The organism is Syntrophorhabdaceae bacterium (assembly GCA_035541755.1).
Lineage (GTDB): Bacteria > Desulfobacterota > Syntrophorhabdia > Syntrophorhabdales > Syntrophorhabdaceae > PNOF01.
Genome location: DATKMQ010000063.1, coordinates 1 through 81395, shown reverse-complemented (window position 1 = coordinate 81395; position 81395 = coordinate 1). Strand labels below are relative to the sequence as shown.

The window sequence follows — 81395 nt, the reverse complement described above, 5'->3', positions numbered from 1 at the left end:
GCTGTGAGCGTGGCAAACGGACTACTCGCCCACGGCAAGGTGGAGCGGGGCTCGCTCGGGATAAGTATCCAGGACATGACCGAGGATGCGGCAAAGTCTGTCCATGCACAAACGGCGACCGGAGCGTTGATCGTGGACGTGGTCAAAGGAGGGCCGGCGGACAAAGCGGGTTTGAAAAAGAATGACGTGGTCATCGGTTATGGGGATAAACAGATCCCCGATTCGGCTACCCTTCGGAACGATGTGGCCGAAACGCACGCCGGAGAGCAGGTGAAACTTACCATTATCCGGAATGGCCAGAAGATGGAGATAACGGCGACCATCGGCAGCACGGCAGAGACCGAAGCCACTCTTGCCGCCACGGTAAAACAACGGATCGGAGCCGAGGTGCGTCTACCCACGCCCAAAGAGATTGAACGGTACGGGCTCAACCAGGGCCAGGGGGTGGTGATCTTACGGCTTGATGCAAAAGGACCTTTGGCCGAAGCGGGGTTTGAGGTGAAAGACATGATCCTCTCCGTTGACGGACAGTCCGTGGACGGGATCGATGGCTTCAACAGCCTGGTCGGCGCTCTGCCTCAAGGAAAGCGGATCTCCTTTACCGCGCTTGACCACCGGAGGGGCAACACGGGAAACATCTTTGTGGTGATACGATAGGGCAAAGAGGGGAGATGCCCGATTCTTCCATCCCGGTTAGTCCCCAATGCTTGCCGGGGTAAACGGAGCGCAGGTTGTGGCTACAGTAGGCAGAGTCTTAAACCCGATATACACGTTTTTTCCAGCCGAGATCGAGGGATTTGACGCCCTTGCGGAACTGGCCCTGGACATGCACTGGTACTGGAACCATTCTGCGGATGAACTCTGGAGTGAGCTTGATCCTGCACTTTGGGAGCTCACTTATAATCCGTGGGTGATCCTGCAGACCGCGTCCAGAGATCGCCTGCAGCAGGCCCTGTCGGACCCTGCTTTTCGCGAGAGGCTCAATAATCTCCTTGAGAAAAGACGCGAGGAGATGGAGTCTGCCGGCTGGTTTCAGAAGGAGTATCCCAAAAACAGACTCACGCACGTGGCCTATTTCAGCATGGAATTCATGCTCAACGAGGCCCTACCCATTTACTCGGGCGGATTAGGCAATGTGGCCGGAGACCAGCTCAAAACCGCGAGTGACCTGGGTGTTCCCGTGGTCGGCGTGGGACTCCTCTACCAGCAGGGCTATTTTCGACAGATAATAGATAAAGATGGCGTGCAGCAGGAGCTCTTTCCCTACAACGACCCGGGGCAGCTTCCGATCATGCCGCTCAGGGAACCTAATGGAGAATGGCTGAGGCTTGAGCTCACCCTGCCAGGATACTCAGTCTGGCTCAGGGGATGGCAGGTCCAGGTCGGCCGAACCAAACTCTATCTGCTCGACAGCAACGATCCGGCGAACCTTCCCGACCGCAGGGGCATAACGAGCGAGCTTTACGGGGGCGGGCCGGAACTCAGACTCAAGCAAGCCCTGGTGCTGGGGATAGGCGGGTGGCGTCTTCTTAACGCGCTCGGCATACGGCCGGAGGTGTGCCATCTCAATGAGGGCCATGCAGCCTTTGCGGTTCTGGAGCGGGCGCGCGCCTTCATGGAGGAGACGGGGCAATCCTTCGAGGTTTCGCTCGCGGCCACGCGGGCGGGAAATCTCTTTACGACACATACGCCCGTGAATGCAGGTTTTGACCGGTTTGCCCCTTCGATCATCGAGCCCTACCTTGCGAGGTACGCCGATAAGAGGCTCGGCATCCCTCTGCGTGACCTCATGGCGCTCGGTCGCAAGAACCCGGATGACGCTTCAGAGCCCTTCAACATGGCCTATCTGGCTATGCGGGGAAGCGGTGCCGTGAATGGGGTGAGCCGTCTCCACGGACAGGTGAGCCGTAAGATATTCCAGCCACTCTTTGCCCGCTGGCCGGAACAGGAAGTGCCTGTGGGACACGTGACAAACGGGGTCCACATGACGAGTTGGGAATCCGAAGAGACGGATGCGCTTTGGACCGCTTCGTGTGGAAGCGACCGCTGGCTTGGGACCCTCAAAACATTGGGCGAGGATATGCGTACTGTTTCGGATGAGAGGCTGTGGGAGTGCCGCTCGTCGGCCAGACAGTCGCTCGTAGAGTACGTACGGCGGCGCTTATCCAGACAATTGGAAGCCGCCGGCGCCGCATCCGATGAGGTCGAGCATGCCAGCCGTATTTTTGACCCTGATACCTTGACGCTTGGTTTCGCGCGCCGGTTCACCACCTACAAACGGCCCAACCTGCTCCTTTTCGATGAAGAAAGGCTTGTCCGCCTGCTCACCGATCTTGAGCGACCGGTCCAGTTGATCGTAGCCGGCAAAGCCCATCCGGCCGATCATGCGGGACGAGCGCTCGTTGAGCAATGGACCCACTTCGTCCGGCGAAGCGATGCTCGGAAACAGGCCATCTTCTTAAGCGACTACGACATGCTCCTGACAGGACAACTGGTGCAGGGTATCGACGTGTGGATCAACACGCCAAAGCGCCCATGGGAGGCCTGCGGCACAAGCGGTATGAAGGTATTGGTTAACGGGGGGTTAAACCTCTCCGAACTTGACGGATGGTGGGAGGAGGCTTACACGCCGGAGGTGGGCTGGGCTTTGGGAGACGGAGGCGACCACAGGGACGATCCTTCCTGGGACGCGCGCGAGGCGGCGTGGCTTTACGACATACTCGAGAACCAGGTAGTCGCCGAGTTCTATGACCGGAATTCGGCGGGTATTCCTGTGGCGTGGGTGAGCCGTATACGGGAGAGCATGTCCCGGCTCACGCCGCGCTTCTCAGCAAACCGGACCGTCCGTGAGTACGTAGACAGGTATTACATCCCTGCTTCAGAGAACTATCGAAAACGGGCGGCTGACAACGGCCGCGCGGCGGTAGAGCTGACCAATTGGCGCCACGATCTGGAGAAGGGTTGGCCGCAGATACGCTTTGGAGATGTGCGCGTAACGAGCGCCGGGGGCGTTCACCGGTTTGAGGTTCAGATCTACCTTGGCTGCCTCGATCCCGAGATGGTGCGCGTGGAGCTCTACGCCGATGGCGCGAGCCGTGAGGGACCCATCCGCCATGAACTTTCGCGTACAGAGAGACTTGCCCTGGCGGACAGCTATCTCTATAGCGGAGAGATCCCCTCAACCCGTGCTGCTCAAGATTTTACCGCGCGGATCATACCCGGCTTCCATTCAGCATCGGTGCCGCTCGAAGCGGCGCCTATTCTGTGGCAGCGGTGACTATAATGAGTGAATGAGACCCGATACACGAGACGCTCTGGGGCGGGTGCCCGCGCAACAGGCGTTCAAAGCTGATTTGACGTGAAGGAAGCGCCATATTCGACGAGGAGGAGATTGTCATGCACGAAATCAAAAGGATTCTTGTAGTGAGCACATCGACGAGCACGTGTAAAAAGGCCATTCATTACGGCGTGGATCTGGCCAAACAGCTTGGTGCAAAGCTCTATGTATATCACTCAGATTACGACCCCTTCGTGCTCGAAGGGTGGGGGGTGCCCATACCGTCACTCAAAACGATTCGCGAAGATTATATGCGTCAGCTGCAGGTAGATCGAAAGGTGTTGAACGGCATAGTGGATGAAGAGAAGACCCCGGACATGGAAGTAGAAATTGTGGTCAGTGCAGAGCCCTTAATCAAAGAGGTCCCGAAAATAGTCCATGAACAGAAGATAGATCTCGTAATCATGGCGGCTTTCAGAGAAGGACGCCTGGAACATTTTATGTTCAGTTCCAGTCTGCATGACCTGGTGCGGACCATGCCCTGCTCGATCCTGCTCGTGAAAGATCGTCATGCATGGGAAGAGTAAAGAGATTGCTTCGAGTTGAAAAATCCGTATCAACAGCTGCGCCCATCTCAAAGCGTGAGTTTTGCCTGCTTCCTCTTTAACGCACCGGCGAGGGTGTTGATGGCGGCGGTCCTGAAGGCAGGGTTTCCTCTCTTGACCTTGCAGGCATCCGCACCATATGTTCCGGTACCCACGCACCGTCTACATATTGACCCGGCACTGTGACCCACGGACCTGACGCCCTCTCAGGTGGAGGGGGCGCGTAGAGCTCAGCCGGACGGCGAATCACACCGGGAATCTCGTTGCCCTTGGCGTACATGCATTGTGCGTAGGCTATGTTATACCGTCTTTGAAGCTGTGACTCGGTAATGTAGGCAGCATTGCTCCCCATGGCCGTGCCACCGAGAAGACCGATCCCGGCACCCACGGCTGCACCGCCACCGGCATGGCCCGAAGCGGATCCCATGGCTGCACCCAAACCGGCACCCACGGCAGTCCCGACCGCGGCCCCGGTAGCGAGATTCTGATTGGCCCTCTGACTTGGCGAGACCCCCCCGATCTGGCCACTCGCCCATTGTCTGCAGGCGGTGTCATCGGTCATGAACACCTCGAAGGGCTTGTCTCTACCCGGCACCACCATGACGGTTGGGCCCGTGGGCACTGTAGCGCAACCGGTGAGAAGAACAAGGATGGACAACAATAAGAGACTCTGACGCCATTTCATTTTATAATACCCTCCCTTGTCGTTTTTAAGGTGGCGGGGTCGGAAGCACCCTCATCCATCCGCCCGGGCAACTCGTCACGTACGGATAATAACCCTCGGGGTTCAAACAGAAGTACCAGTAAGAAGGCTCTTCCGGTTCGATATACACCGGCGGGGGCAGGCTATCAACGTACGGGTCTCCGTAATAATAGTAATAGTCGTAAGGATAATAATACGGGTAATACCAGTAGGGATCGTAGTAGAAGAACCCGAAGCCGTGCGGCCCCCCGAAGTGGCCTCCGTGGAAGTGGCCTCTCCCGTCAAATCCGGCGTGACGCTGCGCGTCGACAGTGGTCAAGAACACACCGAGCACAAGAAAGATACCGAGAATGACGATGACGAAGATCCACTTCACCCGCTCTTTTCCCTGTCCGGAACATAACCCTCAGACAGGCCTGTGTCAATATGGGCTTACACGAATAAAATAGATGGAGACAGGCCTCTCATACAATGAGTTCGGATGTCATTCCGAAGCTCAGAGGTCGAGGACGCGACGTACGATCGAGGCGAATTGCGTCCTGTCGACAGGTTTCAGGAGAAGCTCTTTTATCCCTGCCGCCTTGACTGCTTCCGGCGTAACGGATTCGCTGTGGCCCGTTGAGAGAATGACCGGAATTTCAGGGCGTATTTTGAGAAGCTCCCCGGCAAGCTGCATGCCCGTCATGCCGGGCATGGTCTGGTCGGTGATGATAAGGTCAAATCGGGACGGGTCAGCCGTAAAGATCTTCAAAGCCTCCACGCTGTCGGTGACGGATGTTACGTCGTAACCGAGCTTCGCGAGCGCGGCTCGGCCCCACTGCGCGAGCAGCTCCTCATCATCGATGAAAAGAATCCGTTCTTTTCCTCTCGGGCTCGCTTCAGCCACTTGCTGCTCGGGCGCTGCGCGGGACGCTGCCTTGGGCAGGATCACGCGAAAGATGGAGCCTGCTCCAGGCTCACTCTCTGCCGCGATATATCCGTCCAGGTCTTTCACGATCCCGTACACTACGGCAAGCCCCATACCCGTACCTTTGCCCACCTCCCGCGTGGTAAAAAAGGGTTCGAAGATCCGCTTCATGACCTCCGGTGCTATACCGACTCCCGTGTCCTTTACGGCGAGCTGAATGTACTCTCCAGGTTCCATATCCGGATAGGCCACCGGGGGGTCTGACCGGAAATCGATGTCATTGAGACTGATCTCTACGGTCCCCCCCTTGTCCTGCATAGCAAGGGAGGCATTGGTGACGAGGTTCATAAGGATTTGCTGTATTTCTACCGGGGAGGCGAATACGTTATCTGAGCTTGCGGTGGTTTTGACTTTTATCTCGATAGTGCTCGGAATAGAGGCCCTCAAAAGCTGCACCGTTTCTTTCAGGATTGAGGCAACAGAGATCAACCCCCTTATGTGTTCGGCCTTGCGAGAAAAGGCAAGGATTTGCTTCACCAGTTCTTTTCCCCGGTGAGCCGATTTGAGCACGTAGCGAAGATTTTTCGTCACGTCCGGGTTGTCTATCGTGTCGTCTACCGCCATCTCCGCAAATCCCATAATGGCGGCAAGGATGTTGTTGAAGTCATGGGCGATCCCTCCGGCGAGGGTTCCTATGGCCTCCATTTTGTTGGCCTGTCGAAGCTGTTCCTCGGTTCTCTTGCGCTCCTCCACTTCGGTCCGCAGCGATTCATATGCCTCGCTTAGCTCAAAGGTCCTCTCCTCCACCCGGATTTCAAGCTCCTCTGCCTTTTCCCGGGCCGATTTGAGTAGACGAATCCGCTCCATGGCTGTTGCCACCAGATCTGCCACGGTCTTCATGAGCGACAGTTCATCTTCCGTGAAGGTGAGTCGCGATTTGGTACCGAACGAGAGCGTCCCTATGACGCGTCCTTGAGCGAACAGGGGATGACAGGCGTAGGCTTTGATGCCGAAGGAACGGACAAGATCGGTCCTTATGTCCGGCGTGGTGGGGATATGCTCGGCAACGATCCGGCAGGCATCGCGCGCCGCGCATCCGCACACAGCAACGCCGAAATCGAGGAACAATATCTGTTGAGCAGTCTCGTGGGGGATACCAGCATAAGCATTGAGCCGAAGGCAGTTTCTCACATCGTCGACGAGGAAGTTGAAGAAGGCCTGGCAGTCAAGGTGCTTAAGAACTTTGTCACAGAGGGCCTCGACGAGTCGTTGAGGCTCTTCGCTTATGAGAAGCTGGCTCGCGGTTGTCGATATGATGTCCAGACGTTCCATGTTCCTTCTGAGCGCATGTTCAACCCGCTCGCGCTCGGTGATATCGTGGGCCACATGTACGGAGCCGACCATATTATCCTGGCCGTCATAAATCGGGGTTGTGGTCACTTCGAAATCGCCTCCGAGCCGGGCTTCGTGAACCTGTTCCATGTGCTCGCAAGAATCCTTGAGGGTCTTCACGTGGGGACAGAACTCGGGGGGCCAGGACAGACCGTGAACAGCCTCGTAACAGTATAGGCCCAGGCACTGCTCGGCTTTCACTCCGAGACGTTTGGCCATGGCCTCGTTCACCTGCACGATCCGATGGTTGTTATCGAGGATCGCGATCAGGTCCGGCACCGCGTCGAATGTTCGTTCCCAGGTCTCCTTTGCGTTGGTGAGATCAAGCTCAGTTTGTATGCGGAGCCGCTCCTGTTCAATGGCATCGAGCGCGTATGAGATGTCAGAGCTTAAGGATTCGAGCAGACGGACCTGCTCTTGATCGAAGGCATTCGATTCTGATGCGTAAATTGTGAACGCACCCACGGCTTTATTCTGTCGGCGCAAAGGAAATGCAGCCGAGGCGCGAAGCCCGTACCGTGAGGCCGCTTCATGCCAGGGCGAAACGGCAGGGTTGGTCGCAAAATCGTCATTGATCACCGCCCTGTTTTCCCGTATACAGGTGCCGGTAGGGCCCTTGCCAAGCCTGCCGCTTACCTCGACTTTGATTTCTTTCAGATAGTCGCTTGCGGGACCGCAAAAAGCCGCTGAAACTACCCGTTGTTTCTCCACCATGCCAACCCAGACTAAAGGAAAGCCGCCCTCGTCAGCGAGGATACGGCAGACTTCGCGAAACAACGTCTCTTCGTCGCGAGTTCTCACGATGGTCTCATTTACCCTGCTCAAGACCGCGTAGAGCCTGGTGAAACTGGCAACCTGGTTCTCGGCCAGCTTTCGTTTTGTAATGTCGCGCGCATAGATACGCGCCACTTCAAATTCAGGGACAAGCTGGATCGTCTCATCAAGAACTCTGTCCTTGACAGAGACTTCGCGGCCGACTACGAGAGGACTCTTGCGGTCCCAATCACTGAGTATGATGTGTAGATCGTCAGGCAGAAGTGTCCGGTAATCCCTGGTGGCGATGCTGAGTTTATCGAGAAGGGCGTAGGTGCCGGGATTGGCGAAGATCAACTGACCGGACAAATCGACTTCCACGATCGGGTTGGGGTTAAGCTCAGGGAAGGAGGCAAGGCGACGTCTTTCAGCCTCAGCCCTCCTGCGCTCCGTGATATCGCGAAACAAGATCGCCATGGTCTCTGGACCCGGATAGGCGTGGACCTCGATCACTTTATCGGAGATCATGGAGCTCGCCTCAAAATGAACGGCCTCACCGCTTTCCATGGCGCGCGCATACTCGGTCTCAAAGGCGGTGTCTCGCGTCTCAGGGAATACATCGAACAACAGACGACCCACGATCTGGTCTCGCGTTTTGTCGAAATGTTTGAGGGCCGCTTCGTTGGCATGGATGATCCGCCAGGTGCGGTCCATGGCAAAAAATCCATCGGCAATGGTATCCACGATTACCGCGAGACGACGCCGGGAATCCGCGAGCTCTTCTTGAACCGCCTTCATCTCCGTCACATCCGTATAGGCGACAACCACCCCTTCAATGCGATTGTCCGTGGTGCGATACGGGAGGGTGGTACGAATGTACCAGGTCTGGCCGAGTTTGAACTCCTTCTTTATGGCGCTCAAACTGTGAAGGACCGATCGGGCATCGGCAGTGAGATCGGGACCCAGGCTATCACGTGACATATCCACGATGGGGCGTCCGACGTCACCCGGTATCAACGTAATGAGGCGCGACATGGCAGGGGTAAACCGTTTCACCCTGAATTTCTGGTCGAGAAAGATCGTCGGTATATTCGTGCTCGTAAAGAAATTGCTCAGATCGTCGTTCGTCTCCTCTTGTTCCTCAATTTTGGTCTGGAGCTGGGCGTTGACCGTCGTTAGCTCTTCGTTGAGAGACTGGAGCTCTTCCCGGGAGGTTTCAAGCTCTTCGTTGGCTGCCTGAAGCTCCTCGTTCGAGGATTCAAGCTCTTCATTCAAGCTTCTTAGTTGCTCGATATGGCTCTGGAGATCATCCCGCGTAGCGGCAAGCTCGTTCTCCAATTGACGTACTGCGGTTTCTTCAATCACTTCTGCTTCGGGGACCAGGACCTCTGTTTCCCCAGGCGGCCCCGCTTTTTCCCTGAAAGTCACGAGAAAGAGATTGTCCCGCAATTTTGAGACGCGGATGGCGACCTTTTTTTTACGCCCATCACCGTCCGTCACAGTCGTGCGGACGTTCACCGGTTTTGTTTCCTCGCCTACCCGATAAATAGCTCCCCGTAATCTGTTACGCAGTTTCTGGGGGAGAAGCTCCAGGAAATTCTGAGTCGGCGTACCTCGGGGCTGGTGCAGGTACCGGTTTGTGGGGCCATTGTGGTAGAGAATCTCGTGGTTCTGGTTGATTGCGAGCGCTGCGGGCGCGTGTTCCTCAAGGAGCGCCTCCTGGACGAATTGTGTGATGGACCGCCGGTCCTCTGCCACAGGTTTCTGCCTGGATGACGTTCCCGTGCGCTCTGCAAACGGCATGGACAGGGGTATTCTCGGTCGCGTCCTTGTCTCCGCCCTGCGATAGATGCGGCATTTTTTGTGAGCAAGCGAGGTAAAGAGAGGGGTGTTTCTCCCTGGAGATTCTGCGTTACCGAGAAAGAGAAACCCGCCGTTCTTCAAGGCATAGTGAAAGAGCGTAAAACACTTTTCCTGAGCATCCGGCTCAAGATATATCAGAAGGTTGCGGCAGATTACGAGGTCCAGACGAGAAAAGGGCGGATCGGTAAGCACGTCCTGTTTGGCGAAAACCACGAACTGTCGTATCTCTTTGTTTACGGTGAAGGAAAGCTTGTCGTCTTGAGCCGCGAAGAACTTATGGATGTACTCCGGCGGAAGATCAGCGGATATGGTGGGCGGATATATGGCCTCGCGGGCTCGCTCAAGAGCCCGATCGTTTACATCCGTTGCGAAGACCTGTATGTCTCGCTTCTTTCCAGCGCTATCGAGCTCATATTTCAGCATCATGGCGATGGAATAGGCCTCTTCTCCTGTGGCGCAAGCGGCGGTCCAGACTCTGATGGGCGAATCATCTTCCTGAGCAACGAGTTTTCTCGTTACTTCCAGGTGGAGGGCTTTCCAGGCCAGCCGATCCCTGAAAAAGGAGGTTACCCCTATCATCAGGTCCTGTGCGAGTTGATGAGCCTCCCGATCCTTTCCGGCAAGAAACTCCAGATACTCATTAACGGTCGATATACCATGGAGATACATCCGTCTCCTGACCCTTCGGGCCACGACACCCTTCTTATAGTGGTTAAATCGATACCCTGTCTTTTCATCAATCAGACGAAAAAGACCATCGAAGTTTGCGGGCGCCATAAACTGGTCCGGCGCCGTCAAGATCATGCCGGAATCATAAAACTTCACTATTTCCCTCGCCATATCGTCCGGCGAGAACACCCCGTCCACCTCGCCGGTATCTATGGCGGCGAGCGGCATATCCGGATACTCAGCCCCGGCGGGGTCCTGGACAAAGACAGTGCCCCCGGCGCTGTGCACCGCGCGAACTCCACGGGCGCCATCAGTGCCTGCCCCGGAAAAGATGGCCGCAATGGTGCGTTGAGAGGCGTCCTGGGACAGGGCAATGAGAAATTCGTCGATGGCAAGGTGCACATGGGGTCTTAATCGTGAGGACACCCGAAGCACTCCCTTTTCGATTTTGATTTCCTGTTTGGGACCGGAGAGATAGAGTCTACCCGCCTTTACTTCAAGGCCATCCGTTATCTCCTCAATGGTCAGGTGTTTCATTCGGGACTTAAGCAGTTCCGGGAGAAGGTTCTTGTGTTTCGGCGAGAGGTGCTGCATGAAAACCACGGCAAAGTTAAACTGCCTGGGCAGGGCCGCCAAAAAAAGTTCAAGAGCGGAAAGACCGCCCGCTGAAGCACCTATAGCCACGATGGGACAAGGCAAATCCAGAGTCCCGGATTTCGGTTTTGTTGTCGACCTAATGGGGTTCCTCCAACAGCAGGTTCATCAAAACAGAGCAATTTATACTACTAAAATATCCGGTGAATTGCAAAATCTCCCGGCACACGCGTCTTAAGCTCTTCCGCGTTACAGGAATTCCTTGAGCGCCGATACGATATCATGGACGGCGTGATCCGTATTGATCTTAAGAACCCTGTAAGATGGCAACTCCTCAGGGTCTTCACGGTGTTCCAACTGATGGTCGAGTACGCCGAGGTGGGCATCCGACGGGTCAGTTCCCTCGTAAATCCGCTGGGTGATTCTTTTCCTCAGTGTCTTCTCATCGGCAAAGCAGTGAACAAAAAAGGGGTTGAGACCGCGCTTACGGCAGTGATAGTAAAAATCCCTGCGATGGTTCGCCGTGAGGTAGGTGGCGTCGACCACTACCTTCTGTCCGGAACCCGCATGCTCCAATGTTTTTTCAAGAAGGATGCCATAAAATTTGTCGGTCAATTCCGGCGCATAGATGCCCTTACCGTAGTCTTCGTACATGTGAACGCTACTTTCAAGGCCCGCCAGCTGTTTTCTCACCTCATCGGATTTGAGAACAATGGCGTGCGATGAAAAATCTCTGGCTATTGTCGATTTACCTGACCCTGACAGGCCCATGAATACAATGGGATTAAAATGCTTGTTTCCGTCGGCCACATAATAGTCGGCGAGCCGGAAATAATCATTGGCTGCCTTCAGGGCCTCCTCCCTTTCTTTCCCTTGAGCGAGTCCTGCTGCCCTGAACCCCTCCACCTTGCCGCGCACCACGGCCCGGTAAACCTTGTAGAAGGTGAGAAGATTCCGGTGGAATTCATCCTTTTGCCGCGAGAAGTAGGCGGCAAGAAGGCGTGATGAGAGGTCGAACCTGCCTCTATATTCGAGATCCATAAACAGAAACGCCACGTCTAAAAGCACGTCGATCACGCGAAAGGCGTCATTGAATTCGATGCAGTCAAAGATGATGGGCGGTTGCTCGAGACATATGTGCTGACAGTGCAGGTCGCCATGACCGTCGCGCACGTGCAAAGACCTCTTTCTCGCCGAAAATAGCCCCCCATCGCTCTCGAGAAATGCCCGCGTGTATTCCATGAGCCTCTCAAGAAGGGGCGCATCGATAGTAAGACCCAAGTAAGGCTTAATCTGTTCGAAGTTCTGCGAGGTGGCGTGAGTGATCGTTTCATACGTGCCGTACCTCTTGCCTCGGTAAGGGGAGGAGCTCTTATGGAAATCGGCGAGGGTGGCACCAACGCGTTCCATCTCGCCGTAGAGCGGCCTGCCATCGCTTACGAGCTTAAAAAGAAGACAATCCATGGAAATCCTTTTCATCTTTATCGCATATTCCACGATATGAGCCGCGCGATGAGGCGCGAAAGAGTAACCGTGCTCTGTTCGGTAGATGGGAAGGACCGAGAGGTAGATATCTTTTGCGAGTCGGGCATTCAAGGCTATCTCGCGTTTACAGAAGAAACGCCGTTTCTTAAGCGATGAAAAATCAACGAACCCCAGGCTGACCGGCTTCTTTATCTTGTACGCAAAGTCATCACAGACAAAGACATGGGATATATGTGTCTCCACGTGATCGATTAACGCCACTCTTTCAGGATAGTTCTCCGGCTGAGACAAAAAATCGACCACACCAGGATCATGTTCCATAGCGAGTACCCGCAAAATTCTCCCCCGGTTAGCTTCGATTCGGCAACAGGCACCTAGAATTTAGTCACCGAGCCCCCGTTTATCAAGGCTCCTGTCACTTGACAGGAAATACGGCCATCACCACAGCGTAGCACCCGGCATTCGACAGTTACTCGGCTTTTCAGGATGAAGGGGGCCATGAAACAGAGCTCCACGTAATCCTGCAAAAGAACCTGGTGAAGAAAGTGGTAATCTACGGCTTGCCACGGACTATTCTGTGAAGTACACCACGCTCGACGGTTCGAAAAAAGGCTACCTGTTCATCGTGATCGAGGGCTTAAGAGAGGGGCATCACGCGGGAAACTACCCTCTCGGCCTTGGGTGAGATGCAAAGGCCCGGGCCCTCGTGTTAAACGAACTCGATATAGAAAGAATAAAATCCCTTTCAAACTTTGAGAACTTTAGGGCTTTCTTTGCCCATCGTTCCCTTCAACATTCCGTCCGGTTTTGGGTCGTTCTGCTCAGTCGGCGGGCACAAAGTGTGCGCGTCTATTTTTTGCCCAGCAGTCCTCATTGTGTTCCTGGCAGAGCGGTTTCTCTTTTCCGTAGCTTATGGTGGTGAGCAACTTGGCGTCGACCCCGAGATTAGACAGGAAGTCCTTGGTGGAGTCAGCCCTTCTTTGCCCCAAGGCAAGGTTATATTCCACGGTTCCCCGCTCATCGCAATTGCCCTCAATCCTGACCTTTTTGCCCGCATTTGCGTTAAACCAGCCCACGTCCCCTTTCAAAATGTCGGCGTCCATGGGACGGATATTGGATTTGTCGAAATCGAAATTGATGTCCTTTAACATGACAGATGGAGCCGAGGCCACAGCAGCCGGGGCGGCAGCCGCGACAGGCATCTCCGGCTTGGCCTCGGGCGTGACTGTTTGCGCCATGGGGGCAGGCGGCGCCTGCGTCTCACCCCTCATCTGCTGTTGAAAGCACCCGCATCCCGCAAGAAACAAACCCATCACAGCAAATACCACGAATACACGTACCGTTGTTTTCATCATTGCGCCCTCCTCCTTATGACATTTTTCAAGCAATAATCACACGCCTCGGGTAACATCCCTTACAAAGCATAAGACCTGTCAACCGTTTTGTGAAGTAAAGTGAAGTGTTTTTATATGCGCGTGCCCCTTGACAGAATGCATCGGCGATGATGAATACACATATGTATTCTGCTTAAATCGCTGCTCCGAGGTGACCTTATGGCGCATTACAATCTGTGTTCAAATCCGGCGTGCAATTATTCGAGAAGTGTCTCTACAAAGGAGACGCACACACCGGGATACTGCCCCAAATGCGGAAATGACGTGTGGTATACGTGTCCTCATTGCAGACAGCGCACCTTCGAGTTGAGGAACCAGAAGTATTTCACCAAATGCCGTAAAGAGATCAAACCTCCACCCGCATCCCCGGGCCGTAAAGGCAAATGAGCTGCCCGCAGCAGCCCCGGGCGTACCGGTAGCCCCGGGCGGTCTTTATGACTTCGAGACAAATGAATTCGGCTGTCAACCTACTGCGGCGAAGCGAGAGAGGTATTTATGAACTCGTCAGAACAAGCTGAGACGCTGTCTCTCTGGTGGCGGCGTTCGGTCGTCTTTATAGTCGTAGCCTGTTTTGCCGTTCTCCTCTGGGTGGCGTTTAGGGCTTACTCGGATGCACCACCCGTACCGCTCAAGGTTATCGATACTTCCGGCAATACACTGTTTAGCGGCAATGATATTATGTCGGGACAGGAAGTGTTTCTCAAGCACGGACTCATGGAAAATGGTAGCATCTGGGGGCATGGGGCCTATATTGGCCCCGATTTCTCGGCGGAATATCTTCATACATTGGCGATGGATACGACTGGCCTGTTGGCGCACCAATATTTCCAAAGAGATGCCCCGGGGCTCAACGAATCACAGAAAACCATGGTACAAGCCTTGGTGCACGACGTCCTAAAGGAGAACCGGTACGATCCGGCAAGGCGGATACTCGTTTTCAGCGCGCCGGAGGCTTTCTCTTACGAACATCAGCAAGGAAAGTGGAAAGCCTATTTTGCAGAATCTGTGGGGAATAGAGGTCTATTACCCAAGGCCATATCGGACAGCAAAGATGTTAAGGAGCTAACGGCTTTTTTTGCCTGGGCCGCCTGGGCATCTGCGGCCAATCGTCCAGGTAAATCATACTCATACACAAACAATTTCCCATACGATCCCGTGGCAGGAAACAACCCCGACGCCAACACCTTTCTCTGGAGTGCGTTGAGCCTTATTGCGTTGCTCGCGGGTACCGCGGCGGTGCTCTTTTCCTTCGGAAAGTTCGGCTATCTCGGATGGAAGGGCAAGGGAGAACATGTTCACCCCGGGATGCTCTCGGGGATCATGAACCAAGCGCAGAAGGCAACTATCAAGTATTTCGTAGCGGCTACGTTGCTCTTTCTTGCGCAGACACTTGTGGGCGGCGCCACGGCTCATTTCCGCGCTGACCCATCAAGCTTTTACGGTTTAAACCTCGCGTATTATCTTCCAAGTAACATCCTGCGTACCTGGCATCTGCAGCTCGCGGTTTTTTGGATAGTCACGGCCTGGATTGGGGGTGGGCTTTTTCTTGCCTCTTCGCTGGGAGAGAGGGAAACCAAATCACAGAGGATCATGATTCATGTGTTGTTTCTTGTTCTTATCGTGATCGTCCTGGGCAGTCTTCTTGGGGAGATGTTCGGCGTGAGGCAGCTACTTGGTGAAGCCTGGTTCTGGCTCGGACATCAAGGGTGGGAGTATCTCGAACTCGGAAGGGCATGGCAATTTTTGCTCGCCGTCGGATTGCTCATCTGGTGGATTCTCGTTTACAGGATCATCCGTAGCGCCTTTAATGATCCGGCAAAGAGCGAGATCGCAAAGCTTTTTCTTATGGCCGCGCTCACTATCCCGCTCTTCTACGTACCGGCCATGTTCTTCACAGGCAAAACCAATTTTACGGTTGTGGATAACTGGCGATTTTGGATCATTCACCTTTGGGTAGAGGGATTCTTCGAGCTTTTTGCAACGGTCATGGTGGCTGTGCTTTTCTATCGGTTGGACATGGTTTCCCGCCAGACCGCCACCAGGATCATCTACCTTGACGCGATCCTGTTTCTGGGAAGCGGCATTATCGGTACTGGACACCACTGGTACTGGACGGGTCAGTCACAGACGAACATGGCCCTGTCAGCCATATTTTCGGCTATGGAAGTGGTACCGCTTACCCTGCTTACGCTTGACGCGTGGGATTTCATTAGGCTGGGCCATGGAAAGTGTGACGTTTGTGGGAAAGAGCTTATTGTGCCACACAGGTGGACGTTTCTCTTTCTCATAGCGGTTGGTTTTTGGAATTTCGTGGGGGCTGGGATCTTTGGTTTCCTTATAAACCTTCCCATCGTCAGCTATTTCGAAGCTGGAACCAATCTTACCCCCAACCACGGACACGCCGCGCTCATGGGTGTGTTTGGCATGCTCGGCGTGGCTTACATTGTATTCGGTCTGAGACAGACTTCGACGGAAAGACAATGGGCTGATATTGAGAAATATGTCAGGGTTTCGTTCTTCGGTTTGAATGTGGGTCTTGCCCTAATGGTTGCCCTGAGTCTTTTTCCTTCGGGAGTTATGCAGTTTGTGGACGTATTGAATAACGGATACTGGCATGCACGGAATCCTGCTTTTCTGAATGTGCCCGCGATGCACCTCCTCGAATGGCTGAGGTTACCGGCGGATCTGATCTTTATTGGCCTGGGAGTTATTCCGCTCGTCATCGCAGCGCTTCGTACCTTTGTGCGGAAGGATATACAGACGACGCTGGTCGCAGGTGACCGTTTTGCCCCCCGTGAAGTCGGGGGTCCTTAAGGGGTGTGACTTCCGAGACGTTCGAGAAGATTGAGGTGTGTGACAAATCCCCGGGTATGCCTGGGATCAGACCGGTGAAACATACATGCTGGAAAGCGACGCACTACCTCAGGTCCGTGACATAATGATTGATTTTGCGCGGTTCACGGGCTTGTTTCCGGCCCGTAAGCAACCTACGCGCTATCTCTGGACGGATGCCTTTGCCCTTTGCAACTTCCTGGAGCTTCACGGAAGGACTGAGGACCAGCTTTACGGTAAGCTTGCGAGAGATCTCGTAGACCAGGTACACGCGGTGCTCGGCCGTCATCGCCCGGATGATCGAAAAAAAGGCTGGTTGAGCGGCCTTGCCGAAGCTAAGGGCAGGCTGCATCCCACGGCAGGAGGCCTACGGATCGGAAAGAAGCTCAGGGAACGAGCACCTGATGAGCCGTTTGATGACGAGGCGGAATGGGATAGGGACGGGCAGTACTTTCACTATCTGACAAAATGGATGCACGCATTGAATAGGTGCGCTGCGGTGTTGAAAGATGCGAAATTCAACGCCTGGGCCATTGAACTTGCGAAAGGGATACACAACTCCTTCGTCTATACGAGCCGCGGTTCGCCTCATGAAAAGCGCATGTACTGGAAGATGAGCACGGACCTCACGTATCCGCTCGTTTCATCCATGGGACACCATGACCCTCTCGATGGATACGTTACATACCGATGTCTCGACGCGACCCGCTTAAGACACACGGGCGGAGGCGGGGTTTTGAATCTTGCCGGGGAACTAAGAGACATGGCTGAAATGTGCCGTAAGAGAAGCTGGCTCACGGATGATCCACTCGGTATCGGGGGCTTGCTCACGGACTCGTACAGGCTCGCCCAATTGATCGTAAGCGGCGTTTCGAACGACCAGCACCTTCTTTTGAGCGTACTATCGGATGCCCTGACGGGCATTCAGTCCTCTCACAAAAGGGGTTTGCTCAAGGCGCCTCTCGAGTACCGTCTCGCATTTCGTGAACTGGGCCTCTCGATCGGGCTTAAGGCGCTTTTCAAACTGGACGATCTCACGAGGGAAAAGAAGCGTCTCTTCGACGGGCAAAAAGTTATCTACCGGAACATTAAGGCGTTGATAGATTATATGCCTCTCGTCGACGAAATTGAAACGTTCTGGCTTAATGCAGCAAACCAGGAATCTGCCATCTGGACGGAGCACCGTGATATCAATATGGCGATGCTCGCCACGAGTCTCGCCCCGGATGCCTATCTTACAGTCTGAGGGGCGCGGGTTACTGGGTACCTTGAGAGGCTCACGCTTTGAAGGACTTTGTGGTATTGACTAAGCGCATCTCCTGTCACATAGTATTGAAAGACCTAAAGAAAAGGCCAATAACAATCAAAAGGAAGGTAAAGATATGAAGGGACCGCTACAGGAGAAAGAAATCAGGGCATATCAACTCAAGAACAAGACGCTCGTTTGTCCCGTGTGCGCCACGGATGAAGAAAGGGAGGAAGCCGGGCCTAACCAGCTCATCACCGAAGATACGATCCACGATGATAACCCTATGTTCTGCACCCGATGCAAGAAAAAGATTAAATAGGCATGACTGATGGGGGTAGACCGGCCGATGTTGCTTTCTCAAGCATCGGCCCTGTCTTTCACTCGGGATTCGCTGTATAAAATAGGTCAATCTTCGAAAAATTGAATAATGTGAGGGTAGAGTGGACCTATCGCGTCGTCTGTTCCTGAAGGCTGCAGGGCTCCTTGGCTTAAGCGCCTCTCTGGGGAGTTGTTCAGATGCTACACGCACGCTCATACCGTTCATCACGGATCCGGAGGATATCGTTCCCGGCGAGGCAAGCTGGTACGCCACAACCTGCAGAGAATGCCCGGCCGGATGCGGGATGCTTGCTAAGAATTGTGACGGCAGGGTCATTAAAGTGGAGGGGAACCCCCTCAACCCGGTCAATACCGGCAAACTCTGCGCAAGAGGTCAGGCATCGGTTCAGGGCATCTATAATCCGGACCGCCTCCGGCAACCCTCAAAAAGAGCTGTGAGCGGCGCACTCACGCCGATCACGTGGTCTCAAGCGGAAAATAGAGTCACGCACGCGCTATCTCAATTGCCACCAGGAATGGGCGGACAGCGCGTGGCCTTTATCAGCGATCTGACAACGGGAGTGGAGCGGGAGATAATCCGTGGTTTTCTATCCGCCGTAGGATCGGAAGGACACATCACGTATGAGCCCCTGGCGTACGAGGCCTTAAGGCAGGCCAACCAGGCGATCTTCGGCATCGATGCCATACCGTCATATAACCTGGACGCGGCCGATTTTCTCATTTCCTTTGGCGCAAATTTTCTCGAAACATGGGTCTCGAACGTGCGTTATGCCCGTCAGTTTGCCCGGTTTCGTGAGCTCTCGAGAGGGGTCAGGCATCCTTTCCTGTATGTGGGCCCACGCCTTTCCATGACCGCCGCCAATGCCGACCACTGGATAGCCGTGCCACCGGGAGAGCAGTCCACGGTTGCTTTAGGCCTCATCCGGATGCTTCTTGAGAAGGGCTATGCCCCCGGCCTTGATGGTAACGATCGGGAAAGCATGAAGTCGGCTGTGTCAGGATTTACCACTCAGGTGGTGGCAGAACGCGCGGGCGTGAGCGAAGAAACGCTGAAAATGATCTCAGCCGCCTTTATGAGAGCCAGGCGCCCCCTTGCACTTGCCGAAGGTTTGGGTTATGAGGATGCCTACGCCTTCGAGACTGCGAAGGCTGTGAACATCCTCTGCAGGCTCGCTCCCCCACGGGCCGGAACCATCGACTTCTCCGTTATATCCTCGCTTTCCCGAATGAGCCGAGCGAGAGAGATGAAGGAGTTCGTGGGTAGGATGAGTGCCCGTGAGATCGACGTTTTATTTATTCTCCGGGCGAACCCGGTCTATAATTTGCCCGATCAATGGGGATTTTCCGAGGCATTAAAGTCTGTGCCGCTTGTTGTCAGCCTTTCGAGTTTTCCCGATGAGACAAATTCACTCGCCCACCTGATCATGCCGATCCACACGTTCCTTGAATCTTGGGGTGACTATTCTCCGTGGACGGGCATGCGTGGGTTGCTGCAGCCCGTAATGGGCTCTGTGTTCGACACGCGGACCCCAGGCGATATTCTTCTGTCCATCGGGCGTGCGCTGAAAGGTGCGGCTGCGTTTCCCCACAAGGACACGTTTGAGGCGCTTCGCAGCTCCTTCAAGGTTCAAGAAAAGACCGGGGAGCAAGGCGGGGATACACACGAAGCGTGCCAGCAAGCCTTAAGAAGGGGAGGCCTGTGGAAAGAAGGCAGAGGCTCATCAAGCGCCGCCCGCTTGCCGTCGCTCAAAGACCGGTTCTCTGCTACTGATGAAGGGCGTACCCGCGTCCGAGGGGCCATCTGTCTTGTTTCTTACCCCACCGTGCAGTTCTTCGATGGACGCATGGGAAACCGACCATTCTTGCAGGAGTTGCCCGACCCCGTCACGGCCGTTACCTGGGACGGATGGGTAGAAGTTCATCCTGAGACTGCGAAAAGGCTCGGTGTAAACAGAGGAGACATGCTCACCTTACGCAGTGCTTCTCACTCAATCGAGGCGCCGGCATTTGTTTGGCCGGGGATTATGCCCGACACGCTCGCCATGCCCATAGGATGCGGCCAAAGGAGTTTCGGCCGATTCGCATCGAGCGACACGGGAAACGCCATACGCATCTTACAGGCGACCCTCGATGAGGCAGGAGGGGTTCAAAGGCCGTGCCTTCACGTGGAGGTGGCAAGGACAGGCAAATCCGTTGCATTCGCGCATACGGACGGCGCCTCCTGGCAGTATGAGCGCAACATCGCAAGATCGCTGACATGGCATGAATTCGTCTCGAGCCCGCGGCACAAACCCGATGTGGTGCTTCCTCTGTCAAAGGGTTTCGTGGCGGAGCGCGATTTCTATCCCGCTCACAAGCATGATGGATACCGGTGGTGCATGGCCGTGGACCTTGACAGGTGCATAGGCTGCGGCGCCTGTGTGGTAGCCTGCTATGCAGAAAACAACGTGGCGGTTGTAGGAAGAAAACAGGTGATCAAGGGCAGGGAAATGGCGTGGCTTCACATACAACGATACTTCGACAAATCGGAACCTTTGGTCCGCTTTCTCCCTATGCTCTGCCAGCACTGCGACGAGGCCCCCTGCGAGGCGGTCTGTCCTGTCTTTGCGCCAAATCACAGCTTAGAGGGGATCAACAACCAGGTCTATAATCGATGCATCGGAACACGCTTCTGCAGCCAGAACTGCCCGTACAAGGTGCGTCGGTTTAACTGGTTCACCTTCACCCACGACCCGCCGCTGGAGTGGCAGCTTAACCCCGACGTAACGGCAAGGACAAAGGGCGTCATGGAGAAGTGTTCCTTCTGCATCCAACGTATCAACGAGGCACGAATCCGGGCGAGACGCGAGGATAGACGAATACGGGACGGCGAAATCTCCCCCGCGTGTGTACAGACCTGCCCTGCGGATGCGTTGATTTTTGGAAATCTCATGGACCCGGCAAGCCGGGTTGCGCGCGCGGTTCGGGAATCGAGGGCCTATCAGGTGCTTGGTGAACTGAATACCAAGCCCGGCGTGATATATCTGAAGAAGATACGTCTTAAGATGCTGCAGGATACGGTGGGAGGCGTCTAGTGGAGAGACTCGCCTTTCACGAGGTAGACCGGAAGATTCTTAACACGCTCGCACCTGCCGGGCGGACTTACTGGGTGATAGTCGGTCTTCTGTTACTGGGGGTGATCTACGGCTATTTCGTCGTATGGCCCTACCAGATACTTACAGGCATGGGTGTTGCCGGATATAGGCCGCCGGTGCTCTGGGGGGCTTATCTCGTAGACTTTGTTTTCTGGATCGGAATCGCCCATTCCGGCACACTCATATCGGCCATCCTTTTTCTGTTTCGTGCGCGCTTTCGTACAAGCATTTCGAGAAGCGCAGAGGCGATGACAATCTTTGCGGTGCTCATCGCATCCCTGTTTCCCCTCATACACCTTGGTCGCTTCTGGGTCTTCTATTGGATCATTCCATATCCGAATCAGCGCACGCTCTGGCCAGACTTCCAATCGCCGCTCATCTTTGACTTTCTTGCCGTTTCAACCTACATGACGGCAAGCCTCTTGTTCTGGTACACGGGGCTTGTCCCCGACCTTGCGACCGCCCGCGATCGGATGACGGGCATTCGAAAGAAGATCTACGGCTTATTCTCGCTTGGCTGGTCGGGCACAGACCGGCAATGGCACCATTACGGTATGTCCTATCTTCTCCTTGCAGCGCTCTGCACGCCGCTTGTCATCTCGGTACACAGTGTGGTCTCCTGGGACTTTGCGCTCGCCATTATACCGGGCTATCACAGTACGATCTTTCCGCCCTATTTTGTGGCCGGGGCCATCCACTCGGGCCTTGCCATGGTGCTCTCCCTTCTCATACCCCTTCGGCGTTTCTTTCATCTGGAGTCGGTGATTACGATCGACACGCTTGAGAAGGTGGCAAAGACCTCGATCCTCATGGGCCTCATTGTGGCCTACGCCTACGTAGTTGAGCCTTTTGTCGCGTGGTACAGCGGCAACGTCTTCGAGCGACAGACTTTTCTTTTCAGGGCGATCGGTTACTACGCACCGCTCTTTTGGATCATGGCAGGCTGCAACGCCGTCGCCCCCCTGTTTTTCTTCATAAAGAGGGTGCGGACGAGCCCTGCCTGGCTTTTTGCCATCTCCATACTGATAAATATCGGCATGTGGCTCGAGCGTTTCGTGATCATCTGCGGTTCCATGGCGAGAGACTATCTGCCGTTTGCGTGGGGGAACTACTGGCCGAACTGGGTGGATTGGTCCATTACTTTTGGGTCATTCTGTCTATTCTTCTTTCTGTTCTTACTCTTCGTCAAATTCCTGCCGTCGATCGCCATAACCGAACTTAAGGCAGAGGCGGGCGCCCCAATCCGTCCGAAGGAGGACTATCATGGCGCATAGGGAGGGGCTTTTGGGCCTGTTTACCTACGTTGACGATTTCCTTTTCGCCCTTCGGGGTCTTACCTCGGGTGCGAGAAAGATCGAAACGGTCTTTTCTCCCCTCTATATCCCGGAGATAGATGAGATACTGGCAAAGAGGCCGAGTAGAGCTCGTTTGATTACTCTTTTGGGTGGGATCGGAGGTGGTCTCGGGCTATTGGGTCTCGCGATATATGCCCATCTTTCATTTAGCCTTATTACGAGCGGGAAACCGGTTCTACCCTGGGTGCCCTGGGTCATCGTCTGCTTTGAAGGAACTATCCTCGGAGGCGTGCTTGCGAGTGTCGCGGCCTGGATCTTTTTGGGACGCCTGCCGAGGCGTGCCACGGCCAGCGGATACGACCCGGTTTTTTCTCAGGACCGCTTCGGGGTGCTTGTTGCGTGCTCTCGGAGCGAACAGGAAGAGATACGGAAACTGCTTAAGGAATCCGGTGCAGGAGAGGTGCGCAATGTTGCCTGGTAGCGTGGCGGGTAAGAGGAGATTCAAGGGGTCACATCTTACGAACCTCGCGCTCGCGATTCTGGTTCTTACCGGGGTGGTCTCTTTCGTTGCGGGTGTCCTTGGAAAAAACCCGCTCAGGGCCTGGCAGGCTTACCTGGTGAATTTCCTTTTCTGGACAGGCCTGTCCTGCGGTGCTCTCGTATTTGTGGCTGTACTCAATATAGTGGGCGCGCGGTGGGGACGCCCGCTCAAAAGGTTTGCCGAGGCCTTCGGCGCATTTCTACCCGTGGCCTTTGTTCTCTTCTGGATACTCTATTTCGGCAGGATGGAGCTTTTTCCCTGGATCAAACAGCCCGTGCCCGATAGGGCCGTCTGGCTCAACGTACCGTTTCTGTTTGCCCGCGACGGGGGAGGTCTCCTCCTTCTTACGGTAATCGCACTGACTATGATCTTCTTTTCCGTGAAAGGCGATTCCGAGTGGAGCGCATCTCAAGCGAATTCGCGGGACGCGACCGGCGAGGACAAGAGCTCCAGTCCATGGCTCGCGAGCTGGAGGAAACAGAAAACCTTATCGCCCATCCTCGTAATCGCATACACATTTGTCCTGACGCTTATCGGATTCGATCTGATCATGGCCCTTGATGCGCACTGGTATTCCACCCTTCTCGGGGGATATTTCCTGGTGGGTTCATTCTACGCGGGCGTTGCCGCACTCTACCTGATTGCACTTGTTATGCAACGAACCTTAAGACCGAATGATTACCAGGGCGAAAGACATTTCCATGACCTGGGAAAGCTCACCCTCGCATTCTGCCTGTTTACGGGATACTTGTTCTACGCCCAGTTCCTCACCATATGGTACGGAAACCTGCCGGCGGAGACGCGTTACGTGATCCTCAGGGTTAAGCTTACCCCCTGGGAGCCGCTCGCCTGGGTCGTCCTGTTCATGATATTTTTGATACCGTTTTTCGTGCTTTTGAGCAGAAGAATAAAGCTGAAAAGAGTGCCTATGATTCTGCTTTGCCTTATGATCCTCACGGGTATGTGGCTCGAAAAACTCATACTCGTGGCCCCTTCCCTCTGGCGACAGAATGAATTCCCTCTCGGGTTCACAGAAATACTCATCACTGCTGGATACTTCGGCGCCTCTGGACTTTGTTTCAAATGTTTCTTGAGCCGGGTGCCGCTTATGCCTGTGTCGGACCCTCTCTTCAGAGAAATGATCGAATTAAGACAACAGAGGTTGGAGCCATGAAGAAAGCCGAGACCAGGCGAGAGCCTGAAGAAAACCGTAAGAAACGGGCATTATCTACGGGCTACCTCTGGCTCGTTCCGCTCGCGGTCCTCTTCGGCCTCACGCTCTATCTGTATTTCTCTTACGGGAGGCGTATCGGAGACGCCCAGCCGGTCTCCTTCAGTCATCGGGTACACGCAGGCGTGAAAGGTATAAACTGTCGCTTCTGCCACCCGAATGTGGAGCGGTCTCAACACGCGGGTCTTCCTGCCGTGGAGAAATGTTTTTTCTGCCACAAGTATATAATTCCCAATCATCCTGAGATCAAGCGGGAAGAACAGTATTTTCGTTCGGGCACGCCAACTCCCTGGAAGCAGGTCTTCTGGGTACCTGATTTCGTGTTTTTTAACCATGTCCCCCATCTCAAATGGGGTAAACTTGATTGTATGGACTGTCACGGCGACGTGAAGAGCATGGATCGGCTGCAAAAGGTTGACTTTAAGATGGGTTTCTGCCTCGCCTGCCATCGGAAAAAGAACGCGCAACACGATTGCTGGCTTGCATGTCACAGATGAGGGAGGCCTGAAGGTCCTTGAACAGATTGAACGAGATCGCATCAGAAGGGTTGAACGAAAGAAGACAAGGGGTGGGCATAATCAAGACATCAGAAGTACACTATCTTCCCGCGGCCGGCTTCTTCCTCTCGAGCGCGTTCTGGTTCGTCATAGGCACACTGGCCGGTCTTTTTCTCGCGTCAGCCATGATTGCACCTGATTTCCCTTTGTACAAGAATGTTTCCTGGCTTGTGTTCGGTCGTGTACGACCAATGCACACGAACATCATGATCTTCGGATTTGTGGGGTCAGCGCTACTCGGTTCCATCAACTACTACGTACCCCGTCTGGCGCGGCGGCCTCTCTTTAACGTTGGCCTGGGTCGGGCCACGGTCTGTATCTGGAACCTGCTCATCGCGGCTGGAACAGTGACCCTTGCTTTGGGTTTTACCCAGAGCAGGGAATATGCCGAGTATATCTGGCCGGTAGATATTGCCGTGCTCGTAGTATTCGGCATTACCTTTTATAATCTCATGCGAACCGTTGCCGACAGGGAGGAGAAGGTACTCTACGTTTCGGTCTGGTACGCGCTCGCTGCCCTTGTCTTCGTCTTTTTTATCTATTTCTTCGGGAACGCCGTGTGGAACCCGTCCACGGGGGCAATCACAGGCATGCCCGACGGAATACTCGCGTGGTTCTACGGACATGGGATCGTCGGGCTGTTCCTGACGCCGCTTGCGATCGGTGTTGCGTATTACGTGATGCCCGTGGTATGCCGCGCCCCCTTATTCAGTCATACCCTTTCTCTTGTAGGTTTCTGGACCATCCTCATGTTCTATCCGCACATAGGCACGCACCATCTTTTGCAGACGCCCGCCCCCACATGGCTCAAGATCGTGGCTATAACAGGAAGCATCGGCATGCTCATCCCCGTTGCCACGGTTCTCGTCAATCTCTGGCTCACGATTCAGGGGCGTCTCAGTAATATCCACGAAGAGATCGGCGGAAAGTTTGTGTTTGCGGGCCTCGTCTGGTACCTGCTCGTCTGTCTCCAGGGGCCCTTCCAGGCCCTTCCGGTCGTCCAAAGGGTTACCCACCTGACGAACTGGGTCATAGGCCATTCTCATATCGCGGTGCTTGGTTTCTCGGGGTTCATTGCCATAGGCGGTCTCTATTTCTTCCTCCCGAGGATCACAGGGAGAGACCTTTACAGTCGTAAGCTCGCCGATATACAGTACTGGCTCCTACTCGTGGGGCTCACCGGATTCTTTATGGTCCTCACCATAGCGGGTTTGATTCAGGGAAGCGCCTGGCTTGCCGGTTCAGTCGTATACAAGGTCCTTCCCGAACTGCATGTCTACTGGGTATGGCGGCTAGGGTTTGGTACACTCATCGCGGCGGGAGCCGCCATAGGCCTTTACAACGTGGGGCGAACCCTCATGGGTAAGACCACAAAGGAGAAACCATGAGGGTGACCTTGAAGCTTCTCATATACGGGGGCCTTGCCATCTTCACCTCCGTGCTCTTTATTTCGGTAGTCCTCCCCTGGCTAACCATCAGCGAGAAACCGTCAGACATATTCCGTGCAAGGACCGCGTCCGAGGAAGAGGGCAGGAGACTCTATATTGCCAACGGGTGTACATACTGCCACACCCAGTTTGTGCGGAACATCGACTGGGATATCGGGGCAGAGCGCATAGCCCAGTCAGGTGATTACGTGGCAGAGCGGCCGCACCTTCTGGGTTCGGAGAGGACCGGCCCCGACCTGTCTCAGGAAGGCGGAGAACATCCTGACGACTGGCATCTCGCGCACTACATAAATCCCCGGTTTGTGAGACCCGAATCCATTATGCCTTCTTTTGAGTATCTGGGCAAAGACCGGATAGCATCGCTCATCGCCTATAAACAGGCCTTAGGCTTCAAAGATGCCGATTTCCGCACGGAAAGGCAGCGGCAATGGAAGGCGGCTGCGGTTAAGGCTTACGAGGACGGCCCGGATGACAACGTCAAATGGCTTCATTCTATGGTACCTGAGCCCTGGCGGAACCTTCCGAACCCTTACCCCACCTCTGACGCGGGATTGAAGCGTGGGCATCGTATTTTCGAGAGTTTCTGCATCGGCTGCCATGGACCGGTTGGAGACGGCATGGGCCCGGCCGAGCCTTATCTCAATCCTCCTCCTCTCAATTTTACGCTTCTCAAGGGGCGCGGTATATCCGGCGGTATTCTTTATTATCAGATCATGAACGGAATCACAGGAACTGCGATGCCCTACTTCAAGCGCGAACTCGAATCGGAGAAGATCTGGGATGTGGGCGACTACGTGGCCGTGACGTTCGTAGGAGAGAGCGACGCCCACAGAGAACCGAGGGGCATCGACGCGGCTTACATCCCCGCGGACACGTGGCCCAAGGGGGGAGGGAGGCGAGAATGAATCTCTATTACATGATATGGATCGGGTTACTTGTCGTCGGGCTCGCTACGAGTCTCACGGTTTTCATCTTAGCACACGCGGCGGGCCAGTTTCGGGAGCAGGAGCGGGCACGTTACCTTCCTTTACGGGGCGAGGCCGATCCGACGAATGCGGATAAGCGAGGTGGGGCCGGACGGGAAATCATTATAGCAGCCGGTATCCTCCTTATCGGCCTCTCAGGCATCGTGGCTGCGCTCGTCACCATGATTGTCAGGATGAAGGGGGTGACCCCGTGAGATTTTTCGCCGCGATTGATTTCCATCATCTGGTTCTTGCCCTGTTCCTTGGAGTGGCAGGTGCCATCGTGCTCTACCTTTCCTTCCGCTATGGTACAGACTTTAAGTCCGGTGAAGAGATAGACCCAACAGAAGGCGGACATATGGAAAAGACCCGCGGAGGTAATTATATCCCCCCTGTACTTGTCTTTTTGTACGCGGCTGTTGTGCTCTCGATCATTTTGTACGTGGTTTCTTATTTCGCAGTTTTCAAGGCAAGGCCGATATAGGCCCGCACTTGTGGCAGAGGGGCGAATGGATATTCCAGGTGAAACCAAAAGAGACGATGAGGATAGGACAACCCTTAAAGCATGGTTCTTTGTCATAGGCCTCGCAGTCATATTCTTGCTGTACGGGCTCTTCATGTTTTTCACGATAGGGGACAAAGGCCCGCCGGATTGGGACTTCACGGATGTGGAAGATACTCCCGGAAAATCCCTCTATTCCACATCTCCTCAACCTGCTGGAAACACCGGAGAGCCGCATCTACAGCACGTTTCAGAGAAACCGATCCCGCCGCAACAAAAAGCAGGGAGGCGCGCCGAATGAAACAATCCGGGCGAACAGGATGGGGGTTAAGGGCTCTTCCTTTTTTTGCAGCCCTTATCGCCGCTATTATGTGCTGGGGTTGCAACTACGGACATATGTACGATGGGGACGCCATAAAAGCCTTCAAAAAGAAGATGCCTGACATGGACAAAAGGAGCATCCCGCTTGATGACGGCTATGAGACTCTCGTGAAAAGTGATCCGATAAAACTCAAGAACCCCCTGTCGTATTCAAAGCAATCGGCAGAACAAGGCCGCGTGGCCTATGGCTATTTTTGTGTCCAGTGTCATGGTGTGAAGCTCGATGGCAGAGGCACCGTGGGGCAGAGTTTTGCCCCGCTGCCCGCCGATCTCATATCAGATCACGTCTTGTCACAACCCGATGGTCTTATCTATTCGAGGATGCGGCTCGGGTTCAAGAGGCATCCGGCGCTTTTTCCCACCGCGTCGGCCGGTGACAGCTGGGCGATAATCGTCTACATGCGATCTGTGAAGAGGCAGCCATGAACGCGGACCTGCTCTGGGCATTGTTGACCGGTCTTGCCGGGAGTCTTCATTGTCTCGGTATGTGCGGTCCAATTGTAGTTGCCTATTCGTTGCAGTTCAGCCCGGCGAGTGATGGTCTTAGTGCCGGGCGCCCCCCGTACGTAGCGGGTCTTACGCATCACGCGGCGTTTCAGGCAGGAAGGATAGCCGCGTACGGACTCTTAGGGGGCGTCGGCGCCGGACTTGTCTATTGCGGGAGTCTGGCCTCAGCGTTAAAGGACATACGTACTCCGGCCACGGCTGCGGCGGGCGCGTTCATGGTCGTGTTGGGTTTGATCGTGCTCAAGGTGATCCCTGCGGGATATTTCACCGAGACATCGTCCGACTCAAAATCTTCGTTTGTCATGAGATTTATAGGAAAGCGCTTGAGGTCGCCCCATGCGTTAGTCAAGGCAACGCTCGGCTTTGCGACAGGCTTTTTGCCCTGCATGCTTTCCTGGGCGATGGTCTTAAGGGCCGCTTTCACGGCTGATATCACTCAAGGATTTCTTATCATGATCGTCTTTGGTTTAGGGACTCTGCCTGTCTTGTTGTTCACCGGCTTATTGGGCTCCACCTTCTCGCTCAAGGCAAGGCTTACAGGAGAGCGCATGGCCGGTTTATCGATAACGGCCATGGGGATCATCATACTCTCAAAGGGGGTATTAGGGTTTGTCCGATGAACTCTCGCCCCGAGTCTCAAGCCAGGGCGTAGCTAAAGAGGTGCACGCCGTTCACGTCTTTTGCGATCTCTGCGGTCTGCGCGCGGGCGAGAATCGACACACAGAGAATTCTCTCACGTTCTGTTGTCCCGGTTGCAGGCACGTTTTCTTAATTCTCGCCAGCGCCACCGGGAAACTCCCGCACAACTTCCGCGAGAGCGACGTATTCCGCGCCTGTGTTAAGGCAGGAGTTATTCCGGGCAACGAAGACGCTGCCCACACCCCCGTTGAGATTAAAGGGGTCAACACAAGCGTCGCTCAGCTCACCCTCAACCTGTCTCTCGAGGGCATGTGGTGCCCCGCCTGTGCCTGGGTCATTGAGGAAGTGCTCAGGAAAATGGATGGCATCGCCCAATGCCGGGTCTTTTTTCTCACGGACAAGGCGAGAATTCAATATCTCCCCAATCGGACGAGCCCTGCCGAGATCGTGTCCCGTATCAATAAGATCGGCTACAGGGCGAGTACCGGGGAAAAAGACGCACGGGCGACGAGAACCTTAAAGGACGCCACGCTGATCCGTCTCGGCATCTCATCAATTCTGGCGGTAAACATCATGATGCTCTCCTATGTGCTCTACTACGGCTTGATCCGTGAGCTTACCCCCCGCGTTGTTGCGCTCTTCTCTTATCCCATGCTTGTGATGTCGGTTCCTGTGGTCTTTTACGGCGGCATGCCGATCCTGAAGAAGGCTTGGGCTGGTATTTGCCACGGACTGATCTCGATGGATACGCTTATCTCCGTGAGCGCCCTTGCGGCCTTTTTCTATAGCCTTCTGAGAATGAAGCAGGGCAGTATTCACCTCTACTTTGACATAGCGGCCATGCTCATCACCATCGTGCTTCTCGGCAGGTATATCGAGATGCACGCGCGAGAAAAAGTCTTGGCGTCACTCGCCACCGAAGATACGGGACTGCAAAAAGTGAGACTGAAAAAGGGTGATAGAGAGCAATGGATAAGAGCCGACGCCTTGATACCGAATGATCTCTTTGTGGTTGAAGACGGAGAACGGATACCCGTCGATGGCCGGCTTGCCCGCGGACGGGGTCTTTTTGACCAGTCGGTCCTTACCGGGGAGACAAGGCCCACTGTCAAAGGGCCTGAAGAGGTGGTTCTCGCGGGGAGTCAGCTTGTATCCGGCACGGTCGAGATCATTGCGGTGAGGCCGGCGCGCTTAAGCTATCTCGGGCAGGTGAGAGAGCTCGTCACGGACGCCCTGGAACATAGGAGTACGAGCGAGGAGCTTGCCGACTCTATAAGCCGCATCTTCGTGCCTGCCATAATGGGCGTTGCTGTGACTACTGCGCTTGTCTTGTGGGGCCTGGGAGCGACTAGCCAACGGATTCTTCTTACGTGTCTTTCAGTGCTTCTTGTCGCCTGTCCGTGTGTCCTTGGTGTTGCAATACCGCTTGTCAAAGTGGTTGCAACGGGCCTTTGCCGTCAAAGAGGAATCGTTGTCAGAAGTCCCGGGGCCTTAGAACGTGTGAAAGAGCTCGACACGTTGGTACTCGACAAGACCGGTACCGTCACTGAAGGGCGTTTTGCGCTGCGCAAGGTGGTCTCGCCTCTCATCGACGAAAAAGAAGTCCTTGAGATGATCGCGGCCATCGAGACGAATTCCACACACTTCCTTGCGCAAGAGATCATACACCATACGTTGCGTTCAGGGTTCAGTGTGGGACAAGCGTTGAATGTAAAGGAACTTGAGGGACTCGGCGTCGAAGGAACTGTGAACGGAAAGAGAATATTCGCGGGCAGCAGGCGACTGCTATTAAGGTACGGGATTGTGCTCGCCCCTCATCTGGATCGAGAGGCTCTCTCTCATGAACAAGACGGGATGACCGTGGTATTTTTCGGCTCAGAAAGAGAAGCACAGGGCTTTCTTGTGTTCGGAGACGTATTGAAGCAGGATGCAGGCCTCTTTGTGGCCTGGTTGAAGCACAAAGGGACTAAGGTCGTCCTGTTATCAGGCGATGGCAACGAGACCACGGCGGCCATTGCCCGCTCCTTAGGGATCGCCGATTTCCTGGGGGAGGCCCTCCCCGCGGAAAAAACTGAGGTGATTCGGACCCTTAAGCGTGAGGGACGCAAGATAGGTATGGTGGGAGATGGCGTGAATGACGCGCTTGCGCTCGCCGAGGCAGATGTGGGTGTAGCCATGGGATCGGGACAGGACATTACCCTGGAGGCGGCGGATCTCATCATACCGTCCGGCAGGCTCAAGGCGATTGCCGATCTATTCATGTTTTCCCGGCTGTCTACGCGAGCGGTCCGACAGAACCTTTGTTTCGCTTTCCTCTACAACATCGTTGCAGTTCCAGTGGCGGCAGCGGGGCTTCTTAACCCGCTCGTCGCAGTCATGGCAATGTTGTTAAGCAGTCTTACCGTCATCGGGAACACGCTTCGCCTCAACCGAATCGGCGCAGTGGCCACCGAGCAGCTTTTGTCACCCGAAACTTCTTGAATCGGCCGGAACGTCGGCTTATATTGTCTCTTGAGCATGAACGGCCTCGAACCAATTGAGAAAAAGTATAGGGAACTCACCCCGGGGGTTGAAAGCTGTGTGAAAGGAGGGTTGGCCTGGTGAATGCCGTATCAGTAAATCTGCCGCGATCGGTACTTTCACAGCTCAAGCTTTTCTTGGCCCTGTCCCGTACCCCTCATGGACTACTCGATATGGCGACCCCGGCTGTAGCGGCCCTTCTCTGCTATGGGGCTTTTCCGTCGTTATGGATTGTTTGCCTGGGCGTGGTTACCGTATTTGCGGGCTATACCACGGTATACGCCTTAAATGACCTCGTGGATCGCCGGGTAGACCGAAGCAAATCTTCGATCACGCCGGCGCCCGACAAGCAAGATGACCTTGACTCCATTTTTGTCCGCCACCCCGTTGCGTGCGGCCTCTTGCCCTTTCGAAAGGCGCTTTGGTGGGCCTTGGGCTGGGGGTTTCTCACCTTTATCGGGGCCTATTTACTCAATCCGCTCTGCGTGTTTGTGTTTTTCACGAGCTGCCTCCTTGAGGCGTTCTACTGCCTGGCCTGGCGGAGCGGCTATCTCAAGGTGCTCATAAGCGGGGCGGTTAAAACATCAGGGGCGGTGGCCGCTATCTACGCAGTCGATCCCCATCCTTCTCCCATCTTCCTCGGCACGGTGTTTCTCTGGCTCTTCTTTTGGGAGATGGGTGGCCAGAACACCCCTAACGACTGGGCTGACATGAGAGAAGATACCATACTCCAGGCGACGACCATCCCGGTGTGTTTCGGACTTAGGTGGGCAGCCGCGGTGATTATGGCTTCACTCGTATTTGCCATTGTTCTTAGCGCTGCGGTTTTCAGTCTATCGCCCCTGCCGAATCGCATGGCTGCCGGAACGCTCTGCCTTTTGGCGGCCATCTATCTCTTGGTCATTCCTGCCCTTACGCTTTGCCGGACGAGACAACGCGTTGCCGCCCAACTCCTCTTTAACAGGGCCTCGTATTATCCGCTTGCCTGTCTCGTGAGTGTATGCTTGAGTATGCTCGTATGAAACATGAAAGACTAAGGAGCTTTCTGTGAAGCAAATCGATATGAAGGAGCTATTAAGATACAACGGGAAGGATTCAAACCCCGTTTACGTAGCGTACCGGGGAAGGATCTTTGATGTGACACAAAGCCCGGTATGGAAAGGTGGCGTTCATATGGGACGCCATGATGCCGGAGCCGATTTGACAGACGAAATTGAAGTGGCGCCCCACGGTCCTGACTTCTTGGAGAGATACCCCGAGGTGGGCATGCTCAAGGAAGGGCCGGTTGCAAAAGAGGATAAGCCCGCCATCCTGTCCGGACTTCTTACGCGTTACCCAATGCTTAAGCGCCACCCCCATCCCATGACGGTTCATTTTCCCATTGTCTTCATGTTTTCCGCCACGGTCTTCACACTTATTTATCTTGCCACAAGGATTGCTGCCTTTGAGACAACAGCGCTCAACTGCCTGGGCGCCGGTCTTGTCTTCATCCCCGTAGCAATCGTCACGGGATATTTTACGTGGTACTTGAACTACATGGCGCGTCCCGTAAGGGCCGTTACCATGAAGAAATGGCTTTCTCTCGTGCTCTTGTGTGTCGACCTCGTTGTTTTTGTGTGGCGTATGGCCGTCCCCGATATCCTGCATCCTCTCAGGGGAGAGGGTTTTTGCTATCTCATACTCGTTTTGTCACTTTTGCCCCTTGTCGTAATAATCGGGTCATATGGCGCGAACCTGACCTTCCCCGTAAAAAAGGAATAGACGGGACCTTCACACCCATCCTTTTGTTTGGACAATGAATACCGGGTTTATGGGGCCTTGAGGGCCACACCTAAAATGCCGACCGCCTTCAGTTCTCTACAGTCCTTGAACAAAAGCCCTTCGCGAGCGAGCGAATGTTTGAGATCGTCGCTTCGAAAGCGTCCACGTCTCGGGTGCAGGAGGATGTGCCTCGTAATCAAGTTCTGATACAGGGTCGGATAGAGCTCTTCCAGGAAGAATGCCCCTTCGGGTTTGAGCACCCGCGCTATTTCGGAAACTGCCCTGCGCCAGTCCACGATATGATGGAGCACCCCGAAGTCAAATACTGCATCAATTGAGCCGTCTCTAAAGGGGAGAGAAGAACCGTCGGCCGCGACAAGAACGATATTCTTCCGTTTCTCACTGGGGAGATAATCCCTGGCCTTTTCAAGCATGTGAACATCGAGGTCCGTAGCATAGATCATCGAGGGTAAGAATTCTTCGAGAATGAGCCCGGCGCCCGCGGCTCTGCCACAGCCTATTTCGAGCGCGGTGAAGTGCGGCTTTAAAGGTAACATGGCCTTGAGTTTTTTTAACTCCATGCGTTGTTGAACGACGCGAAGGGGGTTATTAACGACCCACCGTTCGGCCCAGTTGAGCTTCATCGAGTTCTCATCGCTTAAGCGCACGTGCTATGCGGGAGGCAAATGCCCCGCCCTCCCTGGTTTTATGCCCATATGTGTTGCGGCAATGCCGTTGGTGAAAATCTCGTATGATACGCGCTCAAAGCCTATCCCTGCGATATGCTCTTTGAGTTCTTGGGGACCGGGAAATCGGCGGATCGATTGAGGCAGATAGGTAAAGGGTTGTTTCGAACCGGCAAAGATGAGGCCCACATAAGGCATAATGTGGAAGGAATAGAAATCGTAAAGCCAGCGAAACCAAGCCGCCCTGGGCCTCGAAAATTCAAGACACATGAGCCGCCCGCCGGGTTTGAGGACACGATATATCTCGCCAAAGCCCCGCTCCATATGGGTGAGGTTCCTGATTCCGAACCCCACCATGACCGCATCAACGGAATCGGATTGTATGGCCATGTTTTCGGTATCGGACTGAAGATAGACGATCTTTTTTCTCTGTTCCCTATGGAGTCTTTTGCGCCTGCCCGCCTCGATCATGGCGTGGTTTATGTCGGCGAGGATTACCCGGCCGAAAGGTCCCACCTTGTTTACCGCAAGCACCGAAAGGTCGCCTGTGCCGCCGCACACATCAAGGACGGTTTCCCCTTGTTTGAGATTAAGAAGAGCCACAGCCATCCGTTTCCATAGGTAATGGATGCCGAAGCTGCACAGCGTATTCATGAAATCGTATCGGCCCGCTATATGGTCGAAATGATCTCTCACCCGCGAAGCTTTCTCTGTTTCAGGTACCTTTTGAAATCCGAAGTTGACAAGCTTTACGTCTTCTCCGGACGCCTTCTCTTCCATGCGTCCTGCCTTCTCGGTATACGTTCGGGGTTCTTCCTTGAGCGCCACTTCTCTGTAGTATGATGCGGCACGCGCCGGAAGTCAACAGGATGTGACAATTGATAGCGCCCTTGATCGGCGTGCTTTAATGCAAAAAGGGCAGGCCGGAAGGGCCTGCCCTTTCACGTTGCACAAGAGAAACGAATCTATTTGGTCTTGGCCGCGAGATATTCGTCAATTGCTTTTGCGGCCGCTCTTCCGGCGCCCATTGCAAGGATGACGGTCGCTGCCCCGGTCACTATGTCACCGCCGGCGAACACGCCTTCACGGCTCGTCTGGCCAGTCTCGGCGTCTGCCTCTATGTTGCCTGACTTTCTCAACTTCAACCCCGGCGTGGTGGATGTGAGGATCGGGTTCGGACCCTGGCCAATGGCTATGATTACTACATCAACATCGATTACATAATTGGAGCCCTTGATCTCAACCGGTCTTCTCCTGCCTGAGGCATCGGGCTCGCCAAGCTCCATCTTCACACATTCGATGCCCTTGACCCAGCCGTTTTCATCGCCTATGATCCTTACCGGGTTGGTGAGGAGCCTGAAATCTATGCCCTCCTCCTGGGCGTGGTGAGCTTCTTCGGCCCGCGCGGGCATCTCCTCTTTGGAACGGCGATAAATGAGATAGACATTGGCGCCGAGCCGTTTAGAGACCCTTGCCGCATCCATGGCCACATTCCCGCCGCCTACTACAGCGACCCTGCTACCCACTCTGACCGGCGTATCGTATTCCGGAAAGAGGTAGGCCTTCATCAGATTTGCCCTGGTGAGAAACTCGTTTGCCGAGTAAACTCCGTTTAGGTTTTCACCGGGGATATTCATGAAATAGGGAAGCCCCGCACCTGTGCCGATAAAGACCGCATCAAATCCTGCTTCAAAGAGTTCGTCAAGCGTCATGGTCTGACCGACTATGGTGTCCACTTTGATCTTCGCGCCGAGTTTCTCAACATAGTCTACCTCGCGCTGCACCACGGCCTTGGGCAGACGGAACTCGGGAATACCGTATACCAAGACCCCTCCCGCCTTGTGCAGGGCCTCGAAGACCGTCACATCGTGTCCCTTTTTCGAAAGTTCGCCGGCAACCGTGAGCCCGGATGGGCCGGCGCCGATTACGGCGACCTTCTTTCCCGTGCTTTTCGTTTTCTGGGGAGCCCTTACGTCGCCCTTGTGCAGCTCATAATCCGCGGCGAAGCGTTCCAGTCGACCGATGGCCACGGGCTGTCCTTTCTTTCCGAGTACGCACTTCTGTTCGCATTGGGTTTCCTGGGGGCATACGCGGCCGCAGACGGCGGGCAGACTGTTTGTCGATTTGATCGTGTGGATGGCGCCCATGAAATCGCCTTCCCTTATCTGCTTGATGAAGGCAGGAATCTGGACATTGACCGGACAGCCTTCAACACAGGGAGAGTTCTTGCACTGGAGGCACCTCGATGCTTCCCTGAGCGCGTTGTCGTGGGTATAGCCCAGGGCAACTTCGCTAAAATTCTGGATCCTATTTTTGGGGTCTTGCTCGGGCATCTTTTCCCTGAGCTTCGACTTCTTCATGGCCTTGGCTTTGGCTTCAAGTTTACAGGCGTGATCCCACATGGCGCGTCTTTCTTCGCGATTATACATCTTCTGGCGCAGTACCAGTTCCTTGAAATCGACCTGATGGCCGTCAAATTCAGGCCCATCAACGCAGACAAACTTTGTCTCTCCACCGATCGTCGCCCTGCAGCAACCGCACATACCGGTCCCATCCACCATGATCGTGTTGAGGGAGACGACGGTCTTAATGTTATGGGGTCTCGTCACGTCGGAAACGGCCCTCATCATGACGACCGGGCCGATGCCCACGACGAGGTCGATCTTTTTCTTCTCCTCGATGACCTGCTTTAACACGTCGGTAACAAAACCGTGGTGGCCGTAGGTGCCGTCATCGGTCGTTACGTAGAGTTTTGTGCTCGCCTTTTTCATCTCTTCCTCGAGGATAAGCATCTCTTTCGTGCGGGCGCCGATAATCGAAATCACCTCGTTGCCTGCTTCGAAGAGCGCTTTTGCGATAGGAAGGACCGGCGCCACACCGACTCCCCCGCCCACGCAGACCACGGTGCCGAATTTCTCGATGTGGCTCGGTTTGCCGAGGGGGCCGACCACGTCAAGAAGTGAGTCACCTTGTTCGAATTTCCCCAGCTTCTGCGTCGAGGCACCGACTTCCTGGAAAATAATCGTGATAGTGCCTTGTTTGCGGTCGAAATCGGCGACCGTGAGCGGGACACGTTCGGCCATGTCATCGCATCGGACCACGACGAACTGGCCTGCCTTGACCTTTTTTGCGATATCCGGCACATAGAGTTTGTACATGGTGATCGAGGGAGCAAGTAGCCTTTTCTCCACGATCTCGTTGAGTTTCGTTTCTTTGTTCGCCATATCTTCTCCTTTTAAGAATTTGATTCTCGCTTATTCTCTATCCATCCCCTTGAGGGGTAGTTTCACCGTAAACGTAGTTCCTCTGTCTACCTGACTTTCCACTTCGATACGGCCGAAATTGGATTCCACGATCTTCTTCACGATCGATAACCCGAGGCCGGTCCCCGTGGTGTACCGCGTATTAGGCCCCTGCACCCGATAGAATTCATCAAAAATACAGGGCAGAAACTCCTCTTCAATGCCGATTCCCGTGTCGGCCACCTTAATGGTCAAGAAATGAGTATCCGGCGTGGCGCTGACCACGACCTTGCCGTCTTTTACATTATACTTTATGGCGTTTGATACAAGGTTTGTGATGAGTTGATCCATTTCTGTCCGGTCCGCTTCGATCAAGGGTAGCTTGGCCGGGATGTTGAGCTCAAAGACGAGGTCTTTGCCTGCACCCTGAGGTTTTAGGAGTTCTACGGTGTTCACGATAATTTCCGATATGTCGAGAAGCTCCTTTTTTCTTTCGACCTTCTTTGATTCGAGTCTCGCGAACTGCAAAAGATCGTTTACCAGCTCGATAAGCGACTCAGCCCTGAGCCGGGCCCGCTCCAGCATCTGGCGGTTCACCTGAGGATCGGTGCCTGCTACCCCTGTGAGGTAGGCCGTCAGGTACCCGGTCACCGCCGCCAGAGGCGCCCTGAGTTCGTGCGCAACCATCCGGACAAACTGCGATTTTATCTCCTCGATCTCCTTAAGTCCTGTTATGTCGCGAAAAGTGCTCACCGCGCCGAGATCGCGGCCCATCTCGTCCTCTACCCTCGCAACGTTGACCATAAGGGTCTTTGATTCCGCCCCGGTCAGTTCGATCTCCTCGGAAAGAACCGTGTACCTTGAGGAATCAGGAGAAAAGGCCTTGTTTATAAGGTCGAGCAAATCCTTTTGCACTATGATGTCGAGGACACTCTTGCCGAGCTCGAGTCTTTGATCGAGATCAAGCATTTTAGTCGCCGCGGGGTTAAAGAGCACGAGCTGACCCTCGCGGTTGATAACAATGATCCCATCGGCCATTGAGTTGACCACGGTACGAAGCTTCGATTTTTCGCTGGCTATTTCAAGGAGCTTCTGATCCCTTTCCTCACGGAGCTTTTCCGTCTCGATCCTGAGCCGTCTCTTTTCAAGGCCTCTGTTGAGAACAGAGATGAGCTGGTCAGGCGAGAAGGGTTTTGGGATGTAGTCATACGCGCCTCGCTTCATGGCGTCGACAGCGGTTTCCACCGTTGCAAAACCGGTAATGACGATCATGATGATTTCAGGGTCAATCTGCCCTACCTCTTCCATGAGCTCCATACCTCCCATGACAGGCATCATGAGATCGACAAGGAGGAGGTCGTAGGGTTTTGCTCGCACCATGTCCAGGGCCTCTTTCCCGTTTTCCGCCAAATCAACGGCATATCCTTCGCTGACGAGGATCCTTCGGCACCCTTCACGGATACCCTTCTCATCATCAACTACCAGGATGTGCGCTGTCTCAGCCATGCATACTCTCTAAGGATTATTCTTTTTGTTCTTTCGCCAAAAGACTGTTGATGCGCTTGAGCAGTTCTTCCGGCGCAACCGGTTTACCGACAAAATCATCGGTCTTCATCCAGTAGCCGTCGAGGTCCATGGAAAAATCGTACCCGGTTTCTGTTTTCACTGATGAGATCATAAGAATCGGTATGTTTTTATAGCGAGGATCTGCCTTGATGGTCTTTGCAAAGTTAAAACCCGAGTCGTGCTTTTCCATCATGAGATCGAGCATGATAAGGTCAGGCGATTCAAACTTGACCTTATCCATGCCTTCACGGCCCGAAAATGCTGTCACTACCTCGAATCCGCTGTTTTCGAGGATAGCCTTGTTGAGATCCACGAAATCCACATCGTCATCGATGACCAAGATTCTTTTTTTGCCCATGGTTTCTTCTCCCTGTCTTTATATTTTGAATTAATGCCTCTTTGTTTCGTCCTGCAAATCCTTTTCGTCTCTGCCCAGAGGTAAGGAAATGGTAAAGGTGCTTCCTCTTTCCAATTCGGTGTCGACTTCGATTTTGCCGGAATGCCTCTCGATAATCCCGTAAGAGATGGCAAGCCCCAACCCGGTACCCTTCTCTTTGGTGGTGAAAAAGGGGTTGAAGAGTTTTGCCACATGTTCCGGCAGAATGCCCGGGCCTGTATCACGAATCCTAATCTTTATATGGTCTTTTTGCAACCATGTTGTAATCGCGAGATTGCCCTTGCCTTCCATTGCCTGCGCTGCGTTGAGGACAATATTTAAGAACACCTGCTTAAGCTGAGTCCCGTCGGCAAATATGGCGGGCAGGTCTTTGGCAAAATTTTTCTTTATTTTTATGTTCTGGAACAGGGACTGGTTGACGAGAAGCCCGAGAGCGTCTTCGAGGAGCTCATTAATATCCGTGTCGCCCGGTTTGAGCTTGGTCTCGCGCGCGAAACTTAAGAGCCCCTGAACGATACCTTTTGTACGGTTTGCCTCGTTAATGATAAGCGCGATATCATCCCGTCTCGGATCTTCGGTCTCCATAGTCTTTAACAGTATGTGCGCGTATATAGTAATGGTACCAAGCGGGTTATTGATTTCGTGGGCCACACCTGCAGCGAGTTGCCCCAGGGCTGCCAGCTTCTCTGTGCGGATGAGCTGATACTGGGCATGTTCGAGTTCTTGATGCGATTTTTGCAGCTCGCGATGCGACTTCTCAAGTTGCTGATAGATCTTGTTGCTCTGGTCAAGCAGGTAGGGGAGACAGAATTGTGCGTCAGCGAGCCCCTGGGCAACGGCTATGGCCTTATCACGACAGGTCGCGTATCCGCAGGCCCTGCAGTCAAGGTTGTTGCTGGGCGGGAGCTTGTCTATCTTCTTGAGGATCGTTTCTATTTCTTCTTCGGAAGGCGCGGTAAGTTTCTCTTCCGTATTACGGAACTCACGACCAAGGTCGATACCTTGGTATTTCTCGAGTTCTTTGTGGACATCGGACATATTCTGTTTGGCCATCTCACCCTTGGTATATCGGGCAATAACATGTCTTCTCCCGAGTACCGAGAGTTCTCTGTCGATGAAGGGCCCGTCAATACAACCGTCACAATAGACAAGATCGAGGAACCCCGCTCGTATGTAACCGGAGGCAAGCTGATTGAGAAGGCCTATCACCTGTCGCCGTCCGTATGCCACGCTTACTTCGTCCTCGAGCACGTCAAAGCTTGAACCCATGCTTCGATTCAGGCCGCCGATCACCGGCATGATTCTGCCCAAAAAGGGTCGCGGACCATCAAATTCGGTTTCTTCGAGCTTACCCTGGTCTATGCCTGCCGCATCAAGCATGCGCTGGACGTCACGGAATGTGATGACGTGATCTATCACCCCGGCTACCTCGTCCGCCACGCTCTCCCCCACCTGTGCAAGGCAGGGCGTAATATATATGGTCTTCCAATCATTCCCCTTGATGTGGCGCGCCACCTTGCCTATCGCAATCATTGGGGACACGATAGGCGCCAGATTGGGGATGAGCTGAGGTAGATATTTCTGGATGTAGAAGACAATAGCAGGGCAAAATGACGAGATGAGCGGGGAGCCGGTATTGCTGTCGAGTAGTCTTCTATAAGCCTGGCTTACGAGTTCCACGCCGAAGGCCCCCTCCCAGACTTCGGTAAACCCGAGCTTCTTCAATGCGGTAACGAATCGGCGCGGGCTCTCGGCATCAAAAGCGGCAGGAAAGGCAGGGTCAAGACAGGCGATCGTCTTAGCGCCCGAGGCGAGCACACTTCCCACCGTACCAAGGCCGCCATACAGGCTCATTGCGTGTTGAGGACAGCCTTTGATGCAACTCGCACACAGGATACACCGTTCAGGAATTACCTTGATCGTGTCTTTTTCAAGCTTTACGGCCTTCGAAGGGCAAAGCTGCACGCAGTACAGACAGAGACGGCATTTTCTACTGTCAATGGTGAGGCCCCGGTTGGTGTGTTCTTCGTGTTCTATAAGATCTTGTCCTGTGTTATTCATGGTGAACCCGGTGAAGATTCAATGATGAAATGGTATTGTGAGAATACCCCCTTTTAGACGAGGATAGAACCCCTGTCTCTGTTTTGTGATAATATGCACAAGGAAGCTCCATTTTGTCAAGTCAAAAAGAGTCTTTTTTACGTGGGGCCAGCGCGCTGCAACGCATCTTTCCGAACGGCCAAACAGAGTTGGTCGAAATCGTACAAATGAAGAGATCAAGCCCCGCGAACGTTGATGTGAAGTGAAGACCGAGGCAGTGACGAGCGCCTTTCGTCGCACTGAAAATTGTTACGAATGCTGAACCCATCGCGTGTGGATCGGGCCAAACCATGAAATCTGAGTACCATGCATACCGAGGACCACTTAAAGAGCGCACGCATCACCGAAAGGAGAACCTGAACAAACCGAAAGGCCTTGGCAACACCGGGTTATGCGTGTGAGAGATACGCCTCCAATGAGAATATGCCTCTCGGACATACGCATCCGTCCCGGGTTCTCTCAGGGCCATGGTGAAGCCGGCCGTGATTTGGATCGTGACGGGGTATCCTGCGACCTAAGTAAGCTATGCAGAAGCAATGAGTACGAAGAAGAAGGCCGCCATGAGGTACTGCCTGTGTGTTGTGTCCCCATGTTTTAAGCGAAAGCACATGCTCTCGGTCCTTTGATTCCTCGCAGGCTACGCCGACTCTTCTTTAGCTATGTAACTCTCTATTATTAGTGACGATAACGAGTGCCTAATTATTTCTTAATTGCGATATATCGCAACTACTGGCTCCCGATAAAAGGTCAAAGCTTCACTTCCTGCATCCTTTTGGAGAGCTTCACTTTTTCTTTGAGCATTTCGATGAGAACTCCCCGGATGATTGCACAAGCTTCCGTGATTTTGGGGTTCGAGATTGTGTAATAGATGGTAGTCCCTTGCCTCCTGGTCGATACGAGGTTTCTTTGTCTGAGTATAGCGAGATGCTGGGAGAGATTGGCCTTGCTAACGCCCGTGACCCTTACCATTTGGGCAACCGATACCTCCCCATCCTTTAAGAGGTTAAGTATTTGTAATCGTTTAGCATTGGCAAGAGCAGCACACATATCCGCCTGCATCTCGTAGACCCTTATGTCACCATCCCTCAACACGCCGTTTGCCCCTCACAATCCTATAATAGTTGCGAAACTTGGAAACTACTATACGGTCTTTTCTGCGCCATGTCAAGAGCAGAATACAAGTGTGTGGGAATATTCTTCGCCTGCCTGGTTCACAGCGAGCCTGCTCGTCCCGGGGAGGTCTTGCGTGTTACTCTACGCCTGTCGTCAAATATTCGTGCATGGACCTTGCCGCCTTTCGTCCCGCGCCCATGGCAAGGATGACGGTTGCCGCCCCGGTAACAATGTCGCCGCCCGCCCATATGCGGCTTCGGGTCGTCTTTCCGGTTTGCTCGTTGGCCACGAGCGTTCCGTGGCGCGTGGTGTCAAGGCCGGGTGTGGTGGAGGGAACGAGCGGGTTCGGGCTGTTCCCGATGGCGCAGACCACGGCATCCATTTCAATGCGGAAATTCGAGTTTGGCACCTCAACGGGCTTTCTTCTGCCTGACGCGTCGGGTTCGCCAAGCTCCATCTTGAGGCATTCGATCTCCTTGAGCCATCCGTTTTCGTCACCGATATATCTGACGGGCAGGGTAAGCATATTGAAAATCACGCCTTCTTCCTCGGCATTCTCACTTTCCTCAAGCCGTGCCGGGAGCTCTGCATGGGATCTGCGATAAATGATACGCACCTCATCGGCCCCCATCCTGAGTGCGGTTCGGGCCGAATCCATAGCTACATTTCCACCCCCTACCACGGCGACCTTCCTGTGCTTCTTGATAGGTGTTGAAGAGTGGGGGAATCGATACCCCTGCATGAGATTCATGCGGGTCAGGTACTCATTCGCCGAATAAACCCCGTTTAAGTTCTCACCGGGAATGTTCATGAACCAGGGCAGGCCCGCACCCGTCCCAATGAAGATCGCGTCGAATGCGTCGAGGAGTTCATCGATAGTCCGTGTCTTGCCCACCACGAAATCGGTAATGACATTTACCCCAAGACTTTTCACGTAGGCGACTTCTCGTGCCACTATGGCCTTGGGCAGACGAAATTCGGGAATACCGTACGTGAGAACGCCACCCGCTCTGTGAAGCGCCTCAAAGATGGTAACCTCGTGGCCCAAGAGAACCAGATCGCCGGCCACGGTGATCCCCGCCGGACCCGAGCCCACAATCGCCACCTTCTTTCCGCTCGATTTGGTTTTTGGTGGGACGTCCACCTGACCGCTGTGTGCCTCCCAATCGGCGAGAAATCTTTCCAACCGGCCGATAGCCACCTCAGCGCCCTTGTTTTTCAAAATGCACTGCGATTCGCACTGGGATTCCTGAGGGCAGACCCTTCCGCAGACAGCCGGCAGACAGTTTTTTTCTTTGAGTTTCTTGATGCCTGCGGAAAAATCATTTTGCACGATGCACGAAATGAAGCCAGGGATGTCTATCTCTACGGGACATCCGGTGACGCACCTCGGCTTCTTGCACTTTAAGCAACGGCTTGCCTCGCTGAGTGCCAATTCCGTGTTGTAACCTAGCGCCACCTCGCTAAAGTTGTGGCTCCTCATCTCTGGAGACTGTTTGGGCATGTCTCTTCGATTGAGGTCGATCTTGCTTTGTTTTTCGGGGGTTTTTTCTTCGTTCATGCCTGGCACTTCCCTTCTTTATGGGCCTTAGTGTGGGGCTCGCTATGTCTGAAAAAGAGTGTCTCTTCGCTCATGTACGCCTTACGTCTCGAGAGAAATTCCTTCCAATCCACCTTGTGGCCATCAAATTCCGGGCCGTCAACACAGGCGAATTTCATTTGACCGCCTACTGTAACCCGGCACACACCGCACATACCCGTCCCGTCGATCATGATGGGGTTTAAGTTCACGAGCGTGGGAATGCCGAGTTCCCTCGTGACCTCTGATGTGTGGGCCATGAGATAGGTGCAACCGTTCACAATGACTCGGTCGGGAGGCTGGGGCAGGGAGTGGATGATCTCCGTGAGCCTCGTAATATGTCCCTTCATGCCGAGACTCCCGTCTCTCGTTACGCTAAAGATCTTCTCAGAGAGACTGGCAAACCTCTTTGCCCAGTAAATGAGGTAAGAACTCCTGGCCTCGAGTACGGTAATCACCTGGTTTCCGGCGGCTTTCAATTCCTTCGCCACCGGATAGATGCTGCCGATGCCGTAGCATCCAGCGATCAAGAGAACCGTACCGAACCGGCCGATCTCAGTCGAATTTCCGAGCGGGCCGACGCACGTGGCGACCGCATCATCCTTTTCAAGCGACGCAAGCGCCCCGGTGGAAGCCCCTACCTCCATGAAAACGGTGGTAACGGTTCCCTGCTCTTTGTTCCAGTCCGCGACAGACAGGGGTATCCTTTCGCCTTCATCGTTTGCACGGATAATGACAAACTGGCCCGGCCTTACCTTTGACGAAATCTCCGGGGCCTCAATCACAAGGAGGTGCATGTTAGGAACTATCATGGTCCTTTCAATGACTCTATTCATGGCATCTCCTTTGCTCTATGACCCGCATGCCCGGGACAATATCCTGAAGATCGATCCCCCGGTACATCTGTTGCCACGGTTTGCGCGAAGTCCCCGGTCCCGCCCGACGTGTACCGCTCGCGCCCAGATCGGTCTGTCTTGCGCCGATTTTCCGAAATTCCAGTCTGCTTTTTCCATCGAAGAAACCCGCCATCTGTTTCTTTATTTCCGCCTGTATTGCAGAGAGCGATCGGAATTTTAAGGCATCCTTACTGATCTTTTCTGAAATCTTACTCATAATCCACCAGTCAGGCCTGGATTCTGCATACGGTTCCGTGGCCTTGCGCACCTGCAACACCCTTCCCTCCATGCTCACGACCGTGCCGGGCGTTTCGCTGAACAGGCTTGAAGGAAGGATTAAATCCGGCTTGCGTGAAGATGCGGGCGGCAACGCATTCTGGTAGATGAGGAATTCGCAGTGAGGCATATTTTCCAATTGTGCTTCTCCGATGACATAGCCAGCCTTTCGCGGCTTGCTCATATTCACAGACGCCAAAAGACCCTTCTTAAGCGTGAGGGTCGTCCCCCTGGAACCATTACGGAGCAGCTCTCCTCTGTTAATACCGGGGAAAGCCCCCATGGACAGAAGCCCGAGAAGGTTCGTATAAGGATGCGCGACGATCACATTCCAGCCGAAGTATTCCTTCATCTTCATGATCTTCTCAAAAAGCTCGCCACGCTTTCGTGAAAAGATCGCCTCTTCTCCCATGACAATCACCTTGTGGGACGACCTGCGGCCTTTTCCGTTGCCAGGCGTCTTGCCCATGAACTTATCCAGGACTGACGGCCATTTCGTAGCGTCGAAGCACAGGGCCTCCTCGGACAGCATATCGAGGTTGGATCCATAGCCATTGAGAGTTATAAGCGCTACCCCCCCTTTCGCGGCCTCTTTAATTCTGATGCCAAGCGGCGTAAAACCGTATGTTGCATCGAATCCGACCGCGACGATTGTGTCGGCTGAATCGATAACGTCGAAGGGACTTGCCGCCAACGTAAGGTTGAGAAATGGGACAAGGTCCTCCCCCAAATCAGAAATCACAGGGGAGAGAATCTCATCTGTACCGATCGCGCCTCTGGCCAGATGGCAGGCCATGAAGAGATCCTCATTGGTGAGCTGAGGTGAAACAACGAAAAGCATGTCCTCGGGTCTTGTTTCGGACAACTTCTGCGCCGCCAGGTCTAAAGCCTCATCCCAGGAGATGTCTTCATAACCCACCGGCGTCATACGTTGGGGGTGTGAGAGGCGTTCGGAGCTGCACACGTATTCGGGCACAGCGAAACGCCCTTTCACACAGAGAAGACCCCTGTCCAATGGCGAATCGTAATTGGGGAGTACGTCTATGGTCTCGTTATGCTTGATCTGAAGCATAAGCTCACAGCCCACGGGACAGTAAAGACAGGTTGTTTTGACCTCTGCGTCAGGCTTACCGTACCATTTACTCGTCTTTGTACTGAGCGCTCCTGTGGGGCAAACGGTCACGCAGGCCCCGCAGAATTCACAGCCGGCATCCAGATGGGAGCGGTCGAAGGCCGGGCCGATGGTCGTCGCCTTGCCTCGCTGTTTGAAGCTGAGCGTTCCGTTGAGACGCACCTCGCTACATACACGAACACAGCGCCCGCAGAGAATGCAGAGATTGTAATCTCTATCGTAGAACGGATCGAATTTCTCTACCGGAAAGTTGCGATAGTAAACAGGGTATGATGTGTCCGCAAGACCGATCCTTTCGGTAATGAGCTGAAGTTCACAGCGCTCGTCGTTTGGACAGTACCGGCAGCCTGTGGTTACCCCTACCTTCCTTATGGTGCCCTGGTATTGTTTGCACTCGCCCTGCTCGGTGCAGAACAGACAACTGGCCGGATGTTCGCTCAAGAGTAGTTTGAGCACCTCCTGGCGAAGTGTCCTGATCTCCCCGGTATCTGTCCTGATGACCATTCCGTCTTCCACCGGCGTAGTACAGGACGTAGGAAAGCCCCTCAAGCCATCCACCTCAACGACACAAAGCCTGCACGCACCATACGAGGGAAGGTGCTCGAGAGTACAGAGCGACGGTATGTAGATGCCATGCTCCTTGGCGGCCTGCAATATGGTGAGATGTGGTTTCACTTCAACTTTTCTGTTATCGATGGTAATGGATAGTCTCTTTTCTTTTGTCATGATCTCTTCTCCGCGGTCCGGATCACGATAGCATCGCCCGCAATGGCGTCGTAGCGACAAATTTCGTAACAGGAGCGACACTTTATACACTTTGTCGCATCAAGGTTGTGAGGTTCAGACCTTGGTCCGGTTATGGCCCCGGTAGGACAAACCCTCACGCAGGACTGACATCCCGTGCACTTCTCCTTTATGACGCGATACTCGATGAGGTCCTTACAGACAGTTGCCTTGCAGCGATGGTCCTTGACGTGCTCGAGATATTCGTTCCTGAAGTATCTCAGTGTGGTAAGAACCGGGTTGGGTGCGGTTTGGCCAAGACCACAGAGGGCACCCTTCTTGATCGTATCGCCTAAAGTCCGAAGTGCCAGCAGGTCCTCAGGATTTCCCTCGCCGTGGGTAATCCTGTCAAGGATTTCTACCATGTGCCTCGTGCCGACCCGGCAGGGCACGCACTTTCCGCACGACTCTTTTTGGGTAAAATCCAGGAAATATTTTGCCACATCCACGATACAGGTATCATCGTCCATGACGATGAGACCCCCCGAGCCCATGATAGAGCCTGCCGCAGCGAGCGATTCATAATCCACGGGAAGATCGAGAAACTCTTCGGACAGACAGCCTCCGGAGGGTCCGCCCGTCTGGATCGCCTTAAAGTTTTTTTGCACGCCCCCCCCGATGTCGAAGATGATTTCTCTCAAGGTTGTACCGAGTTGGACCTCGATCAAGCCGGGACGCCTCGTCTTACCTACGAGAGAAAAGGTCTTTGTGCCCCGATTGCCTTCTTTTCCGAATTTGGTATACCATTCCGCTCCATTGCGCACGATATTGGGAAGGGTTCCCATTGTTTCTACGTTGTTGATAATCGTGGGCATTCCAAAAAGTCCCGATATGGCTGGAAAGGGTGGCCGGGATTTGGGCATGCCCCTCTTGCCTTCTATGGAACCGATAAGGGCGGTCTCCTCACCACAGACAAATGCGCCTGCCCCCTCCTTGATTTTGATATCAAAATTGAAACCTGAGCCGAGTATATTCTTACCGATGAGTCCGCACTCCTTCATCTGTTGAATCGCCCTCTTCAGGCGCTCTATGGCGAGCGGATATTCGGCCCTTATGTAGATAATGCCTTTGCTTGCGCCTATGGCATATCCCGCGATGAGCATGCCTTCGAGCACCGCATGGGGATCGGATTCTATAAGTGATCTGTTCATGAAGGCGCCGGGGTCCCCTTCATCGGCGTTGCAAATAAGGTATTTCTGATCGCCCGGGGCGTTTCTACAGACCATCCATTTCTTGTACGTGGGGAAGCCCGCGCCCCCGCGCCCCCTGAGTCCTGCCTGCCGCACAACCCCTATGACCTCATCCGGCGACATGGCGAGGGCCTTGACGAGGCCCCGGTATCCGTCTACGGCGAGGTACTGGTCTATATCTTCCGGGTCGATGAGACCACAGTTGCGTAGCGCAATCCTCACCTGAGGTTTCAACATGGGGAGCTCATAAAACTGCGGGATGCCGTCAAAATCCTTGGCGCCGAAATGGCCGAGGGCAAGCTTTGCATGGGGCGTACCGTCGATCAAGTGTGATTTCAGAATCATGGAAAGTGTTCTGGCGTTTACGTTGTTGTAACTCACTCTCGGTTGCCCCGGCATCTTAATGTCCACAAGCGGTTCGAGGTAACAGGGTCCGATGCACCCGACCTCGACCACCCTCGCCTTCACGTTCTCCTCTTTTATGAAGTTGTCGATCTCCGTGAGGAGCTCCAGTGCCCCTGCCGCCCTGCCACAGGACGCTGCGCCCACGAAGATAATGGGTTCTTTATTATTCTCAACCGATTCCCACTTCTTCTTCGCCGATTCGATTCTGCTCTCTAATTTATTCATATTTTTTTAAGAGCTCCGTTAGTTTATTTACCGACATCCTGCTGTATATATCGCGATCAATCTGTACGACGGGAGAGAGGGCGCAACATCCGAGACAGGCAACCCGTTCCAGGTCATAGCGTTTATCTTCGGTGGTCTCCCCGCAGGTGATGCCGAGGTCGCGCTCAACCATTTCGAGCAGGGTGGCGCCCCCCTTTACATGACAGGCTGTGCCGAGACACACTTTGACCGAGTGACGTCCCGGCTCGGTAAATCGGAATTGGGCGTAGAAAGACGAGACGCCGAATATCTGGTTTTCCGAGATCTTCAAATGGCGGGATATCTTTGATATTGATTCCGGACCAACGTAGCCGATTGCTTTTTGGACGTCCTGCAGGATAGGGATCAATTCATCGGAAGTCCGTCCATGTTTCTTGAGAATCGTTTCAATCGCATCAGGCATAGATTTCCCCTCTATGCCACGTACCTGTGGCGTTACCGAAAAACAGACGCGCTACGTTGAATGCGAGTTCGCAGACGAGGTTCCATCAATGAATAGCAGTGAGGAAGAGTGTGTGTTGCACCGACGCTTTCCATAACAACCCCTGCGTATCAGATTATTAGTAAGTTAAGGTTTCTGTCAAGTGAAATCTGCGAAGCCCCGTAAAATGGCGCCTCTCAGTGTTTGTGGGCATCTCAAGAATGCGTATGAAATATTAAGTGCCCGCCCTGATGGTGAGGATATCACCGTCTTTGACCACATAGGTCTTGCCTTCAAGCCTCCATACGCCGGCCTTCTTGCATTCCGCCATTGAGCCATGCCTGATAAAATCATCGTAGGACATGGTTTCAGCGCGAATAAATTTTGCAGCGAGATCGCCGTGTATGGCCCCGGCGGCATCCTGGGCGTTACTTCCTTGCCTCACGGGCCAGGCGCGACACTCGTCTTCTCCTACGGTGAGGAATGAGATGAGCCCCAGGGTCTCATAGGCAAGCCGTATGATGCGGCCGCGTATCGATTCGGCAATGGCATACTCCTCCATAAAGACCGTCCGTTCGGCGTTATCCATTGCAGCGAGTTCGCTTTCAAGCTTGGCCGAGGCCCATATCACGGGAGATTCGGGAAAGCGTAAGGCGAGATGTTCCGCGATCTTTTTGGCCTGGTCCACCGCATGCTCCGATGCGTTCACAAAGATCATGAGGGGCTTGAGGGAAAGAAACTGATAACCCCGAAGTGTCCGTAATTCCTGCGGGTTGAGCGCGAGGCTAAACAGGGGCATCTCTTCGTTGAGGTGGGTAAGACAGCGCGCGAGGAGAGATTCTTCCTGCGCCTGGCCCGTATCACCCTTCTTCCCCTGCTTGCGCATCCTTTCGAGGCGGGTCTCAATCTGCGCCATATCAGAAAGAATAAATTCCCCTTTCATTGCATGAACATCAGCTGCCGCTTGCTCAGGGGTTTTCTCGTCGAAGCAGCCCACGGTGAGAATGAAGGCATCGCTTGAGCGCATCTGTTGGAGCGTTTTGGGGTTTATCGCCTTATCCGGTGCGTCACCCTGGCTGATGGCTACCGAATCGGTGACTTCTACCCTGGCATAGACGGTTTTTTTCGGTTTAAAGACAGTGCTCAGCATATCGAGGCGCTCGTCAGCTACATCGATGGCCGTGACGGCCGTCTTATCGGAAAACCCGGCCTCGCACTGCGCTCCGCTTAGGGCCTGAAAAAGCGTTGTTTTACCGGACAGGGCATGACCGATGATAGAAATATACATTTCCACTCCTCAAGGACAACCAGATACGTTTTTGGTCAGTATGTATCAGCTTTTGGTGTGATTGTACTGATCCAGACGAAATTTAAGTCACCTTGTGACTCAAAGGATATTATACCCAAAATTCCCGAAAAGTAAATATGCCATGGGTATCCCGGTTAAAGGGCGGAAAGGCCTATTCGAGCCCCGGCATTGGGATGAAAAGCGGCAGGCGTTGCGCTTCCCTGTTTCGCTGCTCAGAGAAAGCGCCTCTTCAGTTCTTTGACCAGGGCTATGTTTTCGAGATGGCCCGTCTGTTTTGCCCTGATTTTGCCGAGTACTGGCCTGTTGAGGAGATAGATGTCACCGATGAGATCGAGGATCTTGTGGCGCACGAACTCATCCTGAAACCTGAGTTTTGTGTTGATGACGCCGTTGTCGTTTAAGAGAATCACATTGAGGATAGCGTTGTCAACCCTGCCTCCCGAACCCAGGCCTTTCTTAGCGAGCTGCTCAAAATCCTTGATAAAGCTGAATGTTCGTGCAGGCGCAATGTCGTTCACGTAGGATTGCCTGTTACCCGAGAAGCGATACGTCTGCCTGCCGATGGGTGCGGCCTGTTCCAGTTCGTATTCTACCTCGAAAGTCTCCGAGGGCTCGATGGAAAGAAGCTTGCCCTGGGCAAGATTTGTCAGCTCTATTCGTTCCGTGATCCTCAAAGGCTCTATGCCTTCATCCTGCTCCACCACACCGGACTCTTCGATCTTGTTGCAGATTTCGATGGCCGAGCCGTCGAAGTTCGGTATCTCCTCACTTACCTTTACGAGAAGGTTGGTGATGCCGCACATATGACACGCTGAAAGCAGATGTTCGATGGTCCGGACTGCGCAGTTCTTGCCTTTTACCGAAGAGTTGTTGCCTACGGAAAAGGCGTAATCGATGTAGGCCGGCACGCGCTCCCCGTCGGGGATGTGCTCGAAGACAATGCCGGTGTTCTCCGGCACGGGAAGCAGAATCATGCCCGTCTTGACTCCGGAGAAGAGTCCCACACCGTAGACGACAATGCTTTTTCCGATTGTTCTCTGTTTGAGTTGTCTCAATCCTTTCGAACTTTTCAGTTTGAAATCTTCCGTTTTGCCTTTGGATTTATACTCCGTGCCGAGGCCCCTTAAGACCACCTCCAACACTTTGTCTATAGAGAGCGGTTTCTCAAGAAAATCAAAGGCCCCCATCTTCACGGCCTCTACTGCCGTGGATATGGTTCCATGTCCCGATATGACGATGACGATAGCATCCTTGTCCTGTTCTTTTATCTTTTTCAAAACCTGAATGCCATCGAGCTCGGGCATCCATACGTCGAGAAGGACGATGTCCGGCTTTTCGCGCTCAAAGAAGGCGAGCCCTTCCTCCCCATCTACCGCCTTGAGAACCGAGAACCCCTCATCCTGAAGAATGGACGAGAGCGTATCAAGGATGTCTTTTTCATCATCGATGATCAATACCTTGTGCATGGTGCAATATTCTATACGAATTGGCCACCGGTTACAACATGTTCAGGCAAAGCAGAGCCTTTGTCGTTACCCTGTTTAATGTGGCCTTGACCCACGGCTTAACCCAAAGCCCTGCGGCATCCCTCACGCAATCGTGCGGGGGCGAAAAGGTGGAGCGCATGGTGCGCGAAAGCTATGCCGCTTGTTTACCTTGACAAAAAAATCAACTTTTTTTATCGTATTACTGTTATTTTTTTTACTTTTGCCGATAATTATCTCAGATGCTTACTAAGGGTCTATATGGATGAGTTCTTTTCTCAAAATGACCTCGACGCCCTGTTCGGCGATATCGTAGCGGGAACACAGCAATTGGAGGGGGCTGAAGAGAAGAGTGCCGTCGAATGCGCGGAGGGAAGCGAGAACCTCTCGCAGGACCAAATAGACGAACTCTTAAAGATGTACAGGAGTTAGCCGGGACGCTTAAGTCGCCCCGTCTACCTGTGGCATGGATTTGTGACAAAAACCGGCGGATATAGACAGGAGCATCGCGATGCCCGCAGAGCCGCGAGCGCCTCTTCGATCCCTCTCGGGATGACTGGCAAACCGCGTCTTACACTTGGGGATTAGCGCCGTCTCTTGCCCGAAAAGCTTCTGACAGTCCTCTTCTTGAATGTGCGACGATTACGAAAACGTTCCTCTGTTGTTGCTATGAATTCCTCCAGAGAATCCTGGGGATAATTTTCCTGATATTCTTTGCCATTTTGCTCCATGGTTATTTTGAGCAGGGCGGCGGCGATGTCGAGCGAGGTGTAGTCCTCGGTTAAGAGGGGCTCAATAAGCTGTCCCATCTGTTCAAGGCCGCCCTTATCGATGACGGCTTTTATTTTGTCGAGAAGTGCCGTTATTCTCAAGGCCTCAACGTCGTCAAGGGTGGGTATCGGTCTGCGTGCTATCTTGGTGGCCGCGAACGCCTCGATCTCACGGAGTTTGTAAATCTCCATTCCTACCACAAAGGTGAAGGCCTTGCCATTCTTGCCGGCCCGGGCGGTCCTGCCGATCCGATGAACATAATACTCTTCATCCTGCGGGATGTCGTAATTAAAGACCGCTTCAATATCCTCCACGTCAATACCCCTCGCCGCCACATCGGTCGCTACGAGAATCTCCGCGGAATTTTTCTTGAATTTGTCCATGGCGTGCATGCGTTCCGGTTGTGTCATGTCTCCGTGCAAACCCGATGCGGGATATCCCCTGGCTTCGAGATGCATGACCACGTCATCAACCCTTCTCTTCATGTTGCAGAACACGAGTGACGATTTGAAACCGTACATATCGATAAGACGACACAGAACATCGAGTTTCATACCTTCTCGCACCTCGAGATAGTACTGTTCAACAAGGGGTACGGTTAACTGCTTGTGCACAACTTTTACATATTCGGGTTCTTTCTGATACCGTTTGGTGAGATCGAGGATAGGCTTGGGCATAGTGGCGGAAAAAAGCAGTGTTTGCCGCTCTCTTGGGGTTCTTCGGAGGATAGTCTCTACATCGTCGATAAAACCCATGTTGAGCATCTCGTCTGCTTCATCAAGCACAACCATCTTTACGTTTTCGAGCTTAAGGGTACCCCGGTTGATATGGTCGATGGTGCGTCCGGGCGTACCGATGATCACATGCACGCCGTTCTTTAAGATTTTGAGCTGCCGTTCTATGGGCTGCCCTCCGTACACAGGCAGAATGACTACCTCATCCTTGTACCTGAGAAGTCTTTGCAACTCTTCTGCCACCTGTATGGCGAGCTCCCTCGTGGGACAGAGGATGATAGCCTGTGTTTTCCTGATTTTCGGATGAATTGATTCGAGAAGTGGGATGCCGAAGGCAAGGGTCTTGCCCGTGCCCGTCTGCGCCTGGCCGATGATATCCTTCCCCTCGAGTACGAGTGGGATCGATCGCGCCTGAATGGGGGTCATCTCCTCAAATTCCATTGCCTGAATGGCCCTGCGGAGTTCCTTTGATAATGTAAGGTCTTCAAATCTCTCTTGTGCCATGATCATTCCTTTTGCGTTTTAAATTGTAGCCGTGAATCAATCTATGAGCGACCCAATCGATTGGGCGGACGAAAAAGACTGTTCAATTGACTGCACAACGCACTATTATATCACATGATGCGCACGTATAGCAAAGGCGGCCCGATCAGGTGGCTGTGAGAATGTCTGCTCACCTCCTGTGGGGTGGATAAGCCGCGAGCCCGTATCGCGACAGGACGACTACGACACGGGAAGCGAGGATGCCTTATATTGTAGATTGAATATGCTGAAAAACATGGGAAAGATGAGGATGACGCAATGGTGAGCGAGAACGCCGAAAAAGTGTTGAGGATGGCGAAGGAGCAAACCCAACTCAAGGCGGCGTCCATGGAAGAGCTTCGGCGGAATCTCGAGGCGTTTTATGCGCGCTTTCGCTCAGAACAGATGTGCACGATGGAGCCCGTTCGGATTGGCCACATACCTGCCTTCTGGATTTTTACTGCTCAAGCGCCCATGGATCGAGTGGTGCTCTTCTTTCACGGAGGGGGTTTCACGGTAGGATCAACCAAAGATCATCTGGAGCTCTGCGAAAGGATCGCTTACACCTCAAGATGCCGCGTATTAAGCGTCGATTACCGCCTTGCCCCCGAACACATCTTTCCCGCAGCCCTTGATGATTGTGTTAAGTCCTACCTCTGGCTCATCAACGGAGGAATAAGCCCGCGGCTTATTGTACCCGTGGGTTTGTCGGCCGGAGGAAATCTCGTGTTAACCATGCTGTTCAGGCTGCGTGAAAATTCTCTTCCTCTTCCCAAAGCGGCGGTTTTACTCTCGCCTGCCGTTGACCTTGCCTTAAGCCGCCCATCCGTGGAATCAAATACCCTGAGCGACTGGCTTGGGAAAGACAACCTTGAGATGGCGAGACGGGCCTATCTGAGAGGCCACGATCCTAAAGACCCGATGGTTTCGCCAATCTACGGGAGCCTAACGGGTCTTTCTCCCCTCTTGATCCAGGTGGGCACCCATGAAATTCTCTTTGATGACGTGAAGGAGTTTGCGAAGAACGCAAAAGAGGCTGGGCTTGATGTTACCTTTGAGGCCTGGGAGAACATGTTCCATTGCTGGCAGGCCTTCTCAGCGCTTCTTGTCGAGGGCAGACAGGCGATCGACAGCATAGGGGTCTACATGAGAAAAGCCTTTGAGACCCGATGACTAAAAAGCGTTGTGGAGTGTGCATGGCCGGGGCCGGCTTCACCACGTCCCGGACTCGTGAAGCCTGAACAGGATTTCTCGTACGGTCTTCTCGACCACGTGCGCGGAAAGTCCGCTCGCCTCCGATCTCAATACGAGATTGTCTCCTCGCGGATGCCAGATCGCCGGATCAAAACCGCTAAATATGGTGACGGTGAAAAGACCTGATGCGCCGGCGAGGTGCGCCATACCCGAATCATTCGATACAAAGATGCCTCCCTGTGCGAAAAAACGCTGTATCTCTTTTAAGTCTTGAAGAAAAACCTTGCGGCCCGCATTGAGCTTTAGATCGATAGATTCAAGCACGGTCACGTCAACACCTTCTGCCTCTAACAACGCATAGAGCGCGAGGAAATTTCCGGGATTCCATTTTTCCTTGGTAAAACCCTTTTCCGGATAAAGGATAACCCTTGATGAGATGCTCGGGACAGGCTTTTTCTTCAAAGGCTCGATACCGTACGAGCGAAGCTGAGTCAGCTCATAATCCTCGATATGCATCTTTTGCCCGTTCGTCTCGATCATACGGGCACCGAAGGCTCCTTCGGGATACATATCTATGAACATGATCTCTTCTTCCGAGTGGCCCTGCCACCTGCTTCTCAACCTCGTTTCGCGATCCTTTCCGATAAAGATCACCTTTGCCCACCCCGGGCCGGTCAGCTTCTCCGAAAACAGATAGAGCCATTTTCTCGACTCAATGGACTCAACGCTCGCGAAGTATTCACTGAAAAGCTCAAGAAATCGTCTGTTGCCGAGGCCAACGAGCCTGTTGCCGAAATGCTTGCGCAGAGAATTAAAGATCGATTCGGACAGGCAGACGTCGCCTAAGCCGCCCAGGTGGATAAGAAGAATTTTGTTATCACTCAATGGCTTTGACCGGAAAGGATATGCTTTATTACATCTATCATTATCCTTTTTGCGTCATTCACGACAGGCAAAAGGATCGGCCAACATTTTAACCAAAAGAGAAAAGAGTATAAAGGGAAATCTTGGTAATATTATACTTGACATCCCCACCTGCATGTGCTACACTTAAGAATAGAAAGGAGATAGCACAATGAACCAATCAATAATATCAGCCGAACGCTTTCACAATGAGGAAGAAGCCTACAAGTTTGTTGAATCGAAGCTCTGGCCTAATGGCCCCGTGTGTCCTCATTGCGGTACGATTGGGAGAAGCGGCAAGCTCAATGGGAAAACTTATAGAATCGGTCTTTACAAGTGCTATGCCTGCCGCAAGCCGTTCACGGTGAAGATCGGGACTATTTTTGAAGATAGCCACATTCCATTAAGATATTGGTTACAGGCTATGTATTTCATGTGTACTTCAAAGAAAGGGATTAGCGCGAACCAATTGAGCCGCACTCTTGGCGTTACGCTTAAAACAGCTTGGTTTATGACCCACAGAATCAGATATGCAATGGAACAGCATCCAGAAGGCCCGTTCTATGGCCCCGTTGAAATGGATGAAACTTATGTCGGCGGTAAATTCCGTACAGGCTCACACGCAGTTAAGCCAGGGAAACGTCCGAAAGACAGGCTATCTCCATTCGATAATAAGGCGGCTGTTGTCTCTGTGTTACAGCGTGGCGGCTCTGTTCGTTCTTTCCACGTGCAACGAGTCACAGCAAAGAACTTGAAGCCTATCGTTGAAGAAATGGTTGCTGAGAACGCTCATCTGATAACCGATGAATCTACGGTATTGGAGAGCGTAGGCGCAAATCGAAAACACTCACAAGTGAACCATAGCGAGTATGAGTATGTTCGCATAGAAGGCGATGAAAAGATCACCACAAACAGCATCGAGGGCTATTTCAGCATCTTGAAGCGTGGCATCAACGGCGTGTATCATCATTGCGGCAAACAACATCTTCACAGATACCTTGCGGAGTTCGATTTCAGATACAATAACAGGGTAAAGTTGGGCGTTGATGATGAGCAAAGAGCAGACAAGGCATTGTTGGGCGTAGTCGGCAAGCGTCTCACCTATACGACGCCTGCTTGAAGATAAGGGGATTTATGAAGAAGAAAAAAGAAAAGCCGAAAAAGAAAAACGTAGAGATAAGAAACGAAGAAGAATCTATGCGCTTCATAGAAAAAGCAAAAGAGCTACACACAAAAGGCACAGACGAAAGGTTTGAGCAAGCCTGTGCCATTATTATGAAAAAAAAACATCCTCAATGAATTTCGTCAATACCATAGTTCCGATGTATTGATAAGAAATTTATACCTGTTGGGAGCGTTATCTTTTAATCTATTCTTCAATAACCACTCATTATATAAATCGTTAGATACTTCCGCGCTGTCACATTCATTTTTCCAGTTTTCAATGAATTTTCTATCCATTAAATCACACTTATATCTTCCTGTATCGAACAACGCTTGAATAGATTTTCGTAAATCACGCTTACCCGTACAGTACTCATCGTAATATTTCATTATCTCTCTGCTATACAGGTCTGCTGCTTGTATTTCAACCCTGTCCTCATCTGTAGCAAACGTCACAGAATCAATGCACTTAGCATATTGATCTTGCCATTCCGGCAAACTTATTAACCATTGGTACAGAGCAGCGGTTCCAGGATTTGTTTTTGTGTTTATATCAAAAGTGAAGGAAATTTTTTCTTGTGGCGTTAACCGAGATGCAATCCTAACAAAATGGCCGATAACAAAATGGAAACAAAGATATGGAATATCGTCCGCACGTTCGGGGAAATAACTTCTAAAACTTTCTATATCTATGGCGGTACCGTAACCAACCAATTTAGTTTCCGCAAGCATGTTGGTCAGATCACAGTAAAGCTGTTTATTTTCTTCGTGGGTATTGTTCTGGTATTTATTAAGATCAGAGTCACAATCGGAAGCATGAAAGGCGATGCCCTTTATGCGTTTATTCCAAGAAATTGCTAAATTGTCCCATTCTTCTTGCGTTCCAACAATAACCGATACAGCGTAAAATCTGTTCATTTTTTGGTCGTGACTTTCATCTCCAAAAGCATAAAGCATTATTACTATCCTATTTTTTCTTGCATCTCGTATTTCCTCAATAGTTGGCACTTTATATAAAGGTTGTTCATTATTATCCAAATTCTATCCCCCTCCCTTGGGGATGTCAAGTATTATATTACCGAAATCTTTCACCTTTTCGGCTTGCGGGCATGCGCCAGTCTGTGGTAGATTCGGCTCATGAAAGCGGTCAAGCCAAAGGCGCTCAAACGGGGCGATAAAATCTGTATCGTCTCTCCCGCCTCGCCGACACTCACAGAGTCTTGCTACGAGCGGGGAAGCCTCGCGCTAAAGAGCATGGGTTTTAATGTGACCGCGGGCAGATACGTTCACAACAAACATCTGCTTTTTGCCGGTGAGGCGCAAAAGCGCGCCGATGATATCAACGCGGCATTTCAAGATAAATCGGTCAAGGCGATTTTTTGCAGTCGCGGCGGCACAGGTACGTCACAGATACTTCCCTACATCGATTTCTCGATAGTCAGGGATAATCCGAAAATATTTGTAGGCTACAGCGATATTACGGCCATCGAGATCGCCATCTTCAACCAAACCGGGCTCGTAACGTTTTACGGTCCCATGGTCTCTACAGATTTCGGCAAAGACCTAAGCCCTTACACCAGAAACAACTTCCTTAATGCGATCACTGAGACCGAAAAACCGTTAGAGCTCACAAATCCGGTGAACAGAGAGATCCTCACCGTTTGCGCGGGTAAAGCTGAAGGCCTGCTTGCAGGAGGATGCCTCTCCATCGCCGCGGCAACGCTTGGCACCGCGTACGAACTGGACACCAGGGATAAGATCCTCTTCTTCGAGGATGTGGATGAAAAACCGCATCGTATAGACAGGTATCTTATGCAACTCATACTTGCGGGCAAACTACAACAAGCCAAAGGTATAATATTCGGGACGTTTACGAGGTGCAGCTACTTGAAACGCGACGCCTACCAAAAATACGGCGTCACCCTCATGGATATCATCAAAGACCGCATAACGTCTCTCAATATTCCCTGCATTTTCGGTCTCGCATTCGGCCATGTGACAAAGAAACTGACCATCCCTGTGGGCGCCCGCGCTGTACTTGATGCGACAGAAGGCAGGGTAATCATTAAGCCGGCCGTTCAATGAGCCTTACGTGTGTGCCGCCCTCAAGGCCTCCATGAACGCGCGACCAATCAGGCAAAGCCCATGAAAGACGGCCGCAACGAGCGCACAATCGACGTAAATCCAGAATTCCGTCGGGCACTTCATATCATGGAGAACACGACCCAACACGCCTTCATCACGGGAAAGGCGGGTACGGGTAAATCCACGCTTCTCGACCATTTCCGGCGCACGACCGCAAAGGAGGTGGCAGTTCTTGCCCCCACCGGCGTTGCGGCCCTGAACATCGAAGGTCACACCATACACTCCTTCTTCAATTTCAAGCCGAATGTTACCCCGGAAAAGATAAAAAAAGTGAGCGGCGCAGACGGCCATCTTTACAGGCAATTCGATACCATCATCATCGATGAGATCTCCATGGTCAGAGCCGACCTCATCGATTGCATCGAGAAATTTCTCCGCTTGAACGGCCCCTCACGGGGCGCATGCTTCGGCGGCATCCAAATGGTTTTTATAGGCGATCTGTATCAGCTTCCGCCGGTGGTTACCGCGGGGGAAAGGGAGATATTCAGCCACCGCTACGAGTCGCCCTATTTCTTTTCCGCCCAGGTCTTCACAGAGCCAGGCTTCGACATGGAGTTCATCGAGCTGGAAAAAGTATATCGGCAGACAGACCCGGATTTCATAGCGCTCCTCAATGCCATCCGCAACAGGACCTGTACAGGGCAAGATATAGAAAGATTAAACGAGCGCTGCCTGCCCGATTACACGGCGCCCGATGACCGGTTCTCTATCACCCTTACGAGCACCAACGACCTCGCCGTGCAGGAAAATTTTGAAAAACTGAATGAATTGCCGGGTCAGATCATGGAGTTTGGCGGCGCCTTGACCGGGGCCTTTGACAAATCGTCACTTCCTGCCGAAGAGAGCTTGAAGTTGAAAGTGGGCGCGCAGATCATGCTCGTCAATAACGATAAATTCGGTCGGTGGGTGAACGGCAGCCTCGGCATGGTCCTCGGCATAGGAGAGGATGAAGAGGAAGACAGGGCAGTCCTCGTGGAGCTCGAACACGGTGGAACCGTACCGGTCATACCTCATACCTGGGAGATCTTTGAGTATCTCTATGACAGATCGACAAAACGGATCGCCACGCGCAAAGCTGGTTCCTTCACTCAATATCCGATCCGCCTGGCCTGGGCCGTAACCATCCACAAGAGTCAGGGAAAGACCTTCGACAGTGTTATCATCGACACGGGCCGGGGCGCCTTCGCCCACGGGCAGGTGTATGTGGCGCTCAGCCGCTGCGTCAGTTTTGAAGGCATCGTGCTCAAGAGAACGATCACCAAGGCGCAGATCCGCATGGACTGGCGGGTGGTCAGATTCTTGACGAGTCTCAAGTACCGAAAGGCGGAGGAGGCCGCAGGCGTTGATGAGAAGCGAAGCATTATTGAGGACGCCATACGGCGGGGCATGGATCTGGAAGTCACCTACCTGAAACCGGACGATACAAAGTCCACGCGAACGGTGCGGCCTATCGCTCTCGAAAAGATGCATTACAAAGGCAAGGCCTTTGAGGGACTTCGCGCCTACTGCCGCCTTCGCATGAGCGAGAGAACCTTCCGCATCGAACGCATCCTCGAGCTCTCTTACAGTACCGGGGACTTTGCATAGGAGATCTCACACGGGAATCGTGATAGGCAAAGACATGCGTAGTGCCATGATTGCCTCATCGGCATATTAAACCGTCCCCTATCCGGGCGCCCTCCAAAAGAAGTACCCTTCCACAGTGCTCAGGGTATGCAAGACGTATATCAGCGATCAAGCTGACAGGAAGATGGCAGTGCGATTCCTCTCGCTTTAATCCCGCTTTACATGGGCGTTGTCGGAAGAAACAACGCAAAGGCCGCACCCGTGGGATCGAGCATCATACTGAAATAACCTACCTCGGGGATTTCAGTGACCTCCGCGAGGATCGTGGCGCCGAGCCCCCTCGCCTTTTCGGTCGATTTAGCGATGTCATCGACCAGCACATAGGGCACCCATTGAGGCAGCGCATCCGGCATGGGGCTCTTCATAATGCCCCCCCGTACCCTCCCCTACCTTGATTACGGTATAGTCCATCTCCGGTACATCCTCGAGCGTCCAGTTAAACAACGCACCGTAGAACTCTTTTGCCTTTGCAGCATCCTGCGTATGCAGCTCCACGTGAACAAAGGGATTCCCCATATTCTCCTCCTTACATATAAGGTAGTTTCGCGCCTCGCCTCCGTCAAGCCATTAATGTTAACCCGCATCTTATGCAGCTTCCATCCTGTGATCGTATTCGAAGCTGAATATTAAGGACGCAAGAAAGGGCATCCCGATACGCCCAAATATCGAGAATGGGCAAACGGAATGCTCGGAACACTTCAAATAGATCTTGATTCAAGAAGACGATGGGAAACTGCAAAGGAAGCTTACCTTCTCAAGAGAGGCCAGTTGATTCGTGAAGACCACAAGCGGAATAGAGAGCCGCGGTGGTAGGCAATAAACGGCGGCGCAGATGAGATTCCCGAACGAGCCTTTGGCCGCCACAAAAAAGCAATTGGTATCATTTACAATGTGCATTCACCGAACTGCATACACCCCTTGAACGCCGAGTAGCGCGTCCTGATCTCTTCGTACTCCAGCTTTTTGATCCGGTTGATACTGAAGTCCTCTACGTTGAAAGATGCCATGACCGTGCCCATAACGATGGCCTGTTTGATCGTCTCAAACCCCGCATCGCCCACATTGGCGAGATATCCCATGAATCCACCTGCGAAGGTATCGCCGGCTCCCGTAGGGTCAAAGACACTCTCCAGCGGGAAAGCAGGCGCGAGAAAAACTTCCTCTTCGTTCATCATGAAGACCCCGTATTCCCCTCGCTTAACCACCACACAGGTTGGCCCGCGGGCAATCAGCTTGCGGGCCCCCCTGACCAGATTGTACTCTTTTGAAATCTCTCTCAGTTCAGCCTCGTTGATGATGACCATGTGCACCTTTTCTATGACGTCCATGAGGCGATCGAACTTGTTCTCGATCCAGAAATTCATCGTATCGAGGACGATGGCTGTGGGTGCTTTCACCTGACTGATCACGTGAGCTTGCAATTCCGGATCGATATTGGCGAGGAAAAGAAACTCTGCCTCACGAAAGTCCTCAGGCACTCTGGGTTTGAAGTTCTCAATAACGTTCAGTTCGGTCTTGAGCGTGATGGCCTGGTTGAGATCGAAATTGTATTTCCCGTGCCATCTGAATGTCTTGCCCTTGCGGTCAACTTCGAGACCAGCCATGTCCACGTTACGCTCTTTCAGAAAGGCGATATCATCGAGCTGAAAATCTCGCCCTACCGTGGCGACGATGCCCACATCAGTGAAGAAACTTGCCGCATTGGTGAAGTGGAGTGCAGAGCCTCCAAGCACGTTCTCCACTTTGCCAAAGGGTGTTTCAATGGAGTCATAGGCCACGGTACCTGCCACGAGGAGCTTGATCATGTGCCCATCTCCCAGGATGTGAGGTATTTTTTCTGTTCGCTTGTCAGCCTGTCGATAGTAACGCCGGACGCCGCAAGTTTGAGCATTGCTACTCTCTGGTCAATCTCCTTGGGTACGGAATAGACCTTTTTCTCCAGCTTCTTCGCGTTCTTCCACATGTATTCGGAGCAGAGTGACTGGTTGGCAAAACTCATATCCATGACATCCGAGGGGTGGCCTTCGGCGGCAGCGAGATTGACAAGGCGTCCTTCGCCGAGGAGAAATATTTTCTTTCCGTCTGTGAGCGTGTATTCATCGATGAACTCTCTGAATCTCCTCTTCGACTTCTTCATCTTCTCTAACGCGTCGATATCTATCTCCACGTTGAAGTGGCCCGAATTGGCCACAATTGCGCCGTCTTTCATCTTTTTAAAGTGTTCTTTCCTGATAACGTGGATGTCACCGGTGGTTGTGACAAAAATATCCCCGAGCCTCGCTGCCTTGTCCATCTCCATGACCTCAAAACCATCCATGTGTGCTTCAAGCGCGCGAAGCGGATCGACCTCTGTGACGATGACGTGGGCGCCAAGCCCTTTGGCCCGCATAGATACTCCCTTGCCGCACCAGCCGTAGCCGGCAAGAACGAATGTGGCCCCGGCAAAGAGGATGTTTGTCGCCCTCAAGATGCCGTCGATCGTGCTCTGGCCTGTTCCATAGCGGTTGTCGAACATGTGTTTGGTCTGCGCATCGTTCACGGCCACCACGGGGAAGCGCAGGATATTTTCTTTCTCCATACTTTTCAGGCGGATCACACCGGTTGTTGTCTCCTCCATGGAGCCCGCAACACCCTCCACCAGAGATTTTTTCGACTTGGCATCGAGTTTCTTGACCCAATTCCTGATGGCGTCATGAAGCGCGTCATATTTTTCGAGGGCTATCATATGGAGCGCACCGACCAGGTCGGCCCCATCGTCCATGGTAATGTTGGGCATGAAAGCGAGCGCTTTCGTAATATGTTCGTAGTACTGCCTCTCATTTTCACCTTTTATTGAATAGGTTGGAATCTTGAAGTGCTTCACGATGGCCGCTGCCACGTCGTCCTGAGTGGACAGTGGGTTGGACGCGCAGACCGCCACGCTGGCCCCGCCCTGTTTCAGCGTTTTCACGAGGTTTGCCGTTTCCGTGGTCACGTGAAGACAACAGGAAATCCTCGCGCCTTTCAGCGGCTTTTCTTTCTTGAATCGTTCCTCAATCTTTTTCAATACAGGCATCCTTCTCTCAGCCCACTGGATGCGCTCCAAACCAGCGTCGGCGAGCTTCATATCCTTCACATCATAGTCCATCATAAACCTCCAAGTATTGATAGTGCTGCTCGTGTTGCATGTTGAGACCGATTGTTCATTATATTCCGGCTGCCTTGCGGATCGCCTCGACCATATCGAGTTTTTCCCAGGTAAAGGTATTCTCGGTTCTTCCGAAATGGCCCCCGCAGGCCGTCTTTTTGTATATGGGCCGCAACAGATCGAGTTTCTCGATAATCCTTCTGGGTCTCAGATCGAAGAGTTCGAGTACGATCTGAGAGATTCTGTCGGGGCTGATCTTTGACGTTCCCTCCGTATCGATCATAACGGAAACAGGTTTGGCCACGCCGATGGTATAAGCGACCTGGATTTCAAGCTTATCGGCTAAACCCGCGGCCACAAGGTTTTTTGCGATGTAGCGGGCCATATATGATGCGCTCCTGTCCACCTTGGAGGGGTCCTTGCCGGAGAAGGCGCCGCCGCCGTGACGGCCTCCGCCATAGGTATCAACAATAATTTTCCGACCGGTCATGCCGCAGTCGCCTTTGGGGCCGCCCACCACAAACCTCCCTGTGGAGTTGATATAGATCTTTGTCTTGGCGTCCATGAGCTCGGCTGGAATAATCTTCTTAATCACTTCTTCGGTGATCCCTTCTCTGATTTTTTCGATGGTCACGTCCGGGTTATGCTGTGCCGCGATGACAACAGAATCGACCCTTGCCGGCTTCTTATCGATGTACTCGATGGTCACCTGGCTCTTGCCGTCGGGCCGCAAGAAGTTGAGAATCCCTTTCTTTCGAACATCGGCAAGCCGCATCACGAGCTTGTGGGCATACATGATGGGCATTGGCATGAGTTCGGGGGTTTCGTTGCAGGCGTAGCCGAACATAAGCCCCTGGTCCCCGGCGCCCTGTTCGTGATCGGTCGATTCATTCACCCCCATTGCGATATCAGGTGATTGCTCGTCTATTGTCGTGAGGACCGCACAAGTTTCCCAATCGAAACCCATGGACGAATCATTATAGCCAATCTCCTTGACGGTTTGTCTCACGATTTCAGGGATATTTGCGTAACCGCTTGTGGTGATCTCGCCGCCCACCAGCGCGAGCCCGGTGGTAACGTATGATTCACAGGCTACCCGCGCTCTGGGGTCCTGTTCGATGATCGTATCGAGTATCGCGTCCGATATCTGGTCGGCAACCTTGTCGGGATGGCCCTCGGCCACCGATTCTGATGTATAAAGAAACCTGCTCATTCCCATTGTGTACCTCCTGTTTATTTTTAATTGAGAAACCTGCTAATCATCATGACTCTTGGCAAAATCCCCGGGGAACATCCGTGACATCTCGTTTCTGAGTAAGGCTTCCGCCTCCCTGGGGGAATCCTTTTTCATGATCTCCTCAAGGAGTTCCCTGCAATAGCTATGATCAAGACTTCGGATAACCTTCTTGGTCCTCGGGATCGAATAAGGGTTCATACTGATCTCGTCAAGGCCCAGGCCAAGAAGAACCGGTGCATAGAGCGGTTCCCCGGCCATTTCCCCGCACAGGGCGATGTCAATCTTGTTCGCATGCGCATCTTCAACGGATTTTTTGATCATCCTGATAACCGCCGGATGCAGGGGTTCATACAAGTAGGAGACGTATTCGTTGACGCGGTCAATGGCGAGCGTGTACTGGATGAGGTCATTTGTCCCGATGCTGAAAAAATCCACTTCCTGGGCGAGCTGGTCGCTCATGAGGCAGGCAGCGGGGACCTCGATCATGATGCCGAGCTTAATGTCTTTGTTATAGTCGATGCGTTTGCGACTCAATTCTTCCATACACTCGGCTATGATCGCCTTGGTCTTTCGCACCTCTTCGATGCCTGAGACCATGGGGATTAATATTCTCAAGGGTCCATAAGCGCTTGCCCTCAGGATGCCCATGAGCTGGGCCTTAAAGAGGGGGACCTCCTTTATGCACAACCGTATTGCCCGAAGACCCATAGCGGGGTTTATCTCTTTGGGCACGTTAATCTCCGAAACAAATTTATCGCCGCCGATATCAAGGGTCCGTATGGTCATATACTGGAGCACGCTATTTTCGGCCAGTTTCCGGTATATTTGATAATGGTCTGTCTCCGTGGGCAAGTCCTTTCTTGACAGATAGATATATTCCGTCCGGTAGAGCCCGATGCCCAATGCCCCGTATTTCTCTACAATGTCCATCTCCGCGAGCAGCTCTATGTTCGCCCCGACCTTGAGTTTGAAGCCGTCCTTGGTCTCTGATTTCAGACGGGCTACCTTCAAGAACTCCTTCTTCTGGCTTCTTAAGTGGAGTTGCTTGGCTATATACTCCTTCTGGACCTCTTTCGTGGGGTTGATAATGACAACCCCCTCATCGCCGTCAATGATAATCGTATCGTTGTTCTTTACAAGACTGGTGATGTTGCCCACGCCCACGACGGCGGGAATTTCGAGGGCTCGCGCCACAATGGAGGTGTGAGAAGTCCGTCCTCCCACGTCGGTGACGAAACCGGAAATCCTGTTCAAATTGAGTTGGATGGTGTCGGCCGGGGAGAGGTCATGGGCGATAATGATCGACTTTCCTTTCACGCTTCGGGTATCGATATCCGGTGTTTTTCCTTTTACGAGAATCCTCGCGAGCCTCTCATAGATATGTTTAATGTCCTGGCCTCGCTCCCTAAGATAAGGATCCTCAACCTTGTCGAAACTCGCCCGGAACTTGGAGACCACGATATCGAGGGCCCACTCGGCGTTTATCTTTTCCTGCCGGATCATATCGATAACACTCTGAGAGAAGAAATCATCCTGAAGAATCATCATGTGAGCGTCGATAATAAAGGCATGTTTCTTTACATCGGCATCCGGTATGGTCTCCTGAATGCTTTTCAGCTCGTCTACGGATCTTTGGATGGCATTCTTCAAGCGGTGGATTTCCTTTTCTATGGAGACATCCTTGATGCTGCGCTTGGGAATGGATATGGCCCCCCGGTCGAGAAGATAGACCTTTCCCGTGGCGATGCCCGAGGAAACCCCGGACCCCTTCAACTGTTTGCTAATGAATAGCTCGTCACTCATTCTTCGTGAAACCCGTCATTAATTAACGATTCAAGTTCATCAAAAGCCTTCTTCTCGTCCTCTCCTTCGGTTTTGAGCACTATCTTGCTGCCCAAAGGGCAGGCGAGCATCAGAAGGCCCATAATACTCTTACCGTTCACCTGCATGTCGTCTTTTTCTACCCATACGTTAGCCTTGAATTCGGCTGCCTTTTTTACGAACGTGGCAGCCGCACGGGCATGAAGGCCAAGCCTGTTTCTAATGGTGAGTATCCCCTCGAGCATGGACGCTATTCCTTCTTCCGCGCCTTGAGAACGTCCGTAGCGAGGCAGATATTCCTCTGCCCATACTGGGTAATAAATGCGGCCAACTCATCAAGAGTCTTTTCTTCCCGTAGGGTGACGAGCTTGATGAGCATGGGTAGATTCACCCCTGCCACCACCTCGACCTTTCCTGCTTCGAGGAAGGAGAGGCTTATATTAGACGGCGTACCCCCGAACATGTCCGTCAGGATGATGACGCCGTCACCCGCATCAGTTTTTTTCAACGATTGGACGATCTTCTCTTTAAGGGTGTCCACGTTCGCATCGGGAAACACGTCCACGGCCTCAAATTGTTTCTGCTTTCCCACGATCAGTTCGGTGGCTGCAACCATTTCCTTTGCGAGATTAAAATGGGCCACAACGATAAGGCCTGTCATGCCGGCTCCTTTATCAGGGGCTCACGTCGCCCCCTCCACGAGCTAAGCACCACCCGCACGCGGGTACCCGGCCTCCCCCTCTCGCCCGCCGTGCGGGCTAAGGGTTTGGTCCATAGGTATCTCATGTGCACGTTTTTCATAATCTTACGCACCTATCACGCGCCCGCTCGTTCCACCCCATTGATCTGTAGGGGCTTAAAGCACCCCATGCTATTTTTCGATATCTCTGTGAACGGTCGATACATTATAACCCATTACCATAAGTTTATCGGCCAATTCGTTCGCAACAAAAACCGATCTGTGTTTTCCGCCGGTGCATCCAAGACAGACGGTGAGATAACTTTTGCCCTCGTTCTCGAACAAAGGTATAAGGTACAACAAAAAGTCGGAAAGAAAAAGAAAATATTTCCGGAACATAGCGTGAGACTTGATGAACTCGCCCACTTCCGGAGAAAGGCCTGTTTTCTCCCTCAGCCCCTCAACAAAAAAGGGGTTAGGTAAGAACCTCACGTCGAGGACCATGTCGGCCTCCGGAGGAATTCCATGGCCATACCCAAAAGACATGAGGTTGATTTTCATCCGTTGTTGTTCTCCCCCGTATTTCTTGAGAACAAACCGCCGTAACTCATGGGGGGTGAGATGCGTCGTGTCGATGACCTGGTCTGCCATATCTCTGATCCAGTGAACGAGATTCCTTTCCTCTTTCAACGCATCTTTGATGTTCGACGTATTGTAGAGCGGATGCGACCTTCTCGTTTCTCTGTACCGTCTGAGCAGAGTATCTTCCGAACTTTCAAGAAAGATGATCTTCGCGCCGAACCTGCTCTTGATCTCTTTGAGTACATCCCTTCCTTCGTCGAAAAATTCCCGTTCTCTCACATCCACAACAAAGGCACAATTGGCGATCTTGTCACCGGCGTCCTTATAAAGTTCCAAGAACCTGGGGAGGAGCGTGAGAGGAAAATTGTCCACACAGAAGTATCCGATGTCTTCAAGCGCCCTGACAAAGGTTGTCTTTCCCGAGCCTGATATACCGCTTACAACGAGGACATTCATGACTGACTGCCGCCTTCCATGGATTTGAACATACGCTTTTCAAGCTCTATCGCCGTATTGATACCCTGTTTCCGCAGAATGTGGTTTCTGCAAGCAAGTTCTATAATTGCCGATACGTTCTTCCCCGAACTGATGGGGATCTTCACGTAAGGGAGATCCACCCCGAGGAGTTTGTATTGATCTTCCTTGAGGCCCACGCGTTCACAGTCTACCGTATTGTCCCAGTCGAAAAGCTCGATCACGAGATCGATCCTTTTCTTGTCGATGATCGCGGCAACTCCAAACAGTTGACGGATATCGACGATCCCCACGCCACGAATTTCCAAAAGGTTCCTAATCATATCGGGCGCTTCCCCGTATATGTCGATAGCACCGATCCGCTTCGCGTTTACGGCATCATCCACCACAAGCCGATGCCCTCTCATGATCAGTTCAAGGGCGTTCTCGCTTTTTCCTATACCGGGTCTCCCCACAATAAGCGCTCCGAGTCCCAGCACATCCATGAGCACACCGTGCACGGTGGTAGACGGAGCCAGTCTTTCCTCAAGAAGCTTTGTGATCCTGTCTATGAACACCGATGTGACGAGCGGGGTTCTGAGCACTGGTATGCCTTTTTCTTCCGCTGCGACAAGGAAGTAATCGGGCACTTTGAGATTGCGTGTCACAATGAAGCAAACCACATTGTTCTTACAGAGTTCTTTTATAATTCTCTTACTTTCCGTTTCGGGCAGGGATCTCAGGTAGGAGATTTCGATATTGCCGAGGATCTGTACCCTGTGCGGATGAAGGTAAACCATATGACCGGTAATGACGAGCCCCAGTTTTTGGATCCTTGGATTGTATATCTTTCGGGAAAGACCTCTCTGCCCCGAAAGAACCTCCAGTTCCAATCCGTAGACTGTATCTTCTTTGAGTTCTTTTACTGTTATCCCCTTCATCTCTTTCATCTTTCCGAGTAAAAAGCGGCTCGTATCGTTTGATGTGAAGGGCGGATGGGTATAGAGGCCGACGCATCCCCGCATTCACGCGTATTCTTTGGTCACGACCGTTACGAAAGAGTGTCGTCTACTGCAATAATCTCCGCATATATATCATGCGCATCTGTCATGTTCAGCATCCGTTTTCTGAAAGACTGGTCTCTCAAGACTTTTGAAATGCGCGACAACACCTTCAGGTGCAAGCCGGCTGATTCTTCGGGGGCAAGGACCAAAAAGAAGATATGAACGGGCTTCTCATCGACCGCATCGAAATTCACACCTTTTTGGGACCGACCCACTGCGCAAAGAACCGATCTGAGATTCTTCATTTTTCCATGGGGAATGGCCACACCGTCACCGATTCCGGTAGAACCGAGCTTTTCCCTTTCCATGATGATATTTACCGCACCGTCTACATCGGAAAGCAGGTGGGCTTTCTCGAGGGGCAAAACGAGCTCAAGAAGAACGTCTCTCTTGGTTGTTCCTTTTATGTCGGCTATCACACATGATTCTTTTAATATATCGGCCAGTTTCAAGGTTTCTTTCCCGTTGTTTCTATGAGGCTGTATTTTCCGTCTCTCCGTTTGTATACGATACAGACGTTGTCCCTTTCTCTTTCACGGAATATCATGAATTGGTCTCCGGAAGCACGTAGCTGCATAACCGCTTCTTCGGGATCCATGGGTTTGGCGTCCATGGTTTTCGTTATGATGATGCTCGATTCCTCTTTTTCGGGCACTCCGCCGGGACGCTTGGTCTTCGCTTCTCTGTATTTCTTTAGTTTGTCTCTGTATTTCGTCAGTCTCCTTTCAAGCTTGTCAAGGATCGTATCCACGGCAGCCCGCGGATCATCCATTGTCTCGTGAGCGTTAATGACCACCCCGTTTACCGTAAACATGACATCGACCCTGTAGCGGTATTTTCTTTCGAGGGAGAGCACGACGTGTATATCGAGAAGAGGCTCCACGTACTTTTGAAGCCTGGCCATCTTTTCCTCTATGTAAGCCTTTATTCCATCATCCACGTCGATATGTCTGAAGCTTATCGAAATATCCATATGACCTCCCTGATAAAAATAAGGTTGGCTGGCACCAACCCCACTATCAAATTAGCAGATAAACGGTCCTATGTCAATCCAATTCATTGAAAATATTAAGCTAATTAGGACTTCGACATCAATTCGTATTGAGTGCGGTAAGTAAAAAGTGTAACCCCAACCCCTTTGGCTTCGTTTAAACATGGTCTTAAGGGTTAAGCGCGAGGAAGGATTAATCGAGAAGCGCTCTTTCTCTGGAAGAACGTATGTTGAGTATGTCCCGGTATTTCGCTATTGTCCTGCGAGCAATCCGGACGTTCTGTCTCTGCCTCAAGACAGATGCTATTTCATCATCGGTAAGCGGTTTGCGCTTGTCCTCGTTCTTGACCATTTCTGCGATGAAATCCATCACGACATTCGTAGAGAGGGCCTCACCCTCGCTTTTGCTGATACTTGTGGGAAAGAAGAATTTGAGTTCGTAAACCCCGTGGGGCGTGCTCATATATTTGCTCGTCGTAATGCGGCTCACCGTGGACTCGTGGACACCCACATCCTGAGCCACGTCTTTGAGAATAAGAGGTTTGAGCGAGCGGAGCCCCTTTTCAAAGAACTCATCCTGAAACCGTACAATACTTTTCGCAACGAGGTAGAGGGTTCTTTGCCTTTGCTGAATGCTTTTGATAAACCATTCAGCCTGCCTTACCTTGTTCTTGATGTATCTTCGCGTCTCGCCGCCCACCTTTTTGTCGGCGTATAGATTGATATAGTATCTATTGAGCTTGAGTTCCGGCACGTCATCGTCATTGAGAAAAACCTCGAACCCTTCTTCTGTCTTGACCACGTAAACGTCAGGAACAATGTAGGAAGTAAATTCGTCACCAAAATTTCTTCCCGGCTTTGGGTCAAAATGTTTGAACTTGTCGAGGACTTTCTTTACGAGTTCAAGAGGATATCCTGTAGCCTTGGCAATGGCTTTAATATTATTGTTCTGAAAGTAGTTGAAATAGGAGGCAACAATATGCTCAAAAATCGGATCCTTTTCCCCGCTTGCCTCATATTGGAGAAGGATACATTCCTTGAGATCTCGCGCTCCTACCCCTGACGGTTCAAGCTTTTGGACCTTCTTAAGCACCCTTTCTATGGGCTCTAAACCGAAACCGGAGTCTTTGGAGATCTCCTCCAGGGTACATACGAGATACCCGTTATCGTCAATATTTTCGATGATCCACTCGGCAGTAAGTCGTTCCTCGGAATCAAAATCGGAAAGCCCCACCTGCCACCGCACATGATCTCTGAGGTTGTAGGTTTTTCGGATACTGTTTTCGTAATCGGGCAATTCCCCCCTGTCTTCCCGCGGGGTATAGTCCTCGGAAGGGGAAAAACGCTCGAGCCAATCGGCGATATCCTCTTTGTCCTCTGTTTCTTTGGCTGCTTCCTGTACGGAATTCTCTCCGGCCTCCTCGGTTATTTCAAGGATCGGATTTTCCTTCATCTCCTGTTCAATCGCCTCAGTAAGTTCCAGCTTGGACAGCTGGAGAAGCTTGATGGCCTGTTGGAGCTGCTGAGTCAGAACAGGCGAAAGTTTTTGAGTCTGTTTAAGTTCCAGTGCCAATGTAAAATTCCTCTCCTAAATAAACCTCTCTCACGATCCTGTCCTGCGCAATATTCTCGGGGGTCCCTTCAAGGAGCACCCTGCCGTTGTTCACCACGTAGGCCCTGTCGCAAATAGGCAAGGACTCCCGCACGTTGTGATCGGAAAGGAGTATCCCGATGTCCTTTATTTTCAAACTATTGATGATCTTGCGCAAATCCGACACAGAAATGGGGTCGATACCGGAAAAGGGCTCGTCAAGGAGCATGAACCGGGGCGATGTCATGAGCGCCCGGGCGATCTCCAGTCGTCTCCTCTCGCCTCCCGAGAGCGATTCCGCATTATTTTTTGACAGGTGTTCGAGTTTAAATGATTCGAGCAGTTCCATGATCTTATGATCTACCATATCTTCTTTGCCTACGTTCAGAAATTCGAGTATGGATCTCAGATTGTCAGCGACACTCATTTTCTTGAAGACCGACGGTTCCTGCGGCAGATAAGTAATACCTTTGCGCGCCCTCATGAACATCGGTAAATCGGTTATATCTTCATTGTTGAGCAGAATCTTTCCCGCATTTGGTTTGATAAAGCCGATGATCATGTAGAATGTGGTTGTCTTACCCGCGCCGTTCGGCCCGAATATCCCGACGATTTCTCCGTTATTGATATGTATGTTTACCTCATCAACAACCTTTCTACCGTTGTACGATTTTGATATGGATTGCGCCGCGAGCGTTGAAACTGGAATCATTAATTTGTAACCCTTACCCTTGGTTTGTTCACGGATATTTTACCCTCACCGGTAGTATATACAACGGATTCGCCTTCCATCTCCACATTATCTTTGGTGACCCTCGGCGAATTTGTGAATACTATCTTACCTTGCTTAAAATGATATACCGCCTTTTCACTTTTAGCAACAGTTCCCTTGGAAAGCACGCGCACGTTGCCATAGGCCTCAATCCTATCCAGATCCTTGCCGGCGGTGAAAATAAGGAGTCTATCAGCGAGCAGGTTCAAGTCTTCGCCGCGTAATATGACCTTACCTTCCAGAACATACAGATTATCCTTGAAATGATACGTAAGTACATCGGTTTGAAACTTGTACCTTGCCTTCTCGGTTGTGACGATACCCGATACATCGGTCTCGAGCCTCACGGTCTCCTGCTTGGTATTTGCCGTGAGGCCGATACCTTGCATAGTCAATTTGTTCCCCGTGATGTGAACCGGCGCCTTGGTGAAAGTGGTGCCGTTCTTAAAATCGAAATTCATATAAGAGCTGGTGAGCGTATATTCCCCTTTATAAAGCACGCTGACATTTTCCACGCTCCCACTCTCTTTTTCCGTATCCATGGCGCCTTTGGTCCCCGCGAACGTGACGAGCGTCCCCTCCTGAGGCTTGTATTGACCGGAAAGGTTTTCAAGCTCGATTAACGGTTTATCTATATATTTGCGGGCCACCTTGGCCTTGATTTCCCAGTCTACGACGCCCTTTTTTTCCCCCGAATAGGTTACGTCCTTGAAGACGATAACCTGTTTCTCTTTAGCTTCCGGGCGATGGGAAATCTTATCGGGCTTTCTTACAAAGAAATAGAGCGCGAGGATGAGACTTGATACGATAAATCCCAAAGCGATATAAATAGTGATCTTTCTGTTTCCCATAGATACTTACCATAACATAGCGGCGCCGGTTTCATGCTCAATGCGTAACGCTCAAACCACTTTTGCTTTTAACAGATCGTGGATGTGGATAATGCCCACAGGCCCTCTTCCTTCTTCATCGCCCGCCACAAATAGTGACGTGATGGAGTAATCCTCCATCTTCTTGAGTGCGTGGGCCGCGAGATCATCTTTGTGTATGAGTTTCGGATTTGCAGTCATGACATCGGAAGCCTTTTTTTCGAGAAGCGTCTTGTCGTATTTCTCAATAGCCCTTCTTAAGTCCCCGTCGGTAATCACGCCAAGAAGTTCTTCGTTTCTGCCGTACACGCCGGCAACACCAAGCCTTTTGGAGGTGATCTCGAGAATGGCCTCCTTCATGGTCGCGTCCTCGTATATTTTGGGAATGGCGCTACCCGTATGCATGAGGTCTTGAACCCGTAAAAGCAGTCTTCTTCCTATGGCCCCGCCCGGGTGCAATGAAGCAAAGTCCTCGATCTTGAAGCACCTCTTTTCCATAAGGGTAATAGCGAGGGCATCCCCCAAAGCAAGGGTGGCGGTCGTGCTCGAGGTGGGCACCACGTTGTAAGGACACGCCTCGTCTACATCCACCTTCAATACCACGTCCCCGTACGTGGCAATCGTGGAGCCGGTGACTCCGGTAATAATGATAGTTGGGATATCCATGCGCTTGACCCACGAAAGTATCCTGATGATCTCCTCGGTCTCGCCGCTGTTGCTCACGATGATCAGCGCGTCCCCTTTCTGCAACATGCCGAGGTCGCCATGGAGCGAATCTGCGGGGTGAAGAAACATCGCAGGCGTTCCCGTGCTCGAAAGCGTGGAGGCGATCTTCTTGCAGATGAGGCCGGATTTGCCCATACCGGTCAGCACCACCCTCCCGGTACAGCCGTCGATGATATCAACAGCGTTGTCGAAGTCCTCCCCCAAACCCTCCATGACATGGAGAATGGCTTCCGCTTCTTTCCTCAAAACATCCTTGCCGCGGTTAAGAAAACTCATAAGGCACCTTCAATGTTTCTGAGCGTCTCAAGGTAGCGGGGCAGATCATCGAGGGACACGGAGTTCTCTCCGTCGCAGAGTGCTTCCGAGGGGTTAACGTGCACCTCCATAAAAATGGCGTCTACCCCGACAGCCATGGCAGCCTTAGCCAGGGGGAATACAAACTCAGGTTCGCCTCCTGAAGACGAACAGAGCGCGCCCGGCTTCTGCACGCTGTGGGTCGCATCGAACACAACAGGATATCCGAAGGATTTCATGATCGGGATGGCCCGGAAATCATTTACCAGTGTGTTATAGCCGAAGGATGTTCCCCGCTCGGTAACCATGATGTTCCTGTTGCCCGTAGATTCCACCTTTTCAATCACATGCTTCATGTCGTAAGGCGACAAAAACTGTCCTTTCTTCACGTTCACCGCCTTGCCCGACCTTCCGCAGGCAAGAAGGAGGTCGGTCTGCCGGGAGAGAAGCGCCGGCACCTGCAGTACGTCCACGACTTCCGCCGCCGCCGCCGCCTCCTGAGTTGTGTGTACATCGGTCAAGATGGGTATGTTGAACAGTTCCTGGACTTCCGATAATATTTTGAGTCCCTCTTCAATGCCCGGACCTCGGAAGTTCATAAGCGACGTCCTGTTCGCCTTGTCATAAGATGATTTGAAAATAAACGGGATGCCAAGGGCTTGTGTTATACCGGTCACCCTCTCGGCAATCCTCAAGACGATCTCTCTTCCCTCGATCACGCAGGGACCTCCGATAAAGACAAAAGGTTTCTTTCCCAGAGTGACGTTGCCTACGGCTACTTCTTTGCCCATGCCTGTCTGTCCTCTTTATGGCGTAGTGAAGCCTTTATGAAGTCCCGAAACAAAGGATGCGGGGCAAATGGCTTGGACTTGAATTCGGGATGGAACTGGCATCCGAGAAACCACGGATGGTCCTTAAGCTCAATGATTTCCACAAGGGTCCTGTCGGGCGATATGCCGGAGATCGTCACACCGCTGTCTTCTAGCCTTTCGCGGAATTTCACGTTAAACTCGTATCTGTGCCTGTGACGCTCGTGGATCAAGTCTTTGCCGTACGCCTTGTGTGCGAGGCTACCCAGGGTTAGCTGGCAAGGATAAGCCCCGAGACGCATGGTCCCGCCCAGATCGGAAAACTTGTCCCGTCGTTGCAGTTCGTTGTTTCTGTCAACCCATGTTTCGATAAGGTATATGATCGGATAGGGCGTCGTTGGATTGAATTCGCAGGAGTTTGCATCCTTGCATCCGGCAAGATGGCGTGCTATCTCAACCGCGGCAAGCTGCATGCCAAGACAGAGACCGAAATAGGGAACCTTCTTTTCGCGGGCGTGAGCTATGGCGTTGATCTTTCCTTCTATGCCCCTGTCGCCGAAGCCGCCAGGCACGAGGATGCCATCGACATCGAGCAACTCGGACGTAAGGCTCTTTTCCAGGTCCTCGGAATCTATGTAGTGGACATTGACCTTGCAGTTATTTGCTATGCCGCCGTGAACGAGCGCCTCGTTCAAGCTTTTATAAGAGTCTTTCAGCTTTACATACTTTCCCACGAGCGCTATATCGACCTGATGCTTCGGGTTATTAATCGTGTTGACAATGCCCTCCCATCGGGAAAGGTCAGGCTTTTTGGCCCATATATTGAGCTGCTTGGTGATCTTTTCATCAAGGCCCTCGTTATGGTATACCATGGGAACTTCGTAAATGTTCCCCACATCCTTTGCGGCTATGACGGCATCTTTGTCCACGTTGCAGAACAGGGATATCTTATCTTTGAGCCCCTGAGACAGGACCCTCTCTGTCCTGCAAAGCAAGATATCCGGCTGGATACCTATTTCCCGGAGCTCCTTGACGCTGTGCTGAGTGGGTTTGGTCTTCATCTCGTCAGCTGTTTTGATAAAAGGCACGAGGGTGAGGTGGATAAAAAGGGAATTCTCTTTTCCGAGATCATTGCGAAGCTGGCGTATGGCCTCAAGAAAGGGGAGGCTCTCGATATCTCCGACTGTGCCCCCTATCTCCACGATGACCACATCGATACCGTCATCCACGTCGAGGATCCTGCTCTTGATTTCATCGGTGATGTGAGGGATGACCTGAACCGTTCCTCCCAGGTACTCACCTCTTCGTTCTTTGGATATGACCGTATCATAGACCTGGCCCGTAGTGAAGTTACATCGCTTCGAAATGACCGCGTTGGTGAACCGTTCATAGTGGCCAAGGTCGAGGTCGGTTTCCGCGCCGTCCTCGGTGACAAAAACCTCGCCGTGCTGAAAGGGATTCATGGTCCCCGGATCCACATTAATGTAGGGATCAAGTTTCTTAATCATCACATTGAGACCGCGCGATTCGAGGAGCGCCCCGATCGATGCCGAGGCCAGACCCTTTCCAAGAGAGGAAACCACACCGCCTGTTACGAATATGAACTTTTGTCTCATGGTTTTTGTCCTTGTGTGAGAATAGTGATCATTTCTTCGCCGCTTATTACTGTATCACCGGTGCGCTCGTCGTATCCTGTTTCGCAACCCCTGACTTTCCTGTTCGCGTCATATATGACGAAAGGCACGGGTTGCGCGTAATGGGTCTTCATGGAGATAGGAGTCGCGTGATCGGTAACGATGAGAAACCTGGCCGTATCGCGCGCTTTTTGAAAAAGCTCGCCCACGACAAGCGAGTCGATGCGCTCGATGGCCTTGATCTTCTCTTTCACATCGCCGTTGTGGGAGGCTTCATCAGGGGCTTCGATATGAACGTAGACGATATCGTGGTCTTTAAGGAGCGCTAAAGCCTTATTCGCCTTGGCGCCATAATCAGTATCAAGATAGCCTGTGGCGCCCGCCACATATGGAGCATCGAAACCGGCGAGCCTGCTTACCCCTTTTACCAGGTCCACGGCAGCGACCGTGGCGCCTTTGAGGTGGAATTTTCCTGCAAAAGGAGGCAGTACGGTCTTCTTGCCCTGGCCCCAGAGCCATATGCTGTTGGCGGATAGCTTGCCTGCCTTCTTTCTTAGCTCATTAACGGGATGGCTGCCAAGCAACTTTTGTGATGCCTTCATCAACCCGAGGGCAGTTAAGGCCGCCTCGCCTTTGGGCAGATACTCACCTATCTGTCTGCCGGTGATATCGTGGGGTGGCGTTGAACTCATCTGCCATTTCCCATTCCTCCAGACCATGATATGGCGATAACTGACGCCCGGAAAAAACTCGAACTCATCGCGCCCTAACGCCTCGTTCAAGGCGTTGATCAGGACTTTTGCCTCCTCTGTCGTAACGTGGCCCCCGCTGTAATCTGCCATGATTGTATGATCAGGGTTCATATCGAGGCTCACGAGATTACACCTGAAGGCCACGTCCAAATCCCTGAGCTCAATACCCATGCCTGCGGCCTCGATGGGCGCCCGTCCCGTGTAATACTCGGCGGGGTTGTATCCGAATATGGACATGGCGGCAACGTCGCTCCCCGGTGAGAAACCCTGAGGCACCGTACTCACCTTGCCGCAGAAGCCGTCTTTTGCCATCATGTTCATGAAGGGTTTATGGGCGGCCATAAGCGGCGTCTTTCCGCCGAGTTCATCAAGGGGGAAATCGGCCATCCCGTCGCCGATGATTACTATGTACTTCATTTATAGAACCTTCCTCTGCAAGAACAACTGCAACACCATGTTAGGTAGGCCTTTGACGCCTACAGGTTGCCCTCTTCGATCCTTATATGAACGCTTTGGCCGTGGATGAAGGGCAGCTTGTCAATTTCCGCTTTGGCCGCTTTCAGATCTTTTTCCACGGCTTCGTGCGTGAGCATAACGATGGGCACATAACCGCTTTCTTTCCTTTCTTTTTGCGTCACCGCCGAGATGCTGATTCTGTAATGGGCCAGAATGCCCGATACCTTGGAGAGCACACCCGGGCTGTCCTGAGCCGTGCAGCGCATATAATAAGGAACCTGGAAAGGCTTTACGCCCTTTGTTCTCAATCTTTTCCCCTGAACGAAACTCGTGCGGTGGTTCGTCTTCGACTGAATCCTCAAAGCCATGTCCACTATGTCGCTCACCACCGCGCTTCCCGTGGGCTCGCTTCCCGCTCCCTTTCCGTAAAAGAGTGTTGGCCCAACTTTATCGCCGACCACGTACGCTGCGTTAAAGACGCCATTCACACTGCTCATGGGGTGGGCAATGGGTATCATAGCCGGTTCCACACGGGCCTCGACGGACCCGTTCGCTTCTCTGGCCACACCAAGCAATTTGATTTTATAGCCGAATTCTCTGGCGAATCTGATATCGATCGGCTCGATCTTAGATATACCCGCGGTGATGACATCCTCCATGCGTACAGGATGAGAAAAAGCCAGCCTCGCCAGAATACAGAGCTTGTGCGCGGCATCGATGCCTTCTATATCGAATGTGGGGTCTTTTTCGGCAAAACCAAGTTTCTGCGCCTCACGAAGTGCATCACGAAAGGCGATACCCTCTTCCGTCATTCTGGTCAGGATATAATTGGACGTGCCGTTAAGTATCCCGAGCAGATAGGTGATCCTGTTCCCCACGAGTCCTTCTCGTATTGCGCGAATAACCGGGATGCCGCCGCACACGGATGCCTCAAACCCTATTTCGCCGCGGTTCTTTTCTGCAATCTTCATGAGTTCCTGCCCTTTTTCCGCGAGAAGGGCCTTGTTCGCCGTGACCACCCACTTACCCTGTTCGAGGGCGCTCCTGATGAATTCATATGCAGGGTGTATACCCCCGATCAATTCAACAACGATATGAACATCTTTGTCTTCTATAAGTTTCGTCGCGTCTGTCACCATCCGAGCCGGTACGCGGTGCTTTCTGATTTTCGCCGGGTCAGTCTCGGCGATTCTTACAACCTCTGCGTCTAGACCGGTCCTCTGCCTGATCAGGGATCGGTTCTCCGTCAGGATTCCCAATGTTCCCGCTCCCACCGTTCCAAGACCTATAATACCGACGCCTATCATATGTGTTTTGAAGACTTAAGAAAGTTTTTGATGCCCTTAATTGCCTGTTTTATTCTGTGTTCGTTTTCGATGAGTGCAAAACGAACATACCCTTCACCATATTCGCCGAAGCCTGTCCCGGGCGAGATTGCCACCTTGGCTTCCTGAAGAATCAGTTTTGAAAACTCAACGGAGCCCATGGACGCAAATTGCTCGGGGATTTTTGCCCAAACGAACATAGTCCCTTTAGGCTTTTCCACCTTCCAGCCTCCCCTCGTTAATCCCTCGCACAGGGCATCCCGTCTTTTCCTGTATATCTCGGTGATCCCGAGGACATCCTCATCGCCCTCGTTTAAAGCGATGATGGAGGCGATCTGAATGGGCTGGAACATACCATAATCAAAGTAGCTCTTGATCCGGGCCAGGGCGTTGACCATCTGCCGGTTTCCCACAGCGAAGCCCACCCGCCATCCGGGCATACTGTAGCTTTTCGAGAGGGAGTAAAACTCGACGCCCACGTCCTTGGCGCCCTTGGCCTGAAGGAAGCTCGGGGCCCGATAGCCGTCGAATACGAGATCGGCGTATGCGAGATCGTGAACCACCATGAGGTTATGTTCCTTGGCAAATGCCACGATCTTTTCAAAAAAGGCGAGATCAACCACTTCGGTCGTGGGATTATTCGGGAAGCTGAGAATGAGCATACGGGGCAGAGGCCACGTAGTTCTTGTGGCAATATTCAACCGGTCAAAAAACTCTTCCTTTGGCTGAAGCTGTATGGTCCTCAGATCTCCGCCCGCTATGACAACC

Annotated in this window: 69 protein-coding genes; 27 read left to right on the top strand and 42 right to left on the bottom strand. The window is 52.6% G+C overall.

Translation table 11 applies throughout. The features are described 5' to 3' along the window. The 3 genes from VMT62_05725 to VMT62_05715 form a co-directional block, all read left to right on the top strand. Window positions 1–657, top strand: a 657-nt coding sequence (locus VMT62_05725) for a PDZ domain-containing protein (protein HVN95907.1), incomplete at its 5' end; no start/stop codon positions are given. Between the two features lie 76 nt (window positions 658–733). Further along, a complete protein-coding gene (glgP, locus tag VMT62_05720) occupies window positions 734–3277 on the top strand; it encodes an alpha-glucan family phosphorylase (GenBank protein HVN95906.1) in 2544 nt (847 codons plus the stop codon). A gap of 119 nt (window positions 3278–3396) precedes the next feature. Beyond that, window positions 3397–3864, top strand: a complete 468-nt coding sequence (locus VMT62_05715) for a universal stress protein (GenBank protein ID HVN95905.1) — start codon at window positions 3397–3399, stop codon at window positions 3862–3864. Between the two features lie 76 nt (window positions 3865–3940). Here the strand turns inward: VMT62_05715 and VMT62_05710 are convergent, their stop codons facing one another. The 5 genes from VMT62_05710 to pal form a co-directional block, all read right to left on the bottom strand. Further along, window positions 3941–4567 (bottom strand): hypothetical protein, encoded by a 627-nt coding sequence (locus VMT62_05710; GenBank protein ID HVN95904.1) that lies wholly within the window; start codon window positions 4565–4567, stop codon window positions 3941–3943. 25 nt (window positions 4568–4592) lie between these two features. After that, window positions 4593–4961, bottom strand: a complete 369-nt coding sequence (locus VMT62_05705; protein ID HVN95903.1) for a hypothetical protein — start codon at window positions 4959–4961, stop codon at window positions 4593–4595. A gap of 120 nt (window positions 4962–5081) precedes the next feature. Next, window positions 5082–10868, bottom strand: a complete 5787-nt coding sequence (locus VMT62_05700) for a CheR family methyltransferase (protein HVN95902.1) — start codon at window positions 10866–10868, stop codon at window positions 5082–5084. 144 nt (window positions 10869–11012) lie between these two features. Continuing rightward, a complete protein-coding gene (locus tag VMT62_05695; GenBank protein HVN95901.1) occupies window positions 11013–12569 on the bottom strand; it encodes an AAA family ATPase in 1557 nt (518 codons plus the stop codon). A gap of 500 nt (window positions 12570–13069) precedes the next feature. Continuing rightward, the gene (pal, locus tag VMT62_05690; GenBank protein ID HVN95900.1) at window positions 13070–13603 is read right to left on the bottom strand and encodes a peptidoglycan-associated lipoprotein Pal; all 534 of its coding nucleotides are present in this window, start codon (window positions 13601–13603) and stop codon (window positions 13070–13072) included. Between the two features lie 534 nt (window positions 13604–14137). Here pal and VMT62_05685 point away from each other — a divergent pair. The 18 genes from VMT62_05685 to VMT62_05600 all read left to right on the top strand — a co-directional run bounded on the left by VMT62_05685 (window position 14138) and on the right by VMT62_05600 (window position 33543). Continuing rightward, window positions 14138–16456, top strand: a complete 2319-nt coding sequence (locus VMT62_05685; protein ID HVN95899.1) for a cbb3-type cytochrome c oxidase subunit I — start codon at window positions 14138–14140, stop codon at window positions 16454–16456. A gap of 85 nt (window positions 16457–16541) precedes the next feature. Then, a complete protein-coding gene (locus tag VMT62_05680; GenBank protein ID HVN95898.1) occupies window positions 16542–17720 on the top strand; it encodes a hypothetical protein in 1179 nt (392 codons plus the stop codon). 136 nt (window positions 17721–17856) lie between these two features. Continuing rightward, the gene (locus tag VMT62_05675) at window positions 17857–18042 is read left to right on the top strand and encodes a hypothetical protein (protein ID HVN95897.1); all 186 of its coding nucleotides are present in this window, start codon (window positions 17857–17859) and stop codon (window positions 18040–18042) included. A 121-nt stretch (window positions 18043–18163) separates the two neighbouring features. Then, window positions 18164–21136 carry a molybdopterin-dependent oxidoreductase gene (locus tag VMT62_05670; protein HVN95896.1) on the top strand — a complete coding sequence of 991 codons (2973 nt, stop codon included), beginning with the start codon at window positions 18164–18166 and terminating at the stop codon, window positions 21134–21136. Next, window positions 21136–22470: an NrfD/PsrC family molybdoenzyme membrane anchor subunit gene (gene nrfD / locus VMT62_05665; protein HVN95895.1), complete on the top strand. Its 1335-nt coding sequence runs from the start codon at window positions 21136–21138 to the stop codon at window positions 22468–22470. Before VMT62_05670 ends, nrfD (VMT62_05665) begins: the two co-directional genes overlap by 1 nt. After that, a complete protein-coding gene (locus VMT62_05660) occupies window positions 22460–22972 on the top strand; it encodes a quinol:electron acceptor oxidoreductase subunit ActD (GenBank protein ID HVN95894.1) in 513 nt (170 codons plus the stop codon). The genes nrfD (VMT62_05665) and VMT62_05660 overlap by 11 nt, the downstream gene beginning before the upstream one ends. After that, window positions 22959–24206, top strand: a complete 1248-nt coding sequence (gene nrfD / locus VMT62_05655; GenBank protein HVN95893.1) for an NrfD/PsrC family molybdoenzyme membrane anchor subunit — start codon at window positions 22959–22961, stop codon at window positions 24204–24206. Before VMT62_05660 ends, nrfD (VMT62_05655) begins: the two co-directional genes overlap by 14 nt. After that, window positions 24203–24760, top strand: a complete 558-nt coding sequence (locus tag VMT62_05650; GenBank protein ID HVN95892.1) for a cytochrome c3 family protein — start codon at window positions 24203–24205, stop codon at window positions 24758–24760. Before nrfD (VMT62_05655) ends, VMT62_05650 begins: the two co-directional genes overlap by 4 nt. Before the next feature lie 17 nt (window positions 24761–24777). Next, the gene (locus VMT62_05645) at window positions 24778–26208 is read left to right on the top strand and encodes a cbb3-type cytochrome c oxidase subunit I (GenBank protein HVN95891.1); all 1431 of its coding nucleotides are present in this window, start codon (window positions 24778–24780) and stop codon (window positions 26206–26208) included. Then, window positions 26205–27173, top strand: coding sequence for a cbb3-type cytochrome c oxidase subunit II (locus VMT62_05640; protein HVN95890.1), 969 nt, complete (start codon window positions 26205–26207; stop codon window positions 27171–27173). The genes VMT62_05645 and VMT62_05640 overlap by 4 nt, the downstream gene beginning before the upstream one ends. After that, window positions 27170–27448: a hypothetical protein gene (locus VMT62_05635; GenBank protein ID HVN95889.1), complete on the top strand. Its 279-nt coding sequence runs from the start codon at window positions 27170–27172 to the stop codon at window positions 27446–27448. Before VMT62_05640 ends, VMT62_05635 begins: the two co-directional genes overlap by 4 nt. Then, window positions 27445–27717 carry a hypothetical protein gene (locus VMT62_05630; protein HVN95888.1) on the top strand — a complete coding sequence of 91 codons (273 nt, stop codon included), beginning with the start codon at window positions 27445–27447 and terminating at the stop codon, window positions 27715–27717. The genes VMT62_05635 and VMT62_05630 overlap by 4 nt, the downstream gene beginning before the upstream one ends. Before the next feature lie 25 nt (window positions 27718–27742). Further along, window positions 27743–28036: a hypothetical protein gene (locus VMT62_05625; protein ID HVN95887.1), complete on the top strand. Its 294-nt coding sequence runs from the start codon at window positions 27743–27745 to the stop codon at window positions 28034–28036. Further along, window positions 28033–28542: a hypothetical protein gene (locus VMT62_05620; protein ID HVN95886.1), complete on the top strand. Its 510-nt coding sequence runs from the start codon at window positions 28033–28035 to the stop codon at window positions 28540–28542. Before VMT62_05625 ends, VMT62_05620 begins: the two co-directional genes overlap by 4 nt. Continuing rightward, window positions 28539–29243 (top strand): sulfite exporter TauE/SafE family protein, encoded by a 705-nt coding sequence (locus tag VMT62_05615; protein ID HVN95885.1) that lies wholly within the window; start codon window positions 28539–28541, stop codon window positions 29241–29243. Before VMT62_05620 ends, VMT62_05615 begins: the two co-directional genes overlap by 4 nt. Beyond that, a complete protein-coding gene (locus tag VMT62_05610; GenBank protein HVN95884.1) occupies window positions 29233–31743 on the top strand; it encodes a cation-translocating P-type ATPase in 2511 nt (836 codons plus the stop codon). The genes VMT62_05615 and VMT62_05610 overlap by 11 nt, the downstream gene beginning before the upstream one ends. Before the next feature lie 119 nt (window positions 31744–31862). Continuing rightward, window positions 31863–32804, top strand: coding sequence for a UbiA prenyltransferase family protein (locus tag VMT62_05605; GenBank protein HVN95883.1), 942 nt, complete (start codon window positions 31863–31865; stop codon window positions 32802–32804). Window positions 32805–32829: 25 nt separating this feature from the next. Beyond that, on the top strand, window positions 32830–33543 hold the full coding sequence (locus VMT62_05600; protein HVN95882.1) for a DUF2231 domain-containing protein: 714 nt from the start codon (window positions 32830–32832) through the stop codon (window positions 33541–33543). 47 nt (window positions 33544–33590) lie between these two features. Here VMT62_05600 and VMT62_05595 read toward each other — a convergent pair whose 3' ends face one another. The 14 genes from VMT62_05595 to lpxC all read right to left on the bottom strand — a co-directional run bounded on the left by VMT62_05595 (window position 33591) and on the right by lpxC (window position 52368). After that, complete coding sequence (locus VMT62_05595; protein ID HVN95881.1) at window positions 33591–34187, bottom strand: class I SAM-dependent methyltransferase; 597 nt, start codon at window positions 34185–34187, stop codon at window positions 33591–33593. A 27-nt stretch (window positions 34188–34214) separates the two neighbouring features. Continuing rightward, entirely contained in the window at window positions 34215–35009 is a 795-nt protein-coding gene (gene ubiE / locus VMT62_05590; GenBank protein ID HVN95880.1) for a bifunctional demethylmenaquinone methyltransferase/2-methoxy-6-polyprenyl-1,4-benzoquinol methylase UbiE, read from the bottom strand. 185 nt (window positions 35010–35194) lie between these two features. Continuing rightward, window positions 35195–37453: a bifunctional dihydroorotate dehydrogenase B NAD binding subunit/NADPH-dependent glutamate synthase gene (locus VMT62_05585; GenBank protein HVN95879.1), complete on the bottom strand. Its 2259-nt coding sequence runs from the start codon at window positions 37451–37453 to the stop codon at window positions 35195–35197. A gap of 30 nt (window positions 37454–37483) precedes the next feature. Beyond that, window positions 37484–38977, bottom strand: a complete 1494-nt coding sequence (locus tag VMT62_05580) for a response regulator (protein HVN95878.1) — start codon at window positions 38975–38977, stop codon at window positions 37484–37486. A 16-nt stretch (window positions 38978–38993) separates the two neighbouring features. Then, window positions 38994–39395, bottom strand: a complete 402-nt coding sequence (locus VMT62_05575) for a response regulator (protein HVN95877.1) — start codon at window positions 39393–39395, stop codon at window positions 38994–38996. Between the two features lie 30 nt (window positions 39396–39425). Next, window positions 39426–41495 (bottom strand): [Fe-Fe] hydrogenase large subunit C-terminal domain-containing protein, encoded by a 2070-nt coding sequence (locus tag VMT62_05570; GenBank protein ID HVN95876.1) that lies wholly within the window; start codon window positions 41493–41495, stop codon window positions 39426–39428. A gap of 786 nt (window positions 41496–42281) precedes the next feature. Beyond that, window positions 42282–42626, bottom strand: a complete 345-nt coding sequence (locus VMT62_05565; GenBank protein ID HVN95875.1) for a metalloregulator ArsR/SmtB family transcription factor — start codon at window positions 42624–42626, stop codon at window positions 42282–42284. Between the two features lie 157 nt (window positions 42627–42783). Continuing rightward, entirely contained in the window at window positions 42784–44208 is a 1425-nt protein-coding gene (gltA, locus tag VMT62_05560; GenBank protein ID HVN95874.1) for an NADPH-dependent glutamate synthase, read from the bottom strand. Continuing rightward, window positions 44205–45062: a sulfide/dihydroorotate dehydrogenase-like FAD/NAD-binding protein gene (locus VMT62_05555; GenBank protein ID HVN95873.1), complete on the bottom strand. Its 858-nt coding sequence runs from the start codon at window positions 45060–45062 to the stop codon at window positions 44205–44207. Before VMT62_05555 ends, gltA begins: the two co-directional genes overlap by 4 nt. Beyond that, window positions 45055–47256 (bottom strand): molybdopterin-dependent oxidoreductase, encoded by a 2202-nt coding sequence (locus tag VMT62_05550; GenBank protein HVN95872.1) that lies wholly within the window; start codon window positions 47254–47256, stop codon window positions 45055–45057. The genes VMT62_05555 and VMT62_05550 overlap by 8 nt, the downstream gene beginning before the upstream one ends. Continuing rightward, complete coding sequence (locus VMT62_05545) at window positions 47253–49133, bottom strand: NADH-quinone oxidoreductase subunit NuoF (GenBank protein HVN95871.1); 1881 nt, start codon at window positions 49131–49133, stop codon at window positions 47253–47255. Before VMT62_05545 ends, VMT62_05550 begins: the two co-directional genes overlap by 4 nt. Next, a complete protein-coding gene (locus VMT62_05540) occupies window positions 49126–49575 on the bottom strand; it encodes an NAD(P)H-dependent oxidoreductase subunit E (protein HVN95870.1) in 450 nt (149 codons plus the stop codon). The genes VMT62_05545 and VMT62_05540 overlap by 8 nt, the downstream gene beginning before the upstream one ends. A gap of 253 nt (window positions 49576–49828) precedes the next feature. Further along, a complete protein-coding gene (locus tag VMT62_05535) occupies window positions 49829–50881 on the bottom strand; it encodes a DUF933 domain-containing protein (protein ID HVN95869.1) in 1053 nt (350 codons plus the stop codon). Between the two features lie 233 nt (window positions 50882–51114). Next, a complete protein-coding gene (gene lpxC, locus VMT62_05530) occupies window positions 51115–52368 on the bottom strand; it encodes a UDP-3-O-acyl-N-acetylglucosamine deacetylase (GenBank protein ID HVN95868.1) in 1254 nt (417 codons plus the stop codon). Window positions 52369–52647: 279 nt separating this feature from the next. On the opposite strand from lpxC, the gene VMT62_05525 reads away from it, so the two are divergent. Continuing rightward, window positions 52648–52818, top strand: a complete 171-nt coding sequence (locus VMT62_05525) for a hypothetical protein (GenBank protein ID HVN95867.1) — start codon at window positions 52648–52650, stop codon at window positions 52816–52818. A gap of 152 nt (window positions 52819–52970) precedes the next feature. Here the strand turns inward: VMT62_05525 and VMT62_05520 are convergent, their stop codons facing one another. Then, a complete protein-coding gene (locus VMT62_05520; GenBank protein ID HVN95866.1) occupies window positions 52971–54395 on the bottom strand; it encodes a DEAD/DEAH box helicase in 1425 nt (474 codons plus the stop codon). A 297-nt stretch (window positions 54396–54692) separates the two neighbouring features. Between VMT62_05520 and VMT62_05515 the strand changes: the two genes are divergently transcribed. Further along, entirely contained in the window at window positions 54693–55586 is an 894-nt protein-coding gene (locus VMT62_05515) for an alpha/beta hydrolase (protein ID HVN95865.1), read from the top strand. A 39-nt stretch (window positions 55587–55625) separates the two neighbouring features. Here VMT62_05515 and VMT62_05510 read toward each other — a convergent pair whose 3' ends face one another. Then, on the bottom strand, window positions 55626–56492 hold the full coding sequence (locus VMT62_05510) for a glycosyltransferase family 9 protein (GenBank protein ID HVN95864.1): 867 nt from the start codon (window positions 56490–56492) through the stop codon (window positions 55626–55628). A 190-nt stretch (window positions 56493–56682) separates the two neighbouring features. Between VMT62_05510 and VMT62_05505 the strand changes: the two genes are divergently transcribed. Continuing rightward, entirely contained in the window at window positions 56683–57630 is a 948-nt protein-coding gene (locus VMT62_05505; GenBank protein HVN95863.1) for an IS1595 family transposase, read from the top strand. Between the two features lie 14 nt (window positions 57631–57644). Beyond that, window positions 57645–57809: a hypothetical protein gene (locus tag VMT62_05500; GenBank protein HVN95862.1), complete on the top strand. Its 165-nt coding sequence runs from the start codon at window positions 57645–57647 to the stop codon at window positions 57807–57809. A gap of 6 nt (window positions 57810–57815) precedes the next feature. Here the strand turns inward: VMT62_05500 and VMT62_05495 are convergent, their stop codons facing one another. Next, complete coding sequence (locus tag VMT62_05495; protein HVN95861.1) at window positions 57816–58712, bottom strand: hypothetical protein; 897 nt, start codon at window positions 58710–58712, stop codon at window positions 57816–57818. Between the two features lie 99 nt (window positions 58713–58811). Here VMT62_05495 and VMT62_05490 point away from each other — a divergent pair, with 99 nt between their 5' ends. Beyond that, window positions 58812–59759: an LD-carboxypeptidase gene (locus VMT62_05490; protein ID HVN95860.1), complete on the top strand. Its 948-nt coding sequence runs from the start codon at window positions 58812–58814 to the stop codon at window positions 59757–59759. 60 nt (window positions 59760–59819) lie between these two features. Then, complete coding sequence (locus VMT62_05485) at window positions 59820–61406, top strand: AAA family ATPase (GenBank protein ID HVN95859.1); 1587 nt, start codon at window positions 59820–59822, stop codon at window positions 61404–61406. A 197-nt stretch (window positions 61407–61603) separates the two neighbouring features. Here VMT62_05485 and VMT62_05480 read toward each other — a convergent pair whose 3' ends face one another. From VMT62_05480 to VMT62_05385, 20 genes are all read right to left on the bottom strand, one after another. After that, entirely contained in the window at window positions 61604–61810 is a 207-nt protein-coding gene (locus tag VMT62_05480; GenBank protein ID HVN95858.1) for a hypothetical protein, read from the bottom strand. 519 nt (window positions 61811–62329) lie between these two features. Next, the gene (locus VMT62_05475) at window positions 62330–63250 is read right to left on the bottom strand and encodes a PfkB family carbohydrate kinase (protein HVN95857.1); all 921 of its coding nucleotides are present in this window, start codon (window positions 63248–63250) and stop codon (window positions 62330–62332) included. Beyond that, the gene (gene ahcY / locus VMT62_05470; protein ID HVN95856.1) at window positions 63247–64575 is read right to left on the bottom strand and encodes an adenosylhomocysteinase; all 1329 of its coding nucleotides are present in this window, start codon (window positions 64573–64575) and stop codon (window positions 63247–63249) included. The genes VMT62_05475 and ahcY overlap by 4 nt, the downstream gene beginning before the upstream one ends. A gap of 55 nt (window positions 64576–64630) precedes the next feature. Next, entirely contained in the window at window positions 64631–65785 is a 1155-nt protein-coding gene (gene metK, locus VMT62_05465) for a methionine adenosyltransferase (GenBank protein HVN95855.1), read from the bottom strand. Window positions 65786–65827: 42 nt separating this feature from the next. Continuing rightward, the gene (ptsP, locus tag VMT62_05460; GenBank protein HVN95854.1) at window positions 65828–67612 is read right to left on the bottom strand and encodes a phosphoenolpyruvate--protein phosphotransferase; all 1785 of its coding nucleotides are present in this window, start codon (window positions 67610–67612) and stop codon (window positions 65828–65830) included. Then, entirely contained in the window at window positions 67609–67875 is a 267-nt protein-coding gene (locus VMT62_05455; protein ID HVN95853.1) for an HPr family phosphocarrier protein, read from the bottom strand. Before VMT62_05455 ends, ptsP begins: the two co-directional genes overlap by 4 nt. Before the next feature lie 5 nt (window positions 67876–67880). Further along, entirely contained in the window at window positions 67881–68291 is a 411-nt protein-coding gene (locus VMT62_05450; GenBank protein ID HVN95852.1) for a PTS sugar transporter subunit IIA, read from the bottom strand. A 210-nt stretch (window positions 68292–68501) separates the two neighbouring features. Then, window positions 68502–69347 carry an RNase adapter RapZ gene (rapZ, locus tag VMT62_05445; protein ID HVN95851.1) on the bottom strand — a complete coding sequence of 282 codons (846 nt, stop codon included), beginning with the start codon at window positions 69345–69347 and terminating at the stop codon, window positions 68502–68504. Beyond that, window positions 69344–70369 (bottom strand): HPr(Ser) kinase/phosphatase, encoded by a 1026-nt coding sequence (gene hprK, locus VMT62_05440; GenBank protein HVN95850.1) that lies wholly within the window; start codon window positions 70367–70369, stop codon window positions 69344–69346. The genes rapZ and hprK overlap by 4 nt, the downstream gene beginning before the upstream one ends. Before the next feature lie 26 nt (window positions 70370–70395). Then, a complete protein-coding gene (locus VMT62_05435; GenBank protein HVN95849.1) occupies window positions 70396–70860 on the bottom strand; it encodes a PTS sugar transporter subunit IIA in 465 nt (154 codons plus the stop codon). After that, window positions 70857–71381: a ribosome-associated translation inhibitor RaiA gene (gene raiA, locus VMT62_05430; protein HVN95848.1), complete on the bottom strand. Its 525-nt coding sequence runs from the start codon at window positions 71379–71381 to the stop codon at window positions 70857–70859. The genes VMT62_05435 and raiA overlap by 4 nt, the downstream gene beginning before the upstream one ends. A gap of 211 nt (window positions 71382–71592) precedes the next feature. Then, window positions 71593–72972 carry an RNA polymerase factor sigma-54 gene (gene rpoN / locus VMT62_05425; protein ID HVN95847.1) on the bottom strand — a complete coding sequence of 460 codons (1380 nt, stop codon included), beginning with the start codon at window positions 72970–72972 and terminating at the stop codon, window positions 71593–71595. Next, the gene (gene lptB, locus VMT62_05420; protein HVN95846.1) at window positions 72956–73702 is read right to left on the bottom strand and encodes an LPS export ABC transporter ATP-binding protein; all 747 of its coding nucleotides are present in this window, start codon (window positions 73700–73702) and stop codon (window positions 72956–72958) included. The genes rpoN and lptB overlap by 17 nt, the downstream gene beginning before the upstream one ends. Continuing rightward, window positions 73702–74613: an LPS export ABC transporter periplasmic protein LptC gene (gene lptC, locus VMT62_05415; GenBank protein ID HVN95845.1), complete on the bottom strand. Its 912-nt coding sequence runs from the start codon at window positions 74611–74613 to the stop codon at window positions 73702–73704. Before lptC ends, lptB begins: the two co-directional genes overlap by 1 nt. A 51-nt stretch (window positions 74614–74664) precedes the next feature. Continuing rightward, window positions 74665–75633 carry a KpsF/GutQ family sugar-phosphate isomerase gene (locus VMT62_05410; GenBank protein HVN95844.1) on the bottom strand — a complete coding sequence of 323 codons (969 nt, stop codon included), beginning with the start codon at window positions 75631–75633 and terminating at the stop codon, window positions 74665–74667. Then, window positions 75630–76442 (bottom strand): 3-deoxy-8-phosphooctulonate synthase, encoded by an 813-nt coding sequence (gene kdsA, locus VMT62_05405; protein HVN95843.1) that lies wholly within the window; start codon window positions 76440–76442, stop codon window positions 75630–75632. The genes VMT62_05410 and kdsA overlap by 4 nt, the downstream gene beginning before the upstream one ends. Continuing rightward, entirely contained in the window at window positions 76427–78076 is a 1650-nt protein-coding gene (locus VMT62_05400; GenBank protein ID HVN95842.1) for a CTP synthase, read from the bottom strand. Before VMT62_05400 ends, kdsA begins: the two co-directional genes overlap by 16 nt. After that, window positions 78073–79263 (bottom strand): cofactor-independent phosphoglycerate mutase, encoded by a 1191-nt coding sequence (locus tag VMT62_05395; GenBank protein ID HVN95841.1) that lies wholly within the window; start codon window positions 79261–79263, stop codon window positions 78073–78075. Before VMT62_05395 ends, VMT62_05400 begins: the two co-directional genes overlap by 4 nt. Window positions 79264–79322: 59 nt before the next feature. After that, window positions 79323–80609 carry a homoserine dehydrogenase gene (locus VMT62_05390; protein ID HVN95840.1) on the bottom strand — a complete coding sequence of 429 codons (1287 nt, stop codon included), beginning with the start codon at window positions 80607–80609 and terminating at the stop codon, window positions 79323–79325. Beyond that, window positions 80606–81395, bottom strand: a 790-nt coding sequence (locus tag VMT62_05385) for an aminotransferase class I/II-fold pyridoxal phosphate-dependent enzyme (GenBank protein ID HVN95839.1), incomplete at its 5' end; no start/stop codon positions are given. The genes VMT62_05385 and VMT62_05390, both read right to left, overlap by 4 nt.

What these genes read in the sequence shown, in the direction of transcription:
- VMT62_05715 (HVN95905.1), top strand. Translation starts at nt 3,397, where the DNA reads ATGCACGAAATCAAAAGGATTCTTGTAGTGAGCACATCGACGAGCACG.
- VMT62_05710 (HVN95904.1), bottom strand. Translation starts at nt 4,567, where the DNA reads ATGAAATGGCGTCAGAGTCTCTTATTGTTGTCCATCCTTGTTCTTCTC.
- VMT62_05695 (HVN95901.1), bottom strand. Translation starts at nt 12,569, where the DNA reads ATGGAACATGATCCTGGTGTGGTCGATTTTTTGTCTCAGCCGGAGAAC.
- pal (HVN95900.1), bottom strand. Translation starts at nt 13,603, where the DNA reads ATGATGAAAACAACGGTACGTGTATTCGTGGTATTTGCTGTGATGGGT.
- VMT62_05685 (HVN95899.1), top strand. Translation starts at nt 14,138, where the DNA reads ATGAACTCGTCAGAACAAGCTGAGACGCTGTCTCTCTGGTGGCGGCGT.
- VMT62_05680 (HVN95898.1), top strand. Translation starts at nt 16,542, where the DNA reads ATGCTGGAAAGCGACGCACTACCTCAGGTCCGTGACATAATGATTGAT.
- VMT62_05675 (HVN95897.1), top strand. Translation starts at nt 17,857, where the DNA reads ATGAAGGGACCGCTACAGGAGAAAGAAATCAGGGCATATCAACTCAAG.
- VMT62_05660 (HVN95894.1), top strand. Translation starts at nt 22,460, where the DNA reads ATGGCGCATAGGGAGGGGCTTTTGGGCCTGTTTACCTACGTTGACGAT.
- nrfD (HVN95893.1), top strand. Translation starts at nt 22,959, where the DNA reads ATGTTGCCTGGTAGCGTGGCGGGTAAGAGGAGATTCAAGGGGTCACAT.
- VMT62_05650 (HVN95892.1), top strand. Translation starts at nt 24,203, where the DNA reads ATGAAGAAAGCCGAGACCAGGCGAGAGCCTGAAGAAAACCGTAAGAAA.
- VMT62_05640 (HVN95890.1), top strand. Translation starts at nt 26,205, where the DNA reads ATGAGGGTGACCTTGAAGCTTCTCATATACGGGGGCCTTGCCATCTTC.
- VMT62_05635 (HVN95889.1), top strand. Translation starts at nt 27,170, where the DNA reads ATGAATCTCTATTACATGATATGGATCGGGTTACTTGTCGTCGGGCTC.
- VMT62_05625 (HVN95887.1), top strand. Translation starts at nt 27,743, where the DNA reads ATGGATATTCCAGGTGAAACCAAAAGAGACGATGAGGATAGGACAACC.
- VMT62_05620 (HVN95886.1), top strand. Translation starts at nt 28,033, where the DNA reads ATGAAACAATCCGGGCGAACAGGATGGGGGTTAAGGGCTCTTCCTTTT.
- VMT62_05615 (HVN95885.1), top strand. Translation starts at nt 28,539, where the DNA reads ATGAACGCGGACCTGCTCTGGGCATTGTTGACCGGTCTTGCCGGGAGT.
- VMT62_05595 (HVN95881.1), bottom strand. Translation starts at nt 34,187, where the DNA reads ATGAAGCTCAACTGGGCCGAACGGTGGGTCGTTAATAACCCCCTTCGC.
- ubiE (HVN95880.1), bottom strand. Translation starts at nt 35,009, where the DNA reads ATGGAAGAGAAGGCGTCCGGAGAAGACGTAAAGCTTGTCAACTTCGGA.
- VMT62_05585 (HVN95879.1), bottom strand. Translation starts at nt 37,453, where the DNA reads ATGGCGAACAAAGAAACGAAACTCAACGAGATCGTGGAGAAAAGGCTA.
- VMT62_05580 (HVN95878.1), bottom strand. Translation starts at nt 38,977, where the DNA reads ATGGCTGAGACAGCGCACATCCTGGTAGTTGATGATGAGAAGGGTATC.
- VMT62_05575 (HVN95877.1), bottom strand. Translation starts at nt 39,395, where the DNA reads ATGGGCAAAAAAAGAATCTTGGTCATCGATGACGATGTGGATTTCGTG.
- VMT62_05570 (HVN95876.1), bottom strand. Translation starts at nt 41,495, where the DNA reads ATGAATAACACAGGACAAGATCTTATAGAACACGAAGAACACACCAAC.
- gltA (HVN95874.1), bottom strand. Translation starts at nt 44,208, where the DNA reads ATGAACGAAGAAAAAACCCCCGAAAAACAAAGCAAGATCGACCTCAAT.
- VMT62_05555 (HVN95873.1), bottom strand. Translation starts at nt 45,062, where the DNA reads ATGAATAGAGTCATTGAAAGGACCATGATAGTTCCTAACATGCACCTC.
- VMT62_05550 (HVN95872.1), bottom strand. Translation starts at nt 47,256, where the DNA reads ATGACAAAAGAAAAGAGACTATCCATTACCATCGATAACAGAAAAGTT.
- VMT62_05545 (HVN95871.1), bottom strand. Translation starts at nt 49,133, where the DNA reads ATGAATAAATTAGAGAGCAGAATCGAATCGGCGAAGAAGAAGTGGGAA.
- VMT62_05540 (HVN95870.1), bottom strand. Translation starts at nt 49,575, where the DNA reads ATGCCTGATGCGATTGAAACGATTCTCAAGAAACATGGACGGACTTCC.
- VMT62_05535 (HVN95869.1), bottom strand. Translation starts at nt 50,881, where the DNA reads ATGTATATTTCTATCATCGGTCATGCCCTGTCCGGTAAAACAACGCTT.
- lpxC (HVN95868.1), bottom strand. Translation starts at nt 52,368, where the DNA reads ATGCACAAGGTATTGATCATCGATGATGAAAAAGACATCCTTGATACG.
- VMT62_05525 (HVN95867.1), top strand. Translation starts at nt 52,648, where the DNA reads ATGGATGAGTTCTTTTCTCAAAATGACCTCGACGCCCTGTTCGGCGAT.
- VMT62_05520 (HVN95866.1), bottom strand. Translation starts at nt 54,395, where the DNA reads ATGGCACAAGAGAGATTTGAAGACCTTACATTATCAAAGGAACTCCGC.
- VMT62_05515 (HVN95865.1), top strand. Translation starts at nt 54,693, where the DNA reads ATGGTGAGCGAGAACGCCGAAAAAGTGTTGAGGATGGCGAAGGAGCAA.
- VMT62_05505 (HVN95863.1), top strand. Translation starts at nt 56,683, where the DNA reads ATGAACCAATCAATAATATCAGCCGAACGCTTTCACAATGAGGAAGAA.
- VMT62_05500 (HVN95862.1), top strand. Translation starts at nt 57,645, where the DNA reads ATGAAGAAGAAAAAAGAAAAGCCGAAAAAGAAAAACGTAGAGATAAGA.
- VMT62_05490 (HVN95860.1), top strand. Translation starts at nt 58,812, where the DNA reads ATGAAAGCGGTCAAGCCAAAGGCGCTCAAACGGGGCGATAAAATCTGT.
- VMT62_05485 (HVN95859.1), top strand. Translation starts at nt 59,820, where the DNA reads ATGAAAGACGGCCGCAACGAGCGCACAATCGACGTAAATCCAGAATTC.
- VMT62_05480 (HVN95858.1), bottom strand. Translation starts at nt 61,810, where the DNA reads ATGAAGAGCCCCATGCCGGATGCGCTGCCTCAATGGGTGCCCTATGTG.
- VMT62_05475 (HVN95857.1), bottom strand. Translation starts at nt 63,250, where the DNA reads ATGATCAAGCTCCTCGTGGCAGGTACCGTGGCCTATGACTCCATTGAA.
- ahcY (HVN95856.1), bottom strand. Translation starts at nt 64,575, where the DNA reads ATGATGGACTATGATGTGAAGGATATGAAGCTCGCCGACGCTGGTTTG.
- metK (HVN95855.1), bottom strand. Translation starts at nt 65,785, where the DNA reads ATGAGCAGGTTTCTTTATACATCAGAATCGGTGGCCGAGGGCCATCCC.
- ptsP (HVN95854.1), bottom strand. Translation starts at nt 67,612, where the DNA reads ATGAGTGACGAGCTATTCATTAGCAAACAGTTGAAGGGGTCCGGGGTT.
- VMT62_05455 (HVN95853.1), bottom strand. Translation starts at nt 67,875, where the DNA reads ATGCTCGAGGGGATACTCACCATTAGAAACAGGCTTGGCCTTCATGCC.
- VMT62_05450 (HVN95852.1), bottom strand. Translation starts at nt 68,291, where the DNA reads ATGACAGGCCTTATCGTTGTGGCCCATTTTAATCTCGCAAAGGAAATG.
- rapZ (HVN95851.1), bottom strand. Translation starts at nt 69,347, where the DNA reads ATGAATGTCCTCGTTGTAAGCGGTATATCAGGCTCGGGAAAGACAACC.
- hprK (HVN95850.1), bottom strand. Translation starts at nt 70,369, where the DNA reads ATGCGGGGATGCGTCGGCCTCTATACCCATCCGCCCTTCACATCAAAC.
- raiA (HVN95848.1), bottom strand. Translation starts at nt 71,381, where the DNA reads ATGGATATTTCGATAAGCTTCAGACATATCGACGTGGATGATGGAATA.
- lptB (HVN95846.1), bottom strand. Translation starts at nt 73,702, where the DNA reads ATGATTCCAGTTTCAACGCTCGCGGCGCAATCCATATCAAAATCGTAC.
- lptC (HVN95845.1), bottom strand. Translation starts at nt 74,613, where the DNA reads ATGGGAAACAGAAAGATCACTATTTATATCGCTTTGGGATTTATCGTA.
- VMT62_05410 (HVN95844.1), bottom strand. Translation starts at nt 75,633, where the DNA reads ATGAGTTTTCTTAACCGCGGCAAGGATGTTTTGAGGAAAGAAGCGGAA.
- kdsA (HVN95843.1), bottom strand. Translation starts at nt 76,442, where the DNA reads ATGGGCAAAGAAGTAGCCGTAGGCAACGTCACTCTGGGAAAGAAACCT.
- VMT62_05400 (HVN95842.1), bottom strand. Translation starts at nt 78,076, where the DNA reads ATGAGACAAAAGTTCATATTCGTAACAGGCGGTGTGGTTTCCTCTCTT.
- VMT62_05395 (HVN95841.1), bottom strand. Translation starts at nt 79,263, where the DNA reads ATGAAGTACATAGTAATCATCGGCGACGGGATGGCCGATTTCCCCCTT.
- VMT62_05390 (HVN95840.1), bottom strand. Translation starts at nt 80,609, where the DNA reads ATGATAGGCGTCGGTATTATAGGTCTTGGAACGGTGGGAGCGGGAACA.